Source organism: Streptomyces sp. GD-15H, from assembly GCF_045291515.1.
Taxonomy (GTDB): domain Bacteria; phylum Actinomycetota; class Actinomycetes; order Streptomycetales; family Streptomycetaceae; genus Streptomyces.
On the sequence record NZ_CP149447.1, the window covers coordinates 5,022,497 to 5,133,726 of the forward strand.

At 71.0% G+C, this 111,230-nt stretch carries 111 protein-coding genes, 2 tRNA genes and 11 pseudogenes (2 of these 124 running past the window's edge); 76 read left to right on the forward strand and 48 right to left on the reverse strand.

Annotated features, from left to right (window positions below):
• The gene (locus tag WJ438_RS23855) for an IS3 family transposase (protein WP_406727042.1) occupies positions 1-644 on the forward strand (it extends 591 nt beyond the left edge of the window). Within the gene, positions 1-644 belong to an annotated coding region that runs on past the window's edge; the region does not span the whole gene.
• 267 nt (positions 645-911) lie between these two features.
• Here the strand turns inward: WJ438_RS23855 and WJ438_RS23860 are convergent.
• Complete coding sequence (locus tag WJ438_RS23860; RefSeq protein WP_406727043.1) at positions 912-1,343, reverse strand: ATP-binding protein; 432 nt, start codon at positions 1,341-1,343, stop codon at positions 912-914.
• A 46-nt stretch (positions 1,344-1,389) separates the two neighbouring features.
• Positions 1,390-1,797, reverse strand: a complete 408-nt coding sequence (locus tag WJ438_RS23865) for an NUDIX hydrolase (RefSeq protein ID WP_406729791.1) — start codon at positions 1,795-1,797, stop codon at positions 1,390-1,392.
• Between the two features lie 107 nt (positions 1,798-1,904).
• Between WJ438_RS23865 and WJ438_RS23870 the strand changes: the two genes are divergently transcribed.
• The 12 genes and pseudogenes from WJ438_RS23870 to WJ438_RS23925 all read left to right on the forward strand — a co-directional run bounded on the left by WJ438_RS23870 (position 1,905) and on the right by WJ438_RS23925 (position 9,815).
• A complete protein-coding gene (locus WJ438_RS23870; protein WP_406727044.1) occupies positions 1,905-2,690 on the forward strand; it encodes a GntR family transcriptional regulator in 786 nt (261 codons plus the stop codon).
• Positions 2,691-2,846: 156 nt separating this feature from the next.
• Positions 2,847-3,203 (forward strand): hypothetical protein, encoded by a 357-nt coding sequence (locus WJ438_RS23875; protein ID WP_406727045.1) that lies wholly within the window; start codon positions 2,847-2,849, stop codon positions 3,201-3,203.
• On the forward strand, positions 3,203-4,579 hold the full coding sequence (locus tag WJ438_RS23880) for an FtsK/SpoIIIE domain-containing protein (RefSeq protein WP_406727046.1): 1,377 nt from the start codon (positions 3,203-3,205) through the stop codon (positions 4,577-4,579). Before WJ438_RS23875 ends, WJ438_RS23880 begins: the two co-directional genes overlap by 1 nt.
• Positions 4,580-4,667: 88 nt before the next feature.
• The gene (locus WJ438_RS23885; protein WP_406727047.1) at positions 4,668-5,321 is read left to right on the forward strand and encodes a DUF2637 domain-containing protein; all 654 of its coding nucleotides are present in this window, start codon (positions 4,668-4,670) and stop codon (positions 5,319-5,321) included.
• A gap of 16 nt (positions 5,322-5,337) precedes the next feature.
• Positions 5,338-5,520 carry a hypothetical protein gene (locus WJ438_RS23890; RefSeq protein WP_406727048.1) on the forward strand — a complete coding sequence of 61 codons (183 nt, stop codon included), beginning with the start codon at positions 5,338-5,340 and terminating at the stop codon, positions 5,518-5,520.
• A 2-nt stretch (positions 5,521-5,522) separates the two neighbouring features.
• The gene (locus WJ438_RS23895) at positions 5,523-5,714 is read left to right on the forward strand and encodes a mobile element transfer protein (protein WP_406727049.1); all 192 of its coding nucleotides are present in this window, start codon (positions 5,523-5,525) and stop codon (positions 5,712-5,714) included.
• Between the two features lie 15 nt (positions 5,715-5,729).
• Positions 5,730-5,924, forward strand: coding sequence for a hypothetical protein (locus WJ438_RS23900; protein WP_406727050.1), 195 nt, complete (start codon positions 5,730-5,732; stop codon positions 5,922-5,924).
• 25 nt (positions 5,925-5,949) lie between these two features.
• Positions 5,950-6,195 carry a SpdD protein gene (locus WJ438_RS23905; RefSeq protein WP_406727051.1) on the forward strand — a complete coding sequence of 82 codons (246 nt, stop codon included), beginning with the start codon at positions 5,950-5,952 and terminating at the stop codon, positions 6,193-6,195.
• Between the two features lie 153 nt (positions 6,196-6,348).
• A complete protein-coding gene (locus WJ438_RS23910; RefSeq protein WP_406727052.1) occupies positions 6,349-7,644 on the forward strand; it encodes a replication initiator in 1,296 nt (431 codons plus the stop codon).
• Positions 7,637-7,819 (forward strand): helix-turn-helix domain-containing protein, encoded by a 183-nt coding sequence (locus WJ438_RS23915; protein WP_406727053.1) that lies wholly within the window; start codon positions 7,637-7,639, stop codon positions 7,817-7,819. The genes WJ438_RS23910 and WJ438_RS23915 overlap by 8 nt, the downstream gene beginning before the upstream one ends.
• Positions 7,819-8,970: a tyrosine-type recombinase/integrase gene (locus WJ438_RS23920; protein WP_406727054.1), complete on the forward strand. Its 1,152-nt coding sequence runs from the start codon at positions 7,819-7,821 to the stop codon at positions 8,968-8,970. Before WJ438_RS23915 ends, WJ438_RS23920 begins: the two co-directional genes overlap by 1 nt.
• Positions 8,971-9,332: 362 nt before the next feature.
• Positions 9,333-9,815, forward strand: a pseudogene (locus WJ438_RS23925) (DUF5994 family protein).
• A gap of 45 nt (positions 9,816-9,860) precedes the next feature.
• Here the strand turns inward: WJ438_RS23925 and WJ438_RS23930 are convergent.
• The 4 genes from WJ438_RS23930 to WJ438_RS23945 form a co-directional block, all read right to left on the reverse strand.
• Positions 9,861-11,063: a PP2C family protein-serine/threonine phosphatase gene (locus WJ438_RS23930; protein ID WP_406727055.1), complete on the reverse strand. Its 1,203-nt coding sequence runs from the start codon at positions 11,061-11,063 to the stop codon at positions 9,861-9,863.
• Positions 11,064-11,198: 135 nt separating this feature from the next.
• Positions 11,199-11,711 (reverse strand): DUF5994 family protein, encoded by a 513-nt coding sequence (locus tag WJ438_RS23935; protein WP_406727056.1) that lies wholly within the window; start codon positions 11,709-11,711, stop codon positions 11,199-11,201.
• A 231-nt stretch (positions 11,712-11,942) separates the two neighbouring features.
• Positions 11,943-12,917, reverse strand: a complete 975-nt coding sequence (locus WJ438_RS23940; RefSeq protein WP_406727057.1) for an STAS domain-containing protein — start codon at positions 12,915-12,917, stop codon at positions 11,943-11,945.
• Positions 12,918-13,210: 293 nt separating this feature from the next.
• Entirely contained in the window at positions 13,211-13,978 is a 768-nt protein-coding gene (locus WJ438_RS23945; protein ID WP_406727058.1) for a hypothetical protein, read from the reverse strand.
• A 214-nt stretch (positions 13,979-14,192) separates the two neighbouring features.
• Here WJ438_RS23945 and WJ438_RS23950 point away from each other — a divergent pair, with 214 nt between their 5' ends.
• The 10 genes and pseudogenes from WJ438_RS23950 (at position 14,193) to WJ438_RS23995 (ending at position 20,401) form a co-directional block, all read left to right on the forward strand.
• Positions 14,193-14,624, forward strand: coding sequence for an Asp23/Gls24 family envelope stress response protein (locus tag WJ438_RS23950; protein ID WP_406729792.1), 432 nt, complete (start codon positions 14,193-14,195; stop codon positions 14,622-14,624).
• Positions 14,625-14,662: 38 nt separating this feature from the next.
• Entirely contained in the window at positions 14,663-14,875 is a 213-nt protein-coding gene (locus WJ438_RS23955) for a hypothetical protein (protein ID WP_202281740.1), read from the forward strand.
• An 11-nt stretch (positions 14,876-14,886) separates the two neighbouring features.
• Complete coding sequence (locus WJ438_RS23960; protein WP_406727059.1) at positions 14,887-15,333, forward strand: Asp23/Gls24 family envelope stress response protein; 447 nt, start codon at positions 14,887-14,889, stop codon at positions 15,331-15,333.
• Positions 15,330-16,018: pseudogene (locus tag WJ438_RS23965) on the forward strand (DUF6286 domain-containing protein). The gene WJ438_RS23960 and the pseudogene WJ438_RS23965 overlap by 4 nt, the downstream one beginning before the upstream one ends.
• A 10-nt stretch (positions 16,019-16,028) precedes the next feature.
• Positions 16,029-16,622 (forward strand): alkaline shock response membrane anchor protein AmaP, encoded by a 594-nt coding sequence (gene amaP, locus WJ438_RS23970; protein ID WP_406727060.1) that lies wholly within the window; start codon positions 16,029-16,031, stop codon positions 16,620-16,622.
• 429 nt (positions 16,623-17,051) lie between these two features.
• On the forward strand, positions 17,052-17,222 hold the full coding sequence (locus tag WJ438_RS23975) for a hypothetical protein (protein ID WP_406727061.1): 171 nt from the start codon (positions 17,052-17,054) through the stop codon (positions 17,220-17,222).
• 497 nt (positions 17,223-17,719) lie between these two features.
• Entirely contained in the window at positions 17,720-18,553 is an 834-nt protein-coding gene (locus WJ438_RS23980; protein WP_406727062.1) for a ribonuclease BN, read from the forward strand.
• Positions 18,554-18,967: 414 nt separating this feature from the next.
• Entirely contained in the window at positions 18,968-19,519 is a 552-nt protein-coding gene (locus WJ438_RS23985; RefSeq protein WP_406727063.1) for a DUF5994 family protein, read from the forward strand.
• Between the two features lie 308 nt (positions 19,520-19,827).
• Entirely contained in the window at positions 19,828-20,199 is a 372-nt protein-coding gene (locus WJ438_RS23990; RefSeq protein WP_406727064.1) for an STAS domain-containing protein, read from the forward strand.
• The gene (locus tag WJ438_RS23995) at positions 20,189-20,401 is read left to right on the forward strand and encodes a hypothetical protein (protein ID WP_406727065.1); all 213 of its coding nucleotides are present in this window, start codon (positions 20,189-20,191) and stop codon (positions 20,399-20,401) included. The genes WJ438_RS23990 and WJ438_RS23995 overlap by 11 nt, the downstream gene beginning before the upstream one ends.
• 196 nt (positions 20,402-20,597) lie before the next feature.
• Here the strand turns inward: WJ438_RS23995 and WJ438_RS24000 are convergent, their stop codons facing one another.
• From WJ438_RS24000 to WJ438_RS24020, 5 genes are all read right to left on the reverse strand, one after another.
• Positions 20,598-20,789 (reverse strand): hypothetical protein, encoded by a 192-nt coding sequence (locus WJ438_RS24000; protein ID WP_406727066.1) that lies wholly within the window; start codon positions 20,787-20,789, stop codon positions 20,598-20,600.
• Between the two features lie 324 nt (positions 20,790-21,113).
• The gene (locus WJ438_RS24005; RefSeq protein ID WP_406727067.1) at positions 21,114-21,386 is read right to left on the reverse strand and encodes a hypothetical protein; all 273 of its coding nucleotides are present in this window, start codon (positions 21,384-21,386) and stop codon (positions 21,114-21,116) included.
• Positions 21,387-21,468: 82 nt separating this feature from the next.
• Positions 21,469-21,729 (reverse strand): hypothetical protein, encoded by a 261-nt coding sequence (locus tag WJ438_RS24010; RefSeq protein WP_406727068.1) that lies wholly within the window; start codon positions 21,727-21,729, stop codon positions 21,469-21,471.
• 107 nt (positions 21,730-21,836) lie between these two features.
• A complete protein-coding gene (locus tag WJ438_RS24015) occupies positions 21,837-22,061 on the reverse strand; it encodes a hypothetical protein (protein ID WP_406727069.1) in 225 nt (74 codons plus the stop codon).
• Positions 22,062-22,065: 4 nt separating this feature from the next.
• A complete protein-coding gene (locus WJ438_RS24020; RefSeq protein ID WP_406727070.1) occupies positions 22,066-22,626 on the reverse strand; it encodes a DUF5994 family protein in 561 nt (186 codons plus the stop codon).
• A gap of 37 nt (positions 22,627-22,663) precedes the next feature.
• Between WJ438_RS24020 and WJ438_RS24025 the strand changes: the two genes are divergently transcribed.
• Positions 22,664-23,173: a DUF5994 family protein gene (locus WJ438_RS24025; RefSeq protein WP_406727071.1), complete on the forward strand. Its 510-nt coding sequence runs from the start codon at positions 22,664-22,666 to the stop codon at positions 23,171-23,173.
• 104 nt (positions 23,174-23,277) lie between these two features.
• Here the strand turns inward: WJ438_RS24025 and WJ438_RS24030 are convergent, their stop codons facing one another.
• The 7 genes and pseudogenes from WJ438_RS24030 to WJ438_RS24060 form a co-directional block, all read right to left on the reverse strand.
• Positions 23,278-24,321 carry a serine hydrolase domain-containing protein gene (locus tag WJ438_RS24030; protein WP_406727072.1) on the reverse strand — a complete coding sequence of 348 codons (1,044 nt, stop codon included), beginning with the start codon at positions 24,319-24,321 and terminating at the stop codon, positions 23,278-23,280.
• Positions 24,322-24,415: 94 nt separating this feature from the next.
• Positions 24,416-25,530, reverse strand: a pseudogene (locus WJ438_RS24035) (glycosyltransferase family 4 protein).
• The gene (locus WJ438_RS24040; protein WP_406727073.1) at positions 25,527-26,063 is read right to left on the reverse strand and encodes a dCTP deaminase domain-containing protein; all 537 of its coding nucleotides are present in this window, start codon (positions 26,061-26,063) and stop codon (positions 25,527-25,529) included. Before WJ438_RS24040 ends, WJ438_RS24035 begins: the two are co-directional and overlap by 4 nt.
• On the reverse strand, positions 26,060-26,599 hold the full coding sequence (gene dcd / locus WJ438_RS24045) for a dCTP deaminase (RefSeq protein ID WP_406727074.1): 540 nt from the start codon (positions 26,597-26,599) through the stop codon (positions 26,060-26,062). The genes WJ438_RS24040 and dcd overlap by 4 nt, the downstream gene beginning before the upstream one ends.
• Entirely contained in the window at positions 26,596-27,831 is a 1,236-nt protein-coding gene (locus WJ438_RS24050; protein WP_406727075.1) for a bifunctional metallophosphatase/5'-nucleotidase, read from the reverse strand. Before WJ438_RS24050 ends, dcd begins: the two co-directional genes overlap by 4 nt.
• Positions 27,828-29,108, reverse strand: a complete 1,281-nt coding sequence (locus tag WJ438_RS24055; RefSeq protein ID WP_406729793.1) for a UDP-N-acetylglucosamine 1-carboxyvinyltransferase — start codon at positions 29,106-29,108, stop codon at positions 27,828-27,830. The genes WJ438_RS24050 and WJ438_RS24055 overlap by 4 nt, the downstream gene beginning before the upstream one ends.
• 32 nt (positions 29,109-29,140) lie before the next feature.
• A complete protein-coding gene (locus WJ438_RS24060; RefSeq protein WP_406727076.1) occupies positions 29,141-29,584 on the reverse strand; it encodes an ATP-binding protein in 444 nt (147 codons plus the stop codon).
• A gap of 176 nt (positions 29,585-29,760) precedes the next feature.
• On the opposite strand from WJ438_RS24060, the gene WJ438_RS24065 reads away from it, so the two are divergent.
• Positions 29,761-31,032 (forward strand): helix-turn-helix domain-containing protein, encoded by a 1,272-nt coding sequence (locus tag WJ438_RS24065; protein WP_406727077.1) that lies wholly within the window; start codon positions 29,761-29,763, stop codon positions 31,030-31,032.
• Complete coding sequence (locus WJ438_RS24070; RefSeq protein WP_406727078.1) at positions 31,029-31,574, forward strand: flavoprotein; 546 nt, start codon at positions 31,029-31,031, stop codon at positions 31,572-31,574. Before WJ438_RS24065 ends, WJ438_RS24070 begins: the two co-directional genes overlap by 4 nt.
• Here WJ438_RS24070 and WJ438_RS24075 read toward each other — a convergent pair whose 3' ends face one another.
• The 4 genes from WJ438_RS24075 to WJ438_RS24090 form a co-directional block, all read right to left on the reverse strand.
• A complete protein-coding gene (locus WJ438_RS24075; protein WP_406727079.1) occupies positions 31,575-33,293 on the reverse strand; it encodes a relaxase/mobilization nuclease domain-containing protein in 1,719 nt (572 codons plus the stop codon).
• Positions 33,290-33,907 (reverse strand): plasmid mobilization relaxosome protein MobC, encoded by a 618-nt coding sequence (gene mobC / locus WJ438_RS24080; RefSeq protein ID WP_406727080.1) that lies wholly within the window; start codon positions 33,905-33,907, stop codon positions 33,290-33,292. Before mobC ends, WJ438_RS24075 begins: the two co-directional genes overlap by 4 nt.
• Before the next feature lie 189 nt (positions 33,908-34,096).
• Positions 34,097-35,326, reverse strand: coding sequence for a DUF3631 domain-containing protein (locus WJ438_RS24085; RefSeq protein WP_406727081.1), 1,230 nt, complete (start codon positions 35,324-35,326; stop codon positions 34,097-34,099).
• Positions 35,327-35,898: 572 nt separating this feature from the next.
• On the reverse strand, positions 35,899-36,120 hold the full coding sequence (locus WJ438_RS24090; RefSeq protein WP_406727082.1) for a helix-turn-helix transcriptional regulator: 222 nt from the start codon (positions 36,118-36,120) through the stop codon (positions 35,899-35,901).
• 1,150 nt (positions 36,121-37,270) lie between these two features.
• Between WJ438_RS24090 and WJ438_RS24095 the strand changes: the two genes are divergently transcribed.
• The gene (locus WJ438_RS24095; protein ID WP_406727083.1) at positions 37,271-37,798 is read left to right on the forward strand and encodes a tyrosine-type recombinase/integrase; all 528 of its coding nucleotides are present in this window, start codon (positions 37,271-37,273) and stop codon (positions 37,796-37,798) included.
• 91 nt (positions 37,799-37,889) lie between these two features.
• On the opposite strand, the gene WJ438_RS24100 is transcribed toward WJ438_RS24095, so the two are convergent.
• A complete protein-coding gene (locus WJ438_RS24100) occupies positions 37,890-38,237 on the reverse strand; it encodes a hypothetical protein (RefSeq protein WP_406727084.1) in 348 nt (115 codons plus the stop codon).
• A gap of 113 nt (positions 38,238-38,350) precedes the next feature.
• A tRNA-Arg gene (locus WJ438_RS24105) sits at positions 38,351-38,423 on the reverse strand.
• A 732-nt stretch (positions 38,424-39,155) separates the two neighbouring features.
• On the opposite strand from WJ438_RS24105, the gene WJ438_RS24110 reads away from it, so the two are divergent.
• Entirely contained in the window at positions 39,156-39,773 is a 618-nt protein-coding gene (locus tag WJ438_RS24110; protein ID WP_406727085.1) for a DUF402 domain-containing protein, read from the forward strand.
• Between the two features lie 26 nt (positions 39,774-39,799).
• Here the strand turns inward: WJ438_RS24110 and WJ438_RS24115 are convergent, their stop codons facing one another.
• Genes WJ438_RS24115 through WJ438_RS24135 form a run of 5 tightly spaced genes read right to left on the reverse strand, consistent with a single transcriptional unit; the run spans position 39,800 to position 45,296 of the window.
• A complete protein-coding gene (locus WJ438_RS24115) occupies positions 39,800-40,921 on the reverse strand; it encodes an iron-containing alcohol dehydrogenase (protein ID WP_406727086.1) in 1,122 nt (373 codons plus the stop codon).
• Positions 40,918-42,171 (reverse strand): phosphoglycerate kinase, encoded by a 1,254-nt coding sequence (gene pgk / locus WJ438_RS24120; RefSeq protein ID WP_406727087.1) that lies wholly within the window; start codon positions 42,169-42,171, stop codon positions 40,918-40,920. Before pgk ends, WJ438_RS24115 begins: the two co-directional genes overlap by 4 nt.
• The gene (argC, locus tag WJ438_RS24125; protein WP_406727088.1) at positions 42,161-43,258 is read right to left on the reverse strand and encodes an N-acetyl-gamma-glutamyl-phosphate reductase; all 1,098 of its coding nucleotides are present in this window, start codon (positions 43,256-43,258) and stop codon (positions 42,161-42,163) included. Before argC ends, pgk begins: the two co-directional genes overlap by 11 nt.
• Positions 43,255-44,343, reverse strand: a complete 1,089-nt coding sequence (locus WJ438_RS24130) for a zinc-binding dehydrogenase (RefSeq protein WP_406727089.1) — start codon at positions 44,341-44,343, stop codon at positions 43,255-43,257. The genes argC and WJ438_RS24130 overlap by 4 nt, the downstream gene beginning before the upstream one ends.
• A gap of 2 nt (positions 44,344-44,345) precedes the next feature.
• Complete coding sequence (locus tag WJ438_RS24135; protein WP_406727090.1) at positions 44,346-45,296, reverse strand: hydroxyacid dehydrogenase; 951 nt, start codon at positions 45,294-45,296, stop codon at positions 44,346-44,348.
• A 205-nt stretch (positions 45,297-45,501) separates the two neighbouring features.
• On the opposite strand from WJ438_RS24135, the gene WJ438_RS24140 reads away from it, so the two are divergent.
• From WJ438_RS24140 to WJ438_RS24245, 22 genes are all read left to right on the forward strand, one after another.
• A complete protein-coding gene (locus WJ438_RS24140; protein ID WP_406727091.1) occupies positions 45,502-46,362 on the forward strand; it encodes an isocitrate lyase/phosphoenolpyruvate mutase family protein in 861 nt (286 codons plus the stop codon).
• Positions 46,363-46,414: 52 nt separating this feature from the next.
• Complete coding sequence (sbnA, locus tag WJ438_RS24145) at positions 46,415-47,383, forward strand: 2,3-diaminopropionate biosynthesis protein SbnA (RefSeq protein ID WP_406727092.1); 969 nt, start codon at positions 46,415-46,417, stop codon at positions 47,381-47,383.
• The gene (sbnB, locus tag WJ438_RS24150; RefSeq protein WP_406727093.1) at positions 47,380-48,441 is read left to right on the forward strand and encodes a 2,3-diaminopropionate biosynthesis protein SbnB; all 1,062 of its coding nucleotides are present in this window, start codon (positions 47,380-47,382) and stop codon (positions 48,439-48,441) included. Before sbnA ends, sbnB begins: the two co-directional genes overlap by 4 nt.
• On the forward strand, positions 48,438-50,087 hold the full coding sequence (locus tag WJ438_RS24155; protein ID WP_406727094.1) for an amino acid adenylation domain-containing protein: 1,650 nt from the start codon (positions 48,438-48,440) through the stop codon (positions 50,085-50,087). The genes sbnB and WJ438_RS24155 overlap by 4 nt, the downstream gene beginning before the upstream one ends.
• Entirely contained in the window at positions 50,084-51,253 is a 1,170-nt protein-coding gene (locus tag WJ438_RS24160) for a nucleotidyltransferase family protein (protein WP_406727095.1), read from the forward strand. Before WJ438_RS24155 ends, WJ438_RS24160 begins: the two co-directional genes overlap by 4 nt.
• Positions 51,254-51,326: 73 nt before the next feature.
• Positions 51,327-51,587 carry a phosphopantetheine-binding protein gene (locus tag WJ438_RS24165; protein WP_406727096.1) on the forward strand — a complete coding sequence of 87 codons (261 nt, stop codon included), beginning with the start codon at positions 51,327-51,329 and terminating at the stop codon, positions 51,585-51,587.
• Complete coding sequence (locus WJ438_RS24170) at positions 51,584-52,231, forward strand: thymidylate kinase (protein WP_406727097.1); 648 nt, start codon at positions 51,584-51,586, stop codon at positions 52,229-52,231. The genes WJ438_RS24165 and WJ438_RS24170 overlap by 4 nt, the downstream gene beginning before the upstream one ends.
• On the forward strand, positions 52,228-53,157 hold the full coding sequence (locus WJ438_RS24175; protein WP_406727098.1) for a hypothetical protein: 930 nt from the start codon (positions 52,228-52,230) through the stop codon (positions 53,155-53,157). Before WJ438_RS24170 ends, WJ438_RS24175 begins: the two co-directional genes overlap by 4 nt.
• Positions 53,158-53,169: 12 nt before the next feature.
• The gene (locus tag WJ438_RS24180; RefSeq protein ID WP_406727100.1) at positions 53,170-54,297 is read left to right on the forward strand and encodes a 2-aminoethylphosphonate aminotransferase; all 1,128 of its coding nucleotides are present in this window, start codon (positions 53,170-53,172) and stop codon (positions 54,295-54,297) included.
• Between the two features lie 50 nt (positions 54,298-54,347).
• Entirely contained in the window at positions 54,348-55,088 is a 741-nt protein-coding gene (locus tag WJ438_RS24185) for an FAD/NAD(P)-binding protein (protein ID WP_406727101.1), read from the forward strand.
• Complete coding sequence (locus WJ438_RS24190) at positions 55,052-56,575, forward strand: hypothetical protein (protein ID WP_406727102.1); 1,524 nt, start codon at positions 55,052-55,054, stop codon at positions 56,573-56,575. Before WJ438_RS24185 ends, WJ438_RS24190 begins: the two co-directional genes overlap by 37 nt.
• 3 nt (positions 56,576-56,578) lie before the next feature.
• Positions 56,579-57,289, forward strand: a complete 711-nt coding sequence (locus WJ438_RS24195) for a maleylpyruvate isomerase family mycothiol-dependent enzyme (protein WP_406727103.1) — start codon at positions 56,579-56,581, stop codon at positions 57,287-57,289.
• A 65-nt stretch (positions 57,290-57,354) separates the two neighbouring features.
• Positions 57,355-57,996: a phenazine biosynthesis FMN-dependent oxidase PhzG gene (gene phzG / locus WJ438_RS24200; protein WP_406727104.1), complete on the forward strand. Its 642-nt coding sequence runs from the start codon at positions 57,355-57,357 to the stop codon at positions 57,994-57,996.
• Between the two features lie 46 nt (positions 57,997-58,042).
• The gene (locus WJ438_RS24205; RefSeq protein ID WP_406727105.1) at positions 58,043-59,392 is read left to right on the forward strand and encodes a TldD/PmbA family protein; all 1,350 of its coding nucleotides are present in this window, start codon (positions 58,043-58,045) and stop codon (positions 59,390-59,392) included.
• A complete protein-coding gene (locus WJ438_RS24210) occupies positions 59,389-60,693 on the forward strand; it encodes a metallopeptidase TldD-related protein (protein ID WP_406727106.1) in 1,305 nt (434 codons plus the stop codon). Before WJ438_RS24205 ends, WJ438_RS24210 begins: the two co-directional genes overlap by 4 nt.
• Before the next feature lie 7 nt (positions 60,694-60,700).
• Positions 60,701-61,972, forward strand: coding sequence for an MFS transporter (locus tag WJ438_RS24215; RefSeq protein WP_406727107.1), 1,272 nt, complete (start codon positions 60,701-60,703; stop codon positions 61,970-61,972).
• A gap of 35 nt (positions 61,973-62,007) precedes the next feature.
• A complete protein-coding gene (locus WJ438_RS24220; protein WP_406727108.1) occupies positions 62,008-63,288 on the forward strand; it encodes an ATP-grasp domain-containing protein in 1,281 nt (426 codons plus the stop codon).
• Between the two features lie 5 nt (positions 63,289-63,293).
• Positions 63,294-64,718 carry a hypothetical protein gene (locus WJ438_RS24225; protein ID WP_406727109.1) on the forward strand — a complete coding sequence of 475 codons (1,425 nt, stop codon included), beginning with the start codon at positions 63,294-63,296 and terminating at the stop codon, positions 64,716-64,718.
• On the forward strand, positions 64,718-65,959 hold the full coding sequence (locus tag WJ438_RS24230; protein ID WP_406727110.1) for an ATP-grasp domain-containing protein: 1,242 nt from the start codon (positions 64,718-64,720) through the stop codon (positions 65,957-65,959). The genes WJ438_RS24225 and WJ438_RS24230 overlap by 1 nt, the downstream gene beginning before the upstream one ends.
• Before the next feature lie 57 nt (positions 65,960-66,016).
• Positions 66,017-67,240 (forward strand): ATP-grasp domain-containing protein, encoded by a 1,224-nt coding sequence (locus WJ438_RS24235; protein ID WP_406727111.1) that lies wholly within the window; start codon positions 66,017-66,019, stop codon positions 67,238-67,240.
• Between the two features lie 272 nt (positions 67,241-67,512).
• The gene (locus tag WJ438_RS24240) at positions 67,513-67,671 is read left to right on the forward strand and encodes a hypothetical protein (protein WP_406727113.1); all 159 of its coding nucleotides are present in this window, start codon (positions 67,513-67,515) and stop codon (positions 67,669-67,671) included.
• A 185-nt stretch (positions 67,672-67,856) separates the two neighbouring features.
• Positions 67,857-69,071, forward strand: a complete 1,215-nt coding sequence (locus tag WJ438_RS24245) for a helix-turn-helix domain-containing protein (RefSeq protein WP_406727114.1) — start codon at positions 67,857-67,859, stop codon at positions 69,069-69,071.
• Between the two features lie 61 nt (positions 69,072-69,132).
• On the opposite strand, the gene WJ438_RS24250 is transcribed toward WJ438_RS24245, so the two are convergent.
• Positions 69,133-70,449: a M6 family metalloprotease domain-containing protein gene (locus WJ438_RS24250; protein ID WP_406727115.1), complete on the reverse strand. Its 1,317-nt coding sequence runs from the start codon at positions 70,447-70,449 to the stop codon at positions 69,133-69,135.
• A gap of 301 nt (positions 70,450-70,750) precedes the next feature.
• On the opposite strand from WJ438_RS24250, the pseudogene WJ438_RS24255 reads away from it, so the two are divergent.
• Positions 70,751-71,394: pseudogene (locus WJ438_RS24255) on the forward strand (TetR/AcrR family transcriptional regulator).
• A 99-nt stretch (positions 71,395-71,493) separates the two neighbouring features.
• Here WJ438_RS24255 and WJ438_RS24260 read toward each other — a convergent pair.
• Positions 71,494-72,038: pseudogene (locus WJ438_RS24260) on the reverse strand (MarR family winged helix-turn-helix transcriptional regulator).
• 147 nt (positions 72,039-72,185) lie between these two features.
• Between WJ438_RS24260 and WJ438_RS24265 the strand changes: the two are divergent.
• The gene (locus tag WJ438_RS24265; protein ID WP_406727116.1) at positions 72,186-72,971 is read left to right on the forward strand and encodes a dioxygenase; all 786 of its coding nucleotides are present in this window, start codon (positions 72,186-72,188) and stop codon (positions 72,969-72,971) included.
• A gap of 61 nt (positions 72,972-73,032) precedes the next feature.
• Here WJ438_RS24265 and WJ438_RS24270 read toward each other — a convergent pair.
• A pseudogene (locus WJ438_RS24270) lies at positions 73,033-73,576 on the reverse strand (N-acetyltransferase family protein); the annotation flags it as partial.
• A 204-nt stretch (positions 73,577-73,780) separates the two neighbouring features.
• On the opposite strand from WJ438_RS24270, the gene WJ438_RS24275 reads away from it, so the two are divergent.
• Both WJ438_RS24275 and WJ438_RS24280 read left to right on the forward strand, forming a co-directional pair.
• Complete coding sequence (locus WJ438_RS24275) at positions 73,781-74,779, forward strand: RNA polymerase sigma factor RpoD/SigA (protein WP_406727117.1); 999 nt, start codon at positions 73,781-73,783, stop codon at positions 74,777-74,779.
• A gap of 377 nt (positions 74,780-75,156) precedes the next feature.
• On the forward strand, positions 75,157-75,906 hold the full coding sequence (locus WJ438_RS24280; RefSeq protein WP_406727118.1) for a TetR/AcrR family transcriptional regulator: 750 nt from the start codon (positions 75,157-75,159) through the stop codon (positions 75,904-75,906).
• A gap of 133 nt (positions 75,907-76,039) precedes the next feature.
• Here WJ438_RS24280 and WJ438_RS24285 read toward each other — a convergent pair whose 3' ends face one another.
• Positions 76,040-77,008, reverse strand: coding sequence for a helix-turn-helix transcriptional regulator (locus WJ438_RS24285; protein ID WP_406727119.1), 969 nt, complete (start codon positions 77,006-77,008; stop codon positions 76,040-76,042).
• A 240-nt stretch (positions 77,009-77,248) separates the two neighbouring features.
• On the opposite strand from WJ438_RS24285, the gene WJ438_RS24290 reads away from it, so the two are divergent.
• The 4 genes from WJ438_RS24290 to WJ438_RS24305 all read left to right on the forward strand — a co-directional run bounded on the left by WJ438_RS24290 (position 77,249) and on the right by WJ438_RS24305 (position 81,819).
• Entirely contained in the window at positions 77,249-78,010 is a 762-nt protein-coding gene (locus WJ438_RS24290; protein ID WP_406727120.1) for a DeoR/GlpR family DNA-binding transcription regulator, read from the forward strand.
• On the forward strand, positions 78,003-78,953 hold the full coding sequence (locus WJ438_RS24295) for a 1-phosphofructokinase (protein WP_406727121.1): 951 nt from the start codon (positions 78,003-78,005) through the stop codon (positions 78,951-78,953). Before WJ438_RS24290 ends, WJ438_RS24295 begins: the two co-directional genes overlap by 8 nt.
• 178 nt (positions 78,954-79,131) lie before the next feature.
• On the forward strand, positions 79,132-81,294 hold the full coding sequence (locus tag WJ438_RS24300; RefSeq protein WP_406727122.1) for a fructose-specific PTS transporter subunit EIIC: 2,163 nt from the start codon (positions 79,132-79,134) through the stop codon (positions 81,292-81,294).
• 171 nt (positions 81,295-81,465) lie between these two features.
• Complete coding sequence (locus tag WJ438_RS24305; protein ID WP_406727123.1) at positions 81,466-81,819, forward strand: hypothetical protein; 354 nt, start codon at positions 81,466-81,468, stop codon at positions 81,817-81,819.
• A 31-nt stretch (positions 81,820-81,850) separates the two neighbouring features.
• Here WJ438_RS24305 and WJ438_RS24310 read toward each other — a convergent pair whose 3' ends face one another.
• Together WJ438_RS24310 and WJ438_RS24315 are read right to left on the reverse strand one after the other, a co-directional pair.
• On the reverse strand, positions 81,851-82,606 hold the full coding sequence (locus tag WJ438_RS24310) for a DUF6227 family protein (RefSeq protein ID WP_406727124.1): 756 nt from the start codon (positions 82,604-82,606) through the stop codon (positions 81,851-81,853).
• A 302-nt stretch (positions 82,607-82,908) separates the two neighbouring features.
• Positions 82,909-83,970 (reverse strand): P1 family peptidase, encoded by a 1,062-nt coding sequence (locus tag WJ438_RS24315; protein ID WP_406727125.1) that lies wholly within the window; start codon positions 83,968-83,970, stop codon positions 82,909-82,911.
• A gap of 79 nt (positions 83,971-84,049) precedes the next feature.
• Between WJ438_RS24315 and WJ438_RS24320 the strand changes: the two genes are divergently transcribed.
• Positions 84,050-84,226, forward strand: coding sequence for a hypothetical protein (locus tag WJ438_RS24320; RefSeq protein WP_406727126.1), 177 nt, complete (start codon positions 84,050-84,052; stop codon positions 84,224-84,226).
• 20 nt (positions 84,227-84,246) lie between these two features.
• On the opposite strand, the gene mscL is transcribed toward WJ438_RS24320, so the two are convergent.
• The 6 genes and pseudogenes from mscL to WJ438_RS24350 all read right to left on the reverse strand — a co-directional run bounded on the left by mscL (position 84,247) and on the right by WJ438_RS24350 (position 90,151).
• Complete coding sequence (mscL, locus tag WJ438_RS24325) at positions 84,247-84,717, reverse strand: large conductance mechanosensitive channel protein MscL (protein ID WP_406727127.1); 471 nt, start codon at positions 84,715-84,717, stop codon at positions 84,247-84,249.
• A 138-nt stretch (positions 84,718-84,855) separates the two neighbouring features.
• The gene (locus WJ438_RS24330) at positions 84,856-85,386 is read right to left on the reverse strand and encodes an RcpC/CpaB family pilus assembly protein (protein WP_406727128.1); all 531 of its coding nucleotides are present in this window, start codon (positions 85,384-85,386) and stop codon (positions 84,856-84,858) included.
• A gap of 253 nt (positions 85,387-85,639) precedes the next feature.
• Positions 85,640-86,478 (reverse strand): annotated as a pseudogene (locus tag WJ438_RS24335) (S-methyl-5'-thioadenosine phosphorylase).
• Positions 86,479-86,575: 97 nt separating this feature from the next.
• Positions 86,576-86,902 (reverse strand): FmdB family zinc ribbon protein, encoded by a 327-nt coding sequence (locus WJ438_RS24340; protein ID WP_406727129.1) that lies wholly within the window; start codon positions 86,900-86,902, stop codon positions 86,576-86,578.
• 68 nt (positions 86,903-86,970) lie between these two features.
• Positions 86,971-88,257: an MFS transporter gene (locus WJ438_RS24345; protein WP_406727130.1), complete on the reverse strand. Its 1,287-nt coding sequence runs from the start codon at positions 88,255-88,257 to the stop codon at positions 86,971-86,973.
• A 364-nt stretch (positions 88,258-88,621) separates the two neighbouring features.
• Positions 88,622-90,151 carry a potassium/proton antiporter gene (locus tag WJ438_RS24350; protein ID WP_406727131.1) on the reverse strand — a complete coding sequence of 510 codons (1,530 nt, stop codon included), beginning with the start codon at positions 90,149-90,151 and terminating at the stop codon, positions 88,622-88,624.
• A 244-nt stretch (positions 90,152-90,395) separates the two neighbouring features.
• On the opposite strand from WJ438_RS24350, the pseudogene WJ438_RS24355 reads away from it, so the two are divergent.
• Positions 90,396-92,902, forward strand: a pseudogene (locus WJ438_RS24355) (penicillin acylase family protein).
• The gene (locus WJ438_RS24360) at positions 92,899-93,243 is read left to right on the forward strand and encodes a penicillin acylase family protein (protein ID WP_406729794.1); all 345 of its coding nucleotides are present in this window, start codon (positions 92,899-92,901) and stop codon (positions 93,241-93,243) included. Before WJ438_RS24355 ends, WJ438_RS24360 begins: the two are co-directional and overlap by 4 nt.
• Positions 93,244-93,347: 104 nt before the next feature.
• On the opposite strand, the gene WJ438_RS24365 is transcribed toward WJ438_RS24360, so the two are convergent.
• Positions 93,348-93,962: a 5-formyltetrahydrofolate cyclo-ligase gene (locus WJ438_RS24365; protein WP_406727132.1), complete on the reverse strand. Its 615-nt coding sequence runs from the start codon at positions 93,960-93,962 to the stop codon at positions 93,348-93,350.
• Positions 93,963-94,054: 92 nt separating this feature from the next.
• On the opposite strand from WJ438_RS24365, the gene galU reads away from it, so the two are divergent.
• The 7 genes from galU (at position 94,055) to WJ438_RS24400 (ending at position 99,724) form a co-directional block, all read left to right on the forward strand.
• Positions 94,055-94,966, forward strand: coding sequence for a UTP--glucose-1-phosphate uridylyltransferase GalU (galU, locus tag WJ438_RS24370; RefSeq protein WP_406727133.1), 912 nt, complete (start codon positions 94,055-94,057; stop codon positions 94,964-94,966).
• A complete protein-coding gene (gene glp, locus WJ438_RS24375) occupies positions 94,963-96,285 on the forward strand; it encodes a gephyrin-like molybdotransferase Glp (protein WP_406727134.1) in 1,323 nt (440 codons plus the stop codon). Before galU ends, glp begins: the two co-directional genes overlap by 4 nt.
• Positions 96,286-96,454: 169 nt before the next feature.
• The gene (gene moaC, locus WJ438_RS24380) at positions 96,455-96,883 is read left to right on the forward strand and encodes a cyclic pyranopterin monophosphate synthase MoaC (protein WP_406727135.1); all 429 of its coding nucleotides are present in this window, start codon (positions 96,455-96,457) and stop codon (positions 96,881-96,883) included.
• Positions 96,880-97,422 (forward strand): molybdenum cofactor biosynthesis protein B, encoded by a 543-nt coding sequence (locus WJ438_RS24385; protein WP_406727136.1) that lies wholly within the window; start codon positions 96,880-96,882, stop codon positions 97,420-97,422. Before moaC ends, WJ438_RS24385 begins: the two co-directional genes overlap by 4 nt.
• A gap of 17 nt (positions 97,423-97,439) precedes the next feature.
• Positions 97,440-98,108: a GNAT family N-acetyltransferase gene (locus tag WJ438_RS24390; RefSeq protein WP_406727137.1), complete on the forward strand. Its 669-nt coding sequence runs from the start codon at positions 97,440-97,442 to the stop codon at positions 98,106-98,108.
• Positions 98,109-98,281: 173 nt separating this feature from the next.
• Complete coding sequence (gene glpR, locus WJ438_RS24395; RefSeq protein WP_406727138.1) at positions 98,282-99,568, forward strand: gephyrin-like molybdotransferase receptor GlpR; 1,287 nt, start codon at positions 98,282-98,284, stop codon at positions 99,566-99,568.
• A gap of 82 nt (positions 99,569-99,650) precedes the next feature.
• Positions 99,651-99,724: transfer RNA gene (locus WJ438_RS24400), tRNA-Ala, on the forward strand.
• A gap of 237 nt (positions 99,725-99,961) precedes the next feature.
• Here WJ438_RS24400 and WJ438_RS24405 read toward each other — a convergent pair.
• The gene (locus WJ438_RS24405) at positions 99,962-101,326 is read right to left on the reverse strand and encodes a BTAD domain-containing putative transcriptional regulator (RefSeq protein WP_406727139.1); all 1,365 of its coding nucleotides are present in this window, start codon (positions 101,324-101,326) and stop codon (positions 99,962-99,964) included.
• A gap of 149 nt (positions 101,327-101,475) precedes the next feature.
• On the opposite strand from WJ438_RS24405, the gene WJ438_RS24410 reads away from it, so the two are divergent.
• Positions 101,476-101,991 (forward strand): hypothetical protein, encoded by a 516-nt coding sequence (locus tag WJ438_RS24410; RefSeq protein WP_406727140.1) that lies wholly within the window; start codon positions 101,476-101,478, stop codon positions 101,989-101,991.
• 111 nt (positions 101,992-102,102) lie between these two features.
• Positions 102,103-102,267 (forward strand): annotated as a pseudogene (locus WJ438_RS24415) (D-2-hydroxyacid dehydrogenase family protein); the annotation flags it as partial.
• A gap of 230 nt (positions 102,268-102,497) precedes the next feature.
• Here WJ438_RS24415 and WJ438_RS24420 read toward each other — a convergent pair.
• The gene (locus tag WJ438_RS24420) at positions 102,498-102,794 is read right to left on the reverse strand and encodes a GntR family transcriptional regulator (RefSeq protein ID WP_406727141.1); all 297 of its coding nucleotides are present in this window, start codon (positions 102,792-102,794) and stop codon (positions 102,498-102,500) included.
• 173 nt (positions 102,795-102,967) lie between these two features.
• Between WJ438_RS24420 and WJ438_RS24425 the strand changes: the two genes are divergently transcribed.
• Positions 102,968-103,300 (forward strand): hypothetical protein, encoded by a 333-nt coding sequence (locus tag WJ438_RS24425; protein WP_406727142.1) that lies wholly within the window; start codon positions 102,968-102,970, stop codon positions 103,298-103,300.
• Complete coding sequence (locus tag WJ438_RS24430) at positions 103,300-103,617, forward strand: hypothetical protein (protein ID WP_406727143.1); 318 nt, start codon at positions 103,300-103,302, stop codon at positions 103,615-103,617. The genes WJ438_RS24425 and WJ438_RS24430 overlap by 1 nt, the downstream gene beginning before the upstream one ends.
• A 26-nt stretch (positions 103,618-103,643) precedes the next feature.
• Here WJ438_RS24430 and WJ438_RS24435 read toward each other — a convergent pair whose 3' ends face one another.
• Positions 103,644-104,120: a GNAT family N-acetyltransferase gene (locus tag WJ438_RS24435; RefSeq protein WP_406727144.1), complete on the reverse strand. Its 477-nt coding sequence runs from the start codon at positions 104,118-104,120 to the stop codon at positions 103,644-103,646.
• Between the two features lie 89 nt (positions 104,121-104,209).
• On the opposite strand from WJ438_RS24435, the gene WJ438_RS24440 reads away from it, so the two are divergent.
• Complete coding sequence (locus tag WJ438_RS24440) at positions 104,210-105,013, forward strand: exodeoxyribonuclease III (protein ID WP_406727145.1); 804 nt, start codon at positions 104,210-104,212, stop codon at positions 105,011-105,013.
• A gap of 429 nt (positions 105,014-105,442) precedes the next feature.
• Here the strand turns inward: WJ438_RS24440 and WJ438_RS24445 are convergent.
• Positions 105,443-105,580: pseudogene (locus WJ438_RS24445) on the reverse strand (IS5/IS1182 family transposase); the annotation flags it as partial.
• Between the two features lie 436 nt (positions 105,581-106,016).
• Positions 106,017-106,667, reverse strand: a complete 651-nt coding sequence (locus WJ438_RS24450) for a MerR family transcriptional regulator (RefSeq protein WP_406729795.1) — start codon at positions 106,665-106,667, stop codon at positions 106,017-106,019.
• 182 nt (positions 106,668-106,849) lie between these two features.
• Between WJ438_RS24450 and WJ438_RS24455 the strand changes: the two genes are divergently transcribed.
• From WJ438_RS24455 to WJ438_RS24465, 3 genes are all read left to right on the forward strand, one after another.
• Complete coding sequence (locus WJ438_RS24455; RefSeq protein ID WP_406727146.1) at positions 106,850-108,367, forward strand: flavin-containing monooxygenase; 1,518 nt, start codon at positions 106,850-106,852, stop codon at positions 108,365-108,367.
• Positions 108,364-109,248: an SDR family oxidoreductase gene (locus tag WJ438_RS24460; protein WP_406727147.1), complete on the forward strand. Its 885-nt coding sequence runs from the start codon at positions 108,364-108,366 to the stop codon at positions 109,246-109,248. The genes WJ438_RS24455 and WJ438_RS24460 overlap by 4 nt, the downstream gene beginning before the upstream one ends.
• Before the next feature lie 76 nt (positions 109,249-109,324).
• Entirely contained in the window at positions 109,325-109,507 is a 183-nt protein-coding gene (locus WJ438_RS24465; RefSeq protein WP_406727148.1) for a hypothetical protein, read from the forward strand.
• A 129-nt stretch (positions 109,508-109,636) separates the two neighbouring features.
• Here the strand turns inward: WJ438_RS24465 and WJ438_RS24470 are convergent.
• A pseudogene (locus tag WJ438_RS24470) lies at positions 109,637-111,230 on the reverse strand (S41 family peptidase) (it continues 1,811 nt past the right edge of the window).

Below are 111,230 nucleotides of genomic sequence, written 5' to 3' on the forward strand. Positions count from 1 at the left end.
GCGCTGCGGGCCTGCGCGGCGTCAGCAGGGCCAAGAGCCCGCGCACGACCCGTCCTGCACCGGAGACCGCCAGACCCGCCGACCTGGTGAAACGCCAGTTCACCGCGCAGACACCGAACCAGTTGTGGGTCGCGGACATCACCTACATCAGTACCTTCTCCGGCTGGGTGTACGCCGCGTTCGTCATCGACGTGTACTCCCGCATGGTGGTCGGCTGGCAGGTCGCCACCAGCCTCTACACCGAACTCGCCCTCGACGCACTCGACATGGCCTTGTGGCGCCGCCGGCGCGACGGCGCGGACCTGTCCGGACTGGTCCATCACTCCGACCGCGGCGTGCAATACCGCGCCATCCGCTACACCGAACGCCTGGACGAGGCTGCCGCCGTGGCCTCGGTCGGCTCACGCGGCGACTCGTACGACAACGCCCTCGCCGAGGCGTTCAACAGCCTGTTCAAGGCCGAACTGATCCGCAACAAGGGTCCCTGGAGCGGCATCAACGATGTCGAGATCGCCGTCGCCGAGTACATCGACTGGTTCAACCGGCGAAGGCTCCACGGCGAACTCGGCCACACCCCGCCCTTCGAATACGAGTCCCTCCACGCGGCAACACCCACCCCAGAACTCGCCCTGAAAACCAACTAACCCACCGTCCACCAAACCCGGGGCTTGACAGTTCGTGTTCTGTCTCGTCCGTTAACCAGTGCAGGCCGGGCTGTGCGTACGCGGCGTCGAGCTGGTCAGTGATGTGACGCGTGCGCTTGCGTAACCAGCGCAGAGCCAGGCGCGGGCTCGTGGCGTCGTGTGACCCCATGGGGATGGAACGGACCTCGTTCAAGGGGTAGGCGGCGGCCCGACACCGGTAGGGAAGCGGTCGCCTGCTTGCGTTCAGCGCTTCGGGGGGAGCGGACGTCAGCACGGGTGTCCTCCTGCTGGGCCGGCCTCGGCGAAGAGTTCCGCGGTGACCGTGCGGCCGCCGTGGCTGTCGTGGATGACGACCCGGTGAGCGATCGAGCTGACCATGCCCAGGCCCCGGCCGTGCTCGGCCTGGTCCTCCTGGTTCCCGACCTTCGGGGCCGTGCTGGTTCCTCCCTCGTCCGTGACCGACAGGGCGACCACCTGCGAGGAGACCGCGAGGGCCAGATGGAAGCTGCCGGATGCCTGGCCGCTGGCCGTGTGGAGGATCGCGTTCGCACTCAGCTCGCTGACGATCAACTCGGCGTCCTCCGCGAACGGCGAGCCACGCAGGATGTCGCGGGTCCAGCGGCGTGCTCTGCTGACCTCTTCCGGAAATCCTGGGCAAGACAGTCCCCAGACCCGGGCCCTACTCGTATACTCGTGCATACAAGTTCCTTCGCGCTGGTAGGCCGCCATGTGTAGCGGGTTCGGGCTAGACGAGTTTCACGCCGTCGTGGGCGCGGATGGCCGGCGGGGTCGCCGCGTCGAGTGCGTCCAGGACGCGGATTGAGTACGCCTCGTCGGTGAGTTCGATGACTTCTTCGCGGGTGGCCCAGCACAGTGCGCGGGTCTCGTCCCCGGTGGTGGGTGTGCCGTCGGCCGCCTGGCAGCGGAAGACGAGGGAGACGATCAGGCCCGTCATGTTCTTGTAGACGCCGGTCAGGGTTGCGGGAAGCGCGACCTTGATGCCGGTTTCCTCGAGAACTTCGCGCTGGAGGGCTTCGGGGATGGTTTCCTCGCGTTCGAGGACTCCGCCCGGGGGTTCCCAGTGGCCGTTGTCGCGGCGCTTGATCAGGAGGGCCCGGCCTTGGTCATCGACGATGACCCCGGCGACGCTCACGGAGTGCGGGCGTTCTGTGCTCACGTTCCTCGGCCCTCTCGGCTGACTAGGCTCTCCACCGTAGCAACAACACTCGCCCACTCGTCTAGATACCTAAAGGAGTACGCGTGACGTCTCTACCGAGCATTCTCGGCGGCCTCGATCCGACCAGTGATCGTGCGGTCTTCCGGCAGATCGCCGACCAGCTGCGCGAGGCCATCGACCGTGGGCGATTCAAGGAGGGCGAGAAGCTGCCCTCCGAGGCGGAACTGGTCGAGCACTACGGAGTTTCCCGGATGACGGTCCGGAACTCCTTCTCGATCCTCCAGGGCGAGGGCCTGGTGCACGCCGAGCACGGCAAGGGTGTCTTCGTCCGGCCCCGGCCTCCGGTGCGTCGCCTCGCCTCCGACCGGTTCGCCCGGCGCCACCGCGAACAGGGCAAGTCCGCGTTCATCGTGGAGGCCGACGCCGCCGGCAGTCACCCGCAGGTCGACAGCCTGGAGGTGAAGGAGGAGAAGGCCAGCCAGGACATCTCTACGCGGCTCGGTTCCGTGCGGCGCGTGCTCGCCCGGCGTCGCCGCTACCTGCTCGACGGTCGGCCGGTCGAGTTCGCCACCTCGTACCTTCCGCTCGACATCGCCCGCGGTACGCAGATCGCCGAACCCAACCCGGGCCCCGGCGGCATCTACGCCCGTCTCGAGGAACTGGGCCACCGGCTCGACCACTTCGAGGAGGAGATCCGGGCCCGGATGCCCTCGCCGTCCGAGGTGAAGACGCTGCAACTGGCCTCCGGTGTGCCGGTGATCCACCTGATCCGTACCGCCTTCGACACCGCGGGGCGGGCCGTGGAGGTCTGCGACACGGTCATGGCGGCGGACGCGTACGTCCTCTCCTACCAGCTTCCGGCGACCTGATCGGCGGTGCGCGAGGCCACTTCTTCGGACTCGTACATCTCAACAGGCATACTCGTCTAGACGAGTGGGCAAGTTGTGTGGCAAGGTGGTCCTCGTTCCCGGCGTCGTCGGGTTCGAAGGCTGCATCTTGTCTAGACGAGTAGATGGAAAGAAATCTTGCGCACCATCCGTGTGGAGACCTCGGCCGCGACGATTCTGCTGACCGAGGCGCCCGAGCCCAAGGTCCGCGACCGGCAGACGGGCGAGATCGCGAAGGACGCCGTCAGCGGTGAGGCGCTGATGACGCTCGGCGTCGTGTACATCGAGGAGGGGGAGTCGTCCCTGATCAAGGTGACCGTTCCGGAGAGCGGGGTGTCGGATGGGCTCGCCCTCGGTGCCCCGGTCTCCCTGCCGGGTCTGATCGCTCGGCCGTGGGAGAGCGTGTTCAACGGCCAGCAGCGGCACGGCATCGCCTTCCGGGCTGCCGCCGTCACTCCGGCCGCCTTCCCGGCCGCTGTGGGGGCGTCGGCCTGATGACCGACCTGGCAACGCTTCTGGAGGTGGGTGGTCCCGTCGCCGCGCTCGGCGGTGGGGCCGCCTACGCCTGGGCGCGACACCCCGGCGTCTACTGGTCCACGGTCGGCTTACCGGTGTCCACGGTCCGGCTGCTCAGCTCCTACGGCTCCGTCATGGAGGCGTGCGGGCTGACCGTGGCCCCCTCCCGGCTGCGGGTCCTGGCGGTCAAGGCCACCACCCGCCGTGAGGTTAGGCCCGTACCGCCGCGTCGGGGGATCATCCGGCCGACGACAACGGGGCTGCGGGTCCGCCTGCGGCTCGCCCCGGGACAGGAACCCGCCGACGTGGCCGCCTCCGCCGAACGGCTGCGGCACGCCTGGGGAGTCCACGCCGTCTACGTGACCACGATCAAGCCAGGCGTGGTCGACCTGCGGCTCGTCGGCTTCGACGTGCTGCGGCGGGTGCGTATGCCGCGCAAGCTCCGCTCTGGGCTTCTCCGGGTGCCGGTCGCGCTGCGCGAGGACGCCACTCCCTTCATACGCGACTACCGCACCGTGCCGCACCAACTCACCCTCGGCGCCACGCTGTCCGGCAAGTCCATGTACCTGCGTCACCTCGTCGCCGGACTCGCCCGCCAACCCGTCGCCCTCGTCGGCATCGACTGCAAGCGGGGCGTGGAACTGGCGCCCTTCGCCCCGCGCCTGTCGGCGCTCGCCACCGAACCGGAGCAGGCCGCCGAACTGCTGCCCGTGCTCATCAAGGAGATGGAGGACCGATACGACCTGATCAAGTCGCGGCAGGGCATCACGCTGAGCACGCCGGGCGAGGAGATCACCTCCGACATCTGGGGCCTGCCCGAGCACGAACGCCCGGTGCCCGTCGTGCTGTTCGTCGACGAGGTGGCCGAACTCTTCCTCGTCGCCACGAAGAAGGACGAGGAACGCCGGGACGAGATGGTCACCCAGCTCATCCGGCTCTCCCAGCTCGGCCGGGCCGCCGGCATCTACCTGGAGGTCTGCGGGCAGCGCTTCGGTGCCGAGCTGGGCAAGGGCGCGACCATGCTGCGGGCCCAGTTGACCGGCCGCGTCTGCCACCGCGTCAACGACGAAGCCTCCGCCAAGATGGCACTCGGCGACATCGCCCCCGAGGCGGTCTCCGCCGCCTGCGACATCGCCCCCGAACGGCCCGGCCTCGCCGTGGCCGGTGACACCTCCGGCGGCTGGTCCCGCATCCGCACGCCGTACCTCTCCCTCGGCGACGCCGCCAAGACCTGCCGCGAGTCGGCCCACCTGGTCCCCGACCTGCCCGCGCTCAAGCCCTTCCGACCCGACGTGCCCGTACGGCCCGTCGAGACACCGAACCCGGTCATGCGGCCCCGACCGGTGACCGACTGAGCCGCTGCCTTACTTCTCCACGGTCGGCGTGATCGCCTCACGCCATGTCCCTACCCCTCCCATGCCCGAACCCGGAAGGAGCCGCAGCATGCGCGCCCACCTGGCCCGTGTCGACGCGGTGCTCGTCCAAGCGGTCATCGCCGCCGCGCTGTCCTTCGCCCACCTGCACGACGTCGCCTTGGCGGCCGGACAGGACGGGTGGAAGGCGTGGGCCTATCCCGTCTCGGTCGACTTGCTGCTCGTCGCCGCCTGGCGCCGACTGCGGTCCGGTGACGCGAAAGCGGCCGGGTGGTGCTGGTTCGTGATCGCACTCGCCGCGTCCCTGGGCGCGAACGTCGCCACCGCCGGACTGCTCGACTTGGACGACGTGCAGGCCTGGCTCCGCATCCTCGTCGCGGGCTGGCCCGCGGTCGCCTTCCTCGGCGGAACCCTCCTCGCCCACTCGGCGCCGACGACGCGCGACAGAACCGGTGACGCCGTGGACCGAGAAGAGCCCGAAGGCATCGAGGACCAGGAGGACGCGCCCGATCCCGCACCGGAACCCCCGGCACCACCGGCAGCCGACCCGGCACCGGCTCCACCTCCGCCGGTCACTGTCCCGGCCGCCCTGGTCGAGCACGCCCGCAAAGTCGCTGCCGAGCATCACGCCCGCACCGGAACGGCCATCGACACCCCGACCCTGCGCGCCCGCCTCGGCGTCCCGCCGGCCATGGCCGACGCCATCGCCGCCCAACTCACCTGACCAACAAAGGGGGACCATGCCTCTCTGCTTCAACACGGCCGCCGACTACCTGGAAGCGGCCCGCGAGATGGCCGTAAGCGGCCGGTCGGTGCTCGCTCGACTCCTCGCCGAAGAAGCCGCCGACCGCACATCGGACCCCGGGGAAGCCGCCCGGATCCTGCGCGAGTTCCCTGGCCCCAGCGAGCGGCAGGAGGACTGACCATGCCCGCACCGAAGCGCTTCCGCTCCGTCACCCGCATCGGCCCCGTCCAGGTCGGCACGGCCTACGACGGTCGCGGCCGGGAGAAGCACACCGCCGCCTGCACGGCCCCGCGCTGCGGCTTCTCCGCCGACTACGACAGTCGCGCTGCCGCCGAGCTGGCGGCCCATACCCACCGCTGCCCCGTCCGCTGAAAGGACCCGCAAACCGTGACCGTCAGTCTGCCGCTCGTCGTCCTCCTCGGCTTCTTCGCCTGGGGAGCGGTCAAGTTCTTCGGCGTCCGCACGTGGATCGTCGTCCTGATCGCCCTCTTCGGCTTCTGGCTCTCGGACACCTTCATGGCCCCGGCCATCGAGTCCGGCACGCGCTCCGGCGTGGACATCGTCAGCGGCTCACATGACTAGACGAGTAGGTAAGGAGAGCTTCGCCGTGTTCCTGCCCAAGTACCCCGACAGCCCGACGCCCCCGTCCGCGCACACCCACACCGTGGCCGACCAGGTGCCCGCGCGTCGGCCGGCCCCTCAGATCTCCGTCAGCACCGGAGCGGTCGCGGCCGTCCTCGTCGGCGGCGTCGTGCTGACCGCGCTCCTGGCCGCCGTCGCCGTCACGGCCGTCTCCGTGGCCGTCGCCGCCGTGGTCCTGCGCTCGCTGCTGCGCGACCAGCACCGCCGCTGACCTACCGGACCCCCGGGGCGGCCTCGATACCGCCAAGCATCCGCTGCCCCGGGGGCCGTCTCCCTCCAGCCGAACTAGAAGGAGAAAGCCATCATCACCCGCGCCACTCCGCCCCCGCTCCACGAACTCGGCGAACTGGCCGCCCTCGGCACCATGCCCGCACTCCTGCGCCAGCTCTCCGGCCTCGGCGGCTGCACGCACCCGATCCGCCTCGACGGCCACCGCACCGAGTACGACCTCAACACCCGCACCGGCGAGATCGGCAACGTCCTCCACCACCTCGACTCCTCCAACCTCCCGGCCGGTCACCTCCTGGTCCGCTGCAACAACCGCCGCACGACCCGCTGCGCGGCCTGCGCCGAGGTGTACCGCCGCGACACCTTCCACCTGATCACCTCCGGACTGCGCGGCGGCAAGGGCGTCCCCGAACGCGTCGCCGCACACCCGCGCGTCTTCGCCACCTTCACCGCCCCGAGCTTCGGCCCGGTCCACAACCGCCCCACCGGCCCGGCCGGTTCGGTCCGCCGCTGCCGCTGCGGCGCGGTCCACGACCAGGACGACCCCGCCCTCGGGACCCCGCTCGACCCGGACACCTACGACTACGAAGCGGCTGTGCTGTGGAACGCGCACGTCGGTCCGCTGTGGCGGCGCTTCTCCATCTACCTGCGCCGGGAGGTCGCCAAGCGCGCCGGACTCACACAGCGAGCCTTCCGCAAGTACGCCCGAGTGTCCTTCGCCAAGGTCGCCGAGTACCAGAAGCGCGGGGCCGTCCACTTCCACGCCGTCATCCGCATCGACGGCCCCGAGGGCGGCGACACTCCGCCTCCCGCCTGGGCCACCGCCGAGCTGCTGACCGACGCCATCCGGGCCGCCGCTGCCGCCGCACGTGTGGACGGCCCGGTTATCGACGGCCGCGCTCATGCCTTTGCCTTCGGCCGTCAGCTCGACGTCCGCACCATCCGTTCGGCCGACTTCGATGGCGGCCAGGAGCTGACCGAGCGGGCCGTCGCCGCCTACATCGCCAAGTACGCCACCAAGGGCGCCGAGACCGCCACGGGAGCTCTGGACCGGCCGCTGAAGTTCCTCGCCGAACTTGCCCAGCTCGACATCAGCGACCATGCCCGCCGGCTCATCCGCACCGCCTGGACCCTCGGCGCCCGCAAGGATCTCGAACACCTCCGCCTGCGGGCCTGGGCCCACATGCTCGGCTTCCGCGGCCACTTCTCCACCAAGTCCCGCCGCTACTCCACCACCCTCGGCGCCCTCCGCGACGCCCGCGCCGACTGGCGCCGCGCACAGGCCCTGGCAGCGACCGAGACCGGCCCGGACACGACCCTCGTCCTCGCGCACTGGGTCTACGCCGGAACCGGCCTCACCGACGCCGAAGCCTGGCTCGCCGAAACCCTCGAACCCGCTCCCGGAACGGAAGGAGAGCCCACCCGTGCATGACGACGAACTGCTGACGGTGCCCGACGTGATGGCGCGGTTGAAGCTCGGCCGTTCCACGGTCTACGACCTGATCCGGTCCCGTCGCCTGCCCTCGATCACCATCGGCCGGTGCCGCCGCATCCCGGCGCGGGCCGTCCGTGAGTACATCACCATCGAACTGGAGGCGGCGGCCTGATGGCCCAGCAGCGTAAGCGGAACCCCAACGGCGCCGGCACCATCACCAAGCGCAAGGACGGCCGCTTTCAGTGCGCGGTCTACGTCCTCCAGCCGGACGGCACTCGTGCCCGCAAGTTCGCCTACGGCAAGACCTGGGCCGAGTGCGACGCCAAGCGCCGGGAACTGCTCGACAAGGTCGACCAGGGCGTGCCCGTGCCGACCCGGTCGGCCAGGCTCGCCGAGTGGCTGCCGTACTGGCTGGACAACGTCATCAAGCCTCGGCGGAAGCTCAGCACGTACGACAAGTACGAAGCGCACGTCCGGCTCTACCTGGTGCCGCTCCTCGGCGCGAAGCGGCTCGAATCGCTGGGCGTCGCCGACGTGCGCCGCTTCCTCGTCCGCCTGGAGGAGAAGACCACCGCGGCGACGGCCAAGGAGGCACACCGTGTGCTGCGGTCGGCGCTGTCCTCCGCCTGCCGCGAGGAAATGATCACGCGTAACGTCGCCAAGCTCGTCGAGCCTCCTCGCACCGACAACCGAGAGTTGAAGCCCTGGACCCTGGACGAGACGCTCGACTTCCTGGCGGCCTCGCGCAAGGACCCGCTCTATGCGGCCTTCGTGCTGGCCATCGCCATGGGCCTGCGCCGGGGAGAGATCGTCGGCCTGCGCTGGTCGGACGTCGACCTCGACGGCCGCGTGCTGTACGTCCGTCAGCAGACGCAGCGCCGCCGTGGTGTCCTGTACGACGACGACCCCAAGAGCCGTCGTCGCCGTGCCGTCCCGCTGCCCGCGCTCTGCATCGCACCCCTGCGCTGGCACCGCATGCGGCAGGCGGCGGCTCGGGCGAAAGCGGGGGAGACCTGGCAGGAGTCCGCCTACGTCTTCACCACCCGGACCGGTCGCCCGGTCGAGCCGCGGAACGTCTACCGCTCCTTCACACGCGTCGCCCAGTCCGCCGGCCTCCGCGTGATCCGCCTGCACGATGCTCGCCACGGCACCGCGACTCTCCTTACGGCGGCCGGGGTCGCGCCCCGTGTCGTGATGGAGATCCTGGGCCACTCGCAGATCAGCATCACCATGGACGTGTACACGCACGTCGTGCAGGACACCCAGCGCGAGGCCATGAGCCACATGGATCGGCTGCTGCGGAGGCGTCCCGGTCGTCAGTGACCGCCCTCGTTGATGTCAAACCTGGATGTCAAAGGCCCCGGACCAAGATCGATCCGGGGCCTTTTGCCTGGTGCCCCCGGCAGGATTCGAACCTGCGACACCCGCTTTAGGAGTTTTCCCTGGGCGGACTGCTGACCTGGGGAAACATCAGGCGTAGCACGTTTGAGCTGGGAAAACAGCCCTCTGTAGTCCTCGCGTGTTCACGGTGCTTCCCGTCCTCATGTGTGCCGAATCCGTTCTGGTTAGGGCCGACCGGGGCAGGGTGCTTCCGGAGAACACCTGTGCCCGTGGCACGAGGAGTGGCGTGGGGAGGGCGAGGCGCGTCCTGTCATCGCATCGGTTCCCGAAGACGGGTGATCCTCATGACCGGAACCGATCCACCTCCGGTTTCCCGGCATCTGCCCAGTGGCGTTCACGAGGCCGTACGGCCGGGGTGTGCGCTGCTCCGGCTGGAGAACCACGGAGTCGCGCGAAGACGTCTTCGACGGTGCCTGGTGGCCGCGGACGCGCGACATCGCTGCCGAGCTGCCCCCGTTGCTGAGGGTACTCACCGGTCATCTCGGCCCCGTCACGCGCGTCGGGCTGGACAACGCGGCCTGGCAAGGGCTCTTGACGCGGATCGTCGTCGACGACCGGTGGTCCGCATCGACTCGTTCCCGGTGGGCGATGACACCGTCCTGATCACCCGGGGCGACCAGGACCTCTTCTCGCTGCTGGTGGTGCCGCCGGACACGGCACCCGAGGCCGCCCGCGCCGCGATGGCTCAGGCCGTCCGGGCCGACAACGTCACCCAGGCGGAACAGATCCTCATCGACACAGGGAGCGTGCAGGTGCCGCCAGACTGACGAGCGAGCCGTGGCCGGCGGGCGGGCCGGACGACACCGGTGAGGTCAGCCGTGCCATTCCACCAGGAGCAGCGTCGCGTCGTCCGTCGTGTGTCCGCCCCGTGCCCTCTTGAGCGTGTGGGACAGGGAGCGCGCCACCGCCCGGATCCCGCGGCCGGTTCTCTCCAACTGGTTCACCCAGTCGATCAGATGCTCCTCCCCGAACTGATCTTCGCCCATCGCGTGTTCCTCGATCAATCCGTCGGTGAAGCAGAGCAGGCGGTCCCCCGGCACCAGCTTCATCTCGCTCATCTGCGGCTCCGGACCGCCGAAGCCGACAGGGAGGGTCGTCGGACCGGTCAGTCGGAACGCGACGCGGTGATCACGGACGAGTATTGGTGACGGGTGCCCGGCGTTGACCCACTGAAGATGCCCCGTCGTGGTGTCCAGCTGCATCATCTGCGCGGTGACGAAGTGCTCGGGGCCGAACTGGTCCGCCACGGCGCGGTCCATGAAGCCGTAGATCTCCGGCAGACCGGTGCCGGCGCGGCGGGCGTGACGGTAAGCGCCGATGGCCACGGTGGCCATGGTGGCGGCGTCCAGGCCGTGTCCCATCGCGTCGATCATGGCCACGTGGAGGACGTCTTCGTTGAGGGCGTAGTCGAAGCTGTCGCCCACCACGTCGTAGGCGGGTTCCAGGATCCCGGCCACGGCGACCCGAGGCATGATCATCGCCAGCGGTGGCAGCAGGGACCACTGGATCTCCGCGGCGACGCTCATCGGTTCACCGCGTCGGACACCGAAGAACAGGTCGGAGTAGCCGTGCTTGGTCACCAGCAGGTCGGCCACCAGGCCGGCGACCCTGTGCAGCATGCGGCGGTCGTGGTCGTCGACGCTGTCCAACGTCACCGACATGACTCCGACCTGGTCGCCGCCGTCCAACAGCGGCAGGTGGATCCGCACCCCCTCGTCCTCGGGCAGTTCGACGGGGTGAGCGTCGAGAAAGCAGCGGCCTGCCGCGGAGTTGTCGATCACCTGCGGTTCCCCGCCCGTGAGGCCCTCGCCGGGCAGGGGTACGAGCAGCAGCTGGCCGTAGTCCTGCAGCAGCACCTGCGGACGGCGACCCCCGAGCCGCTCCACCACGTCGGAGACCAAGGGCCCGATGAGGTGGGGTGGCAGTTTGCGCGCGCGATCGAGGATCTCCCCCAGCAGAGATTCCCCGAAGCTCTCGGAGCGGTCCGTGTACTGGTTGCGGCGCCCAGCCGTCATCCCCTCACCTGCCGTGATCCGTGCAGATCGGGGTGGCGGGCTGGGCCGACAAAGGGTCCGCCGGTGGCATCGCTCCGTCGACGGGGCGTCGGCGCTCGGGTCGGCCGGTCACGGAGCCCGACCGCATCGTGCCTCTCACCTGAGTCCGGGTCCTCCTTCCGACTCCCACGTGGCCTGTCCGTCGAGGCCGCTCTCGACGAGTGTCAGCAGGTGCGGAGCCGACAGCGAGTTCCCGGAGTCGGCGACAGCGATCAGCAGCCCGGCAGCCGCTCCGGCCGGTTCGTCCGGTGGGATTACCAGCAGTTTCCACCGCCCTACGGTGCCGCAGTCCACAGTAATGGCATGCGCCTCGGCGGCGAGGTCAGTCAGGGCCACCTCGATTACATGGCCGGGTGCCATCACCTTCTGCGGGGCATCGGGCCAGGCGGCGGTCCCCACGGTGACGCGGGTGACGGTGCCGACGCTCAGATCCAGTGAAGCGACCAGCGAGGGCAGCTCCAGTTCCAGTGCGTCGCAGCGCGGCCACCACGCTCCGTCCAGCGGACCGTGGCTGACGTCCGGCGCAAGGCGCAGCCGAGGCAGGGGCATCCGGTAGGTGTGTCCGTCACCTGGGGGCGTACCTTCGGCGGGCTTGGTGATGGCGTTCATCGTGTGATCCCGTCCCGGGCGGTTTTCCGGCTGCCCGTGTCCGTCACTCGCCGGGAATGGCGCCACCGTGGTCGTGCACCCGAAATCTCTCGGTATGTACCAGGCTACTCCCGGTTGCGCCGGACGGCACGGCACTGCGGTCACCGCACGGAGACATGTCCGTACGGCCGACGACGGGCGGAGTGACCGCCCCGATCTGTACGACCGCCGGTTCATCTCCCCGCTGCCGGATCACCAGCGTGCCGGGGACGGCCCTTCGACCGGCAGGATCAACACGCAGGGGGCGACAGGGCCGGGCAGCCCGACGACCTCTCCCATGTTCTGCCAGCCCCAGGACGAGAAGGCGGCCTGTCCCGCCCGGTCGGAGGGATGCAGCAGGGCGACTCCGAGGAAGGAGTGCAGGTCGGTGAGCAGACGCTGTTGCAGGCGGCGGGCGATGTCGCGGTGCTGAGCGTGCGGATGGGCCACGACCTGGGTGAGGACGGCGAACCGTGCGCGCGAGGTGAGCCGTTGGACGCTCTCCTGGAGCGTTCCGTCGAACGCCCGGCGGCCGGAGTCGTCCGGGCCCACCGGAAAGCCGAAGGTGCAACCGACCAGTATGGTTGTTTCAGCGACCAACAGTGCGAAGCCGGGGCGGTGGGCATTGACCGCCAAGCGGCGCAGGAAGTCTCCGCGGTCGTGGTACGCCTCGCCGGGGGTACCCGCGACGGACGCCGCGGCCAGGTCCGCAATGTCCTCGCGCATCCCCTCGGCCTGCCAGCGGGTCAGCCGACGAAGGCGGATCCCGTCCTGGAGGACCGGATCCGACCGGCGAGCGGGGTCTTCGAGCGCCCGCGTCGCGGTACTCATGAGATCGCCGGGCGCGGCGGGCGACACGGGACTCACGGGGGCCTCAAGGAGCAGCGAAGCGGATCCGGTGGCAGCGAGGAGCCGGGTGATCTGTACACACGGGTGGTGCAGCTGCAGGCGGGCGTGTACCCGGCCGGCGCGCCGTGACGCCGACAGGAGGACGTCCAAGCCCCTGGCGTCGCAGGAGCCGACCGTGGTCAGGTCGATGTCGATCACGGTGACGCCGTCCAGCAGACACTGCTCCAATGCGGTCCGCAGCAGGGGCGTGGTTGCCGGTCCGATGTCACCGGCGAGCGTGACGAGCGTCTGCTCCCCTCGGTTCCGCCGATGGATGTCCAGCTGCGAAAGGGCCATCATGCCTCCGCTCGGCCGGGTCCGGGGCGGGTACGCGGTGCTGCCGCAGCTGTTGAGAGCATGGGCGGTGTTGCTTCGACCGCAGCGGACATGATGCCGACCCGTCTCCGCGCCGGCCACTGGGACGGCCCTGGGGTTCGTTCCTCGCCGAGGACGACCCGGCGTGGTGGCCGGAGTGCGTGATGCCCTCGGTATCTCAACAGTACGTCGCCCGCAACCGGCGCAGACTGTGACGAGTCCCGGGAGTGAGCTTGTTCCGCTTTGACGGACACCAGCGGCCGTTGGCGCCTGGCTGGCTAGGCCGCGGTTTCTGTGATGAGCACGGCGGCGGTGACCGGGCCCGGGGCGTCCCCGGCAGCCGCGCCGGCTACGGCGGCCCGGACGGCGCGGGCGACTTCCAGTGGATGGTGTCCGGGGGCGACCGCGAGTTGGACCTCGATGTGTCGGCCGGATGGCTCGTCATGGTCCTCCACCTTGACCGGGCGGCTTCCCAGCACGGCGGTGAGGCGGGCGACGCCAGGAACACCCGTCGCGACGTCCGCGAGCTCCCCGACGGGCTTCCGCATGGATCCTGTTCCGGTCACCGGGAGCGAGCTTCGCGCGGCTGCAGTTTCCGGCGCCGGCCTCGTGGCCCTTGCCCCGGTCGGCGACTTCACGCCTGTCTCCGGGCCCTTACGGAGATCCATGACGCGCAGGTCAGCTGTCACGGTGGCCAGGCCGAGCCGTTCGGCGGCCGCGTTGAGCAGTGCGCTCCTCAACTGGTCGGCGGTGTGAGGCAGCGGCTGCCCGAGGGGTGCTGTGAAGGCGGCTTCGATCCTGAGCGGGCCAGGCGGTAGCGCGCTGGCTGGCGGGCGGACGACCGGCTCGGACACGGGCTCGAGCGGTGCCGGCCCGATGCGCAGAGACTCCAGCCAGACACCGGGAATCTCAGCGGCAGCGCGCCCGAGGGCCCGGACGGCCGCTTGCTCGGTGATCCATGTCCCGTCGCCGGGTCCGCCGAGCGGGAGCAGCCGGCCCAGGTCGAGCTGGTGCCGTACTGCCTGCGTCCATGCCTCGGTCTTCACTGGCCTCTCACCCTCCCTCTTCCATGGCCGCGGTTCTCTTCCTGCCGCACTGCGCCCGGAGTGTCCGCGAGGGCTCCGGGCAGGGACGCTCGGGCCACTCGTTGGACCACTCCGTCTCACACTCCGCGTCTCGGGCGAAACTTACTAAAATGAATATAATCTGAACAAAAGGTGACAGGTGGGCTTCTTGAGGAGAACTGCCCTGATGACCTCGATGACTGATGACACCGGCGCCAAGCGCATCGGTGCGCCCGGTTCTCGCGGCCGGACGACCATCGCCGATGTGGTGGTGGAGAAGATCGCCGGAATGGCGGCACGGGACGTGCCCGGCGTCTATGCCCTGGGCGGCGGATTCGCCCGCTCGATGGGAGCCATGCGGGAGCGGATGCCCGGTGCCGGGAGTGGCAAGTCCGTCACGCGCGGGGTCAATGTCGAGGTCGGCGAGCTGCAGGCGGCCATCGATCTGGAGATCGTCGTCGACTACGGCGTCTCGATCACGGACGTGGCCGGTGCGGTGCGGGAGAACGTGATCTCCGCAGTGGAGCGGATGGCGGGTCGGGAAGTCGTGGAAGTCAACATCGCGGTCAGCGACGTGAAGCTGCCCGACGAGGAGGACGAGGGGGAAGGGCGGCAGCGGATCCAGTAGCCGGGGCGGAGCAGCCCGCGTGAGTGAAGGAGCGCGTGATGAGCAGGGCCGTGGTGGGCTTGATGGCCGGAATGGCGCTGGGTTTCGCCGCGTATTTCGGTGATTTCTGGGCTTTCCTGCTGGTGCTGGTGCTGGGCTTCGTCGGTCTCGTGGCCGGGCGGCTCATGGAAGGTGATCTCGAACCGGGCGACTTCGTCCGCCGCCGAGACCGGCAGGAGCGGATCCGCGATGACCGGCGACGGGCTCGGTGAGACTGGCGGCAGTGACCGGAGAAGCCGATCGGCGCCAGGGCATCCCCCGCGGGGAGCGCGGTGCGATCACCGTCGCCGACCGGGTCGTTGCGACGTTAGCTTCCCAGGTGGCGCGCGAGGCGCTGAGCCGGTTCACCGAGTCGGCCGGCCACGTGCCACCCGACCGCCGGACGCCACGCGTGACCACATCCGTGCGGCGGGCACCGGAGCGGAATACCGCAGGACGAGACGCCGAGTCCGCCGCCGGACGGCAGGCGCTGCTCGGCGAGGCACGGCTGCGCATCACCGTCGAGCTCGGCTATCCGGCCGACATCGCGGCGCAGTGCGCCGCAGTCCGCCGGGAGGTTACCGAACGGCTCAGGACATGGGCCGGCATGGAGGTGTCCGACCTCGCGGTATCGGTCGAGAGGCTGCACTCGGTGCATGCCCGGCACACGGACCAGGAAAGGGTGAGATGAGCACGGACACCTGGCGGCAGCCGCCCGGCGACAGCGACCTTCCCTCCGATTCCGGACAGGCGGCTCCGTCCGCCGATGGCGCCCCGGGGGCGGGCACGGGCGCGACGGCGGCGATCGACGCATCCGACCGGTCGGCACGCCGTTTCTGGTCAGCGCGGCGGATTCCTGCGGCCTTGGTGGCCCTGCTGTCCGCCGCGGCCGTTGGACTGCTCCTGTACGACGTGGTCTCGGTGCGGGCAGGACGGTCTGCGATGCACTGGCGGCGGCGGCTCGCCGAGGAACTGGCCACACGGCCCCTGGACGACATCTGGATGATCGTCGGGGCCGCACTGGCGATGGCCCTCGGCCTGTGGCTTTTCCTGCTGGCGGTGACGCCGGGACTGCGCAGGCTGCTGCCCATGCGGCAGCCCCTCGGTCCCCCGGGGCAGGGGAGGTCCGCGCCGGGCTCGACCGCCGCGCAGCCGCCCTGGTTCTGCGCGACCGGGCCGTGCGGGTGCCCGGTGTCCGGTCGGCACGGGTCGCTGTCGGCCGCCGGAAGGTCAAAGCCCGGGCACGGGCGCATTTCCGCGATCTCGAGGAGGTCCGCGCGGACCTGGACGCCACGCTGGGGGAAGCCGTGAGGGCCCTGGGTCTCGCCCGGCAACCCAAGCTGACCGTGCACGTCCGGCGCCCGAAGAAGGGCTGAGGTGATCCCGATGCTCAAGACGGTGAACCGGGTGCTGCTGGGGCTTCTCGGCCTCGGGCTGTTCGCCCTGGGCGGCGGCGTGCTGCTGGGCGCACTGGAGCTGCAGCGCCGCTGGGGTTTCGGGATGCCGGGCTGGTGGCCCTTTCGCGGGCCGGACGATGTGGTGCTGGGCACCGAGGGACGCACCCGGTGGCGGGAGGAAGGCTGGTGGTGGCCGACCGTCATCGCGGTGCTCGCCGTGCTGCTGGCCCTGCTGCTGTGGTGGCTCCTCGCACAGCGCAGACACCGCCTGGGCCAAGTCCTCGTCGACAGCGAAGACGGCGCGGCGACCCGACTCAACGGCCGCACGCTGGAGGACGTGATCGAGGAAGAGGCGCAGGCCCTGGACGGGGTCTCGCGGGCACATGTCCGGCTGACGGGCCGACGTACTGCTCCCACCGCACGCGTGCGGCTGTTGCTGGAGCCCCACGCGGACCCAGCGCGGACTCTGGGGCGACTGAGCCGGGAAACACTCGCACGCGCGCGGGACTCGGCCGGCCTGGACCGCTTCCCGTCGAAGGTCCGACTCCGGGAAGCCCGCCACCGCGCCCAACGCGCCCTCTAGGATCCCTGGGCCGAAGCCCCATGGGGGTGCCGGCTGCGAGGCGTCCCGGATTCCTGGAACCCTAGCGTTTTGGCATGCAGAGGATCGGACGAGCCGCGCGTCGCCTGGCGCACTCGCTTCGCTGTCGGCGAGCTCGAAGACACCGGCCACGCGACAGGGCCGGTCCGGCCTACTCTGGCATGAGGGGAACCCGGCTCACATCGGAAGCCCTCATGACCGCCTCGGAGTCATCCTTCTCGTCGTCGGCATCTCCATCCTGCGGACTATCGGGATCAGCCTGGTTGTCGCCACTACTGGTAGCGGCCTGTGCGCCGGGCCGGCGCGTACCACTCCTCGGCCGACGCGACGCCGAGCACTGTCACAGCGTGTCTCGCGTACTCGAGCGGCCACGCAGATCCCGCGCGGTTCCTTTCCTGGAGGCATCCCGTCATGGTCTTCTTCCTGACCCTGCTCATCGCCGGAATCGTTCTGGTCGTCATCGGCGCGGCCGTCGATGGCATGCTCTATATGTTGTCTGCTGGCGTACTACTCCTTATCGCCGATCTGCTCTACCTGGCGGCCCGCTCCGTGTGGCGCTCCGCCCGGCATCCGGCCCGCTGAACAGCCCGGTCACGGGGCGGACCCAAGTGCCGCCGGAGCGTGCGGCACAGGGAGCGCGGGAGCCAGTCGGGAGCGGCTTTCCGAGCTTGGCTCCCCAATGGCTCCCGGCGGGACTTCCGTCGTCGGCTCTTGGGGGAGGAGTTGTCTGGCGGCACTCCGGGCTTCGCGGCCCGCCGGGGTGGCGGTCGCCGCCCGTCTGCTGCGGGCGCGGCCTGGAGGGCCGGGTTGGTTCGCCGGGGCAGAGCAGGTCGCTTCGAGCACGCCGATTTTGTGGCCCTTCGGGTCGACGACGTTACGGTTGCCCGACTCGCGGCCATCGGCTGAATGGATCATGGTTTTGACTCCTGACCGTTGATCCGAGCCGGTGCGAGCCGCCCCTGCAGGCAGTCGCAGCCTGCTGAACCTCGGTGGTCCTTTGTTCTTCCGGGCCAGGCTGGGGGGAACCTCTGTGTCGCGCCCTCGCGCGGTGACGGTATCGACCGTGGTAGTCGACAGACATGCCGATGAAGCCTTCCGGTGCCGCGGACCGTTCGTCTTGGTTCGGGCGGCTGCGCCGTGTGATCAGCCGCTCGCCAACCGGGCGTGGCTGGCGGCGGAGCAGAGATATCGAGCTGGGGTCGCGTTCGCTGGGCTTCGCGGCGCTGGGGTTGCTCACGCTGGTGCCGTTGCTGATCATTGTCGCTTCTGCCGATCCCGAGCATGGGCGAGGTTTCGCGCAGTGGCTGGGGGAAGGGCTTGGCGTGTCGACGGCCTCCAGGCGGCAGGTCGAGCAGTTGTTCACTCGGCCCGGCCAGGCCCTGCGGACCACGACCGCGTTCGGTATCGCCGCCCTTGCAGCGTTCGGCCTGAGCTTCGGGGCGGCGGTGCAGACCGGCTATGAGAGGGTCTGGGACCTGCCGCCGGCCCGCTGGTGGGCCGGATGGCGGCATGTGGTGTGGCTCGGCGTCCTCACCGGATACCTCTTCCTCTCCGCCACCACCACGCTGCGGCGCGAACCTCTGGCAGGCGGGGCCGTCGCATCGCTGAGCGCTGTCCTGTTCCTGTGGTGGTCCCAACGCCTGCTGCTCGGCGGGAGGATCCGCTGGCGTGCCCTGTTGCCCGGCGCCGTGGCCACCGTGATCGGGCTGCTCGGCCTGAGGATCTTCTCCAGGCTCGTCTTCTCGCCGTTGATCGCATCCAACGCCGTCACTTACGGCTTCGTCGGAACCGTCCTGGTCATTCAGTCCTGGTTGGTCGGTGTGGGAGTCGTCGTCTTCGGCGGTGCGCTGGTCGGCCGATTGCTGTACGAGGAACTCCCACGCATGGCACACGCACTGAAACGACGCAGGTGAGAGCGGCCCCGCCGCTGGTCGGTTCGCCTGGGCGTCGCACCGCATCAACGCGCGCGGGAGGTGCGCAAACGGATGGCGCTGGTCGTGCCTCGTTCCCCTGTTGTGCGGCAGTGGGATGTCCGCCGCTGTCTTGGGACGACGGTTCCGGGGAAGGGCGTAGGGGGCGGTTCTTCCGTCGGCCGCACGGTCCGTTCGGATTGTCCGAGGAGTACGCTGAAGGTACCGAGGGTATTTCGCACACCGGCCTCCATGCTTGTGTCGTTTTCGGCGATCGATGACACCGGGCCGGTTGTGACCGGCCGGGGGCAGGGTTCGTGTCATGACTGCGACCATTTCCCCCCGCCGACGTTCGAAGACCGGTCTTCCTCTCTGCACCTGCGTCTGTCGCTGGCTCCCGTCGGTTCCGCACCCGCTTTGCTGGACGGCGCCTGGTGGCCCCGCTCCCGTGATCTCGAGGCGGAACTCCCCTCACTGCTGGCCGTGCTCGATCCGTTGTGGGGGCGGATCACCCGGGTTACGGTGAATCCCGTCCACTGGCCGGTCGTCCCGCACAAGGTGCCCGTGGCCGGGCATGTGGTGAAGGTCGGCTGGTTCCTGGCCGAGCAGGATCCGCACGAGCTGTTGCTGCTCTCGTACCGCGTGGGCCGCTGGAACCTGCTGGTGGTTCCGCCGCAGACGACCCCTGTCTCGGCCGCGTGGCTGATGGCCGCCGCGAGCGACCCGCTGGGCATGGCGACCGCGAGCCGTTTGATGGAGGAGGCGGCGCTCCTGCGGACGGTGGCGGAGACCGACCGGGCCGTGGAAGCGGTCTGGGATTCCGAAGGTGGGCACATGGTCCGCGATCCCGCCTCGCGTCCACGGATCCCCGCAGCCACCGCCGCCGAACGGATGTTCGCCGTCGCCGGCGTCACGCCCGTCGGCCGGACGGGCGTACCGGCCGACGCTCCCGGTCCGCCGCCGAACTGATCGCGCAGCCCGGAAGGCCGGCTCCTTCCCGGACATCCACCCGCCTGGCCCGCGCACTGCGCTTCCCACGGTCGTCCCGGACCCTGGGCACCACGACTTGACTCGATGCTCGCCGGGCGCGGACCCCTCGTCCGATCCCCCGGTGCATCCCCGGACAACCGATCCGGCCACCACGTTCGTGAACTCGGGCTGCCGGACGGCCGTTCAACCCGTCACTGCGCGCACCCCGTATCGGCAGGACGCCCCCAGGGGCCGGATCCGGCCCTGCCACGTGGCGCTCTCCGACGGGTCGTCCGAACCGAGGAGCCATGGCCCTTCCCCAACTGAACGTCTACCGGCATGACCACGACACCCGTGCACTGATCACCCTCGCGGGAGAGATCGACCTGGCCACGGCCCCGCTGGTGCGGGCTGCGCTGGCCGCGTGCCTGCGCGACGGCATCCGCACCGTCGACGTCGACCTCACGGCGGTCACCTTCTGCGACGCCAGCGGACTCAACGCCTTCCTCACGGCACACCGGCTCGCCATCGCCGCCGGAACGACCCTGCAACTGCACCATCCGCCCCAGAACACGGCCCGCGTCATCGAGATCACCGGCTCCGGCTTCCTGCTCCGCCCGATCCACGCCGCTCGAGCACCGTCGTGTCGGATCCCCGTCGCCGCGGACGGTGCGCTGTGACGGCCCCGCCCCGGCGGGAACACCCGCCGCGGCGCGGGGAAGCACGCCGTTCCCGGCGAACGCGGTACGCCTTCGCCGACTGAACCGCTGGCAGGCCGAGACCCTGCGGGAGGACCTGGCCGATCTGTACGTGGAGCCCTCCCGAGCGCGGCCCGGCGAGGAGTACCGGGGCCGAGAGACGTTTCTGCGGCGGCTCACCTGAGACATCCGGCGGGCCGGATTCGCCCCGGCGATCGTCTCCCCCTACGACCGCCGGGGACAGACCACCCGCTGGAAGGGGTTCGTCGCCCATCGCACCGAGACCTGCTCATCCAACGGCGCCGACGTGATCACGGACGTGGCCACCACTCCGGCCACCACGAACGATGCCCAGGCCCTGTCCGGCATCCACACCCGGCTCAAGCGCCGCGGCCTGGACCGCCCCAAGGGACGCGGGGCCTGCGGCTGTGCCCCATCCGCGTTCTGAGGAGGACAAGGTCGGCGATGAGCACCATCACCCCGATGATCAGCAGGTAGAGCGTGTCCCTGCCGAGCGCCCCGATGACGCCGAGCACAACCGCCACGATGAGCAGCAGAAGAAACAGCACCACGTCAGCCTCCCGGCATCAGCGGTGGGCCAGTCGCTGTTCGCCGTCCACGTAGACGGCGCGCTGATCTCTCGGCCCTTCGGGTCAACGACGTCGTAGTTGCGTCACCCGCGGAAATCGGCCGAGTGGATCACACCTTCTCCCTGTGGCAGTTGCCGGTGACGCAACGGCCCCGGCGTGTACACACCGGGGCCGCCCTTCCGGGTCGTTGCACGTGAGAGTGCGCCGACCCACTCACCAGGGTATGCCCGTGACGCCATTTCGGTCATATGGGAGGACAAGGCCGCCATGTGACCGGCAGGAGCCCTGAGGGCGGCCTGTGCCGTGTCAGTCACTGTCCTTCTCCTCGGTCTCCATGAGCTGGATCCCCTTGTGCGTCAGTGTGACCATCGCGGGTGTGTTTCCTCGCGCCCAGTCGACCTGGATCAGTCCTTCGGCCGCCAAGTACGTGCAGGCGGCGGCCAGGTCCTCCTCGGGCATGGCGAGGTCCTCGCGCAGCTGCGCCCCGGTGAGGCCGAGGAGGCGATTGCCCTCGATGGCCTCGTACAGGGTCTTCATGATCGCTTCGCGGTAGTGCTGCCGCTCGTGCAGTGTCGCCATGGTCGCCTGTCTCTCGTGCCGGTACCGACGGAAACCCGTACGTCTGGGGCGGTATCCTCCTTCCCCGCTGAGGGCCACCTCCTCAGATTTCGTCCGGCTGTGTGTGATCGTCCCGGGAGGACTGACTGGTCGACAGCCAGGAGCGCACCGGCTCCGCCATGCGCGTGGTGTCCACGGTGAGGTGGAGGCGTGTTCCGCCGTCAGCGCCTGCGGGGTAGCTGCGCGCTTCGGTGGCGGCGAAACAACGGCGGAGAATCTCCGCGACATGGCGAGCCGCCTCCGGGGCCGCGGCGACGATACGAACCTCCGCGTGCCCGGCCGACGGCAGTTCCGGTGACTTCATGGTGCCCCCTTGCTCATACAGGACGACGTGTATCGGGGGGGCGACGTGTCGGTGGGTGTGCCGGCCGTCGCCCCATACCCACCCCGGCTGGAAGCAGGTCTGCGTCATCAGCGGCTCCCCTCTCGACGCTCACGGCGTGTGGCGTCGGCAGGAGGGCCCTTCGGCGCGGTCGCACGTGGGCTCCTACGGGTCCGCCGACCGATTCCCGGTAGGGCGTCGCTGTAGCGGAACGCCCCGATCCTTTCGTCATGCTGCGCGTTGAGCCGGTGGATCAGGAACGTCCCCGCGATGATCACGAAGATGATCACGGCGACGGTGACGGCTGTCTCCACGTCCTCACCTCCTCAGGGCGGAACTCAAGATCCCGATCGCGGCTCCGGCCGCCGAAGCGGCTCCGCCGTCGGTCTCCCATTCCTCTTCCCGGCTCCGAGCCTCTGTCGCGTCGTGGCTCATGGCCTCGTCGGCCATCAGACCGCCGGCGGTGCGGATACCTCCCGGAACGGTCGCTGCTGCCATCAGCCGGGCGGCGGCGGCCGGCTCCGTCTCCGGAGGGATCACCAGCAGGTCCAGGCGGCCCACCGTGTAGGAGAGGAGGATCACTTTGTTCGGGTCCTGCTCGTCGGCGAACCAGCCGACATGCACCGTGTGCCCCGTGACGGGGACCTTGTGCGGGATGACGGGCCAGTGGGCCGGGTTCACGGTGACGTGGGTGATCCGACCCCAGCACGCGTCCAGCGCGTCCGTCAGAGTGGGGATCTCCCGGAGGAGATCACGGGAGCAGGGCCACCAGGCACCGTCCAGGAGACCTGGAACCGAGCCGGTCGGGGCCAGGGACAGCCGGGCCGACGCCGAAGGCAGGCGTTCTTTGATGATCGTGGGTTCGATGGTCGCGGTCATGACGCGGACCTGTCCCCGAGCCTCCTCTTGGAGACCGGTGTCGTTGCTCGCCGGGAACGACACCGACATGGTGGCCGGTGTGCGAAGTACTCACGGTCCTTTCACTCTACGCCGCTCCGAGGCCCCGGGACGTGCGCGTGAGCAGGCGTTTCACCGAGAGGCAACGCGTCCGGAACCGCCGGCGAGCGCAGCCGGTGCGGCGGCCGCACGGGGTGAACTTCCCACACGCCTGGTCATCGACGACCAGGTCATCCATATCGACTCCTTCCCGGTCGGTGAGGGCACCGTCCTGATCACTCGGGGCGACCAGGACCACTTCTCCCTTCTCGTGGTCCCGCCGCACGCGACACCCGATGCCGCCCGTGCCGCGATGGCCGGCGCCGTCCGGGCCGACAACGTCATCCATGCCGCACAGATCCTCATCGACACCGGCACCCATCAGGCACACCCGATCCCCGCGGAGGCCCCTCGGACCGGCGAGTTACACCACTCGCTGGACACACCCCATCGCACTGCGCGTCCACTGACCTTCGTGCATTGTCGATGACCGGGTGTCCGGATACGGCCGGTTATCTCGCAGGTGGCAGACAACGCTGTGATCGACATCAGGTGCTGGGCGTCGGGACGCGGCCTGGGCCCCGCTTTGATACATCAGCTGAAGGCGAGCTCACGGAAGGCATTGCGAACCTCGGTCAATGGCTGACGATCCCTTGTGTAGTAGAGCTTGTTGGTCAGGAGTGCCGCCCACCGGCCCTGAGCGGGTGAGATCCACATACCTGTGCCGGTGAAGCCGTAGTGGACCCAGACGTCCTGCTCGGCAGTGGCGCCAGGCGCCGGGTGCCAGAACAGACCCCGGGCAGGCTGTAGTTCACCGGTCTGGAGGGCTAGGGAGCAGGTGGTCCACTCAGTGCCGAAGCCGACACCGGCCTGGAATGCGGCAGGGGCGAGCATGTAACGCAGGAAAGCGGCGAGGTCGTCGAGGACGGTGAAGACGCCGGCGATGCCGCAGACTCCGCCTAGGAGGCGTGTGGAGAAGTCGTGGGCCGTTCCCTTCAGGTGAGTATCGGTGTCCTGATCGAGTTCGGTTGGTGCGCAGCGGGCGGCGATTTCAGCGGGCAGTGGGCCGAAGCGGGTGGAGTTCATACCCAAGGGATGCCAGGTGCGGGCGCTAGCCAGCTGGTCCAATGGTTGGCCGGAGAGGTGTTCAGCGAGGTAGCCGAGGATGAGGGCAGCCCGGTCGGTGTACTCGACAGCCTCGCCGGGAGACCGGTGGAGTTGCTCGTGCAGCACGCCTCGGCGGATGTCGTCCTGGTTGGTGCCGTAGAGGTTCTTCAGCTGGGCCCGTAGGGGAAGGCCGGCTGTGTGCGTCAGCAGCTGTCGGGCGGTCACGGTGCCGAGCGGATGGCCGGTGACCTCGGGCCAGAAGCCGCCGAGCGACTGGTCGAGGTCGAGGACGCCGTCCTCCCACAGAACGCCGATGGAGGACCACACGGCGACGATTTTGGTCAGACTGGCGGCGTCGAAGACGGTGTCGGGACGCATCGGCACGTCTGGCTCGTCGGGGTCGAGGACGCCAGTGGTGCCTTGGACGCGGATGCCGGTGGCGTCGCCGACGGCCCATACGGCTCCGGGGTACACCTTGTCGCGGACGCCCTCGTCCAGCAGGGCTTCGATGCGGTCGCTGTTATACGTCATGCTCTCCCTCTTCGTCGGGGCATCCCGCCGGTCAGCGTAGTGACGTTCACGGAGTGGGCAGGGCAGCGACGTGTCGTGCCGCGTGGAAGGCAGTTCAGGTGAGTTGGCGGCCGAGGGCGTTCAGGGATTGTGCGGTTGTTGAAAGCGGATAGCGCGCCGCGTTCGCGTAGCCCGCCTGCCGCAGGGAGGACAACAGGCCAGGGGAGGTGCGCAGTCGGTCGAGGTCACGGGTCAGGGCGGTGGAGTGGGTGAAGTCGGTGGCGACGCCGGAAGCGGCGAGGGCTTCGCTGAGCCCGGGTACGGGTTGGTAAAGGACCGGCAGTCCGCAGGCTTGTGCCTCCAGGGCGACCAGACCCATGGCCTCCAGAGTGGTGGACGGCATGACCAGTACGTCGTGTTCGGCGAATGCCTTCCACAGTTGTGGGCGGCGGAGCCAGCCGAGGTAGCGGGCCCTGACGCCGACCCGTTGCAGGAGCGGGGCCATGGCGTGGAACTGGGCTCTGGGGGCGGCGACGCTCAGCTCGACGCCTGGTACCGAGGGCAGGCTCCTGATCAGGGATCCGACGCCCTTCTCGGCAGTCAGGCGTCCCGCGTACAGCAGACGTAGGTGGCTGCTGGAGGTGCGGGTGGGCCGGGTCGGCGGGGCACTGAGCAGGTGGTCGGGGATTCCCCAGGGGATGTGAGTGATCTTGCGTCGGTCGATCTGAGGGGCGAGCTTGAGCAGGTGGTCGGCCATCGCTCCTGTGGGCACGACGATCGCATCGGCCGCCCTCGCGGTCTCGCGTAGGACCTGGAGCTGGTCGCGGTGGGCTTCGGCGAAAATCAGGTCTGTGCCGTGGACCAGGGCGATGCGGGGGTGCAGGGGCAGGGCCCGGATCAGGGCGGGGGTGGCGCCGAAAGCGAGGTGCTGGAGATGCAGGACGCCGATCTGGGCTGGGTCGATCGCTGCGGCGAGAGCCCTTCGCAACACTGCGACGTAGCGGCCGAAGCTGGCCCCTCCAGGCACTTTCCGGCAACGGGCAGCAGGTCGAGTCCGGCGGGGACGCGGTGCGTGGGGTTGGACCGACCCAGCATGAACGCGCGGGCAGGGATGAGCGGGCGGTCGCCGGTGTAGAGGTCGAGGAAGAGTTCAACGCTGCCGCCGGGGCTTCCAACGGGCAGGTCCAGGAAGGTGGCGGTCAGCGGACCGCCGGCCGAGCGGGGGCTCACAGGACTCCTCCGTGGATCTCTTCGTAGAGGCGGGAGATGTCGATGCCGTCCGTTGCCGCGTACTTGGCGGGCTGCTGCTGGTAGCTGGCCGGGGCGCCGAAGGCGGTGAGGAACACGAGCTTGCCGAAGGTCATCCCCGGGTAGACGCGCACGGGCCGGGCAGCGCGGATCTCCAGGGTCCAGCGGATGGCGTGGCCCTGGTGGCCGAGCGGGGCCGAGACGTGGACCCAAATGCCGAGGGCGCCGATGGTGCGGTCGCCGTTGAGCATCTGGGCGTACGTCTCCGAGCCGGTCCTCTCCAACGTGACGCCGAGGTAGAGCATCCCGGGCTGCAACAGCAGGCCGATGGCGGGGATGGGCTGCTCGGTGAAGGCGGTGGGGGTGGCGGCGTCGAGGTCGCCGTCGCAGATGCGGATTGTGTCGCCGAGACGCCAGTCGTAGGCGTTCGGGGAGAGGCGGGCGGGATCGTACGGGTCGATGGTGATCTCACCGGTCTGAATGGCGGCGGCGATGCCGGGTCCTGTGAGGATCACGAAGCCACCGCCCGAAGTTTTGTGACGTCGCGCCAGTAGGCCGATGGCTGAGGGCCCGTGGCGGCCTGGTATTTGCCGCGGTAGAGGTCGATGGGGCCGGTGGAGACGAAGAACATGATCTGCCCGATCTTCATGCCCGCGTACACCCGCAGCGGGCGGGTCGGGGTGAGCATGAGGGTCCACTGGCCGTGGAAGCCGATGTCGCCGATGGGGGCGGTGATCTCGACGAACAGGCCGAGCCGGCCGACGGAGGAGCGGCCGAAGAGCAGCGGGACGAAGGTGTCGGAGCCGACCTCTTCAAGGGTGTGGCCGAGGTAGAGCTCGTCGGGCTGGAGGACGTGCCCGTCCGGGCCGATAGTGTTCTCGCGGGTGGGGTTGGGGCGGTGGGCGTCCAGGACCTTGCCGGTGTAGGTGATCAGGGTGGGGCCGAGCCGGACGTTGTAGCTGTTGGGGTTGACCTGGTCGGCGGCGAAGGGGGCGATGCGGAGGCGGCCGTCGTGGACAGCTGCCTCGATCTCGGGGCCGGTGAGGATCACTGCTTGTCTCCATCCGCGGTGTCGGGAGCGGTGAGGACGTGCTGGAGGGCCTGGTCCAGGCGCAGGCCGGCTTCGTAGGTGCGTTCGCCAAGGTGGTTCTCGGCGAGGTAGCCGGTGGTCAGAACGGTGGTGATGAAGTCCGGCAGAGGCTCAGGGTCAGTGACGAGGGGGCCGTCCTGGGCGGTCAAACGCGCGAGCAGACCACGGAGGTCGCGGCGATCCGGCTCCGGAACGTGGACGTGCACCAGCTGGTTGGCGAACGGTTCGATGGAGAGCAGGTCGCCCAGGGTGAGGGTGTCACCGAGTGGGACGGCGCGCAGCGCGGTCTCGTTGAGGATGACCGCGTCTGCGCCAAGTGCTGTGCGCAAGCGGGCGGTGAGGTCGAGTAGCACACCGCGCCGGTCGAGGGCCTGGCGGCGGAAGGCCGTTCGGACCTGTCCGAGAACCTCGTGCAGTTGCTCCCCGACTTCGCCGATACGTGCTGTCACGTCTGCGATTTCCGCAGGTACGGCGCCTGGCGGGTGGTCCGGAAAGTGAGTGGTGCCGACACCCCAGCCCGCGCCGACAGGCGTGGCAATCGCGTAGCCGTCCGCGAGTTCGCGGCCCTTGACGACGAGGGTGTCCCCCACGCGGAGGGGGCCGTATCGGTTGCTGTGGCAGTGCCCGGCGAAGATCACGTCGAGGAACGGGCAGGTCGCCGCCAGTTCGAGGTCCTCCTCAAACCCGGAATGGCTGAGCAGCACCCAGCCGTCCACCTCGTGGTGATGGGCGAGCATCAGCTCACGCAGGGATTGAACCGGATCGGTGACGCGGTGGCCGGCTCGCTGGGCAGCGGGGATCGAGTGGAAAGCCTGCTGCCCGATCACGGCGGTTACACCGACGCGTCGGCCACCGATTTCGGCGATGTGAAGGCGGCGGAAGAGTGCGTCGCCGGTCTCGGCGTCGACGGCGTTGGCACAGACGGTGAGCCGGTGGAGCTCGGGTTCGAAGTGGTGGGGCCAGCCGTGGTTGCCGGGGGCCAGTACGTCGTACAGCTTGAGCAGGATCTCGCGTTCGATCGCGCCGTGGGCGAGGCGGTAGTAGCCGGAGCCTTCGAAGAAGTCGCCGCAGTCCACGATGAGCGAGGTGGGGCGGAGGTCGTGGAGGTGGGTGAGGAAGGGCGCGGCGTTGTCCAGGGTGGAGTGGACGTCGGTGGTGGACACGATCTGGCGCAGGGCGCGGATGCCGGTCATGGGGTGACCTCGCAGACGTCGGCGCCCAGGGTGTGGAGCTTGCCGGGCAGGTCAGCGTGTCCGCGGCGGAGCTGGTCGAGGCCGCCGAGGGTGGTCACGCCCTGGGCGGTGAGGCCGGCGACGATGAGAGCGGATCCGGTGCGGATGTCGACGGCCTCCACACCCGTCCCGGTCAGTCGCTGGGGACCGGTCAGGCGGCACTCGGTGGGGGAGATCTCCTCGATGACCGCGCCAAGGCGGGCCAGCTGCGGCAGCAGATTGCTGTGGCGGCCGGGGTTGATGGCGTCGGCGAACAAGTGGGTGCCCGGCAGGCTGAGGGCCAGTGCCATGAGCGGTGGTTCGAAGTCGGCGTCCAGGCCGCCGGGGCTGAGCGAGGCGATGGCCCGTAGGGGGTGGCTGGCCACGGGGCTGTCCTGGGCGTTCACGGTGAGAGTGTTCGCTTCGCTGCAGACGGAGATTCCCAGTTGGCGCAGAGCTGCCACGAGGGGGCCAAGGTCGTCGGCACGCGCGCCTTCGATGCGCGTACTTCCGCCACTGACGGCGACTGCGCAGGCCAGCGTCCCTGCCTCCACCTTGTCCCCCGGCACCACCCATGCGACATCGCTCGGTGCCGAGGACGGCGGCGAGATGGTGAGCAGGCGTTCGCCGGCCCAGACCTCCCAGCCCGCCGTGTGCAGGGCCTCCAGCACATACAGCACCTCCGGCGAGAGATTGGGATCGCCCAGCCGCAGAGGCCGTCCGGTGGTGACGGCCCGGAGCATGGCGGCCACCGTCGCCCCGCGCGAGCGGAACGGCAGCATCAGGGACACGGTGTCGGTGCGGTGCGGCGTGGCCTCGACGTGGTATCCGGTGTCGTCCACGACGCTTCGGTCGCCGAATGCCTCGTACACCTTGAAGTGCAGGTCCATGCCGCGTGTGCCGATCCGGCAGCCTCCCGGCCACGGCAGCCGGGCTTTGCCGTGCCTGGCGAGCAGGGCGGGCACCAGGTAGTACGAGGCCCGGATACGGGCGGCCTGCGGCAGGTCGGGGTGCGTGTGTCGGCTCTCTGTCGGCAGGATCACCGCAGTGGCCAGCTCCCCGCCGGGCTGGGCGACGTGCCAGCCCGACTGCTGTAGCAGCGCGAGCATGATCTGGACGTCCGTGTTGGCCGGGATGTTGCTCAGCCGCACCGGACAACCGAGGGTGGCCGCGGCGGCCAGCAGCGGGAGGGCGGCGTTCTTGGAGCCGTCGACGGTCACGGTGCCGGTGAGCGGTGGACCCGGGCGTACGGCGATCACCTCGGCGGCCACGCCGGGGGCATGAGTCGTCGTCACCAGCAACTCCTCTGGGAAAGAAGGGAGAAGGCGATCTGCTGGTCCGGGCTGGTGGGCAGGTCGATCTCGGCCCAGCAGCGCTTGCCGATCGCCGTCGGTTCGACGCCGTACCGGTCTGTGAGAACGACGACGAGGAACAGACCTCGGCCGCTCTCGCTGTACGGATCCGGGAGACCTGGCTGGGGCATCTCCGGGCAGACGTCGCAGACTTCGATCCGCAATGCCTTCCCGTCGAGGCGGACGGACAGGGAGACCGGGTCGGCCTCGGAGTGCCGGACCGCATTGGTGACGAACTCGCTGATCACGAGTTCGGCGGTGTGCACCACCTCGTTGCTCAGCGCCGCGTCCCAACCCTTTATCGCGTCCACGGCCTGGTGCCGGGCGGCGGTGACCGCGGTCGGTGTGGCGGGTACGGAGAGAGCGAACCGGTGCGCTGTCACGAGCTGCCTCCTGGATCGGTGTGGCTGCTCTACGCAACCGCTCCAGAGGCAGTCGGGACTACGCCGTGTGCTGGGGCTGCATCACTTATGCAGCAGCTGCATCAGGGCCAATCGCCGCTCGGCTACGCTCGGTTGGGCAGGCAGGATCGGCGACGGCAGAAGGGGCCGTAGCACAGATGGCCGAGGTACAGAGTGAAGCGAGACGGATCGGCGAAGTGATCCGTCAGGCCCGCGTGTTACAGCGGCGCTCGCAAAAGGACGTTGCCACCGCACTGGGCTACCACCAGTCGAAGGTGAGCCGCCTGGAGAGCGGCAGAGGCACGGAGGACGTACGCGTGCTGCGCGAGATCGCGCAGGTACTGGACATTCCACCGCCACGTCTCGGCCTCGCCGCCGCCCCCGACGCCAGCCCCGCCGACCTTGGAACCGAGGACATGCACCGCCGCACCTTCCTTGCCGCGAGCGTCGCCGCGCTCGCGGCTCCACCGACGCCGGCCGCAGCGCAGCACGACCTGATCCAGGTCCTGCTGCCGGGCACGAGCCCCGCCGCCACCGGTCGAGCCCTGGGCATCGACGAGCTGCGGGAGCGGACACGGTCCGTACGCCGGATGTTCTGCACGTGCGACTACGCGGAACTGGAGCAGACCCTGCCGGACTTGATCACCGACCTGCGCCAGGCCGCCGGCGGCTCATCCGGCTCGACGGAGGCGTCCGGGTTGCTCGCGACCGCCTACCAGACGTCGGTGAGCCTGTTGCTGAAGCGAGCCGACCAGGGCAACGCCTGGCTCGCGGCCGGTCGGGCCATGGCCGAGGCGGAACGGTCCGGGGACCCTGTCGTCCTCGCCGCCAGCGTTCGCGTTCACGCCCACGTGCTCGTGCGGGAGAAGCACACCGCCCAGGCCGTGAACATGGTCCGTCACACTGCCGACCAGCTCACCGGCTCCTACGACCAGCGCTCGCCCCGGTACCTGGCGGCGGTCGGCCTGCTGTTGCTCCGCGGGGCGACTGCCGCCAGCAGGAACGGCGACCGCGACACCACCCAGGACTTCCTCACCGAGGCCCAGGAGGTGGCCCGTTACGTCGCCTTCGACCGGCCGGACGCCTGGGCGAACTTCAGCCCCACCAACGTCGCCCTGCACGAGGTCAGCGCGGCCGTCTCCTTCGGCGACGCCGGCATCGCTCTGCACACCGCACGGCCCCTCATGCGGCGGCACATTCCCGTCCCCGAGCGCCGGGCCGCCCTGTGGGTGGAGGCCGCCCGCGCCTACAGTCAGCAGGGCAGACTCGCCGACGGCTACCAGGCCCTGCGCATCGCCGAGAGCTGCGCGGCACAAGACGTCCGCCGCCCGGCCGTACGCGAACTGGTCGCCGACCTGGCAGCCCGCGACCGCCGCCGGGCACTGCCCGAGCTGCACCACTTCAGCCGCCAACTGGGAGCGCCCGCGTGAGTGACCAGCCCGACAAGCCGTTCCTCCAGATCGTGGTCTGCGCGGCCGGGGTCGCCGCCGACGTCGGCCGACTGATCACCGCAGCAGAGGAGCGGCACTGGGACGTCGGCGTCATCGCCACGCCCCAAGGACTCGGCTTCCTTGACGTAGAGGCGGTCGAGGCCCAGACCGGCCGCCCCATCCGCTCGGTCTGGCGATCACCGGGCGAACCCCGCCCGCCCCGGCTCGCGGATGCGATCGCGGTCGCCCCGGCCACCTTCAACACGGTCAACAAGTGGGCCGCCGGGATCTCCGACAACCTCGCGCTGGGCATCCTGTGCGAAGCGCCCGCCATGGGCGTCCCGGTCGCCGTGCTGCCGTACCTGAACTCCGCCCAGGCCGCCCACCCCGCGTACCGCCAGAGCCTGGACCGGCTGCGCGAGATGGGCGTCCTGATCGGCTCGTACGAGCCTCACCGGCCGAAGGCCGGCGGCGGAGCCGACCGCTACCACTGGGAGGAAGCGCTGGAGTTGCTTGCTCCCAGGCTGTCCGCACGGTCGTAATCAGCGCCGACGTGCTTGCGGCGGTGACAGGGGCGAGACGGCGGTTGTTTCGTGTGCCGGAGCGCTGGGGTGCTGTGGTGCCCCTTTGGACCGTGCTGCGCTGCGGGCCTGTGCTGCGCGGTCGCGTGCGCTGGGCGCCGGCCGTGCGTTGAAGCGCTGTATACGCCAGGCCAAGGTCCTTGTGGGGGAGCGGGCGTCATCCAGGGCACGTTGGTCAGCAGCCTGTCTGAGGAGTCGCTCTGGGTCGTGGCCGAGTGCTTCCGCTTCAACGAGCGCGGCGGTGAGGGCGTCGATAGCGGGGTCTGCGAGGACCTCCTCCGCGTGCTCGGGCACGGCCCGACGGATGTGGTGGATGTGCCGGTCCACTGTCTGTTGGGGCGGTCGGCGCTGGACGAGGGCGGCCAGGGGCGCGGCTGCGGCCTGGTCGTAGGCGGCTTGGAGGCGGAGCAGGGTCTGCTGGGCGGCGGCGACCTGCTGGTCGTGGTGGCGGAGCTGGTGCCAGCGGGCGGCGACTATGGCGACGAGGACCGCGGCGTCGAGGAACATCGCCAGAGCCGTGCCGTCCCTGGGCGCGGGCTCGCGAAGCATCGCTCGTACGGCGCTGCGCAGGGCGTGGGCGTGGTGGTGTTCGGCCTGGATGCGGGAGCGGGTGGCACGCTCGAACGCGGAGGCCGCCTCGCGGAGCTGGGCGCGGATGGCTGCGGGGGCGAGGAGGGGCAGGGCGTCGAGGGCTTCGCCGAAGGCGGCGAGGTGGGCCTGGGAGGCTCGGTCGTCGTTCCCGGTGAGGTGGTGGGGGATGCGTTCGGTGGCGGCGGTGGCCTGGTGCCAGGGGTTGGGTCTGCGCCTGCCCGGCTGGATGGTCGGCTGCGGGCCAACGGCCTCCAGGCGTGATCGAATCTTAGGGAAGGACAGGTCCGGGGCGAGCTCAGAGCCGGAGAACCAGATGGGTTCCTTGTCGGCGGTGGTGGTGTCTTCGCTGGCGACCTTGTAGCCGCGTATGTCGCCGGAAGGGAAGTACACGACTTCGACCAGCACGCCGTCGGTGTGGCTGAGCAGGCGGATGAACTCCTCGGTGCTGGTGGTGGCGGCCACGGCGGTGCGGACGATGGTGCGCAGGCGTTCGCGAGCCGGCTTGTCCTGGCCTTGGCGGCGTGCCTTTTCCTGTTCGGCGCGGGAGGTTCGCTTGGCGGCGGTGCGGTCTCCGCGGACGACTTGGAAGAGGCCGTATTCCTTCTCAATGGTGGCGAGTTCGCGGTCGGCGGTGAGGTAGTCGTTCCAGTGGCGCGCGGTGCGCAGGTCGCCGCGGACCTTGGGGGCGGCGATGTGAATGTGGTCGGGAGCGTGGCGGACGGCGACCCAACGGCAGCCGTCCGGGTCGTCCTGTGGCGCGATGCCGGTGGCGGCCACAACGCGGCGGGCTATGTCGGCCCACTCCTCGTCGCTCAGGTGGCGGTCGGTTGTGGCGGCGCGGAGGGAGCAGTGCCAGACGTGCCGCTCGGGCGCTCGGCCGAGTCGGCGAGCTTGCTTGACGCGCAGGTCGAGGTCAGCCACCAGGAGCTTCTTCGTCGCGGCGAAGTCGTCGGTGCGGCCGGGGTCGGGGGCGAAGCCGTCCCAGGAGGCAACGATGTGGGGGTCGGTGTGGTCTTTGGCCTTCGTGGTGTCGAACAGGTAGCGGATCAGGCCCGCCGTGTCCTTGCCGCTGCTGATCTTGGCGATCACCGGGCTGCCTTCTTGGTGACGGTCTGGTTCGCGGCTGCCGCGATCTCGCTGATGGCATCACGAACCGCGCCCAGGGTGCGTTCGGTCTGGGCCAGGGTGGCGGTATCCCCAGGATGTGGATGGCCGCCGGAGTTGAGCTTCCGGGCGATCTGATTGGCGTTGTTGCCGATCTTGGCGACCTGCTCACGCAGAGCGGTCAGCTCGTCGATGTAGTCGTCCAGCGGCGTGCGTTGGCCTGGCAGGGCGAGGTCGCCGTGGATGTGGGCCATGACGACGGCGCCCACGTAGTGGGCGCCGGCGATGTTGAGCGACCGGGCCCTGGCGAGGATGGCGGTCTTCTCTTCGACGCTGTAGCGCACGTCGACGCGTTCCTTGCGCTGGGTGTCTTTGCGCTTGCGGCGACGGGCGATGCGGTGCAGGGCGGCGGCTTCGGCGGCGCGCGGCAGGACGACGACCGCGGCCTCGGCGCGCTGTTCCTCCTCGGGCGCCCCCTGGCGCTCGAGAGTCTCCGCCACCCCCGGGGCGGATCTCCCGTTGGACCGACCTTTGGACGGTCCAACGGCATACCTTGCTGCCCGGTGGGTGGGACTCGTATCGGTGTGGCTGTCGGGCATGGTGGTGCCTCCGATCGCGTGCGGCAGTGGTCTGTGGTGCGTCCGTTGCATCCGTCGCGTGGCTGGTCACACCCGGTACGGACGCGGGTGCTGGTACGGAGAGGTCCGTCCCGGCGGCGACGTCCGTCCCCGCGTTGACCTGCGCGGGGACGGACGCGACGGAGCTGGACGGATGCCCGGCCGGGTGGGTCAGCGGGCGCGCGTGGGTCCGGCAGGGCCGCCCGGCGGGCCGATGGGCAGGCTTCCCGTAGGAGTCGCGTAGGCCGTGCGCCGTGGCTGGTGCCCAGGCACGGGCTCGGCGGGTTCTGGACAGTAGCGGGCCCAGGCGTCGAGGAATCTGTTCCGCGTGTAGGCCTTGGCCTGACGGCCGTTGTCGAAGCGGTGGTTGGCGGAGCTGATGCCGAAGTCCCGCAGCAGGTTGCCGAGGTGGTAGGCGTTGAGGCCGTTGGCGCCATACTCGGCCCACGGGGCCTCGGCGTCCTGGACGAGCGCGGCGAGCATGTCCTGGGTGCGCAGGACCTCTGTGTCTTCCGTGTCGAAGACGCGGCGGATGTCCCGCAGCAACCGTGTTTTGAGGGTGGTCTGCTCGTCCTGGAGGACTTCGCTGCGGGTCATGGCCAGGCAGGCTGCCCGGGCCTGGTCCGGCCAGTGACTGCCAGCCAGGTCGGCCACGGTCACCAAGGGCTCCCAGGTGTCCGCGGCCCGGTCCTCGACCGGCATCTGTGGCACCGACCTGGCTGCGGTCCCCCGCAGCGGGGTCAGCCAGGCAGCCAGTCGGTCGCGCACGGTGTTCAGTTCGGGGACTGAGTGGCGCGAGCGGAACGGGGTGATCCGCTCACCAGGCTTGCGCTTTTGCATGCGCAGCACCACGGCACGATCCATGATCGTGTCGGGCAGGTCGCCGATGCCGGCCAGGGCAGCCATGGCGAAGGTGGGGAACGAGGTCGGCTTCTGCTCCGGTCCGGAGATCCGCCAGGCGGGACGGTTGCGCTGGTGGCCGGCGTTCAGCAGGCCGCGCAGGTCCTCTTTGTCGCCAGCCTTCGGGCCGAAGATGGTGTCTGCCTCGTCCACCAGCAGCGTCGGCGGGTTCTTTCCGATGACACGGAAGACCACGGCCGGCGACGTGTTCACCGTCATCATCGGCCTGTGCACCGTCTCGTGGAGGACGTCCAGCAGACGGGACTTGCCGCACCCCTTCGTCGGTCCCACCACGGCGAGCCGTGGTGCGTGCTGGAGGACAGACTGGATGTGTGTGGCCGCCACCCACAAGGTCACCGCAGTCAGCGCTTCCTCGCTGGGCAGCACCACGTATCGGCCGATCGCCCCTCGCAGCTCGTCCAGGACCGCGGCCCCGTCTCCCGACGCACAGGGATCGGTCCCCTCTCGATTCCCGGTCCCCGAGCCGTCGACGGGGAGCACGGTCCCCGCCCGCTCGGTCCCCGATTCGGGTTCCTCGGTCCCTGGCCTGGCGGCGGTCCCCGGCGAAGGCCGGGGATCGGGGACCGTCGCCTCAGCACTGCGGAGACCGGTCCCCGCGGCGGTCCCCTGGGGACCGCCGCCACGGTCCCCGGCCCCCGGGCTGCCTACCAGCGAGTTTCCGCTGTTTGGTGCTTTCCGGTCCCCGCCGTCGGGGGACCGGGGACCGAACTCACCTCGGGGACCGTGCTCCGTTCCCGCTTCCTCGGTGCGGCGGTCCCCACGTTGATCCGCAGCAGAAGGACGGCCGGTCCCCACCTCCGGGGACGGTGTCTCCATCTGGGGTGTACGGGCCGGGGACGTTCCCTGCCCTGGGACGGCGACCGCGGGCCAGGCGATCTGGGGACCGGTGTTTGTGGTGGGGGACGTAGAGTCCTCCATAGGCATTCCTCTCCCGGTGGGGCGGGACGGGCAAGGTCCCGCCCCACCGAGTCGTCGTTCAAGGACAGGCGATTAGTCGAGGGATCTGCGGCCCTCGGCGTTGACGTGCCGAGGGCCGTTCTGTCGCCGCGCGGTCATGCCGTCAGGCCGTACGGCGACTGCCGGTCGAGCCAGGCGTCTACATCACGCCAGCGGTAGCGCAGGTGCCGGCCGACCTTCAGTGGCGCCGGGCCGGTGCCCCGGTACTTCCACTGGTACAGCGTCTTCACCGGCACCCCGAGATAGGCCGCCACATCGGCGGGAGACGCGAGCGTGCCGCGTTCACGGGCAGGGGATCGATCCAGGCGGTCGAGCAAAAAGGTCTCCTATTCGAGCAGGTTTCACAGAGCGGCTTTGGTGGAATTCGCCCAGACCTCTGACGTGGGTGTCAGGGCCCGATAACTGTAAAGGCGAATCGCCGGTTGACCAAAAAGACGTGTCGTTTTCCGATCCCTCCGAAGGTGCCGCCGCAGCGGCCCGGAGGAATCGGTAAACGTGCAGGTGGGAGGAGTTCGAGCGCTATCGTCGCTCAGCCTGGCCCGGAGGAGCGGGGAACATAGCATGGAAATCGGAGCGCGCAAAATAGCCGCCCATGGGCTGATGAGAGACGTGGATCTGCGACTTCTGTAAAGTTTAAGAACCAACTCTTGCCAAGCTGCTCAAACCAAGCTACAGCTATGCGTCATGGCTGCTGATCGCATGGAAATGGAACCGCCGGAAAACCGTCCTGTTCTCGGCGTGGAAGAAGGAGCCTGATGGCGCGAGTCTGGATAGAGGACCGCAACGGGCACGCGGCGTACGCGCAAGCCGTGGCGGCGGCCAGGAAGGCGGGCCGTACGCCGCCCGGCCGCTACCGCGTGCGCTGGTACGGCCCCGACGGCAAGCCGAAGATGAAGACCGTGGCCCGCAAGGCCGACGCCGAGGCCGAGCGGACCAGGCTGGAGTCCCGGCTCACCGACGGCTCCTATCGGGACCCGGCCGCCGGGCGCGTGAAGTTCGCCGAGGTCGCCGATTCCTGGCTGGCCGCCCAGATCCACCTCAAGCGCTCGACGCGCAATCGCTATCGGGGGGTTCTCGATGTCCATGTGATCCCGCGGTGGGGAACGACGTCCCTGGACCGCATCCACTTCGAGGACGTCGCCGAGTGGCTGGGCGACATGCTGTCCGGCGAGGTGACCGGTGGCAGGAAGCTCAGCCCTCGCTCGGTGCGGAAGGCATACGTCGTCCTCAGCCGGGTCCTCGGCTACGCGGTCCAGTCCCGTCGTCTGGCCGTCAACCCGGCTGTCGGAGTGCCCCTCCCGAAGGCAGCCCCCGCCGACCACGTCTACCTCGACGACCTACAGGTGGACGCACTCGCCGACGCGGCAGGCGCCTACTGGGTGTTCATCCTGCTGCTGGCCTACACGGGTCTGCGCTGGGGTGAAGCGTCCGCGCTGAAGGTGGGACGAGTCGACCTCGACGCCTGCCGTGCCCACATCGTTCGAGGCGTACGTCGAGGACAACGGCAAGCTCTACCTCGACACCCCCAAGAACCACGAACGCCGGTCCGTACCGATCCCGAGATTCCTGGCGGAGGAGTTGAAGCCCCACGTCGAGGGGCGGGACGAGGACGAGCTCCTGTTCACCGCCCCGCAGGGCGGGCCGCTGCGGGCCCGCAACTTCCGCCAGCGGCTCTTCGCGCCGGCGGTCGTGAAAGCCGGACTGGGGCACCTCAAGGTCACCCCGCACAAGCTGCGTCACACGGCCGCCTCGCTCGCCATCGCCAGCGGTGCGGACGTCAACGTCGTCCAGACGATGCTGGGCCACAAGTCGGCGACGCTGACCCTGGACACGTACGGGCACCTTTTCCCGGACCGTCTCGACGAGGTCTCGAAGAAGATGCACAAGCGGCGTGCCAAGCAGTTGGCCAAGGCGAAGACCAGGCTGGAGAAGGCCGAGCGGAAGGCCCGCCAGGCCGCCGAGGCGGTGGCTGCCCTGGAGGAGGACTCGGCGTGATGTGGGTTTGATCCGTGCCGAGAAACGGCAAACGGAGGGGGCCGCTGTCACTGGTATTGAACCGGTGGGGCGGCCCTCCGGTCTTTCCGGGTCAGAGGAGCCTCGGCCGTCGGCCATCCCGCCAGGCCCGGTCCATCGCGGCAGCGGTCTCGTCCTCGGCCAGCGCCTCGATGTGCTCAGGCACTGACCGCTCGTCGAGCACGAAGAGCCGGCCACCGACGAGGCGAGTGGCGGTCTTCCAGCCCAGACGCTGCCCGGCCTCCCGCGCCGCCTGCCGAACGTCCTTCAGGTCGCCCATCTCCGCGAGGTCGTCGCTGCCCAGGACCAGCTGCCCGAAATACCCCTCGTACTGCGGCTTCAGAGCGGCCCGCATCAACGACTCCAGCCGGTCGACCAACTTCTCGTACCGGCGCCGGGACAGCTCGTTCTTCGCGGGCATCTCGCACAGCTCCCCACCTCTGCCCGCAGCCACATGTGTGCCATATGTGTGCTGCGAGTACGAAGGCCCTCCCGTCCGTCGGACGGAAGGGCCTCTGACCAGGCGTTTTACTGTGCCCCCGGCAGGATTCGAACCTGCGACACCCGCTTTAGGAGAGCGGTGCTCTATCCCCTGAGCTACGAAGGCGGGGCTCTGTGGACAAACATGTCTGAAGCGAGGTCGTGTACGCGGCCAGCTCTTGACATGTTTTCGACAGTTGGTGAGCAGCCGGTGAGGGCCCGCTCGCCGCCGCCAGTGTAGCGGGTGGCGCGCTCGACGCACTGGGGATGTGGTTTGCCGGGGGATCACCCGCAGGGTGCCGGGGCGGCCGGGAGGGGGACCCGCCGTGGCCGTCAGGAGAAGATCGCGTCGAGTACCCGTGTGAGGGAGTTGTTCACCCAGGCGTGTCCGAGACGGATCAGCAGGGCTCCGCGGGCGCCGTGTGCCGGGACCCGCATGTGGGGGGCTTCGCCCGGGCCCGGGACCACCGTCCAGCGGGTTCTTGGCCGGCAGCGGCTCCTGCCGCCGCTCACGCGGCTGGTGCGGCGCCCTCGCCGCGGCCGGGATCACCCACGAGTGACCCGGCCCCACCGGCCGCAAACGAACGGCGAGGCCGGGCGCTCCCACCGCACCCTGCCGGACGAGTGGGCCCACGCCCCGCCCCTCCCGCACGGAGACCGAACGACGCGACGCGTTCCCCGGCCGACTGCACACCTGCGATCACCACCGCGATCACCACCGCGGACACGCCGCGATCACCACCGCGGACACGCCGCGATCACCACCGCGGACACACCGCGGACACGCCGTGCTGAAGGGCCGGCCACCCGCCACCCTGGTCCCCGACCGCACAGGGCGGTACAACTAGGCTGGCGCGTCATGGAGTCACGATTCCGTGTGGGTGAGGTCATCGTCCGGCGAGAGATCCTGGACGGACGCGAATGGCTGGTGTACCCGGTGCGGGTCGCCGGTGACGACGAGCGGGCGCTCGCCGTGTACCTGGCAAAGGGCACGCCGCTCACGTTCGGGCGCGGCGAGTTCCGCTGGGGGCTGCACCCCTGGATCGAGTTCGAGCACGTGTGGCAGTCCAGCGGCGTCCTGCAGCTGCAGCGGCCGGGCGACGGCTATTCCGTGTGGGGCCGATGGGAGGGCGAGGTGCTGCGGGAGTGGTACGTCAACTTCCAGGCGCCCCTCGTCCGTACGGAGCGCGGCTTCGACACGCTGGATCACGAGCTGGACCTGATCATCCCCGGCGACGGTTCCCCGTACCGGTGGAAGGACGTCGAGCACTTCGAGGAGCGGGTGCGTACGGGCGGCTTCGACGTCGAGGAGGGGGCCGCGGTACGGGCCGCGGCCGCCTCCGTCGTGGACCTCGTCGAGCGCGGCACGCCCTGGTGGGAGCAGTGGCGTGACTGGCGGGCGCCGGTCGGCTGGGACGTCCCCGCCGCCGTGGCCCTTACGGACGGCGCCGCCCTGGGTGCCGTCCGGTCCCGCTGAGCCGTTCCCGCCGCGGGGCGCGTCCGTCAGAACGACTCGGCGCAGAGGGTGAACAAGTAGTCGCCGTCGACCTGGCCCGCCGGGTCGTTGCCGAGGTTGCCCGTCACGCCCTCGACGAGCCGGTCCAGGTCGCCCTTGGCCACCCCGAAGTCGCGCAGCCGGGCCGTCAGGCCCGCCGAGGCGAGGAGCCCGCCCACCGCGTCGTGCACGGTGTCGCCGCCCAGCAGTTCGGCGACCGCGGCGAACTCGTCCGGCACCAGGGGTGCGGTGTGCCGCAGCCAGCTCGGGTACAGCACCGCCAGGCCCCGGCCGTGCGAGATGCTCACCCCGGGCAGTGAGCCCATGGCCTGCTGCAGCCGGTGCGGCAGGCAGGTGCTGACGGTGGCGACGTTCACACCTCCCAGCAGGGCCGCACGGCACAGCGCCTCGCGGGCCTCGGGGGAGTCCTCGCCGCGCAGCACGCTCGGCAGATGCGTGGCGATCAGCTCGATGGCCTGGTGCGCCCTGGACCGGCTCGTCCCGTCCGCACGGGCCGCGACGCAGCCCTCGACGGCATGCGCGAACGAGTCGAAGACGGTGTCCGCCATGACCTCGCGCGGCACCGACGCGATCAGATCGGGGTCGACGATCGCGGTGCGCGGGAAGAGGGCGTCACCGCGGATGCCGGAGCGGAAGTTCCGTACCGTGTCCGTGATGATCGCCCCCTTGGTGACCTCCGAGCCGCTGCCGGCCGTCGTGGGGATCGCCAGCAGCGGCAGCGCGGGCGCCTCCGGGCCCAGCGTCACCCCGATGAGGTCGCGGACGCCGCCGCCCGACGGCGCGGTCACGCTCACGCCCTTGGCGGCGTCCAGGGCGCTGCCGCCGCCCACCCCGACGACGAGGTCGCAGCCCTGCGAGCGGGCCGTCGCGGTCGCCTCGTCCACCTCGTCCGACCTCGGGTTGGCCGACACCCGGTCGAAGACCGTGGCGCGGACTCCGGCGGACTCCAGGGACGTCGCGACCCGGTCGAGATAGCCGTGGGCCCGCGCCGCGCTCCTGCCGGTGACCAGCAGCGCGTGTGTGCCGAGCGCCCGGGCGTGCGTCCCCGCCCGGTCCAGCTCGCCGCGGCCGAACTCCACGTGGGTGGGGACGTCGAGGTCCAGCTTCATGTGCTCACTCCATCCATGACATCGTCGTCGGCCGGGCCGTGGCCGCCGGTTCCGGCGCGGGCGTTGTCGTGCAGCGCGTCCAGCACCGCGCACGTTCCGGTGGCGAGCAGTTCGAGCGCCGACCCGCCGCCCGTCGACACCGGGCCCGCCCAGGGGAGTTCGGCCACGGTGTCGCCGCCGAGCAGCAGGGTCCGGCCGGAGGAGCGGGACAGCGCGGACAGCACGGCGTCCGAGGACCGCACCTGCCCGTCGAGGTAGCGGGACGGCGTCCCGGCCAGTACGGCGCGGTCGGCGCCGGCCAGAGACTCGGCCGCCCACGGTTCGAGGTCGAAGTCCACGACGGCGTGGTCCGCCGGCACCCCGTCGGCGACCGCGGTGGGCCGGGCCGCGCCGGTGATCCGCCCGCCGTCCGTCGGCGCCGTCCACACCGTCCGCGGCACGTGGAGCCGTGCTTTCGCGGGTGTGTCCAGCACCTTCCGGACGGCGTCCAGGCAGGCGTCGGGCCGGCTTCCCAGGTCGGACGCGCCGACCTGGTGGCCCAGGGCGCGCAGCACCGTGTTGAGCACCACGCCGCCCGGTACGACCAGGTCGTAGCTGCGCATCGCGTGGACCAGGCCCACGAGGGTCTTCTCGGGCTTGCGCCCGCCGAGCACGGCCGCGCTGGACAGCCCGTCGTTCCGCCCCGCCCAGGGCGCGAGGAACCGGACCTCCGTCACCAGGCTCTCCGCGGCGTGGCCGGGGAGCAGGCGCAGGACACCGGTGTTGGAGGCGTGGGCACGGTGGGCCTTGGAGAAGCCGCCCACGGCGACCCGGTCGCCCAGCAGTGCGAACCTGCGGGCCAGGTCGGGGTCGTTCCGCTCCTCCCCGGCGTGGTGCCGGGTGTTGCCGAAGACGGCGATCTCACCCGGCGCCAGCGCCTCGGCGGTCCGCACCGCGGCGTCCGAGGCGTTCTCGGGGACGTACCGCACCGGCCGGCCCAGCCGCCGCGTGAGATGGGCGGCGGCATGGTCCAGCGCGGTCGCGCTGTTGTCGCGGTGACTGCCCTGGTGGGACAGCACGGCCACGCGTGCGCCCGACTCGGCGAGCCGGCGCAGGTCGGCCAGTTCGCTGTCGATTCGCCCGGTGCTGGTCAGAGCCGGATCCACGTTGAACCCGGCCGAGAAGATCCAACGCTCGCCCGCGGTGATGTGCCGTGCGCCCAGCAGCGGCACCCCGTCGAGCGGGCCCCGCCGTCCGGGGTCAGAGGCCATAGCTGCGCAGCCCGGTGGTCTCGTCGTGACCGAGCATCACGTTCATGTTCTGCAGGGCCGAACCGGCCGCGCCCTTGACCAGGTTGTCGGTGACGGAGACGACCTTGGCGATGCCGCGCCGGGCGTCGTAGTCCACTCCGATGTGGCAGAAGTTGGAGCCGACCACGCCCGCCAGGCTCGGGTACCTGCGGTAGTCCTTGTCCGTGAGCCCGCCGAGCTGCGGCTCGGCGTTGATCCGGACGAAGAACTCGCCGTCCGCCCCCGCGCCGTAGCGCTCCGTGTAGCGGGCGAGGAGCAGTTCGCGGGAGACCTCCTCGCGCAGCTCCTCCCGGACGCGGACGCCGGCCTGGATGTAGATGCCGCGGGCGAAGGGGCCGTGCGCGGTGCTGAGGTCGACGGTGACCGGACCTCCGGCCGGCCTGGAGAGCCGGTCCTCCAGCTCGGGCGCGTGCCGGTGGCCCTGGAGGCTGTACGGCAGCATGGACCCGAACACCTCGGCGTGCAGGATCTCGGTGCGCGGCTTGATCCCGGCGCCCGTGGTCCCGTTGACCGCCGCGATGTGCAGCGGCGCACCGGGGGCGGCGAGACCGGCGGACAGCAGCGGCTCGAGGCCGAGCAGCGCCGTGATGACGTAGCACCCCGGATTGGCCACCAGGCGCGCCTCGGGCAGCAGGTCCCGGTGGAATTCGGTGACGCCGTACACCGCTTCCGGGAGCAGTTCGGGGGCGGTGTGCTCGGCGCCGTACGTCCTTCGGTAGGCCTCCGGGTCGGCGAACCGGAAGTCGGCGCTGAGGTCGATCACCCGGGCGCCGGCCTTGAGCAGCTCGGGCGTGCGGCGCATGGCCTCGCCGGACGGCGTGCACAGGAAGACGACGTCCAGGTCGCCGACGGCCGCGGTGATCTCGTCGACGTCGTGGAACCGCAGTCCGGAGCCGAGCAGGTTCGGGTGGACCCGCTCGAAGGACTCCTCGCCGCGGGACGTCGGCAGGATCTCGGTCACCGCCGGGTGGCCGAGCAGGAGACGGCACATCTCGCCGCCGGTGTACCCGGTTCCCCCGATGACGGCGGCCCGTATGCCTTTGCTCATTCGCTCCATCCGTTCGTGAACTTGTCCGGGTCGGTGGTCACATGCAGCATGATCTTGCCGGTGGGCACATCGGCCCGGTCCATCAGGCGCAGCGCCGACTCCGCGTCGGCGAGCGGGAAGTGGTGGGTGACCATGGACAGCACGTCGAGGTGTCCCGCCGCGAGCAGGTCGATCACCTCGGTGAAGTCACGAGGCGTGGACAGGGCCGAACCGTGCACGGTCACCTCGCGCCCGACGAGTGCGTTGAGGTCGACCGGAGGCCGGTCCTCGAAGTAGCTGACGATCACGATGTCGCCGCCGGGCCGCACCGCGCGCAGTGCCTGGTCGGTCACGCCCGGATATCCTGCGGCGATCACCACGACGTCCGCCGGGCCGCCCAGGGCCGCCAGTGCCTCGGACACCGGGTCGCCGTCGCGGGCGTCGGCGTACGCGTCGGCGCCGAGCCTCCGGGCGAGTTCGCCCTTCTCGGGGCCGACGTCCACGCAGGCCACCGCGCCGTGGCCGAGCTGCCGGGCGGCGATCAGGCAGCTGAGTCCGATCGTGCCGGAGCCGAGGACGAGGACGCGGCGGCCGGCGCCGTCGCCGACGAGCCGTACGGCGTGCAGGCCGATGGACAGCGGCTCGACGAGCGCCCCGGCCACGGGGTGCAGGTCGGAGGGGAGCCGGTGGGCCATGTTGGGCCGGAGGACGACCAGTTCGGCGAACGAACCGGCCCAGTCGAGGTGGCTGAGGTTCAGCTTCCGGGTGCACAGGTGGGGCGCGTCGCGCAGGCACTCGACGCAGGAGTCGCAATGGGAGAAGGCCGCCGAGCACACCCGGTCCCCCGGAGCGAAGCCGGTCACCTCGCTGCCGACGGCCACCACGGTCCCGGAGAACTCGTGGCCGAGGACGGCGGGGGCCGTCTTGTAGGGGTGGGTGCCGCGGTAGGCGGCGAGGTCGGATCCGCAGACGCCGGTGGCGTCGACCCTGACGAGCAGTTCGGCGGGGCCGGGTTCGGGGGCGGCGACGCCCTGGTGGGTGAGGGACCGGTGGCCGGTGAGGACGGCTGCCTTCATGGTGTCGGTGGTCTCCGTGGTCGTCTTCACGCTCAGCACACCCTGTTCGTGGCCTGGCCGCCGGCGAGGACGGCGCGCAGCTCGCGGACCAGCAGTCGACCGACCCGGTCCTGGGCGTCGGTGGTGGTCGCTCCGATGTGCGGGGTGAGCACCACGTTGTCCAGGGCGGCCAGCGCCGGCGTGCCGGCCTCCTGTCCGTGCACGTCGAGGGCGGCGCCGGTGATCGACCCGTCCTTCAGCGCCCGCAGGAGGGCGTCCTCGTTCACGACGCCGCCGCGGGAGACGTTGATCAGGTACGAGCCGGCGTGCATCAGCGCCAGCTCCTCCGCGCCGATGAGGTCTCTCGTCCGTTCGGTGAGCGGCACCGCGAGGCACACCATGTCCGCGGTGCCGAGGAGGTCGCGCAGGTCGACCCGCGCGATGCCGCGGCCGCGCAACTCCTCGTCGCGCTCGGGCGTCACCCGGTCGGCGGCGGCGAGGACGCGCATGCCGAACGCCGTGCCGAGCTGCGCGATCCGGGAGCCGATCGGGCCGAGGCCCACCACGCCGAGGACGCGGTCCTCGAGTCCCGGGCCGGCGAGCTGCGGCTTCTTCCACCGCCCGGCCCGGATCTGCCGGTCCGCGAGGGCGATGTTGCGGGTCACGGCGAGCATGAGGCCGATGGCCAGCTCGGCCACCGCGGGTGCGGAGACGCCAGGGAGGTTGAACACCTGCACCCCGGCCGCGCGGCAGGCCGCGAGGTCGATGTTGTCGGTGCCCGAGCCTGCCCGCGCCACCACCTTCAGCCGGCGCCCGGCCCGGATGACCTCGGCGCCGATCGTCACGCCGCTGCGCACGACGAGGGCATCGGCGTCGGCGGCCAGCTCGAGGAGTTCCTCATGACCCGGGTGCAGCCGCACCACGACCTCGTGGTCCTGCTCCAGGTCCGCCAGGGCACCCGGGGACACGGGATCCAGTACGACGAGGCGCGCTCGAAAGCTCATGCCAAGATCCTGCCCTCCCGTGACACGCATTGGCAAGGAATTGCCAGAACCATTGACTAGGGCGGACTGGAGCGTGCTAGCTTCTCCCCGCGAAAGCCGCCGCATTGCAGAAAAAACATGCTGGTCAAGCTGCTGACACTGTGTGTCCGGTCGAGTCAGCCGGCCGAGCCGAAACACTGGGACCGTCACCCTAGAAAGGCTCTAGATGCTCAAGCGCCGCTATCCCTCATTCCGTTCCGTACTCGCGACGCACGACGTGGTCCGGGTGGCGGGTGCCCACCACGCGCTCAGTGGTGTCCTGGCCCAGGAGGCCGGATTCCAGGCGGTGTGGTCGTCGAGTTTCGAGGTGTCCGCCTCCCGATGCCTGCCCGACGCCAGCATCCTGAGCATGACCGAGTACCTGGAGGCGGCCGCCAACATCCAGAAGGCCCTCGACATCCCCGTCGTGGCCGACTGCGACACCGGATACGGCGGCAACTACAACGTCGCCCACATGGTCCACGAGTTCGAGGGCGCCGGCATCACCGCCGTGTGCATGGAGGACAAGCTGTTCCCCAAGATGAACAGCTTCGCGAGCGGCGGCCAGACGCTGCTCGACACCGCCGCCTTCGCGAGCAAGATCCAGACCGCCAAGACCGTGCAGGCCACCGAGGACTTCTTCGTCATCGCCCGCACCGAGGCGCTCATCGCCGGCGCGGGCGTCGACGAGGCCGTCACGCGCTGCAAGGCCTACGCCGACGCCGGCGCGGACGCCGTGCTCATCCACTCCAAGGCCCGCACCAAGGACGAGGTGCTCGCCTTCCTCGACCAGTGGGACAACCGCGTCCCGGTGGTCGTCGTCCCCACCACGTACCCGGACTGGCACATCGACGACGTGCGCAGCGCCGGTGTCTCCGTGGTCATCTACGCCAACCAGGGCATGCGCGCCGCGCTGACCACCCTGCGAAACACCTACCGCGCCATCTACGAGGCGGGCGACACCACGGCGCTGGAGGCGGAGATCGCCTCGGTGCGGGACATCTTCGACCTCCAGCGGATGGCCGACTGGCAGAAGCTCGGCGCGTGAACACGGCTCGTACGGCGAGACCCGGCGGACGGGGTGGAGGCGGGCAGCAGGCATGACAGTCATCACCAGGGCCGATGAGCTCCTCGACAGCGAGGTCTACCTCGATCTCCGCCAGTTGCTGGGCCGCCCCCTGTACCTGAAGTGCGAGGGCTTCAACTTCGCAGGATCGGTGAAGGTCCGGCCCGCGGCCTGGATGGTGGACACCGCACAGCGCGAGGGGATCATCGGCACGGACTCCATCCTGATCGAGTCCTCCTCGGGCAACCTCGGCGTCGCGCTCGCCGTCATCGCCGCGGCCAAGGGACTCAAGTTCGTCTGTGTCACCGACCCCAAGTGCAACCCGTCCGCGGCCGACCTGATGAAGGCCCTCGGCGCCGAGGTCGTGGTGGTCGACGAACCGGACGCCACCGGCAGCTATCTGGCGGCCCGCAAGGCCCATGTGCGCGAGCGCTGCGCGCAGGACCCGAGGTACGTCTGGCTCAACCAGTACGAGAACCCGGGGAACTGGGTCGCGCACTACGAGAACACCGCGGCCCTGATCGCCAAGCAGTTCCCCGGACTGGACACGCTGTTCATCGGCACCGGCACCGGGGGGACCCTCATGGGGTGCGCCCGCTACTTCCGGGAGCACCGCCCGAGCGTGCGCATCGTCGCGGTCGACACCGTGGGTTCGGTGAACTTCTCGGGCGAGCCAGGACCCCGGCACATACCGGGACTCGGGGCGAGCACGCCCATGCCGCTGATCGACCCCTCCGTCGTGGACGAGGTCCTGTGGGTCGAGGAGCCGGACGCCATCCGCATGTGCCGGCGGCTCGCCGCCCGCGGCGTCCTCCTCGGCGGGTCCTCCGGGACCGTGGTGAGCGCCGCTGTCCAGTGGCTGACGCGGCACGGCTCCGCGGAACACACCGCCGTGGCCATCGCCCCCGACCTCGGTGAGCGGTACATCGACACGATCTACAACGACGCCTGGGTGGCACGCCACTACCGCCACGACGCGCAGGACCTCTTGGAGCACCAGTGAACAACCCATCGGAGACACCGGACTTCTCCGTGGTCACGGGCGCCACCGTGCACCGCGTGCTGGACGGCGCGCAGCGGGATGTCTGCGACCTCGTCGAGCGGACCTACCTCCTGCACGGCGAGGCGGGCACCGTCAACCCGCCCTCCTACTTCCTGCGGTTCCCCGACCGGCCGACCGCCCGCATCATCGCCCTGCCCGCCTCCGTCGGCGGCGGGCGACCGGTCGACGGCCTGAAGTGGATCGCCAGCTTCCCCACCAACCTGGACCGTGGCATCCCGCGTGCGTCGGCCGTGCTCATCCTCAACGACCCGGTGACCGGATACCCGTACGCGTGCCTGGAGAGCTCCATCATCAGCGCCGTACGCACCGCCGCGTCGGCCGCCGTCGCGGCCCGTGCGCTCGCCGGGGACCGGCCCGCACCGCGCCGTGTCGGCTACGTCGGAACCGGCCTGATCGCCCGCTACCTGCACGACTACCTGTCCGTGCTGGGCTGGGAGCCGGAGGAGTTCGGCGTGTACGACCTGTCCCGGGAGTACGCCGAGGGGTTCGCCGGCCACGTGCGCGCGGCCGCGGACGGCGCCGCGGTCCGCGTCCACGACACCGCCGAGGACCTGATCCGCTCGTCGGACGTCGTCGTCCTCGCCACCACGGCCGCGGCACCCCACCTCACCGACCCGTCCTGGTTCGCCCACCACCCGCTCGTGCTGCACGTCTCGCTGCGCGACCTGGGCACCGACGTCATCCTCGACAGCGTCAACGTCGTGGACGACATCGAGCACGTCCTCAAGGCCGACACCTCCGTCCACCTCGCCGAACAACACACCGGGGGGCGGGACTTCATCGACGGGACGCTGTACGACGTGCTCACGGGCAAGGTCGCCGCGCCGGCCGACCGCACCGTCGTCTTCTCCCCGTTCGGACTCGGCGTACTGGACCTGGCCGTCGGCGACTTCGTCCACAGCCGGGCCCGGGAGAGGGGCGCACTCACCGTGGTCGACGGCTTCTTCCACGACCTCGAACGCCACCGCAGCCCCGTCACCCAGGGCGGTGCGCGATGACCGCCCGCCACGACTGGGCCGAGCTGCCCCTCGTCCCCGGCGCCGTGGACCGCGCCACCTCCTTGGCCCTGACCAGCGCCAAGGAGGTGGACACCGGCACCGGTGTCCTGGAGCACGTCGCCCGGCACGCCGAGCGCGACCCGGACCGTCCCGCGGTCACCGAGGGCGGGCGGACCCTCGGCTACCGCGCCCTGCTGCTCAGAGTCGCCGCGATCCGTGCCCTTCTGCTCGACGAGGGCGTGAGGACCGGGGACACCGTCGCCTGCGCGGGCCCGCGCAGTGCCGAGACCCCCGCCGTGTTCCTGGCCCTGGAGAGCCTCGGTGCCTCCTACCTGCCGATCGACCTCGACTGGCCGCAGGAGCGGGTCCGCGACGTGCTGGAGCGCAGCCGCGCCGTCCTCCTCCTGGACTACGCGGCCCTGACGGGCACTCCGGCCGGCCCCGCCCACGCGGCGGCCCGGACCGCGCGGGTCAGGGCCGTGCCCCTGTGCGCCGACGGCGCGGCGGACGCGGAGCCGCCCCGCGACGCCTCGGACCGCTCGCGGGAAACCCGCTACACGATCTTCACCTCGGGCACCACCGGGCGGCCGAAAGGCGCCACCGTCGAGCACCAGGGCATGCTCAACCACCTGTGGGCCAAGGTCGTGGACCTCTCCCTGGACGCCGACGCCGTGGTCGCCTTCACCGCCCCCCTCGTCTTCGACATCTCCATCTGGCAGATGCTCTGCCCGCTGCTCGTCGGCGGACACGTCGTGGTCGTGGACGACACCGTCATGCGCTTCCCCCGGCGGCTCGTCAAGACCCTCGACGCCCACCAGGTCACGGTCGTCGAGCTGGTTCCCACGGTCGTCGGCTGGCTGGTCGACGAGACCGTCCGGCGCGACCCAGCGCCCCTGCGGACCCTGCGGTGGCTGCTGTCCACCGGCGAGGAACTGCATCCGGCGGTGGCCGAACGCGCGGTGGCGGCCCTGCCCCACGCCGTCCTGGTCAACGCCTACGGGCCCACCGAGTGCTCCGACGACGTCACCCACCACGTGGTGACCCGGTCGGACCTGGAGCGCACCCGGCTCCCCGTCGGCGCGCCCGTCATCAACACGACGCTCTACCTCCTGCTGGAGGACGAGGAGGGCTGGCGGGCCGCGGAACCGGGCGAGTCCGGCGAGCTGTTCGTCGGCGGGACCGGCGTGGGCCTCGGATACCTCAACGACCCCGAGACCACCGCACGCGCCTTCTTCCGCGACCCGTTCGACCCGGCCTCGGCCACCGGACGGCTGTACCGCACCGGCGACCTCGCGCGGTTCGAGGAGGGCGTCGTCCACTACCTGGGCCGCGGCGACCGCCAGGTCAAGGTGGCGGGCGTCCGTATGGAGCTCGACGAGATCGAGGCGGTGCTCAGCCGCCATCCGGCCGTCACGAAATGCGCCGTCACGGTCAGCGGCGACGGCGAACGCAGCCAGCTGGTCGCGCACTACAGCCTGCGCGAGCCCGTGGCACCCGAAGAACTGCAGAACGCGGTGCGCGCCGCGGTCCCGCCGCCCATGGTGCCGCGGCGGTGGCGGGAGTGGGACGCGCTTCCCCTCACGCCCAACGGAAAGGTCGACCACCGCTCACTGCGGGCGGCCGTCAGCGAGGAGAAGACGCGATGACCACCACACCGGAGCGGACCGCACCGCACCACACCCCCGCCACCCCCGCCCTGCCGGCCCACGCCCGGCTGCTGCTCACCCTGGCCCGGCTGCGGCTCGACGCCGACCAGGAGCGCCTGGCCCGCTCCCTCGCCGGACGGGACGACCTCGACTGGGGCGCGTTCCTCGACGCCGCCGCCCGCCACAAGCTGCTGCCCATGGTCGGCCGCCACGTGTTCGCCCATCGCCTCGACCGCGAACGCGACGGGGTCAAGGGCTTCCCGTACGGCTGGGTGTTCACCACCTCCTACCTCGGCAACCGTGACCGCAACCTCGCCCTGTACGACGAGTTCGGCCGGGTGTTCCGGGAACTCGGCGACGCCGGTGTGCGGCACGCCGTGCGCAAGGGCTTCTCGCTCGCCGAGGGCGAGTACGGCGACCCCGGACTGCGGCGGATCAACGACGTGGACCTGCTGGTCGACCGGGACGACGTGCCCCGGGCCCACGAGGTCCTCGAGCGGCTCGGCTATACGCAGGGGCGGCTCGCCGAGGACGGCGAGCGGGTCCTGCCGTTCTCCCGGAAGACCCAGGTCTTCTGGCGCGTGAACCTGAGCAACCAGCTGCCGTACCTGAAGGCCGGACACCGCCCGGACGTCCCCGAGTTCAACGTGGACCTGTGTCACGACATCTTCCAGAAGAAGTCGGGCGTCAGCGCACCCGCGGCCGAGCTGCTCGACCGCGGTGTGCCCGCGGTCCTGTGCGGCGCCCCGACCTGGATCCCCGACCCCGCCGACCGCCTCCTCGACCTCTGCTCCCACCTGCACAAGGAGGCGACCAGCCTGCGGTTCATCGAGGACAGCGTCGATCTGCAGATCAGCAAGTTCCTCGACGTGGCGCTCGTCGCCGGAAGCTACGACGAGACCGTCTGGCGCGCTTTCCTGACCCGGGTCGGGGAGTACGGGGCCGGCCCCATCGCGTACTACGCCCTGCACTTCACGGCGGAGCTGTACCCGGGTGCGGTGCCGCAGGAGGTGCTCGCCGCGCTCCGGCCGGACGACCTCGCGTACCTGGAGCAGTACGGAACCCTCGACGGCCAGACGGCCCGCTGGGCGTCGCCCTTCCTCGAACGGCTCTTCGACACCGGCCGCAAGGACGGCAGCGAGCGTTCGAACGTCCCCCATGACTGATCCGGGCGGTCTGCCGAGGGGCACCACCGTCACCTCGTCAACCCCCGCCCCCCCACCGACATCGGGAACATCCATGAACACACCTTGGGACAGCCGCTTCGAGGCGCTGGTGCTGCGGCATGTCGACCTCGGCCGGGACGGCGGACTGCGGCCGGACGACGATCTGCTGGGCCACGGTCTCGACTCCATAGCCATCGTCGAACTCGTCGTCTCCCTGGAGGAGACCTACGACATCGAGATCCCCGACGAGCGGCTCACCCAGAAGTCGTTCACGACTCCGTACACCCTGTGGTCGATCGTCTCCGGGCTGGTCGACCGGGAGGGCGTCGCGTGATCGTCTCACTCGTGGGCTCGGACGGGGCCGGCAAGTCGACCGTCTCGCGGCTGGCCACCGAGCGGCTGGCCGCGGCCGGGACGACGATCGAGCGGGTCGACCGCTGGGACATCGTCGACAACCCGGCGTACCCGGCGACCCGCTTCATGAAGCCGGACGTCCCCGACACCCGGCTCTGCGTCGCGGAGATGCCGAACCCGACCCGGTTCCTGTTCCTGATGTGGTCCATCTCCCACGCCCTGCTGGCCCGGACCCCTCCGGCGGTTCGCACCGGCTCGGTCACCCTGCTCGACGGCTACTGGATGAAGCACGCCGCCAGCGAGATCGTCTACGGCCTGGACCGCACCTGGGCGGAGGGCGTCGTCTCCGCCCTCCCCGTCTCCGACCAGGTCGTCTACCTGCGGATCGACCCGAAGCGGGCCTGGGAGCGCAAGGTCGGACGGGACGTCGTCCCCTACGAGTGCGGGATGGACCCCGCGTGCTCGCGGGAGAGCTTCCTGGCCCACCAGAACCGCATCCTCGACGTGCTCGACGACTGGGCCGCGTGCTTCGGATGGCTCACCGTCGACGCCGCGGAGCCCCTCGACGACGTGGTCGACGGGGTCGTCGCCAAGGTGTCCGGGGCGCTCGCGGAGGGGCGGTGAGCGCCCCGCCGGCGACCCCGCCCCCCGTTCGGGCGGGGGAGCCGCGCACCCTCGTGGTCAAGGTCGGCGGCAGCCTCGTCTCCGACAAGCGCACCGACGACCACCTCGACGCCGCGGCCGTGCGCGACTACGCCACGCTCGTCGCCGACCTCGTACGGACCTTCCCGGGCCGGACGGTGTTCGTGGCCGGCGGCGGGGCCCTGGGGCACGGGGCGGTCCGCGACCTCGACGCGGCGGACGACTTCGCCACCCTCGGTCTCACCCGTGCCACGTTCGCCGTCAAGTGGGCCTGGACCACGGCCTTCCGGGAATCGGGCATCCGCGCCATGCCGCTCCAGGTCGCGGCCATGTGTGCCGACCGAACCACCGGTGCCGTCGCCGACCTCACGGTGGTGCGCAGGCTGCTCGCCGAAGGCGTGCTGCCGGTGCTCTCCGGCGACTGCATCCTGACCGCCGACGGCGGCCTGCGGATCTACGGCAGCGACCACGTGCCCGGCATGCTCGTCGACCCGTCCCTGGCCCCCGTACGGATCGTCACGCTCACCGACGTCCCCGGCATCCTGACCGGGGCCGAGCGGGACGGCCCCGTCCTGCCCTGGGTCAGCCCCGACGACCCGGCGCCCGCGCACGGCCTGGTGTGGGAGACCGCATCCTGGGACACCAGCGACGCCATGCGCGGCAAGGTCGACGCCATGGTGGCGCACGCCCGGCGCGGAGCCGAGTGCGTGATCACCCGCGGCGACCGCACCGCGGCCTCGCTGCGCCACCTGCTCTCGCCGATGAGCCAGTGGCCCGCGGACGTGCCGCACACCCTGATCTCCAGGCGTCCCCCCACCCCGCACCCGGCCGGGGACGCCGGTGCGGACGATCCCGACCGCCTCCCGCCGATCCCGTCCCACCACCGCTGCACATCAGCCCGCCCCTGAGGAGATTCCGGCATGTCCGTCACCACCGCCACACCTGCCGCCGGTCGCCTGGTGCTGCTCAACCCCGGTCCGGTCAACGTCCACGAGGACGTGCGCGCCGCCATGACCACGCCCGACCAGTGCCACCGCGAGCCGGAGGCCGCCGCGCTGATGACCCGGGTGCGCGAGAAGGCCACCCGCGTCTGCGGCGGCGACGACGCCTTCACCTCGGTGCTGCTCGCCGGATCGGGAACCGCCGCGCTGGAGGCCGCGTTCTCCTCCATCGTCCCCGCGGACGGCCGCATCCTGATCCTCGACAACGGCAACTACGGCGAGCGGCTGTGGCGCATCGTCGACGTGCACGGCATCCCGCACCGCCGCATGGAGTTCGGCTGGTGCAACCCGATCGACGTGGACGCCGTCGACCGCGCCCTCGCCGAGGATCCCGGCATCACCCACGTCGGCCTCGTCCACCACGAGACCAGCACCGGCATGCTCAACCCGCTCCGGGAGATCGGCGCGGTCGTCGCCAAGCACGGCCGGCAGTTCGCCGTGGACGCCATCAGCAGCCTCGGCTCGGAGCGGCTCGATCTGGTGGCCGACCACATCGACTGGTGCGTGGGCACCGCCAACAAGTGCCTCGAAGGCCTGCCCGGCGTCAGTTTCGTCACCGCCTCGCGCCACCGGCTCGAGGAGCTGAAGGACGTGCCGGCCCGCACCTTCTATCTGGACCTGTACGGCCACTTCGTCTCCCAGGACCGCAAGAACGCCCCGCTGTTCACCCCCGCCCTCCAGGTCATGGCCGCCTTGGAGGAGGCCCTCGACCGCTCCCTCGAGGAAGGCGTCGAGGGCCGCGGCGCCCGCTACACCGCGCTCGCCGCGCAGATCCGCGACGGCATGGCCGAGCGCGGGGTCCGCTTCCTGCTGCCGGCCGAGCAGCGCGCCAACTCCGTGACGAACGTGTACGTGCCCGAGGGCATGACGTACGACGAACTGCACGACGGCCTCAAGGCCGAGGGGTACGTCGTCTACTCCACGCAGGAGCAGTTGGAGCGCGTCTTCCGGGTCGCCAACATGGGCCAGCTGACCAGCGACGACATCGCGGGCTTCTTCGCCGCCTTCGACCGTGTGGTCGCCAAGTACGCCGACCGGGTTGTGTGACCGGGCCGGAACGGCATGCTCCCACCCTTCCGACCAAGGAGATCCCCCGTATGCGCTCCAACCGACTAGCCATCGTCGGCGCGGGCCCCAGCTGCACCTATGTGCTGGACCGGCTCGCCGCGACGGCGAAGGCGGCGGAGAAGCCCCTGTCCCTCGACATCCACATCTTCGACCGTGCGGGACAGTTCGGTGCCGGTCAGGTGCACAGCCCCGACCAGCCGGCCACCAGCTTCCTCAACCGCATCGTCGGCCAGGTGGCGTTCGCCGCGGACGCGAGCGTCGTCGGCGCCGGACCGCTGCTGCCGAAGGAGGACCGGCCCACCCTGCTCGAGTGGTGCCGCGCCAAGTACGAGGAGACCGGGGACCCCGTCTTCGACCTGGCCGCCGAGGACTGGCCCAAGCGCTACGTCCACGGCCTGGCCCTCGCCGATCAGTTCCAGCGGTATACGACGATGCTGCGGGAAGTGCCCGGCGTGGAGGTCCATGTGCACCACAGGGAGGTGACCGACCTCGAGGAGCTGCCGGACGGCAGGCTGGCCGTCATCGCCGGCGACGGCGGGCGCGTCCTCGACGCCGACCACGTCCTGATGCTGACCGGTCACTCCTCCAACGACCCGGCCCGCTACCCGCGGCAGGCAGAGTGGGCCCGCTTCGCCGAGCGGCACCAGGCGGTCCTCGTCCCCTCCGCCTACCCGCTGGAGGACGCCTTCGAGCCCGGCCAGGCCGGCCCGGCAGCACCGTCGGCTGCGTCGGCATGGGACTCACCGGCATCGACGTCATCCTGCTCCTGACCGAGGGCCGGGGCGGCGTCTTCGAGGAGCAGCCCGACGGCACCCTCGCCTACCAGGCGTCCGGTCGGGAGCCCGACTCCATCGTCATGTTCAGCCGCGCCGGGCTGTTCACCTTCGCCCGCCCCTACAACGCCAAGGAAAGCAATCCCGAGGAGCTGGAGCACCGGGGCGTCTTCCTCGTCGAGGAAGCGGTGCACCGGTTGCGCCGGTCCGTCGGCAGGCCCGTCACCATCGGAGGCATCGAGCAACGGCAGCTCGACTTCCGCGACCACGTCTTCCCCGTGATCGTGCTGGAGATGGCCCACCTGTACTACACCACCCTGCTCGGCGCCGAGTTCGGCCGGCGGCTGGAGGCGGTCGCCCGGCCCGAGTACGAGACCTTCCTCGCCGACGGCGGCCGCGGCGCCCGGTCCGACGTCTCCGTCCAGCGTCTCCTCGCCCCGCTGGAGGCCCTTGTGGACGAGGCCGTGGAGACGGTCGACGGGCTCCTCGGCGGCACGCTGGACCTCGCCCGGGCCAAGGAACGCGAGTGGGACGCCGAAGCCGCGCTGCGCCGGGTCCTGGACGTGGTCTTCGGGCCCGAGCAGGCGGCCGCCCTCGCGACGCGGCTCGACGACCCCGCGGAGTTCGCCGTCGCCGTCGCCGCCGCCGAGTCCCCCTGGCGGCACCCGAAGAGCGTCGGCGCCCAGCGGTTCTCCTGGGAGCGCTCGATCCGGCCGATCGACCGCGGCTCGTTCGCCACGCCCGAGGAGTACCGGGCGGCGATGCTCGACTTCCTCGACCTCGACCACCGCTGGGCCGCGCAGGACAACCTGTCCAACCCGGCGAAGGCGGCGGCCGACGGCGTCTGGCGCGACCTGCGGGACGTCCTGGCGAAGGCGGTCGACTTCGGCGGGCTGCACGCCGCGTCCCACCGCGACTTCCTCGACGTCTTCATGCGTCACCACAACCGGCTCTGCAACGGTGCCGCGCTCGAGGTCATGGAGAAGATCCGCGCCCTGATCCGGCACGGCCTGGTCGATGTCTCGGCCGGCCCGGAGGCCGAGGTGGCGCCGGACGAGGGCAGCGGCCGCTTCGTGGTGCGCGGCGGCGTCACCGGCGCCGTCCTGCCGGTCGACATCCTGGTCGACTCGCGCGTCCACCCCTTCGACGCCGAGAACGACGTCCTGCCGCTCTACCCGAACCTGCTGCGGCGCGGACTCGTCAGCAAGTGGCGCAACCCGGGCATCGACGAGCCGGACTTCGCACCCGGTGGCCTCGACCTGACGGAGGACTTCCACCCGGTGCGCGCCGACGGCGAGGTGGACCGGCGGCTCACGATGCTCGGCCCGCCGAGCGAGGGTGTGATGTTCTTTCAACTGGGCGCCCTGCGCCCGAACCAGAACCACCACGTCATGCAGGACATCCTGCGCTGGATGCGGGAGTTCTGGGGGCAGGATGGCACCGTCGCCGGGACCGGCGACCCGCGCGTCACCACGGAGGTGTGAAGGATGACCACCGCACACGGCGTTACCGCCGCACGATCGGCGGAGATCGCGACCGCCCACGCCCGGCTGCGGGCGGACGCGGCCGCGCTGGACGACGCGGCGTGCCGCGAGTCGACCGAACTGCCCGGCTGGACCCGGGGCCATGTCCTCACCCACCTCGGCGACCTCGCCCGCGCCTTCGCCCGGCAGGCCCGCTACGCACTCGACGGCCGCACCGTCGAGGTCTACGACGGCGGCCGCCCCGGTCGTGCCGCGGCCATCGAGCAGGGCGCCGGCCTGGCCGCCGAGCTGAAGGAGGCACTGGAGGACGGGCTCACGCAGCTGGAGGAGGCGTGGGCCCGGCTGGGCGCCGACGACTGGAGCCTGCGCTGCGCCTACCGCGACTCCGATCTGCTGGCCACCCAGCTGTGCTGGTGGCGTGAGGTGCACATCCATCACGTCGACCTCGGCACCGGCTACCGGCCGGAGGAGTGGGGCGACGCCCTCGGCGAGCACCTCGTTGGCTACCTCCTGCCCCGGCTGCCGGCGGACCGCACCACGGTGCTGCTGTCCTCCGACACGGACCGCCGCTGGGAGTACGGCGCGGGCGCCCCGACCACGGTCCACGGCGGGCAGAACACCCTGGCGGCGTGGCTCACCGGGCGCTCCGCCGCCCAGCTTCCCAAGGCCTACGGGGCCACCGACTCACTGCCGGATCTGGGCCCCTGGCCCTGACCGGACCCGCCCCCCGCACCCCGCGGGGGCCGGGACCCCACGCACGATCGAAGGAGACGACAGGCATGGCAGCACGGACACAGACGCTCAGCGGTGACACCGGTCTGGTGCTGCCCGAGTTCGACACCCCGCCGCAGGACCCGCACCCGCTGATGCGTGCCTGGCTGGATTCGGCGGTGGCGCGCGAGGTCCGCGAGCCGTACGCGGCGGTGCTGGCCACCGCCGACCCGTCGGGCAGGGCGTCGAGCCGGGTGCTGCTGGTGAAGGAGATCGACGACCGGGGACTGCTCTTCACCAGCTTCCGGGGCAGCCGCAAGGGCCGGAACCTGGCCGAGACGCCCTGGGCCTCGCTCACCTTCTACTGGCGTGAGACGCTCCAACAGCTCACCGTGCAGGGCCCGGTGGAGGTCCTCACCGGTGAGGAGTCCGACGAACTGTTCGCCCGCAGGCCGTTGGCCGCGCAGGCGACCACGGCGGTCTCCCGGCAGAGCCGCCCCCTCGGGGACGAGACCGAGCTCAAGGCCCGGGCGAAGGCCCTGGTGGACGCGGGCGACCCGGTCGCGCGTCCGGACGAGTGGTCCGGTTACCGGCTCGTGCCGCAGGCCATCGAGTTCTGGTACGGCAGCCCCGACCGGCTGCACCGCCGGCTGCGCTACGACCGCGCCGCCGACACCGCCGACTGGACGCACCAGCGGCTCCAGCCATAAGGCGCCGGTCGCACCCGACCGAACAGGAACGACCTTGGAGAGACCCATGCACGCTACCGAGCCGCTCCGGGCGGTGGCCGAGGATCTGGTCGCCGGGATACGACGGCACCGACCACCGGACTGCGTCGGCACCTCGGGCGCCGTCCAGGCCTGGTACCGCACCAGCGGACGGTTCGCCGAGGGACGGGTCAGCGACATCAGCGTCCAGCGAGGTGAGGGCACGTCCGCCAGGTACGTGCTGCGCGACGGCTTCCGGCACCGCTCGGTGTCGGGGCTCGACCCGTGCGCAGCCGTTCTCGACGGGAACGGCGGCCCTGCCCGGGCGGGCGTCGGCCGAGCCGCCGGGAGCCGCCCCGGCCCGGAATGGATGGACATCCCCGCTGTCCTGTCCGCGCTGGGCGAACTGGAGCAGTCGGCCCGGGACTTCGACCCGGCCGTCTCCCAGGTCGTCATCGACTTCGACCTGAGCGAGCAGGACATGGTCCTCGCCCAGGACGACCGGATGTACGACGAGCGCCGACTGCTCAGCTACCTCACGGTCCGGGTCATCGCCCGCAGGGGCGGCCGGGTGTCCACCGGCTTCTACACCCCCGGTGTGAGCGGCACCGTGGACGGCATCGACGCCGGGGCCGCCGGCACCGAGGTGGCCCGGCGCGCGGTGACCGGCCTCGACGCCCGTCCCGCCCCGGTGGGCCACCTCCCGCTCGTGGTGGCCGGTGGACGCGGCATGGTCCTGCTGCACGAGGCCTGCTGCCACCCGCTGGAGGGCGACGAGGTGCTGCGCGGCTCCGTCTACGCCGGACGGCTCGGCGAGACCGTCGCCTCGCCGCTGGTCACCATCACGGACGACCCCACGGTCCCCGGGGCGGTCGGCTCCTACGGTCATGACGACGAGGGCTTCCCCGGAACACCGACGACCCTCATCGAGAACGGCGTCCTCAAGAACTACCTGACCGACCATGAGTCGGCGACCCGGCTCGGGCTGGCTCCCAGCGGCAACGGCCGGTGCACCACCGTGCTGCAGCCGCCGCAGCCCCGGATGACCAACACCTGCCTCGAGGCCGGCACGTCCGGCGTCGAGGACATCATCTCCGGCACCGAGTTCGGGATCTTCGCGCAACACGTCGGCGGCGGCGAAGTCATCGAGTCCACAGGCGAGTTCACCTTCCGTGTGACCAATGGCTTCCTGATCGAGAACGGCCGGATCACAGACCCCGTCGAGGAAACCACCATCACAGGAACGGGAACGCAGATGCTCAGGGACATCGACGCGATAGCCGACGACCCGGTCGTCGGGGCGGCCAGGTGCGGCAAGTTCGGCCAGTGGGTGCCGGTCGGCGTGGTCGGCCCCACCCTGCGCGTCCGTTCCCTCCTCGTCGGCGGTACCCAGCGATGAGCGAGGCGTCCGACTTCCTGAACGCACAGGCCGCACAGCGGGGCGCCGACTCCGAGGTGTGGGAGAACGCCCAGGAGACCGACGAACTGGTCTGCCGGGACGGCATGGTGGAACGCCGCACGGCCACCGCCGCCACGGCCACCGCCCTCACCGTCTGGAAGGACGGCGGCGAGGGATACGCCGTGCACATCCCCGGCGGAGCCGATGCCTCCCTCGTCGACACCGCCCTCGCGGTCGGACGCGCGCTGGGCCCCGCCGGTGCCCCGCCCGCCCGCCCCGCCACGCCGGCCGCCGGGCCGGACCCGCTCGCGGACCCGCGGCTCGACGAGACCGTGGCCCGGCGCCTCGCCAAGCTCACCGCGGGCCACGCCGACGTGAACGTCGAACTGCGGGCCAGGGCCGACCGGTCCCGGGTCCTGCTGCACCGCGCCGGCTGTGCGCCGCTGAGCCACGTGACGGGCACCTTCCAGTTGCAGGCACGCGTCACCGCCAAGGGCAGGCGCGTCGGCTTCATCGCCCACCAGATGTTCGGGCGGTCGGTGGACGCCGTACTCGAGGACGTCGAAGGCACCGAGCTGGACGAACTGACGGCCCTCGCCCGCGTGCTCGCCTCCGCGCCCGTGCCCCGGCTCAGCCACGACGACGTCCTCGTCGACGGGCGGGTCCTGGCGAAGCTGTTCATGCTCGCCGTTCCCGCCTTCCAGAGGGACTCCGTCCTGGAGGGCCGCTCGGTGCTGGCCGACCGCGTCGGTGAGCGAATAGGCACCCCGGGCCTGTCCCTCGTGGACGACCCCACGGCGGCCGACAGCCCGCTGCCCGTGCCCTGGGACGACGAAGGCACCGCATGCCGCCCCACCACGCTGATCGAGGACGGTGTGCTGCGCGGCTTCCTCAGCTCGCGCCGCACCGCCGCGGCCGCGGGAGCGGTGAGCACCGGGTCCGGCCGCCGCGGGCCCTCCGGCGAGATGCCCACCGTGCAGCCCGGCTTCCTGGCGTTGCGCCCCGCCACCCTGATGGGGGGCGCCCCGCTCGCCGGCCGTACCCTGCTGAAGGTCGTGCAGGCGAACGGCGCCCACACTTCGAACGCCATCACCGGTGACTTCTCCATCGGCGCCAACGCGGTCCTCGTCACCCCCGACGGCACTCCGCACAACGCCGGCAACATCACCGTCGCCGGCAACGTGTTCGATCTGCTCGGTCGGATCGACGGCCATGACGGGCTGCCGCGGCTCAACCGCAGCCACACCTCCTTCATCGCGACCCCCGGCGTCTGGACGTCCAGTCTCACGATCGGGCGGTAGCCGAACCATGTCACTGCTGAAGCACGCGGACTTCAGGCTCTTCTGGGCTGCCCAGACGGTCAGTACCGTCGGCGCCAACATGAGCCGGGTCGCCCTCCCGCTGCTGGCCGCGACGACACTGGCCGCGACCCCGTTCGAGATGGGCGTGCTCCAGGCGGCGCAGACGATCGCCTTCCTGCTCGTCGGCCTGCCGGCGGGCACGCTGGTCGACCGGAAGCGCCGCCGGCCCATCCTCATCACCTGCGACCTGCTGCGCGCCCTCTTCCTGGCGTGCCTGGTCGTGGGGTTCGCCCTGGAGCGGGTCGACTTCACCGGCCTCATGGCCGCGAGCCTGGCGATCGGCTTCGCCACCGCCTTCTACGAGATCGCGTACCAGTCGTACATCCCGGCCGTGGTCGGCCGGGAGCGCCTCGTCGAGGGCAACGCCCGGCTGGAGAGCACCAACGCCGCCGCCCGGCTCGCCGGACCCACGCTCGGCGGCTCCCTCGTCCAGCTGCTGGGTGCCGCGCTCGCCGTCTCCGCCCAGGTCGTGAGCCACCTGGCGTCGGCGTTCCTGCTGTCCCGGATGCGCACCGTCGAGGAGACACCAGCCCGCGGGGACCGGCGTCGGATGACCGCCGAGATCGCGAGCGGTCTGCGGTTCGTGCTCCAGCAGCCGGTGTTCCGGGCCATCACCGGCTCCGCGGCCACGTACAACTTCTTCTACGCGGTCATGATGCCGCTGGTGATGCTGCTGCTCGTCGAGGAGTTGGGGCTGTCCGGGACCACCGTCGGGGTCCTGATGGCGGTCAGCGGACTCGGCGGCATCCTCGGCGCGGCGGCGGCCGGCCGGCTCGCCGCCCGGTTCGGCCAGGTGCGCGTGATGTGGCTGGCGTATCTGCTGACCGTGCCGACCACGCTCCTCATCCCGCTGGCGCACGGCGGGTGGGGGATCACCCTGTTCGCCGTCCCCTGGTTCACCGTCAGCTTCGGCATCGTCGTCTACAACGTCGGCCAGGTCAGCATCCGGCAGGCCCTGTGCCCGCCGGACATGCTGGGGCGGATGAACGCCAGCGTGCGGTTCATCGTCTGGGGCATCCTCTCGCTCGGCTCGCTCACCGGCGGTGTCCTCGGTGAATGGATCGGACTGCGCGGCGGCCTGTTCGTCGCGGGCGCCGGTATGACCGCGGGAGTCCTGTGGCTGCTCCTGTCCCGGCTGGTCCGGATGCGCGACCTGCCCGCCGAGGAGCCGCCGACGCCGCAGGACGCGGCCGCCTCCCCCTCCGAGACCTCGAAGTGACCGCCCCCCGAAGGGCCTGATCAAGGAGCATTCCCATGTCCGATCGGCAGCCAGCCCGTTATGTGGTCTTCGTCGAGTCCCCTCTGACCGGCGCGGGCCAGGACTGTGCGCGGTTCCTGCTGGAGCAGGGCGTGACCCCCGTCGTCGTGTCCGCCAAGCCCGAGGCCATGGCGCCGTCGCTCCTCCGCGACTACGCCGAGCTGGGCGTCGCGATCCGTGCCTGCGACACCCATGACGTCGACGCCGTCGTCGCGGCCTGCCGGGAGATCGCCGCGGACGGCGAACTCGTCGGAGTCACCTCGGTGTACGAGTACTACTGCGACATGGGCGCCGAGGCGGCGGCCCGGCTGGGACTGGCCGGCCCGGACCCGGCGGCTGTGGCCGCCTGCCGTTCCAAGGCGTCCATGCGGGCCGCCATGGACGCGACGCCCGGCCTCAACCCGCCGTTCCGGGTGTGCTCCTCGGCGGACGAGGCCGTCGCGGCCGCGGCCGCGATCGGCCTGCCCGTGGTGGTCAAGCCGCTGGACCTCACCGGCAGCCTGTGGGTGCGCCGGTGTGAGACGGCCGAGGAGGTCGACGCGATCACCCGGGAGATCATGGGGATCGGCGCGTACCTCGGCCAGGAGGTGGCCCCCCGGGTGGTCGTGGAGGAGTGTGTGCTCGGCGCCGAGTACTCCGCGGAGGTCATGCACGGCAAGGTGCTCGGCCTCAGCGAGAAGATCTGCAGCGAGCCCCCGCTCTTCCTGGAGATGGGCCACATCTTCCCCGCGGCCCTCCCGGGCGACCGGGAGCGCCTGCTCGTCGAGAAGGCCGAGCAGGCCGTCAAGGCCATCGGGGTGACCTGGGGCCCCGCCCATGTCGAGCTCAAGCTGACCGCCGACGGCAAGGACGCCCGGGTGATCGAGGTCAACGGGCGGATCGCCGGCGACCGGATCCCCGAAATCGTGCGGATCGCGAGCGGCGTCGACATGTGCCGCCTTCACATGACCGCCCTGCTCGGCGGCACCCCCGACCTGAGCGCCGACTGTGACCGCACTGCCGCCGTCCACTTCCTGATGTCGGCGCCGCTCGGCCGCCTCGATGCCATCGACGGCGTCGCCGAGGCCGAGGCCTCGGAGGGCGTGCACGAGGTGCACATGCGCCCTGGGGTGCAGCCCGGCATGGTCTACCGGGCCAACGGGTCGAACCGTGACCGTGCCGCCTGGATCATCGCAGAGGGCGCCGACCGTGACGAGGCCCTCGAGCGCGCCGTGGCGGCGGGCGAGAAGCTGGTCTTCACCTGGTCTCCCGTCGACGAGTCCGAGGCCCGGGACTAGCCGTCATGCCGACCACCCCCGAGCACCGCACGGTGCTTTTCACGGCGGGCGAGGGCCGCCGGGCCCCGCTCACCTGGAGCCAGCAGTACTACCTGGCGGAGACGGACTTCGCCCGGCCCCTGGGGCGCGGGCTCGCCCTCAGGCGGCTCTACGAGCTGCGGGCCGGCGTGGGCGAGCAGGACGTGGCGGCCGCCCTGCGCGACCTGCTGCACCGCTTCGAGGGCCTGCGCAGCACCGTGGTCCGCGACGCGGCGGGTGCCGCGCAGCGCGTTCACGCGGCGGGCACCGTGCGTTTCGCCGTCCACGACGCGGACGGGGCTCGGGGAACGGCAGACACGGCGACCGCCGTCATGGACGAGCTGGCCGCGACGCCGTTCGACGTCACCGAGGAGTGGCCGGTGCGCGCGGCGCTGGTCCGCCGCGCGGGCCGGGCCCGCTTCCTGGCCCTGGTGTTCAGCCATGTCGCCGTGGACGCGTTCGCCCTGTTGCCGGTCACCGACCACCTCGTCTCCACCGTCGCCGTACGCCACCCCGAGTGGCCCGCCGCCCGGAGTCGGGAGGTGGGACGCCAGCCCCACGAGCAGGCCGCCGCCGAGGCGGGTGAGCCCGCCCGCCGCTCGGCGGACCGCACGCTCCGCCGGGCGGCCCAAATCTTCCGCACCATGCCGGAGGCCCCCGCCGCCCGGTGCGGCGGGGGCCCTCGGCATGGTGCGGAAGACCGGTTCCGGTTCCTGTCGCGGTCCTCGCCCGCGCTGGACCTCGCGGCGGGCGCCGTCTCGCTCCGTACGGGGGAGAGCGTCGCCACCGTGCTCGCCGCGGCCATGGTCGCGGTCGACGCCCACCTCGCGGACAGCCCGACGGGGTTTCTGCAGATGCTCTCCGCCAACAGGTCCCGGCCCGAGACCGTCAACGCCGTCGTGCCCTGCTCGCAGCCCGTGCCGTTGTGCGTGCCGGTGAGGGGCTCCTCCTTCCCGGAACTGGCCCGCGCCACGGCCTCGGCCGTCCTGGGCGCGCTGCGCTTCGGTTCGTATCCACCGGACCGGCTGGCCGAGGTGCACCGGGCCGTCGAGCAGGAGCGGGGCGTCCGCCTGGACATCACCCCCACGCTCAACTACCGGCCCCGGGCCGGGGCGTTGCCATGTCGCGAGGTGACGGCGGCGGAGCTCGGGCGGTCGGCGGTGGGCGCCCGCACCCGCTGGATCCCCAGCGATCTGGTGTGGCAGTCCACCCGCTATCTGAGCGCCGACGTGAGCGAGTCCGGTATCCGGCTGGTGCTTCAGGTGGACACCCGCGTGCACGCCCCCGCCTGGGCCGAGCGCTGGATGGCGGCACTGGAGCGGCTGCTGTGCGCGGCGGCCACCCGGGAGGTGGCCGCCGACGAGCTGGTGCACGTGGTGAAGCAGTCGGAGCCGACGAGTCAGGAGTCGTGATGTCACTGAGCGGTACGGAACGGACCGTGGTGCTGGTCGGCGCGGGCGGTATGGCGGAGGGCTATCTCCGTGCGGCGCAGCGCATGGGCCTCGGGGTGGGACTGGTGGAGACCGTCGAGCGGCACGCGGAACTGGCGCCCCGGTTTCCGTGCATCGTCGACTTCGAGCCGGTCGAGGGCGTCCCGGCCCGGGACGAGGCGTGGCTGCCCCCGGGGATGACGCTGGCGGGACGGCTGGCCCCGGACGCGGTGCTGGGGTTCGCCGAGCCGCACGTGCTCGCGGCGGCGATGCTCCAGCACCGGCTCGGCGTCCCGGGTCCGGGCCTCGACGCCGCCACGGTCTCCCGCAACAAGGCACTCCAGCGCGGTGAGTTCCGGCGCGCGAGCCTGCCGCAGCCCGACCACCGCCACACGGTGCGGCTGTCCGACGCGTCCGAGTGGGCGCTGGACCGGCTGCCCGTGGTGGTCAAGCCCGTGTCCCTCCAGGGCAGCGTGGGTGTCGAGCGGATCGACACCCCCGGTCAGTGGCGGGACGCGGTGCGCCGCCGCGACGACGAGGGCCCGCTGCTCGTCGAGAGTTATGTCGAGGGGCCGGAGTACAGCATCGAGGCGCTGGTCCGGGACGGGAAGGTGCTGTTCACCAACCTCACCCGCAAGGAGACCACCGGCGCCCCGTTCTTCGTCGAGCTGTTCCACGAGGCCGGCCACGGGGCGCGGCGGCCGGCGCTGCGCGAGGCGGCCGACGAACTGTGCCACGGCGTGGTGGAGACCCTGCGTGTCGTCACCGGGATCGTGCACCTGGAGTTCAGGGCCCGTGCCGACGACGACCTCGTGATCATGGAGGTCGCGGTGCGGACTCCGGGTGACCACATCCTGGAGATCGTCTCCCTGGCCCACGGCTTCGACGTGTACGGGGCCGTCCTGCGGATGGCCCTGGGCGAGGAGCCGGAACTGCCGTCGGCGGGACAGGAGCCGACCCGGTCGGCGGGCAGCCTGTTCCTCGGCGCGGACCGGACCGGAGTTCTCACGTCCCTCGACCTGACGGACTGGGCGGGCCGTTCGGGGGTGGTCCGTCACGCTGCCCGGCTGGCGCCCGGCGCGGCCGTGCGCCCCGCCGAAAATTCCGGGGACCGACTGGCGTACGCCGTGCTCGACTGCCCGGGACCGGCCGAACTGACCCTCTTGACAGAGCAGTTGCGGGCATCCGCCCGTGTGGAGATCACTGAGGACGCGCCCGCCTGAGCCGCGCCCGCGCCCAACCGCCCGACGGAACCCCAGCACGCACAGGACGAGGAACACATGTCAGCAGAGCGAGTCTTGATCATCGGCGGCCGGATCGACAATGTGCGCAAGGCCGTGGAGCAGGGGCTCGGGGTCGTGTACCTCCAGCAGCCCGGACAGTTCACCCCCGAGCACGCGTCTCTCGTCGACGCGGCCTTCCTCGTCGACTTCGCCGACTGGTCGGTGGTCGAGCCGGTCGTCACGGCCGCCCACAAGGCCTACGGCTTCAGTCGCGTGGCCACCACCGGTGAGGCGGGCGTGGAGGTCGCCGGGCGGATCAACGACCTGCTGGGCCTCGGCGGCGTCTCGTACGACGTCGCCAAACTGCTTCGCGACAAGCTGAGCATGCGCGAGCACCTCGCGCGGGTGGGGGCCACCACGGTGTCGGCGGCCGAGGTCACCGACCGGGCGGCGCTGGAGGCGTTCGGCGCAGCCCATGGCTACCCGTTCATCGTCAAGCCGGTCGACGGCATCGCGAGCCTCGGCATCCAGCTGGTGCGGGGGCCGGAGGAGGTCGCCGCCGCCTGGGAGCGCATCGTCGAACTGCGCGGCTCCGACCACCAGTTCGTCCGGTTCTTCCCGATGGACCGCTTCGTCGCCGAAAGTTACGTCCAGGGGCCCGAGTTCAGCGTCGAGGCGTTCACGTTCGAGGGCCGCCATGTGATCGTGGCCCTCACCGAGAAGCTGACGCACGGCAATTTCGTCGAGGCGGGGCATGTGATCCCGGCGCGGATCGACGCGGCCGACGAGCGCGCCATCGAGGCGGCGGTCGTGGAGTTCCTGGACGCCGTGGGCGTGGTGCACGGGCCCACCCACACCGAACTGCGCCTCTCCCCGGACGGGCCGCGGGTGATCGAGTCACACAACCGGCCGGGCGGGGACCGCATCAGGGACCTGGTGGAGGCGGCGTACGGATTCGACATGGAGGCCTACACGGTCGCCTGGCCCTGCGACGGCCTGCCGGCTCCGACCGAGCGGCCCGCGCTGCTGCGGGCGGCGGCGACCCGCTTCCTGACCGCCGAGCCGGGGGTGGTCTCGCGGACGGAGGGTGCCGAGGAGGCCCGCGCGCTCGAGGGGGTCCTGGACGTGGACCTCTCGGTCTCCGTCGGGGACGAGGTGGGGGCACTCAGGTCCAGCTGGGACCGGATCGGCCAGGTGATCGCGGTCGGTGGCGACGCGGACGCGGCCCTGGCCGTCTGCGAGGAGGCGTGCGCCAGGATGGTCGTCCTCACCGAGGGTTGACTGCGGGTGCGAGGTGCTTGACAGTGCGTGTACAGGAAATGTCTCACCGCGCACCGCCCTGCCCCTTCCCCGCGAGGCCCGGATGATGAGGTCGGCAAGGCTCGCGCGCCCATGAGGGCGCATTCTTGCCAAAGTTTGTCAATTCATTGCCGAACCTTCACCCCCTGGCCTAATGTTCGAGCTGACCGCGCGACCCGAGGTCCGGGCCGTGCCGTGAGGCCGGGTCGCAGTCGGACGCGGAATCGGGACTATGGATGTCAAGGAGCCGGATCGTGAAGATCGCAAAGCTTGTCAAGATCGCCGCCGGGGGGCTGGCCGTCCTCGCCCTGTCCGTGGGTCTTTCGCTCGAAGCCGGCGTCACGTCCGGGCACTCCGTCGAGGTGGCCGCCGACGGCCGGTCCGGCTCGGTCACGGCGATCGACTGGCCGTAGGTATCGCCTTCGGGCCGTCGCAACCCGCTTGTTCACCCGGTTGATTGCCGCCGGTAAGTCAAGAATTGCCAAGTCGTCGATGGAGTGAAGTCATAATGGGCTAGTCTTTCGAGCCTCGGACCCTGGCCGGGCCCACTCGGTCCGACCAGGGAGAGTGCATCATGGGTTCCGCGCAGAGGTGAAAGTTGCTTGAGCAGCCAGCGTTCGGTCGGCGTCTACGCCAGCTGAGGCAGCAGCGCGGAAAGTCCCAGGTCGAGTTGACGGGCCCTGGAATGTCCGCCACCTACCTGTCACGTCTGGAGTCCGGCAGCCGCCGGCCCACGGAGCGTTCGGTCGCCTACCTCGCCGAACGCCTCGGTGTTCCGGCGGAGAGCTTCGCGCAGCAGCCCGAGGACAGCCTGACCGACGCGGTGGCCTCCGTCGCCGCGCTCTCGGACCGGGAACTCGGCGCGGAGGCCGCGAGCATCCTGGTCGAGGCCCTGGCGGCCGCCGACGACGCGGACCCCCTCATGCGCTGGCATGCGCTCGCTCAACTCGCCCGGTGCCAAGAGGCACTCGGCGACTTCTCCGGTCAGCGGGAAGCTCTGGAGCGACTCAACGAGCTGAGCGACGAGCTGGACCGGCCGGCCCTCCAGGTGCGGGCGCGACTGCCCTTGGCCCGCTGCGCCCGGAACCTCGGCGACGCGAAGGCGGCACGCACCGCCGTGCGTCAGGTGCTGGCCACCAGTGAGGAGCACGGCGTACGGGTCCCGGCCTCCGATCTCGTACGCAGCAAACTCGTCCTGGCGTCCGCGGAGGCGGAGCTCGGCGACCTCGCCGAGGCCGCCCGCATCGTCGACGAGCTCCGCGATGCGCCGGAAGGCGCCGGGGGCGCCCTGTGCGCGGAGGTGCTGTGGACCGCGGCCACCGTCAGCTCCCGTCAGGGAAATCACGCCCGTGCTTTCGCCTTCCTGCTCGACGCGCTGGGTGCCCTCGACAGCCGCGACGACCTCCTCCTGTGGATCAGGCTGCGGCTGGCCGCCGCCTCGCTGTCCATGCAGTCGGTGCCGCTCCGGCTCGCCGAAGCCGAGTCCTTCCTCGACAGCGTCGAGCCGCTGGTGAAGGTCACCGGCCCGCTCCGGCACTGGCACGAACTGCTCTTCCTCAAAGCCAAGCTCGCCTACCACCAGGGCGACCTCGATCGTGCCGCGGAACTCACGGTCCAGGCCGAGGGGGGCGTCCAACTGCTCACCTACCGCGACCAGATGCGTTTCAAGGTCCTGTGCGGAGTCCTCGACCTGAAGGCCGGCGACCAGGACGCGAGCCGTCGGCTCCGGGAACTCGCCGCCGAGGTGGAGACCGTCAACATGCCGGATCTCGCAGCCGAGGTCTGGCGCACAGTGGCCGAAGGCTCGCTGTAGCCGGGTCCTCACGGGGGGCGTGCGCCCGGACTTCCCACCGCCCACCGGTGCTCGCCCGGGTTCAGGAGCGGGTGATCCGTACTCGGTACTCCGGCGCTTCCGAGCCCGAGCCGGAGTCCGAGTCCGGGGTGGTTGACTCCAGGACCGTGACGCGGATTCCCGCCTTGCGGTCGATGAAGGTCTCGCCGGGGGTGAAGGCGGCGTCGGAGAGTTCCGCGTGGACGTTGGGGCTGCGGGTGCAGCCGCCGCTTTCGCGGCGGGAGTCGTAGACCGTGATGGGGCCCATGCCGGTGTCGACGTCCGCGTCGACCTTGTAGATGAGGATGCCGGGGCGGCACACCGCCTCGTCGTTGCCGGCCCGGGTGCGGAACTCGACGGCGTAGCCGGAGCGGGTGTCCAGCGGGAGGAAGACGAGTTTCGGACCGCCCGACTCGGCCAGCGGCGTCAGGGTGTACTCACTGGTGCCCGTGTCCGCCGCACAGTGCACCTGCGGCGCGTCCAGCCAGCCCAGTTTCCACTTGTGCCAGCCGAGCAGGTCGTTGTTGGCGCCCCAGTCCTCGCTCATGATGTCCCAGTGGCCCACGGCGCCGCCGCCCTCGGCCGTGTAGAGGTCGGGCAGGCCGAAGACGTGGCCGTTCTCGTGGGGGAGGACGCGGTAACCCGTGCGGTCCAGGGAGCCGGATCCGTCGTCCTGGCGGGAGTAGACGAACGACGCGTTGGCGACGGGTACGCCGTCCGCGGTCGGGGCCTCCGCGTTGTCCGCGAAGGTCACCGACAGGACCGTGTCCAGGGCGGAGGGCCCCGCGTTCGGGGTCACCAGTATGTTCACCAGGTCGTACGCACCGAAGTCCACCTTCGGGTCCGCCTCCGCCACGAGGTCCCGGACCAGATCACGGTAGCCGGGGTCGAAGGGGGCACCGCGCTCTATGCCGTAGTCCCGAAACGACTTGGGCATCCGCAGCCAGCCGGGGATCGGCACCTCGGGGCGGTAGTCGAGGCGGCCGTACGAACTGGTCCGGAACCACTCCTGCGTCTGCGGGAAGAACTCCCTGTAGCGGGCGAGGGCATCGCCCTCGCCGGGGGCGTCCGAGAAGTCGACCATGAGGGTGAGGGCGCGGACGGTGCCGGTGGAGCGGGTGTAGCCGCCGTCCGTGGGGATGCCCTCCGACATCTGCACCTCGCGGGCGCTGCTGATCATGCACGGGCCGTGTGCGGAGGAGAGGGGCAGGGCGCTGGGGCCGGCGCCGGGGGCCGCGGTGTACGGGGAGAGGTGACCGTTGCCGGCCGAGGGGACGGCGGCGAGGATCAACGCGGTCACGGACGCCAGGGCGGCCAGCCGGCGCGGGGGTATCCGGCCGCTGGTCGGCTGCGACTGCATGCGGGGACCTCCGCTCCACGCGGCAGCCGCCGGTCTCCGGCTGCACCCTTCCGATCACCCTCCGTCGGGGGGTGTGCGGGCGCGCGCTGGAGGGTCCGATCGTGCGGTTTCCGGGCCGGTGGGGGGGTGGCGACGAACGCCCGTCAAGCGTGACGCAGGTCATCACACCGAGAGATTCCGGAGTGGTGGACAAGCGGGGACCGCTTCCCCGTTTGGACCTGTGTTCGCGCGAAGCGGGGAGTTCTTCCCCGGATCGCGAGAGTGAGCAGGACGGCGGCAGGCAGAACGACAGGAGTGCCTCGTGCAGACCGCCCCTTCCGTGTCGCGCAAGGTGTCCCGGCCCCGTGCCGACGCCCTGCGCAACCGGGAGCGGATCGTCACCGCAGCCCGGGAGGCGTGCGTCGAGTTCGGCCCCGATGTGCCGTTCGACGGCATCGCTCGCCGGGCCGGCGTGGGCAATACCACGGTGTACCGCAACTTCCCCGACCTCGACGCGCTGGTGCGCGAGGTCGTGTGCGCCGTGATGGTCCGTACGGCGGAGGCGGCCGAGCGCGCGCTCGCCGAGACCGGGGATGCCGTCGAGGCGCTGGAGCGTTTCGCGCACACCGCCGCCGATGAGCGGATCAGCGCGTGGTGCCCGATGATCGACGGCACCTTCGACCGGAACCCCCCGACCTGGGGGCCGCGCGGGTACGTGCCGAGACGCTCGTCGCACAGATCACGGACCGCGCCGAGGCGGCAGGTCGGCTCCGTGCCGACGTGGACTTCGGTGACCTGCTGGTCGGTGTCGCCCGGCTCAGCCTGCCGCCGGCCGGTACGGGGTGCGTCCACGCCGACCGGTTCGTCCACCGTCATCTCCAGCCGTTCCCGGACGGGATGCGGGCCCCCGCCCGCAGCGTCCTGCCGGGCGCGGTGGTGACCGTGGAGGACCTGGGCACGCGCTGAGCGCTCCCTGACCATGGACGCGGTCACCGAGTCACCCGTACGGAGGAGGAGGGGACGCCTCGTCCGTACGGCTCCCAAGACCCGCCCCGGCTCCCGCGCTCAGCGGAGCCAGGGCAGGTCCGCCCCCGCTTCGCTGGGCTGAAGTCCCTCGGCGACGATCTCCATGATCTCGCCGAGGGACTTCTGCTGTTCGGGGTGAGCCGGTCGAGGAGCGCCTGCCGTACGGCGTTCACGTGACCGGGTGCGTGCCGGCGCAGCACCTCGAAGCCCTCGTCCGTCAGTACGGCGAACTGGCCGCGCTTGTCGGAGGGGCAGTCCTCGCGGCGTACCCAGCCGTTCTTCTCCAGGCGGGCCACGGCGTGCGAGAGCCGGGAGCGGGTGATCTTCGCCAGCATCGCCAGCTCGGTCATCCGCAGCCGCCGCCGCGGTGCCTCGGCGAGTTTGACCAGCAGGCTGTAGTAGAGGTGCGGCATGCCCGCATCCCGCTGGAGCTGGCGGTCGAGATGGTCCTCCAGGAGGGTGCTGGCCTCGATGTACGAGCGCCAGACGCGCTGTTCCTCGTCGTTGAGCCAGCGTGGTTCGTCGGTGCGTGCCGGGCCGGGGGCCGACCCCGGGACCGATGCGGAGGTGGGTGCCGTCGTCATGTACTCCACTGTACGACCCCTCTGCTTGAAGGTTAAACAAAATTACGGTAGGGTCTGGGGCAGAGGTTGATATTTCAAGTAAAAAACGATGACAGATCGTGACAGCTGATGACGGATCTGCACCGATCACCGGAAGGAGTCGCAGCCATGACCGCCGCCACTCAGGAACGCATGCCCGCCCTGTACCTCAGCCACGGCGCCCCGCCGCTGGCCGACGACCCCGTCTGGCCCGGTCAGCTGGCCGCCTGGTCCGCCGAACTGCCCCGCCCGAAGGCGATCCTCGTCGTCTCCGCCCACTGGGAGGAGGCTCCGCTCGCCCTCGGCGCCACCGAGACGGTCCCCCTCGTCTATGACTTCTGGGGCTTCCCCGAGCACTACTACCAGGTGACCTACGGTGCCCCCGGCGCTCCCGCGCTCGCCGAATCCGTACGCAAGCTGCTGCGCGCCCCCGGCACTCCCGTGCAGGACGTTCCCGACCGGGGACTGGACCACGGCGCCTACGTCCCGCTGGTCGAGATGTTCCCCGGGGCCGACATCCCGGTGCTCCAGGTCTCCATGCCGACCCTGGACCCGGTGAAGCTCATGGACATCGGGCGGAAGCTCGCGCCGCTGCGTGACGAGGGCGTGCTGATCATCGGTTCCGGGTTCTTCACCCACAACCTGGCCGCGCTGCGGCAGGGCGGCATCCCCAGGTGGTCGACGGAGTTCGACGACTGGGGGAACCGGGCCCTGGAGGCCGGTGACGTGGACGGGCTGCTCGACTTCACCCGCAAGTCCCCGGCGGGCATGCTCGCCCACCCGCGCACCGAGCACTTCGCACCGCTCTTCGTGACCATGGGCGCCGCGGACGCCGCCGGCGACCTGGACACGCAGAAGTCGGTGATCGACGGGTTCTGGCTGGGGCTGGCGAAGCGATCGGTCCAGTTCGGCTGAGGGTTGCGTGGCGGGTGGCCGGAGCGCCTGGCGCCCGCCGCCCGGCACCGGACGGGCCCTGCAGCCCCTTCTCGTACCAGGCCACGTCCCCGTCAGCGGCCGAACTCGCGGCCCACCTCGCTACGTGCCCGTGCGCCGGAAGCCGAGGCGCTCGTGCAATCGCCTGGAGGCCTCGCCCGGCCGGGCGAGGCCCGCGTGGGCGCGGTGCAGGTCCTCGCCCGCCAGGGCCTCGAACAGGGCCGTGCGGAGCAGGGTGCCGATCCCGCGGCGGCCGGCGCCCGGGCGAGGTGGGCCGTCGTCTCCACCGACGTCGCGTAGGCGGGCTTCGCCCGGAACGGGCTGGGGGTGGCGTAGCCCGGAACCCGCCCGGGGCCCGAAGCCGTCGCCTCCGCGGAGGTGACGGCCGAGTCCGTGGCAACCATCGGACGGTACGGGCCGTCTACGGAGTGGGAGAGCAACCAGGGGCGGCGTTCCTCCTGAGTGAGGACCGCGGTGTCGAATGTGATTGCCGTCTCGCGCACGTAGTGGTCGCGCAGCTCCGTGAGCGGTGTCAGATCATCCTCGGCCCCCGGCCTGACCTGGGCATTTGCATAAGGCGACGGCATCCGTGCCCCCTGTGGCCCGACAGGGTACTGCAAGATCAGAAAATTCGGGGGAGGGTTGGGAATTCTGTCCGGATTCCAGTCGTTGTTTCCCACAGATGCCGGGCACCCGAGCAGAGTCCGATGAGACCGAGAAGCAGACCTGACCGTACGTGCCGAGTATCCGCAGGAACCACCCGCTGACCTCATCATCGTAAGGGAGCAAGCATGGCAACCCGTGCCGTCGCCCGTCGTAAGTCCGCCTCCGGCGAGACGGCCGACTCGGCAAGCAGTGTTCGCGCCCATCACGGCGAGATAGCCGACCGCGACCTGGTCGGGATGTACCTCGACGAGATCGCGCGCACGCCGCTGCTCGACGCCGCCAAGGAAGTCGAGCTGTCCCAGATCATCGAAGCGGGTGTGTTCGCGCGGCAGATCCTCGACGGCACCGAGGAGAACACGGTGGGGGCCACCACCGAGGAGCTCCAGGCGCTGTACGACGCGAGTGAGCGGGCCAAGGACGTCTTCATCCGATCCAACCTGCGTCTGGTCGTCGCGGTCGCCCGCCGCTACCCCCGCAGCGGTCTGCCGCTGCTGGACCTGATTCAGGAGGGCAACGCCGGCCTGGTGCGCGCGGTCGAGAAGTTCGACTACCGCAAGGGCTTCAAGTTCTCCACCTACGCCACCTGGTGGATCCGTCAGGCCATCACGCGGTCGATCGCCGACCAGTCCCGCACCATCCGCCTGCCCGTCCACCTGGTGGAGGAGCTGGGCCGGATCCGGCGTGTGCAGCGCGAGTTCAACCGCGAGCACGGCCGGGACCCCGAGCCCACGGAGATCGCCGCCGAGCTCGGCTCCACCCCGGAGCGTGTGACGGACGTGCTCGACTGGGCCCGCGACCCGGTCTCGCTGAACATGTCGGTGGACGACGAGGGCGAGACCCAGTTCGGTGACCTGCTGGAGGACACGTCGGCGGTGTCGCCGGAGCAGTCGGTGATGACGCTGCTGCGCAGCGAGGAACTGGACGACCTCATAGGCCGCCTCGACCAGCGCACGGCCTCCATCATCAAGATGCGGTACGGCATCGAGGACGGCCGGGAGCGCACGCTGACCGAGGTCGGCAAGCAGCACGGCCTGACCCGCGAGCGCATCCGCCAGATCGAGAAGCACGCGCTGCTGGAACTGAAGAAGCTGGCCCGCGACACCGGGTTCGACGCGGCGGCGTAATGCCGGTACGGCGCCGGAACAGGAAACCGCTGTGACGTCGCCGTGATTGCCGGGTGGTGAAAGACGGCGCAAACCTGACGCCGTGATACCGCTTCAACCCCCTGGGCCCAGGGAACAAGAAGGCAAAGCCCGGGAGTTCGGTTCTCGAGGTCTCGGCCTCCTGGACCTTCTGAGCCACGTCCCGTCGCACCACCCCCCCCCCGGCGCCGGGACTTCCCGAGCCGGGTTCGGCGCCCTCCCCCCGGGTGCCGAACCCGGCTTTCTCCCCTCCCCACGGGGACCCACCGGACGGACAGGAAAGCGGGTCACCCCGAACCTGAACCCCGGGGTGGCCCGCCAGATGGCAGATTGTGCCACATGGGCATAGCCTGCTGGGCGTGAGCAGCACCACCCCCATGCCTCCGACGCCTCCCGCGGCGTCCCCGGCGTCGCAGACCCCGCCGGCTCCGCGGGCCTCGCTGACCGAGCGGCGCAAAGCCGAGACCCGTATGGAGATCGCCCGTGCGGCCGCCGGTCTCTTCGTCCGCGAGGGCCTGCGGGCCACCCGTGCCGAGGACATCGCCCAGGCGGCGGGCATCGCCCCGCGCACCTTCTACCGGTACTTCGCCGCCAAGGAAGAGGCCATCGCCCCCCTCTACGAGGCCGGGGCCCAGCGCTGGGTGGAGGCGGTGCGGACGGCGCCGCCCGGAACATCCGTGCCGCAAGCGCTGGAGGACGCCGCGCGGCACACGCTGACGCCGGGTGTCGGGGTGTCGGCGGCCTCCTGGGCGTGGGTGCGCACCCTGATCCGACTGGCACACGCCAACCCGTCCCTGCGTCGGGTGTGGGCGGAGGTGTGCCAGACGTCGGAGCGTGCGCTGGCGGAGGCGCTGGCGTCGCGGCTGCTGGATGGCGGGTCGGGGGAGGGCGAGGTGACAGAAGGCCAACTTCCGTACGACAACGTTGCCGTGGAGACGCGACTGCGCTTCGCCGCCGCCGTCGCCAGTGCCGCCGTACGCACGGCGACGGAGGGCTGGGCGGCGGGAGACGCCCCCGCCGAGGGCCCGCGAGGGCCGGCCGAACTGGCCCTGGCCAACCTCGCGGTGCTACGAGACTTCCCCTGGGACGACCTGACGGCGCGGTCCTGACGGCTATGCCCTGACGGCGCCGGTCAGGTCTGACGGCGCCGGTCGGGCCTGACGGCGCCGGTCGGGCCTGACGGCGCCGGTCGGGCCGCGACCACCCGTGAAGTCTGCACGTCCTGCCCCCGCGGCCCTCCCTTCACCGCTCTGCCGCGGCCCTCGTCATCCGCGCCCCCAATCTCCGTACGCTCTCCACCAGTTCCGCGGGTTCCTGCACCGTGAAGTCGTAGCCGAGCATGGCCAGGCGTACCGCCATCCAGTCCTCGGGGTCGCCCACCGCCGTGCGCAGCCGGCAGCTTCGCTCGTCCAGCGGCTCGGGTGTGCCCAGCCGGCCCGGCAGCCGTGCCGCGACGTCCTCGGCCGGTGCGGCGAAGGTGACGACGAGGTCGTACGACTCCTGCGCACGGTGCATGGACTGCCGCAGGTACTCCGCCGCGCTCCCGGTCGGCAGCTCACGCGGCGTGCACCTCGCCCCGGTCGCGAAGGGCTCGCTCACCCGGTCGACGCGGAACGTGCGCCAGTCGGCGCGGTCGAGGTCGTACGCCACGAGGTACCAGCGCCGCCCGGTCGGCACCAGCCGGTACGGCTCCGTCATGCGCCGGGGCTCGGTGCCGTCGGCCGCCCGGTAGGCGAACCGCAGCCGTTCGCGCCCGGCCACCGTGGCGGCCATGACGGTCAGCGTCTCGGGTGCGATGGTCGGACCGTCCCCGCTGATCAGCGGGGTGGTGGCGGCCTGGAGCGTGGTGACCCGGTGGCGCAGCCTGCTGGGCAGCACCTGTTCCAGCTTGATCAGCGCCCGTACGGAGGCCTCCTTTACGCCTTCGAGGGCTTGCCCGGCGCCGGCACGCAGTCCGACCGCGATGGCCACCGCCTCCTCGTCGTCGAGCACCAGCGGGGGCATCGCCTTGCCCGCGACCAGCCGGTAGCCGCCGTCCGAGCCCAGCGTCGCCTGCACCGGACAGCCGATGTCGCGCAGCCGGTCGATGTCCCGGTGGATCGTGCGGCGGGACACCCCGAGACGGTCGGCGAGTTCGCCGCCGGGCCATTCGCGGGGCGTCTGGAGGAGGGAGAGGAGCTGGAGGAGCCGGGCGGGGGTGTCCGTCGTCATCGGGTCGTCTCCCTCGCGTGGGTGTACGTGTCCGCCGTCGTCATGGGTGCGAGCCTGCCGCAGAACCAGGACACGACCTGACCTGTCTCGGTGATCCACACCCGTGCCGCAATCAGAGAACGGACACAAACAGAAATCTGTTCATGCCCGCTTGGGCCCATTACTGTTTACTTTTCGGACATCTCGGCGTAGCCTTCGAAGGGAAACCACGCATTCGGGCATGGTCGGAGGTGAGTGGGCATGTACGCAGCGGAGCGTCAGCAGGAGATCCTGCGGCTCGCCCGTGAGGGCGGCCGGGTGGATGTGGTCTCGCTGGCCGAGCGTTTCCAGGTGACGGCGGAGACGATCCGCCGGGACCTGAAGTCCCTCGATCGCGCGGGCCTGGTCCGCAGGGTGCACGGTGGGGCCATCCCCGCCGGGCGCCTCGACTTCGAGCCGGACCTCGCCGAGCGTGAGACGACCGCCGCCGACGAGAAGAACCGCATCGCCAAGACCGCCCTCGCGGAACTCCCGAACGAGGGCACGGTGATCGTCGACGCCGGTTCGACGGTGGCGTTGGTCGCCGGCGCCCTGCCGATGGACCTCTCGCTCACCGTCGTCACCCACAGTCTGCCCATCGCGGCCCGCCTCGCCGACCACCCCGGCATCCAGCTGCATCTGGTCGGCGGCCGCGTGCGGCACCGTACGCGTGCCGCCGTGGACGCCTGGGCGCTGCGTGCGTACGGCGAGATCCGCGCGGACGTGCTGTTCGTCGCGGCCAACGGCTACTCCGTCGAACACGGTCTGACCACCCCCGACCTCGCCGAGGCCGCGGTGAAGCGCGCGGCGATGGCGGCCGCCCGTCGCGTGGTGCTGCTCGCCGACTCCTCCAAGCACGGCCAGGAGCACTTCGCCCGCTTCGGCGGCATGACCGACGTGGACCTGCTGATCACCGACAGCGGGCTGAGCCCCGAAGACGCCCTCGCGATCGAGCGCGGCGGCACGGAAGTAGTGCGTGCATGATCCTCACCGTCACCCCCAACCCGTCCCTGGACCGTACGTACGAGGTCCCCGCGCTGGACCGCGGCGAGGTCATCCGGGCCACCGGCGAACGCGTGGACCCGGGGGGCAAGGGAGTCAACGTCTCCCGCGCCGTCGCCGCGGCCAGCGGCGCACCGTGGCCGTGCTGCCCTTGGGCGGCGCGCCGGGCGCCCTGATCGCCGAACTGCTGGACGCGCAGGGCATCGAGGTCGCACCGGTTCCGGTGGCCGGTGCCACCCGCTCCAACATCGCGCTCGCCGAGGCGGACGGCGTCCTGACGAAGATCAACGCGCCCGGTCCGGAACTGACGGCGGACGAACAGGAGTCGCTCCTGGAGACGGTCCGCCTGCAGTCGCGGGGCGCCGACTGGATCGCTTGCTGCGGCAGCCTTCCGCGCGGCCTGGAGCCCTCCTGGTACGCCGAGCTGGTCGCGCGGACGCACGCCTCCGGAGTGCGCATCGCCCTGGACACCTCCGGGCCCGCGCTGGCCGCGGCGCTGCGCGAGCGGCCCGACGTGGTGAAACCGAACGCCGAGGAACTCGCCGAGGCCGTCGGCCGCCCCCTGGCCACCGTCGGCGACGCGGTGAAGGCGGCAGAGGAGCTGCGCGAGAGGGGCGCCCGCGCCGTGCTCGCCAGCCTGGGCGCCGACGGGCAGGTGCTCGTCGACGAGAACGGCGCCTGGTTCGGCACCGCCCGGGTGGACGTCGTCCGCAGCAACGTGGGCGCGGGTGACTCCTCGCTCGCCGGCTTCCTCATCGCCGGCGGGCACGGACCGGAGGCGCTCGCCTCGGCGCTCGCCCACGGAGCGGCGGCCGTCCAGACACCCGGCAGCGTGATGCCCACGCCGGGCGACCTGAACCCGGCCGCGGTGACGATCACGGCAACGGTGCCGGTGGACCGCGTACTGAAGGAGCCGACGTCATGAACGTCCCTGTCGCCCGCGCCGCGCGTACTGCCTGTACCGCGCACACCGCCTCTGCCGCCTCGAGCACCGGCCCTGGCGTGGTCCCCCACAGCACCACCGACCCCCACCGCATCACCGTCCCCGTTACCCCTTTCGCCCTCCCCCCGTCACGGGCGATACGCGTGCGAAGGAGCCCGCGATGAGCGAGATGATCACCGCGGACCTGGTCGACCTCGACCTGTCCGCCGACACCAAGGAAGCGGCGGCGCGAGCCCTCGCCGAGCGGATGGTGACCCTCGGCCGGGTGACCGCCCTGGAGGGTTTCCTCGCCGACGTGGCCGCCCGCGAGGCCCAGATGCCGACCGGCCTCGACGGCGGCATCGGCATCCCGCACTGCCGCAGCGAGCATGTCACCGAGCCGACGCTGGCCTTCGGGCGCAGCGCCGCCGGGATCGACTTCGGTGCCGCGGACGGGCCTGCCGACCTGATCTTCCTGATCGCCGCGCCGGCGGGTGCGGACGACGCCCATCTGACGATCCTCTCGTCGCTGGCCCGGAAGCTGATGAACGCCGAGTTCACCGACGCGCTCCGGTCGGTCGGCGACGCGGAGAGCGCGGCGGCGCTCGTCCGCGGGGACGAGCGGCCGACGGCCGACGAGCCGGGACCCGCGGCGAACGCGGCCGACAGCTCCGACAGCTCCACCGGTCCCGCGGACGCCCCGGCCTCCGCAGACTCCGTGGCGGCGCCGGTGGCGGCCTCCACCGACGCCGCCACGGGCACCACCGAAGCCACGGGCACCACCGAAGCCACGGGCACCACCGACGCGGTGGGAACGTCCGGTGAGGGCGAGGGCGCGCGTCCCTTCCGGATCGTCGCCGTCACCTCCTGCCCCACCGGTATCGCCCACACGTACATGGCGGCCGAGGCGCTGGAGAGCGCAGGCCGGGAGGCGGGCGTCGAGATCGCCGCCGAGCCCCAGGGCTCGGCGGGATTCGAGCGGCTCGACCCGGCCGTGATCGCGGCGGCGGACGGTGTGATCTTCGCCCACGACGTGCCCGTCCGGGAGAAGGAGCGCTTCGCGGGCAAGCCGACCGTCGACACCGGCGTCAAGGCGGGCATCAACCGCCCTGCCCAGCTGATCGACGAGGTCCGTGCGAAGGCCGAGCGCGGGGAGGTCACCGCGGCCGCGCCCTCCACCGGTACGCCCGTGGACCGCGCCGGTGAACCCGGCGAGGGCTACGGCACCAAGCTGCGCAAGTGGCTCATGTCCGGCGTCAGTTACATGGTCCCGTTCGTCGCGGCGGGCGGTCTCCTCATCGCCCTCGGCTTCGCGATCGGCGGCTATGAGATCAACGAGGCGCCGTCGGTGATGGAACACTTCGTGTGGACCCAGGCCGACAGCTGGGGCGCCCTGCTCTTCCAGATCGGCGGCGTCGCCTTCGGCTTCCTCGTTCCGGTCCTGGCCGGTTACATCGCCTACGGCATGGCCGACCGGCCCGGACTCGTGCCCGGCTTCGTCGGTGGTGCGATCTCCCTCACCATCAACGCCGGCTTCCTCGGCGGCCTCGCGTCCGGTCTGATCGCCGGTGCGGTCGTGCTGGCGATCCAGCGGGTGCGCATCCCGGCGGCACTGCGCGGCATCATGCCGGTGGTGGTGATCCCGCTGATCTCCTCGGCGGTGGTCGGCTTCCTGATGTTCGTGGTGATCGGAAAGCCGATCGCCGAGGCGCAGCAGGCCATGACCGACTGGCTGAACGGCCTCACCGGCACCAACGCCATCCTGCTCGGCACCCTGCTCGGCCTGATGATGTGCTTCGACCTCGGCGGCCCCGTCAACAAGGTCGCGTACACCTTCGCCACGGCCGGTATCGCGGTCGCGAGCCCCAGCGACTCCGCGATGAAGATCATGGCTGCGGTGATGGCGGCCGGTATGGTTCCGCCGCTGGCGATGGCCCTGGCCACCACGGTCCGCGGCAAGCTCTTCAACCGGACCGAACGGGAGAACGGCAAGGCCGCCTGGGTCCTGGGTGCCTCCTTCATCTCGGAGGGCGCGATCCCGTTCGCGGCGGCCGACCCGCTGCGCGTGATCCCCGCCTCGATGGTGGGCGGCGCGGTCACCGGTGCCCTGTCGATGGCCTTCGGCGCCACCCTGCGCGCACCCCACGGCGGTATCTTCGTGGTCCCGCTGATCGGCAACCCGTTCCTCTACCTGGCCGCCATCGCGGCGGGCGTCTTCGTCACGGCCGCTCTGGTGATCGTCCTGAAGGGCCTGCGCAAGTCGGCTCCGGGAGCGGACGGCGCGAGTGCGGGCAAGGGCTCGGCGGCCTCGGCGGCCGAGGCGAAGCAGCCGGTGGCCGCGTGACGCGGCAGCCGGGGACGGGCGATGGATTGCCCCTTTAGGTGAGGATAGGCGGCACCTAGGTGCATAAAGGTCGCTCCAAGTTATTCGCAGATGTTTGTGGCAGCTGCGATATAGATCACGTTTACCACGGTCCGGGACCAAAGTCCCGGACCGTGGTGTGTACTGGGACGCATGCCTGAGCACGACTCGATCTTGAGGGTGGCGGGCGCCGCCGTCCTCACCGTGGTGGCCGTGGCCTGCACTGTGGGCCTGGCCGGTGTCCTGCGGCGCGAACGCGGACGCGAGCAGGGCGAGGACATCCGCCCCCGGCAGGGACCGGGGCCAGAACTGGGGCTGCGGTCCGGGCCGGGGCCGGGGCCGGGGTACGCGGTCCCGGCGGGGCAGGCGCTCCAGGCGCTTCGCGCGATTCCGCGTCAGCGGCGGACGGGGCCGCGAGCGGAGGAGGTGCGGCTCACGCCGGCGGAGCGCGAGGCGTTCGCCGTGCTGGTGCGGCGCCTGGCCGGCGGCGCTCCGGGCGACCGCTGAACCGGGTGGGGAGGAAGGCCGGGGCCCGAGGTCAGGAAACCTGCGCCGCGCGGCGCTCCATCGCGTTCCGGGCGGCGTCCTCGGTGACGTACACCTCGCACATGTGCCGTCCGTCGGGCGTGGCCGTGTGTTCCACTTCCCAGAGGGACATCTCCACGCCGTCACGAAGCAGGAACGCGTGCTCGTACAGCGAGAAGCTCAGTCCTGAACGCCCCGGGCGCCCCGTGCGGAACGGGCGGCCGAAGGCCTGGGTGATCTGGTGGGCGAACGCCGTGGTCAGCAGCGCGGCCGTCCCGGGGCCCGGACGGTCCGTGTTCTCCGCCCGGCGCAGTAAGCGGCGCGCGTGGTCCGCCGAACCGTCGGGGACGTAGACGGGCCGGGGCGTGGGGATCCGGGACAGCTGCACCACCACCGGCAGCCCGAAGTCCGGAGTCTCCGGCGGCAGGGGCAACCGGGCGGTCGCGACACGCAGTTCCTCCTCGTCCGCGTACACCTCGTGCTCGGGCTCGCTGCCCGGGGCGGCGTTGTGGACGAGCTCCCAGAGCGTGAGCGCCGAGCCGTCGGCGAGCAGCCAGGTGTGCCGGTACGTCTCCCGGTGCAGGCCGGCGCTGTGATGCGCGGAGTGCAGCGAACTGTCGTGCGCCAGCGCGCAGTCGAGCCGTTGTACCGCATCGTCGGGCAGTTCGAAGGAGTTCAGGGCACGGCCGAGCAGTCGCGCGAGGTGCTCCTCAGGAGACTCGGGCGAGTCGGCTGGTTCGTACGCTGCCGTCTCGTACGGAACGCTCAAGGCTTCTCCCGGCGTCGCTGCATGTCACCTTGTGGGTGCATACCGTAGCCTCTCGGCCGGACCTCGTGTCCGGGAACTGAGAAAAGGTGCGGCGGGAAAACGAACGAGAGGCGTGAGAAATTCCCACTCGGCCCCGGCGGCCCCTCATATCTCCTGCTCAGTCGCCACCCCCGGGAAGAGTCGCCGGGCCGTCGGCCGTTCGACCCGGACTCCGCTCAGCGGTCACCGCTCTCCGCCCACCGGTCGGCGCCGGTTTTCCCGCCGACTCCCCACGCTCCTGCCCGCCAGGCTTCCCCGCACTCCTACCCGTCCGCCTCGCCGCCCGACGCGTTGTCCGCCTCGCCGTACAACTCCCGGTACGACGGCCAGACTCCGCCCGGCCCGTCCACCGACGCGGCCGCGCGCACGGCCCGTACGATCGCGCGCGTCACCAAGTCGGCGCCGGCCGCGAGGATCTCGTTCAGGGCGAGGGGGTTCGCGGCGTCGAGCGGGTGGGTGCCCGTGGCGAGGGCGAACACGGTGTCCCCGTCGTTGAGCAGATGCACCGGCCGCACCGCCCGCGCGATGCCGTCGTGCGTAGTACCGGCCAGCTTCTGCGCCTGGGCCTTGGACAGGTCCGCGTCGGTGGCGACCACCGCGAGTGTGGTGTTGAGCGGCGGCGGGCCGTTCCGCTCCGCGATGTCGGCGAGCCGCCGGAGCGCCGCCTCGTGCACCTCCGCGGCCGGATGGCGGACCCGGCCACCCTGGAACAACTCCCCGTACAGCACCCCTGTTTCCGGATCCATCGCCGAACCGGCCGCGTTGGCCACCACCAGCGCGGCCACCGTGATCCCCGAGTCCAGCACCCTGCTCGCGGTGCCGATCCCGCCCTTCACCGCTCCGACCACGGCCCCCGTGCCGGCGCCCACGCATCCCTCCGGCACCCGCGCTCCCGGTGCGGTCGCCGCTGCCGCCTCGACCGCGGCACGCCCGGTGGCCGCGTCCGGACGGGCCCGGAAGTCGCCGCCCCGGCCCAGGTCGAAGACGCAGGCGGCCGGCACCACCGGCACCACGTGCGCGGGGTCCGGTCCGACGCGGACCCCGCGGCCCCGTTCCTCCAGCCAGGCCATCACCCCGGAGGCCGCGTCGAGTCCGTAGGCACTGCCGCCGGTCAGGACGACCGCCTCGACCTTCTGCACGAGGTTGCGGGGATCGAGCGCGTCGGTCTCCTTCGTGCCGGGGCCACCGCCGCGTACGTCCACGGCGGCCACGGCCCCGCCCTCGGGCGCGAGCACGACCGTGGTGCCGGTGAGCAGGCCGTCGCCGGTGCGGGTCGCGTGTCCCACGCGTACGCCGGCCACGTCTGTGAGCGCGTCAACTGTCATGGCGCCAGTCTCGTGCAGGGCCCTCCTCCCGCGCGGTCACCGACGGAGGAGGGCATCGGCGAGGTCGTACTCTGGGGGTATGAGCACCGTCCCCGAACCCCGGCCGCGCGAGCCGAAACCCGCGCTGGTCTTCGACGATCCGCTGGACCAGCAGTCCTCGGACGACACGGACCGCGGGTGGGGCGACCGCCCGTCCGGCGACAGCGCGTCGGACCTGAAGCGCTTCCTCGACGAGAAGCCGCCCCACCACATCTGACCCGGGCGTGACCGTGCCGGCTATCGCCCGCCGTTGCCCGGGCCGCGCTGTGCGACCAGCTCGTCGCGGATCTCCTTGAGCACCTCCAGCTCGGAGAGCTCGACGACCTCCCGCATGCCTTCCTTCGCCTTCCTGCGGGCCTCGACCCGAGCCAGGTACCGAGCCATCGGCAGCACCATCAGGAAGTAGACGACAGCGGCTGTGATCACGAACTGGAGTGTCGCGCCGAGCACCGAACCCCACAGGATCCTGACGCCCGTCGCGGCGTCTCCGGTGCCCGTGCAGGGGCCCTTCAGGCACGAGCTGTAGCTGTCCAGGTTCTGGGTGCCGAAGGCGCCGACCAGCGGATTGATCACACCCTTCACCACCGCGTTGACGATGTTGGTGAAGGCCGCGCCGATGACCACGGCCACTGCCAGATCGATGACGTTCCCGCGCATCAGAAAGGCCTTGAAGCCCTGCCAGACGCTGGTTCCGTCCTTCTCGCTCACCTAGGAGCTTCCTCTCGTACGCGTGACGCCGGCAATCAAACGCTCCGCAACCTACGACAGGGCACCGCCGATCTGTTCAGTCGGGTCCCTTGAACGAGGCACTTGGCACGGAGAGGGTGGGAATGGCCGAAGAATCCCTCACCACAGCGTCACCGCCAGTCGTGCCGTGGCGCTCGCGCCCGCGAGTTCAGCAGCGGTGGCGCGCGGAACCGACAGCACCACCAGGGCCCCGCCCGTGCCCGTGGCCTCCAGCGGCTTCGGCACCTCCGTGACCCGCGCCCCACGCGCGACCACGCGGGCCTCACCGCCCACCTCGCCACCGGTCCCCCGCTCCTCGGCGGCGATGACGTCGACCCGGTCGCCCGGCCGCAGCAGCCGTACCGTCGCGGCGTCGGCGATCCGCACCGGCGCCGTGACCCGCGCTCCCGCACGCCGAGTCCGTACGACACGGTCTCCCGCGGACCCGCCCGTCGACGCGGCCGACGCCGCGCGCGTGCGCGAAGCGCCGTCGGGATGGCCGCGGGACCGGTCCGTCTCCCGTGGGCCCGCCGCCACCAGCGCCACCGCCGTGACGGCGAGGCCGACCGCCGCGGCCCGCCTCCGGTGCCGGACGAGCCGAGCGGACCGCAGCAGACCGCCACGCACCCGCACCGGTGCGAAGTGCGGCACCTCGCACCGGGGCGGGACACCGGCACCGGGCGGGTGCGGAACAACGGCGGAGAGGGCGGGGGAGTGGCGAGAGGGCCCACGGGAGGGCTCGCGGAAGGACTCACGGAGAGGGGACGGAGGGAACGACACGGGACCACCACCTGCGGTGAGGGATCGGCTTGCGCACCCCACGATGGGGCTTCCCGCCGTTCTCCGCCGGACCCTGTGGACACCCCACGCCTTGTGGAAAGCTCCCTCACCCGAACGTGCGGCCCTACGGCAGCGCGAACCCCGGATCCATCCCCCCAGTGCCGAGCCGCACAGGCAGTCCCGCTCCTCCGTGGCGGGCAGCGCCGCCACCGCGTCGAAGAGCACGTTCCGCAGGCGGTCCACGTTCGCCGCGAACACCCGCAGCACCTCGTCGTGCGAGACGCCCTCACCGGCCCCGGCGCCGGCGTCGAGGTCGGTGACCAGGGTCAGGGACGTGTAGCAGAGCTCCAGCTCACGGGCGAGCACCGCCTCGGGGTGGCCGGTCATGCCCACCACCGACCAGCCCTGCGCCTGGTGCCACAACGATTCGGCGCGGGTGGAGAAGCGCGGCCCCTCGACCACGACCAGCGTGCCGCCGTCCACCGGCTCCCAGTCCCGCCCGCGCGCCGACTTCAGGGCGGCCGCCCGGCCGACGGGGCAGTAGGGGTCGGCCAGCGACACGTGCACGACGTTCGGCACCGTGCCGTCGGGCAGCGGCAGCCCGTCGAAGTACGTACCGACCCGGGACTTCGTACGGTCCACGAGCTGGTCCGGGACCAACAGCGTCCCCGGCCCGTACTCGGGTCGCAGCCCGCCCACCGCACACGGCCCGAGGACCTGGCGCGCGCCGACCGACCTGAGTGCCCACAGGTTGGCCCGGTAGTTGATCCGGTGCGGCGGCAGATGGTGGCCGCGCCCGTGCCGGGGGAGGAAGGCGACCCGCCAGGCCAGCTCGCCGAGGAAGAGGGAGTCGCTGGGCGCCCCGTACGGGGTGTCCACCCGGACCTCGGTCACCTCGTCGAGGAAGGAGTAGAAGCCGGAGCCGCCGATCACGCCGATCTCGGCGTTCGCCTTGTGCGCCATGTTCGCCATGCTCCGCACCCTAACCGCCCCGGAAACCGTCCTGAAAACGCCGAGGACCCCGTCGTCGGACGACGACGGGGTCCGCGGGAACTCGGCCTTACGCGGCGGTGGTGCTGGTGGAGCTGCCGGACTTGGACGACGAACCCGAACCCGAGCCCGAGCCCGAGGACGACGAGTCCGAGGACGAGGACGAGCTCGTCGAGGAGTCGGACGACTTCGACGCCGCCGGGGAACCGCTCGACGAGGAGCCGCGGCTGTCGTTGCGGTAGAAGCCGGAGCCCTTGAAGACAATGCCGACCGCCGAGAACACCTTCTTCAGGCGACCCTGGCAGTTCGGGCACTCGGTAAGAGCGTCGTCGGTGAACTTCTGCACCGCCTCGAGGCCCTCGCCGCACTCGGTGCACTGGTACTGGTAGGTGGGCACTGTCTTCCTCCTGGCACTCTCACTCGATGAGTGCTAAACGACGGTTCATAGTGCCGTATTCCCCGCGCTCAGTCCACTGTGACGGGCTCGCGGTGACCCACGCCACGTGCGACGGTGCGTCCGCGCGGGGCCGGCACCAGCCGCGACCGCAGGGCCAGCAGGGTCACCAGGGCGAGCACCGTGCCGCCCATCGGCACCAGGAAACCGGCGCCGTCCCACAGGCGGTCCTCGAACTGGCCGGAGACCGTGACCGCGGCCGCCTGGCCGAGCGCCACCGCGCCGGTCAGCCAGGTGAAGGCCTCGGTGCGGGCCCCCGCCGGGACCAGGTCGTCGACCAGTGTGTAGCCGGTGATCAGGGCGGGCGCGATGCACATGCCGACCAGGAGCCCGAGCCCCGCGAGGAGCAGCGACGACTGGGCGGCCCACAGGGCGGACGCGGTCACCGCGAGCGCCGCGTACCCGATGACGAGGCGCCGCTGCGGGGCGACCTTCCAGGCGAGGGCGCCGCAGGCGATGCCGGAGAGCATGTTGCCCGCGGCGAAGACGCCGTACAGGACGCCGTTCAGGCCGGGTTCGCCGATCGACTGGGTGTACGCGGCCAGCGACACCTGCATGCCGCCGAAGACGGACCCGATGCCCAGGAAGGTGACGACCAGGACGCGTACCCCGGGGACGCGCAGGGCGGAAACGTGCTTCACGCGCGCGTGCCCGCCGGTGGCGACCTCGGGCTGCGTGCCCTTCTGCGCGGCGAACAGCAGACCGCCGCCCAGGGTCAGCGCGGCCTCGGTCACCAGACCCGCGGCCGGGTCCACGGCCGTGCACAGGGCGGTGGCCAGCAGCGGTCCGACGACGAAGGTCAGCTCGTCGGTGACGGACTCGAAGGCCGCCGCGGTGGTCATCAGCCGGGAGTCCTTGAGCTTCACACCCCAGCGGGCGCGCACCATGGGCCCGATCTGGGGCACCGAGGCGCCGGTGGGCAAGGCCACGGCGAACAGCGCCCACAGCGGGGCGTCGGTCAGCGCCAGCGCGGTCAGGACCAGCACGGACAGGGCGTGCAGCAGGACGCCGGGGACAAGTACGGCGCGCTGCCCGTAGCGGTCGGCGAGCCGGCCGCTGAAGGGCGCGAACAGGGCCATGGCCACGCCGGTGACCGCCGCGACGGCGCCGGCCGCGCCGTACGAACCGGTGGTGTGCTGCACCAGCAGCACGAGGGAGAGGGTGAGCATCGCGAACGGCTGGCGTGCCGCGAAACCGGGGAGCAGGAACGTCCAGGCGCCGCGGGTGCGCAGCAGTCGGCCGTATCCCGGGCGGGAGGTGGCCGCAGAGTCCTTCGACGTGGTGACCGTGGATGCCACGGCCCGTGCCTTTCTGCCGCCTGGTGGCGCGCGGCCCTTGACGGTCGGGTTTCGGGCGCGCCGAGAGCTGTCCTCTTGCGCTGACTGCGGTAGATGCCGGTGCCACAGCTCAGGGCGTACCGGCCGCCATACGGTCGCGCCAGCTCTGCGTCAGGCAGAGTTGGTTCGATCTGAGTGCTCCTTGCATGTTACAGGCATCGCCTTGACGCGGGCAGATATCCACAGGTGGCAAGGGCTTGTGTGCCTGTGAAACCGAGCACTGCGGGACCGTGACCCTGTGAATGACCGGGACCCGGCCCGGCGAGGGGAGCGGTGTCAGCGCATCCGGCGGAGGGCGTCGGCAGCGCCCCCGGCGGGGGATGCGTCAGTGCTCCGGCTCCCCGCCGTCCGTCCCCAGCCAGCCGGCCAGTTTGCCGCCCTGGCCCACCGCGCGCAGGCGGCGTTCGGTGGCGTCCCGGACCGGGTCGGTGGCGACGACGAGGAGTTCGTCCCCGTGCCGCAGCACCGTCGTCGGCAGGGGGACGAACGAGGTGCCTTCGCGGACGACGAGTGTGACGGCCGCCCCTTTCGGCAGCCGGAGTTCGCCGACCTCCACGCCGTGCATCTTCGATTCCTCCGGGATGCCGACCGACAGCAGATGCCCGCGCAGCCGCTCCAGGGGCGCCGACTCGATGCCCAGGTCGGCGGCCTCCGCGCCCGTGTCGAGGCGCAGCTTGCGGGCCAGCCACGGCAGCGTCGGCCCCTGGACGAGGGTGTAGACGACGACCAGGACGAAGACGATGTTGAAGAGCTTCCGGCTGCCCTCGACGCCCTCCACCATCGGAATCGTCGCCAGGATGACGGGCACGGCGCCGCGCAGTCCCGCCCACGACATCAGCGTCTGCTCCTGCCAGGGCACCCGGAACGGCAGCAGGCACAGCACGACGCTCAGCGGGCGGGCCACCACGGTCAGCGCCAGCCCGATGACCAGCGCGGGCACGATGTCGTCGCCCAGCTCGTGCGGGGAGACCAGCAGACCGAGCAGGACGAACATGCCGATCTGGGCGATCCAGCCGAGCCCCTCCGCGAATCCCCGGGTGGCGGGCCAGTGCGGCAGCTTGGCGTTGCCCAGCACCATCGAGGCGAGGTAGACGGCGAGGAAGCCGCTGCCGTGGGCCATGGCGCCCGCCGCGTAGGCGGTGACGGCGATGGCCATGACGGCGATCGGGTAGAGGCCGGAGGCGGGCAGTGCCACATGTCTGAGCCCCCAGGCGCCCAGCCAGCCCACCGCGAGTCCGATGACCGCGCCGATGGCCAGCTCCAGGGTGATCGTGCCGAGCAGGGCGTACCAGTGCTCGATCGGGTCGGCCGTGGAGAAGGCGAGCACCAGGATGACCACCGGGGCGTCGTTGAAGCCGGACTCGGCCTCCAGGGTGCCCGTCACGCGCGTGGGGAGCGGGATGCGCCGCAGTACGGAGAAGACGGCCGCCGCGTCGGTCGAGGACACCACCGCACCGACGATGAGCGCCTGCCGCCACTCCAGCCCGATCAGGAAGTGCGCAGCCGTCGCGGTGACCCCGACGCTCACCGCGACGCCGACGGTCGCGAGTGCGGCGGAGGCGGGCAGGACGGGTCTGATCTCCGTCCACTTGGTGCCCAGACCGCCCTCGGCGAGGATCACGACCAGGGCCGCGTACCCGATGACCTGCGTCAGCCCGGCGTTGTCGAACTGGATGCCGCCGATGCCGTCCTGGCCCATGGCGACGCCGATGCCGAGATAGACGAGCAGGCTGGGGAGCCCGCTGCGCGAGGAGATCCGGACCGCTGCGACGGCGACGAGCAGGACCAGTGAGCAGACGAGCAGCAGCTGGTTGAGGTGGTGGACTGTCAGCAGCCGTCCCCTTCCCTGGCTCACGCGCCGTGCGCCCGACCTCACCTGCGGGGCGCGGGGAGCCGACGCGTCCGCGGCAAACCGCTTCGTTACCTTACCTAACTCTTGACGTTTTCTTGACGCGCTTCCCTGGCATCATCGAACGTCCGTCCGGGCTGGTTCGCGACTCCGCGTCAAGCGGCGCGGGGCCCTGCGCCTATCGTTGCTCCAGCGCTCAGTTAAAAGCACAGCCCGCCCTGCCGCTCGTGTAAGGACAGCAAGGACAGCGATGCCCACCGACACCACCGCCTCCACGGGTCAGCAACCCGGCAAGTCCGGCAGGAAAAGGGGGCGCAAAGCCCGTCTGCTCGTGTTCGTCCTGGTGTTGTCCCTGATCGGCGGTGTCGCCTACGGGGCGTACTGGTCGATCGGCACCGTGCGAGCCTCCTTCCCGCAGACCAAGGGCTCGATCACGCTCGAGGGCCTGTCGGGCCCCGTCGACGTCAAACGCGACGGTCACGGCATCCCGCAGATCTACGCCTCCTCCGACGAGGACCTGTTCATGGCGCAGGGCTACGTCCAGGCGCAGGACCGGTTCTACGAGATGGACGTGCGCCGGCACATGACCTCCGGGCGTCTGTCGGAGATGTTCGGCGAGAGCCAGGTCGAGAGCGACGAGTTCCTGCGCACCCTGGGCTGGGACCGGGTCGCGAAGCAGGAGTACGAGAAGAAGCTCTCCCCGCCACGAAGAAGTACCTCGACGCCTACGCCAAGGGGGTCAACGCCTACCTGGAGGGCAAGGAGGGCGCGGACATCTCCCTGGAGTACGCGGCGCTGGGCTTCACCAACGGCTACACGCCCGGGGCGTGGACCCCGGTGGACTCCGTGGCCTGGCTGAAGGCGATGGCCTGGGACCTGCGCGGCAACATGCAGGACGAGATCGACCGCGCCCTGATGACCAGCCGCCTCGGCCCCGAGCAGATCGCCGACCTGTACCCGGCGTATCCGTACGGCCGGAACAAGCCGGTGGTCCAGGAGGGCCAGTACAACGAGCTGACCGGGACCTACGAGTCGGGCGGCGGCGAGAGCGGCACGGGCACGGGCGACGGGGCCGGGACCGGAACCGGCGACGGCACCGCCCCGGGCACGGGCGTCGGCACGGGCACCGGCGGCGTGGAGGGCGCGTCCGGGGCTGCCGGAACCGCGGACGGCGCGTCCGGGACCGTCAGCACCGCGGACGGCCTGGAGGGTCAGCTGGCGGGCCTCCAGGAGGTCCTGCAGAACCTGCCCACGGCCGTCGGCGTCAACGGCGACGGCATCGGCTCCAACTCCTGGGTGGTCTCCGGGGAGCACACCATCACCGGTGAGCCGCTGCTGGCCAACGACCCGCACCTGTCGGCCTCGCTGCCGTCCGTCTGGTACCAGATGGGCCTGCACTGCCGCAGCGTCTCCGACAAGTGCCAGTACGACGTCACCGGCTACACCTTCGCGGGTCTGCCCGGCGTGATAATCGGCCACAACGCGGACATCGCCTGGGGCCTGACCAACTCCGGGGTCGACGTCACCGACCTCTACCTGGAGAAGATCACCGGAGAGGGCTACCAGTACGGCGGCAAGGTGGTGCCGTTCACGTCCCGCGAGGAGACCATCAAGGTCGCCGGCGGCGCCTCACGGAAGATCGTCGTCCGGGAGACCGGCAACGGCCCGCTGCTCTCCGACCGATCCGCCGACCTGGTGCGGACCGGCAAGAAGGCCACCGTCGAGTCCGCCGCACCCGACCGGGGCGACGGCTACGGCGTCTCCCTGCGCTGGACCGCGCTGGACGCCGGACGCACCATGGACTCCGTCTTCGCGCTGAACCGAGCGAAGGACTGGGACGACTTCCGCGAGGCGGCCACCCTCTTCGAGGTGCCCTCGCAGAACCTCGTCTACGCGGACACCGAGGGCCACATCGGCTACACGCTGCCCGGCAGGATCCCCGCCCGCGCGAAGGGCCACGACGGTTCCGTCCCGGCACCCGGCTGGAACCCCAAGTACGAGTGGACCGGCTGGATCGAGCAGGACGAACTGCCCTACGAGTTCAACCCCGACCGCGGCTACATCGTCACCGCCAACCAGGCCGTCGCCGATCCCGACACGTACCCGTACACCCTGACCACCGACTGGGGCTATGGCGCCCGCAGCCAGCGGATCACCGAGCTGATCAAGTCGAAGATCAAGGACGGCGGCAAGATCTCCACCGACGACATGCGGCAGATGCAGCTCGACAACAGCAGCGGCATCGCCAAGCTGCTCGTGCGCGAACTGCTCAAGATCGACGTCGGGGACCCGGACGTGCGCGAGGCGCAGAAGCTGCTGGAGAGCTGGGACTACACCCAGGACGCCGACTCCGCGGCGGCCGCCTACTTCAACTCCGTCTGGCGCAACATCCTCAAACTCGCCTTCGGTCACAAGCTGCCCAAGGAGCTGCGGGTCAAGGGCCAGTGCCTGTGGGTCGACCCGGTCGACCCGGTCGGGCCCGCCGAGGAGCGCGTCAAGGTCCGCGAGTGCGGCATGCGCGAGGCCGACCAGGCCCAGCCCGACGGCGGCGACCGCTGGTTCGAGGTGGTCCGCACGCTGATGGAGAAGGAGAACAGCGACTGGTGGACGACTCCGAAGGCGGGCACCCGCCCCGCCGCGGAGAACCGTGACGAGCTGTTCAAGCGCGCCATGATCGACGCGCGCTGGGAGCTCACCGCCAAGCTCGGCAAGGACATCGACACCTGGAGCTGGGCCGGCTGCACCGCCTGTTCCTGAAGAACCAGACCCTGGGCACCTCCGGCCCCGACTTCCTGCAGTACGTCCTCAACCGCGGCCCCTGGAAGCTCGGCGGCGGCGAGGCCACGGTCAACGCGACCGGCTGGAACGCCGCGGGCGGCTACGGGGTGGTGTGGGTGCCGTCGATGCGGATGGTGGTCAACCTCGGCGACCTCGACAAGTCGCGGTGGATCAACCTCACCGGAGCCTCCGGTCACGCCTACAGCTCCCACTACGTCGACCAGACGGACAAGTGGGCCGAGGGCGAACTGCTCGAGTGGGCGTACTCGGACAAGGCGGTCGAGGCCAGTACCGGCGACACACTGCTGCTCAAGCCCTGAGGGCCCGGTCCCGACGCATGAGGCAGGCGAAAGCGGCCGCCACGCACGCGTGGCGGCCGCTTTCGTCCTGCCGGGGCCGCGGGCCACCGGAACGGTGTCGTCGCTCAGCCGAACCGCCGTACCCCCGACGGGCTCACCACCGCGTGCACCGGCCGGTCGTGGGGCTCCTCGGGGACCCGCTCGACCACCTCGGTGTCGTACAGCAGCACCACCAGGGCCGGGTGCGTGCCCGCGCGCTCCAGCCGGGCCAGCACCCGGTCGTACGAGCCTCCGCCGCGCCCCAGCCGCATTCCGCGGGCGTCCACGGCCAGGCCCGGCAGCAGCACGGCGTCCGCTCCGGTCACGGCGTCCGGCCCGAGGCGCTCCCCGGCCGGTTCGAGCAGGGCCATCCGCCCGCCGTGCCGCACGCGCGTGAGCGAGCCCTCGCCGGTGTACGCGCCCCAGTCCAGATCGTTGTCGGGGAGCAGGGCAGGCAGCAGCACGCGTACGCCCCGCGCGCGCAGCGCGTCGAGCAGCACGAGCGTGCCGGGTTCGCTTCCCACGGAGACGTACGCCGCCACGGTGCGCGCGTGCGCCAGCTCGGGCAGCCCGAGCGCGCGGTCGGCCAGCGCGGTCGCGGACTCCCGCACGTCATCCGCTGTCAACCTGTTCCTCGCCAGAAGGATTTCCCGTCGCAATGCCCGCTTGTCAGGATCGTTCGCGCGGTCGTTGTGTCTCAACTCTGTCCCTGCATCGTCATATTATGCTCATATGGGCATCAACGGTCCGGAGTAGCGGATTCCGTGCAAAGGCACCGGATATGGTTACGGACATGATTCAGTCGCACCCTCGGATCAGCAAGGCTGTCATTCCCGCAGCAGGCCTCGGCACCCGGTTCCTGCCGGCCACCAAGGCCACTCCCAAGGAGATGCTGCCGGTCGTCGACAAGCCGGCGATCCAGTACGTGGTCGAAGAGGCCGCAGCCGCCGGTCTCGACGACGTCCTGATGGTGACGGGCCGCAACAAGCGCCCCCTGGAGGATCATTTCGACCGCAATTACGAACTGGAGTCCGCCCTCAACCGGAAGGGTGACGCCGCGCGCCTCGCCAAGGTCCAGGAATCCAGCGACCTCGCGACCATGCACTACGTCCGCCAGGGCGACCCCAAGGGCCTCGGCCACGCCGTCCTGTGCGCCGCCCCGCACGTCGGCGCCGAAGCCTTCGCCGTCCTTCTCGGCGACGACCTGATCGACCCGCGCGACTGCCTGCTCCAGCGCATGATCGAGGTCCAGGAGGAGCAAGGCGGCAGCGTGATCGCGCTCATGGAGGTCGCCCCGGAGCAGATCAACCTCTACGGCTCCGCCGCCGTCGAGGCCACCGCCGATTCCGACGTGGTCCGGGTCAGCGGCCTGGTGGAGAAGCCCGAACCGGCCGACGCGCCCTCCAACTACGCCATCATCGGCCGCTACGTCCTCGACCCGGCCGTCTTCGACGTACTGCGCAAGACCGAGCCGGGCCGCGGCGGCGAGATCCAGCTCACCGACGCCCTCCAGCAGTTGGCCGCGGACGAAGGGATCGGCGGCCCGGTGCACGGCGTGGTCTTCAAGGGCCGCCGCTATGACACCGGCGACCGAGGCGACTACCTGCGTGCCATTGTCCGACTCGCGTGCGAACGTGAAGACCTGGGCCCGGACTTCCGGGCATGGCTCCGCCGTTACGTCACCGAGGAGATGCAGGAACGTTGAGCACCGCCGCGCCCCGCACCGCAGGTCCGGACCACCTCTGGTCGGTGGACGAGCACCTGGACGACATCCTCACCACCGTCCGCCCCCTGGAACCCATCGAGCTGCACCTCCTCGACGCCCAGGGCTGCGTCCTGGTCGAGGACGTCACGGTGCAGGTGTCGCTGCCGCCGTTCGACAACAGCTCCATGGACGGGTACGCGGTACGGGTCGCGGATGTCGCGGGCGCGAGCGAGCGGTACCCGGCCGCCCTCGAGGTCGTGGGCGACGTCGCGGCCGGCCAGTCCGACCTGCTCAGGGTCGGGCCCGGCCAGGCGGTACGCATCATGACCGGCGCCCCGCTCCCGCCCGGCACCGAGACCGTCGTCCCCGTCGAGTGGACCGACGGCGGGCTCGGCGAGGGCCCGGTCACCGGGATGCGGGCCCGCAGCCTGGCCCCCGAGGGCGCCACCGGGCAGGTACTCGTGTACCGCCCGGCCCAGGCACGCGCGCATGTGCGCGCCAAGGGCAGCGACGTACGGGCCGGTGACCGCGCCCTGGAGGCCGGGACCGTCCTCGGCCCGCCGCAGATCTCCCTGCTGGCCGCGATCGGCCGCGGCACGGTACGCGTGCGCCCGCGCCCGCGCGTGGTGGTGATGTCCACCGGCAGCGAACTCGTCCAGCCCGACGAGGAACTGAACGCCGGTCAGATCTACGACTCCAACAGCTTCTCCCTCACCGCCTGCGCGCGGGACGCCGGTGCCATCGCCTACCGCGTGGGCGCCGTCGCGGACGACGCCGACACCCTCCGCGACACCATCGAGGACCAGTTGGTGCGCGCCGACCTGATGGTCACCACCGGCGGGGTGAGCGTCGGGGCGTACGACGTCGTCAGGGAGGCGCTGTCGTCCGTCGGCGACGAGGACGAGCCGGGCAGCGGCATCGACTTCCGCAAGCTCGCCATGCAGCCCGGCAAGCCCCAGGGCTTCGGCTCCATCGGCCCCGACCACACCCCCCTGCTGGCCCTCCCCGGCAACCCGGTCTCCTCGTACGTCTCCTTCGAGCTGTTCGTGCGCCCCGCCATCCGCACCCTGATGGGCCTCACGGACGTCCACCGGCCGAGAACCCGCGCGACCCTGACCGCGGGCGGGACGCTGACCTCGCCGAAGGGCCGGCGCCAGTTCCTGCGCGGCCGGTATGCCGACGGCGAGGTGACCCCGGTCGGCGGCGCCGGTTCCCACCTGGTGGCCGCCCTCGCACAGGCGAACGCGCTGATCGTCGTCCCCGAGGACGTCGGGTCCGTGGCGCCCGGCACCGAGGTCGAGGTGGTCCTGCTCGGCTGAGCCGCACCGGTTGGCGGTACCGTGTCGCGCACAGCAGACCCGTGCGCCGCACCGCGGCGGGCCCGGACCGGGAGCGTCACACGATCATGACCGTGCCTTCCCGGGGGAGACCCCCGGACCCTCCACGCAGGACCACCTGACCCACATCGACGAGGCGGGCGCCGCCCGTATGGTCGACGTGTCCGGCAAGGACGTCACCGCGCGCACCGCCCGCGCCACCGGCCGCGTCCTCGTCTCGCCCCGTGTGATCGAACTGCTGCGCGGTGAGGGCGTCCCCAAGGGGGACGCCCTGGCCACCGCGCGGATCGCGGGCATCATGGGTGCCAAGCGCACCCCCGACCTGATCCCCCTGTGTCACCCCTTGGCGGTGTCCGGTGTGAAACTGGACCTGTCGGTCGTGGACGACGCAGTGGAGATCACGGCCACCGTGAAGACGACGGACCGCACGGGCGTGGAGATGGAGGCGCTCACCGCGGTCTCGGTCGCCGCGCTCACCGTGATCGACATGGTCAAGGCGGTCGACAAGAAGGCGGTCATCACGGACGTGCGGGTGGAGGAGAAGACGGGCGGCAAGTCGGGCGACTGGAGCAGGGCATGACACTCGACGCATCCGACGGCGGCGCACTGCTCGCGCAGTACAGCGCCCTGGTGGTCACCGTCTCCAACAGGGCTGCCGCCGGCGTCTACCAGGACACGGGCGGCCCCCTGATCGCCGAGGGCCTGCGGCGGTTCGGCTTCGCCGTCGACGGCCCGCAGGTGGTCCCGGACGGTGACCCGGTGGAGGCCGCGCTGCGCGCGGGCGCCGAGGCCGGGTACGACGTCATCGTGACCACCGGCGGCACCGGCGTCTCGCCCACCGACCGCACCCCCGAGGCGACCCGCGCGGTGATCGGCCACGAGGTGCCCGGCATCGCGGAGGCCATCCGGGCGTACGGCCGGGACAAGGTGCCGACGGCGGCCCTCTCCCGGGGCCTCGCGGGCGTCGCGGGCCGGACGCTGATCGTCAACCTTCCCGGGTCCAGCGGCGGAGTGAAGGACGGTCTGGCCGTCCTGGAACCGCTGTTGAAGCACGCGGTCGACCAACTGCGCGGCGGTGACCACTCCAGTTCCGGTACCAGTGGCGGGGGTGCGAGCTGAACGGTTCCTCCTGGCCCGTGGAGCTGGTGGCCGGCGACGTCGTCCTCCGGCCGATAAAGCTGCGCGACCAGCGGGCCTGGCGCGAGGTCAACCGGCGCAACCGGGACTGGCTGCGCCCCTGGGAGGCGACGATCCCGCCGCCCACCCCTTCCGGTCCGATCGTGCACCGGCCGACCTACCGTCAGATGGTCCGCCACCTCAGGGCAGAGGCCCACGCGGGGCGGATGCTGCCGTTCGTCATCGAGTACCAGGGGCGCCTGGTCGGCCAGTTGACGGTCGCGGGGATCACCTGGGGCTCGATGTGCTCGGGGCACGTCGGCTACTGGGTCGACGAGGCGGTGGCCGGTCGCGGGGTGGTGCCGACGGCCGTGGCGATGGCCGTGGACCACTGTTTCCGCACCGTCGGACTGCACCGCGTCGAGGTGTGCATTCGGCCCGAGAACGGGCCCAGCCGCCGGGTCGTGGAGAAACTCGGATTCCGCGAGGAGGGGCTGCGCCCGCGGTATCTGCACATCGACGGAGCCTGGCGCGACCATCTCGTCTTCGCGCTCACGGCGGAAGAACTGCCCGAGGATTTGCTCAGGCGCTGGCAACGGGCACGCTCCCAGGAAGAGCGGCCCGCCGGAGACGAGCGGGCCGGGGACGAGCGGCGTCATCCCGGAATTCCGCACCGCCCGACTAATTGAATAAACGTTCGAATTTGATCGCGTGATGACCGTCTGAAGAGGGGGAAATTCCCAGCTTGAGTGGTCTGTTGATCGCATCGTTCGCAAAAAAAGCTCGAAATATCAGCCAGATCGTGCGACACACCGGCTCAATTGGCGGATGGCCTCACCTAAACCCCTCTACCGTGTGAGGCGTGAGCAGCAGCGGCCTCATCTACGCAGTCATTGTCGGGGCCTGGGCCGCCTACTTGGTGCCGATGTGGCTCCGTAGGCAGGACGAGTTGAACGAAGCCCGTCCGACGGAACGCTTCAGCACCGCCATCCGATTGTTGTCCGGACGGGCGGGAATGGAGCGCCGGTACGCCAAGGACCTGCGGGCGCGCTCCGCCGACGAGGGGGAGCAGAGCGTCCACGACCCGGACGCGGTCACCGATTCGGTGGACGTCCGGGCCTTCGCCGTGTCCCAGACCCGTCCGCAGCAGGTGCAGGCGCCCGTACGGACGTCCCCCGCGCAGCGGCCGGAACGGGCGGTACCCGAACCGGCCCCCGACGATTCAACCGGACGCCCCCCGCGCGAGCGCGTTCCGTCCGCCCGGCGCGAAGCGCCCCCTCGAAGGGCACAGCCGGCGATGCCGGCCCAGCAGGCCCCGTCGTCGCAGTCCGCCCCGCAGTCCCTGTCGGCGCAGGCCGCCGCGGCGCGTGCCCGGCGCTCGAAGGTGCTCGCCCGCCGTCGGCGCACCACCACGATGCTCTTCCTCGCCTTCACGTTCGGCGCGATCGTCGCCGCGGTCGGCGGGCTCACCTTCCTGTGGGCGCCCGGAGTGCCCGCGGTGCTGCTGAGCGTCTACATCGCCTACCTGCGCTCCCAGGAGCGCCGCCGCTTCGCGTACCAGATGGACCGCCGTCAGGCCGAGGCCGCCGCACAGCGGCTGCGGGAACGTCAGCCGCGCCGCCGCCCGTCCGTCGACGACGTGGACCCCGACGAACCGGAGGGACACGAGCCGGGCGCCGACCCCGACCTCGGGCCGGGCCCGGAGACCGACCCCGGCCTCTTGGCGCTCGCCGCCGACCGGCGCGCGCTCGTCGAGCAGACCGACCACGCCGAGTGGGTCGACCAGCAGCGGGAGCGACGGCGGCGGCCCGGCCAGGGCGGCGACAGCTGGGACCCGGTCCCGGTGCCGCTGCCCACGTACGTGACCGCCCCGGTCGCCCCGCGCGCCACCAACGACGTGGACCTCGGCGCCGCGGACACCTGGAGCTCGGCGCGTTCGAGCGCCGTGACCCCGGGCCCGGAGAAGACCGAGGCCGCCGACGACGCGGACCCGGAAGGGGACCGGGCCGGTACGGAGGAGCAGGCCGACGCCGACGGGCGCAATGACGCCCTCCGCGCGGCCTCTGCCCGCCGCTCCCGCGAGCGCGGCCGCACCCCGCTGTTCGACCAGTACGAGGACGGCGACCGCCTCCGGGCCGCCAACGAATGATCTCCGAAACCGCAGGTGACCGCCCACCGGCAACGGATTTCCGAGCACACCGATCGGGGTGCTAAGGTTTCTCTCGTTGCAAGGGCCTGTGGCGCAGTCTGGTAGCGCACCTCGTTCGCATCGAGGGGGTCTGGGGTTCAAATCCCCACAGGTCCACCGCAGCGACTGTTCTTGAGTCAGCTCAGGAAGAGTTCACGAGATCCCGTCCGATCTGATTGATCGGACGGGATCTCGGCGTTTCCGGGATCTGTTCGACGCGGCGTCCGAACCGAGGCCGGTGCCGGAGGAGGTTGTTCGGCAGCCGGCGGCCTGAGGTTCCGGCCGGTACGGCGGTGTGGTGCGGCAATCACAGCGACCGCGAGCAGCCCTTGGGAGCCAAGTCGGTGGGGCGCATCAAGCAGGATCAACGGTCACGCACCGGTTACCCGCCGGCTTCCTGCTGCCGCAGGTCGCCAGGCTGCACCACCTGCGTCGCCCGCGCTGGTCGAGGAAGAGCCAGCCGCAGTCCTCGCTGGGGCAGGTGCGGATCGTGAAACGTCGCGGGTCCGCGAGCAGTTCCGAGGCGCTGCGGGCGGCCGCACAGACAGGCAACCGCAAACCGGCGGCGCGGGACGGAAGCCAGCGCCCCAGGCCGTCCTCACCGCGGGTGAACACCGAGACCTTGGCGGCGTCCTCCACGACACCGGCCACCGCCTTGAAGGCCCGAGCGTCGTGGGGATCGGTCAGGCAGGCGTACAGGTTTCCACGGAATTCCCGGGCCTCGTCCAGGGCGGCGGCGGCCTTCTCGGGGTACTGCCGCGCCTGTTCGAGCAGCCAGGTGACGAGTCGGTCTTCCGCCAGGTCCATATGTCCGGCCCACACGGCGAGCGTGGCGTAGCTGCGCAGCCACTCCGAGCCCGGCAGATGAGCGCCGCCCCAGCCCGCGTAAGTGTTGCAGAATTCCAGTGCCGGATGTCCGCTGGTGTTCCACGGCAGCCATTCCTCGCCGACCCGCACCGCATAGATGGGCGCGGGTGGCCGGTCCAGCCGGGGGTCGCCCTGCAGGATGCGGTCGTGCAGGGTCCGTAACCCGGCGCCCGGCTCAATGCCGAAGTCGGTCACCAGCACTTGGCGCGTACTGCGGTACAGCTGGAGGGCATCGGCCTGGCGGCCGCTCCGGTACAGCGCGGTCATCTGGCCGGTGACCAGTCGTTCCCGCTCCGGATGTTCCTGGGCCGACACCATCAGATCCGCCGCGACCCGCTCATGCCGTCCCATGGCGAGCTGGGACTCGGCCCACTGCTCCAGGGCGGACAGGCGCAGCTCCCCGATGTGGGCGCCGAGCCGGTCACGAAGCCGGTCGTCGGCCACATCGGCGAGCAGCGGGCCCCTCCACAGCCCGAGGGCCTGGTCGTAGAGGCGCACCCGCTCCGCAGGATCGCCCGTGGCTGCCGCCTGCCGGACAAGGAGGATGAACTCCTGCGCGTCGATCACATGCCGACCGGGCTCGACGGCATAGCCGTCGTGCGTGGTGCCGATGTGCAGTCCGTACGGCCTGAGGCCGGCGCGCAGTCTGCCGACGTAGGTGTGGACGGTGCTGCGGGCCGAGGCCGGCGCATCGCCGTCCCACAACAGGTCGATGAGGCGTGTGGTCGTCACGGTACGGCCCGCGTGCAGCAGCAGGATCGACAGCAGGCACCGCTCCTGGCGGCGGCTGCCCACCAGCACCCGCTGTCCCTCGTGACGGGCCTGGAACGGACCGAGCAGCTGGAACTCCATGATTCGGGGCAGCCTAGCCGGAAGCGGAAGCGCTTCCCACCCGTGGGGGACGCGGGAAAAGCGGTGAGGATTTGGTCAGCGGCAGGGACGAGGCTGGTGTCGGGATCATCTGAACGCCCCTCGCGGACCAGCCTCACCAAGGAGAAGCCATGCGCCGAACCGTCGTTGCCCTGTTCGCCCTTGCCGCCGTGCTCCCGGGCGCGGTGCCTGCCGCCGCCGCGCCCGCCGGCACCGGCAAGGGCTGGGAACCGGCGCCCTCCGCGCCGTGGGACGTCGCCGCAGGCGTCCGGTGCGACTTCCCCGTCCACGGCGAGCCCGTCGTCGATGAAGTGGTGCAGCGCGTGCTGGACACCCATCCCGACGGCTCCGCGAAGCGGGTCGCGTACAAGGGTGACCTGGTCGTGCGGGTCACCCACACCGGGACCGGTGCCTTCCACGACGCGGACGCGAGCGGCACAGCCGTCGTCGACTACCGCACCGACGGCTCCCAGCACTGGTCCGTGCTCGGCCCGGTGCTGGTCGGCGTCGGCGAGAACAGCGGCAACCTGCCGCGCGGCCTGTACCTCGTCGACGGGGTGTACACCATGGACATCAGCTCCACCGGATACAAGACCGTGAACATGGCGTACGGGACGCAGGACGACCTCTGCGCGCGCATCGACTGACCGCCTGGCAGCCCTGTCCGACCACGCGGCCGTGTGCCGGGGGCGGTTGAAGCGGTTTTCACCAGCTCAGGGTGGTCAGGGGAGGCGGCATCCCGTTTTCGCCGACCGCTGGTCGAGCCCCTGCCCGCCGACCACCCCATGCGCACCGCGCCCCGGCCCCTGGCCATCCCTCACCTCGGCCATGTCTCGCAGAGCTACTACCGCACCTCTTACGGCCAGGCCGTCGAGGACATCGAGGCGTTCCTGGCGGGCGGGCCCGTACGACGCCTCGGCTGAGCCATGCGGTCGTAAGTCCGTGAGCACTCCAGCCATCACTGTCCATGTTCCGCTCGTTTGAGCGCGAAAGGGACACTTGCTCGCCGACTGCTCACAGTTTTCAGCAAGGCATCCACTCCCGGCCTCTCGGTTTCGGGTTCGCGGTCGCCGCCTGCACGGCCGGCGTCGTCGCACGGTGCCCGGCAACGAATTACTACGGAGTCGGTCGAGCGGGGGTGGGGGCGGAGCCGTCAGTCGGTGGCCCCGGGCTCGGTTACTGGTGAACTGTTGGGGGAGGGGTCGGGGCGTACGAAGGTTCCCTTGATGGGGACAGTGATGACCAGACCTTGATCGCGGAGGTCGCGGACGGCACGGCGAATCGTGTTGACGGCTACGCCGTACTGCTCTGCGAGGTCCCGTTCGGCAGGGAGGCGCGCACCCGCGAGGAGTCGTCCCGTCCGGATTTGATCGGCGATGTGGTGGGCGACCTGCAGATACACGTAGACGTGGCTTGCCGGGTCGGGTCTCCAGTCACGCTCATCAGGCATGCATGAACGCTAAAGCGCCGAGTATCGACCCACCACGTGTGGGTGCAACCGCATGCTTCCTATTGCTACCTAACGCATCCTGATGCAAAGTAGGTTCTGCAGAACGAACGGAAGACCCCGGCGAGGTGGCTAGACCTCCCGGGGCACGGCCAACGCTTGCAAGGAGCGTCGACATGCATGACCTTATCCGCCGGGCTGCCCATTGGTTGGGCCTTCTCTTCGGGCCTGGCACCGGAACCCATCGCGCGGGGGACCGGCGCCCCGTCGGCTCCGAGTACGTCACTCCCCGTACCGCCGACTCCGGCTGCCTTCCTCTTCACCGTTCCCCGTACTGCCGTCATCTCCCTCTCGACGGCGCCGCCTCCCGCCTCGTCCGGCCCTACCTCACCGCCCACGAGCAGGAACAGGCACGTCGGCGCCACCGTCGCCGGGTCCTCGTACTCGCCGCCGGGTTCGGTGCCGACCTCGACCAGCACGCCAGCGGCGCCCGGAAGGTGGCCGCGTGATGAACTCGCTCACCGTGCTCCGACTGCTGCCCTGGCTGTCGCCGGAAGGCAAGCCCTGCTTCCTCGTCCCCGGCGAGGAGGGCGGGGTCGTCTCCCGGTTCGCCGACGCGACGGAGGCCCGGCAACTCGCGGACGGGCTGGATGTTCTCCGCGCCGCCCGCCGGGTGTTGGACGATCCCCTGACCCCGAACGTCGAGGTCCGCTACGCCGCGCTCCGGCTGACCGAATGCCTCGCCGACACGCTGCGCGTCGCGGAGTCCCGCGGCCGACGTCTGCCCTCGCCGGGAAGTCCGGAAGGCGGAGGAGTGGACGAGTAGTCAGTGACCGGCGGCGCCGAGTGGTGCTACAGCGGCTTCGCGAAGCAGCGGCTGCTCTCGTAAGAGCGGTAGTAGCCGAACTTCTCGCAGGGCTCGTAGCCGCTGGAGGTGTAGAGGGCGATGGCCTCCGGCTGCTGCGTGCCCGTTTCCAGGACCATGCGGAGGCGGCCGGCCGCGCGGGCGTCGTCCTCCAGGGCGGCCAGCATGCGGCGGGCCAGGCCCCGGCCGCGCATTCCCTCGGTCACGTACATCCGCTTCAGCTCGGCGTCCCCGTCGCGGTTGCCCTCGCCGTTGGCGTTCTGGACGCGCCAGCCGCCGGAGGCGACCGGGGTGTCGTTCTCGTCGTAGACGAGCAGGTAGATGCCGTGCGGCGGCCTGAAGTGCGCGGGGTTCATGGGGGTGGCGTCGCCGCCGTCGCCGTAGCGGACGTGGTACTCGGCCTGGACCTCGTCGTTCAGCTTGACGGCGTCGGGGTGGTCGTAGGAGACGCGTCGGATATTCATGCGCAGTAAGGTATATCAATCCGATTGGGGTGGGATCCGTTTTTCGGGCCAGGAACGGGCCCCGTCCAGTGTGCCGGTATCGTGCCCGGATGTTCACTGTGACCTCCGTCAACGTCAACGGACTGCGCGCCGCCGCGAAGAAGGGCTTCGTGGAGTGGTTGGAGCGGACCTCCGCCGATGTGGTGTGCCTGCAGGAGGTGCGCGCGGAGCCGCAGCAGCTGCCCGAGCACGTCCGGGAGCCCGAGGGGTGGCATGTGGTGCATGCGCCTGCTGCGGCGAAGGGGCGCGCGGGGGTCTCCCTGTATACGCGGCGTGAGCCCGATCGCGTCCAGGTCGGTTTCGGGTCGGCCGAGTTCGACGGCGGTGGGCGGTACGTGGAGGTGGATCTGCCCGGGGTCACCGTCGCCTCGCTCTATCTGCCCTCCGGCGAGGTCGGTACCGAGCGGCAGGACGAGAAGATCCGCTTCATGGGGGAGTTCCTCGCCTATATGAAGGGCCTGCGGGAGCGGGCCGCCGCCGACGGCCGGGAGGTCGTCGTGTGCGGGGACTGGAACATCGCGCACCAGCAGGCCGACCTGAAGAACTGGCGAGGCAACACCAAGAACTCCGGGTTCCTGCCGGAGGAGCGGGAGTGGCTGGGGCGGGTCCTCGACCCGGCCGACGGTGGTTACGTCGACGTCGTACGGGCGCTGCATCCTGATGTCGACGGGCCGTACACGTGGTGGTCGTACCGGGGGCGGGCTTTCGACAATGACGCAGGTTGGAGGATCGACCTGGCTATGGCCACTCCTGGGCTTGCAGAGCGAGCGGTCAAGGCTTTCGTGGAACGTGCGGCGAGTCATACGGAGCGGTGGTCGGACCACGCTCCCGTTTCTGTGGTGTTTGCCGGGTGACAGGACCGTGCGTGGCACCCGGGGCGGTCGTATCCCGCACGGCCCCGACGGTGGCTTCAGCCCCTTGCTCTTCATCGGGCGGCATGCCGGCACTGAAGGTCAACCGTGAGGTGTCTGGTCCGGCCGGCCTGGCCGGGCCGCCTCCGCACCTTCCCTTGGCCACGGTGACATGAACGCCGTCTTCAAGGAGCATCTCGCGAGGGACGAGGGTGTTCAGCCCCTTCGCCTTGCGAGAGCAGTCCGTCGTGTACGCCTCGAGTCAGTCGGAGCGCATGCCCGCGGCTGCAGGGCACGTCATGGATTGGGCGCGGGCACGGCAGACATAGTTGCCGTATGCGCAGCCCCGGCGTGCGGCGAAATACATGCGCCCGCCGCAGCCTGCACAGTGCACAACGCCAGTAAGCGCTCGCGCAGACAGGCGCGCGGCCATGGTCGGTGGGCGGATCGGTTGTCCCAGCGGTGGGTGCTCCAGGCGCGGCGGATGAGGCTGCGGACGGTGATGACGGTGTCGGCGAGGTCGAAGGAGGCGTCGATGACGGTGATGCAGCGCTCGGAGCAGCGCGCGAGCTCTGAGCAGCGCGGTCTCACGGTTTCGTGGATGACTGCCGGTGGACCGAGTGTGAGGCAGGTCCTGAAGGGCTTGGAATTCCCCCTCGGTGGGCAGGGGCGGACCGAGCAACCCAGGCGCACCGTCCGCGTCGCGGACGGTTTGCCCGTGAGGGACGTGATGGCCCATCAGGGACGGACTGCGCAGCAGCACGTTGCCGTTCCGGCGAAGTGGAGACGCTCGTGATCTGGCTGAGTCGCAGGGCACCAAGAGCCCTTGCCTGTCCGTTGATGGGCATCGAAAGCGAGGATCGCAGAGTCGGTTGAGGGCCACGCTCGGACACGTCGACACCCCTATGCGGTGTCGGCCGTACCCCGGGGCCGGTGGCTCAGCCGCCGGGGCCTTTTGACTCCACTTTCGGAGCGCGAACTTCCTTTCGCTCGGTGTGGTAAAAAGTCATTCGATGGAGTGAGTGCCGCCTGAGGGGCACGACTGTTTGTGCAGGCGGCGGTCCATCGCCAGGGAGAGTTCGGCGTCGACCACGCCGCGGGCCAGGGGACGCAGGCGGTGCACGGCCTCCTCGGGGGCGTGGCGGAGGATCAGCTCGGCGAAGAGGTCGGCCACGGCCTCGGTGTGGGTGCGGACCTCCCGGCCCGTGCGCAGCACCTCCGCGAGCGGGATGCCCTCGCGGACCAGGGCGGACGAGACGTCCAGCAGGCGGCGGCTGATGTGGACGATCTCCTCGCCGTCGGTGCCGAGGTAGCCGAGGTCCATCGCGGCGGCCAGGTTCTCCGGGGTGACCTCGCCCGCGAAACGGTCGGCGAGCTCCTCGGGGGTGAGACGGACCGGGGTCTCCTCGGTGGGGGCGTCCATGCCGAGGAGTTCGCCGACGTCGCGGCCGTGGTCGAAGGCCTCGGCGAGTTCCGCTATGCCGTTCAGGGTGTGGCCGCGCTCCAGGAGTGCCGTGATCGTCCGTAGCCGGGCCAGGTGCTGGTCGTCGTACCAGGCGATGCGGCCCTCGCGGCGGGGCGGCGGGATCAGCTTGCGTTCGCGGTAGAACCGCAGCGTGCGCACGGTGATGCCGGCCAGCCGGGCCAGCTCCTCCATGCGGTACTCGCGCCGCTCACCGGGTTCTGCGTTCTCCTCTGCCACGTCAGCAGCCTAGGGCGTACCGGCGGTAACTTTCCTTGCGCGCACCCTACCCATCAGTACGGCACTGCTCTACGCTCCATTGCGCCAGTGGTCACTGGCAAGGTTCTCGGTGGCGCGTGAGGGCGGGAGGCTTCGGGATGGCCGAGCACGAGCATGTACGGGTCGCGGTGGTGGGGTCCGGGTTCGGCGGGCTGGGGGCCGCTGTGCGGCTGCGGCGCGAGGGGGTCACCGACTTCGTCGTCCTGGAGCGGGCCGGTACCGTCGGCGGCACCTGGCGCGACAACAGCTACCCCGGGTGCGCGTGCGACGTGCCGTCGCACCTCTACTCGTTCTCCTTCGCGCCCCATCCCGACTGGCCGCGCTCCTTCTCGGGGCAGGAGCACATCCGTGCCTACCTGGAGCACGTCACCGACACCTTCGGCCTGCGTCCGCACCTCCGCTTCGACTCGGAGGTGAAGCGGATGGCGTGGAACACGGAGCGGCTGTGGTGGGAGATCGAGACCAGCAGCGGCAGCCTCACCGCCGATGTCGTGGTGTCCGCCACCGGGCCGCTGTCCGACCCCAAGGTCCCCGACATCCCCGGGCTCGACACCTTCCCCGGCAGGGTGTTCCACTCCGCCCGCTGGGACCACGACTACGACCTGCGCGGCAAGCGGGTCGCCATGGTCGGCACGGGGGCCTCCGCCATCCAGATCGTGCCGTCCATCCAGCCGCTCGTCTCCCGGCTCACTCTCTTCCAGCGCACCCCGCCCTGGGTCCTGCCCCGCGTCGACCGGGCCATCAGCGGCGCCGAACGGGCCCTGCACCGGGCGCTGCCCTTCACCGCCCAGTTGCGCCGCGGACTGCTGTGGGGGGTCAGGGAGTTGCAGGTGCAGGCGTTCACCAAGTATCCCAACGAGCTCGGTCTCGTCGAGCAGTTGGCCAAGCGCAACATGGTCCGCGCCATCGAGGACCCGGCCCTGCGCGCCAAGCTGATCCCCGACTACCGCATCGGATGCAAGCGGATCCTGCTGTCCAGTACGTACTATCCGGCGATCGCGCGGCCCAACGTCGATGTCGTCGCCAGTGGGTTGAGCGAGGTCCGCGGTTCGACCGTCGTCGCCGCCGACGGGACCGAGGCCGAGGTCGACGCGATCGTGTTCGGCACCGGGTTCCACGTGACCGACATGCCCATCGCCGAGCGGGTCGTCGGCGCGGAGGGCAAGACCCTCGCCGAGACGTGGACGGGCGGGATGGAGGCCCTGCGCGGTGCCTCGGCCGCCGGGTTCCCCAACTGGATGACGCTCATCGGGCCGAACACCGGCCTCGGGAACTCGTCGATGATCCTCATGATCGAGTCCCAGCTGAACTACCTCGCCGACTACCTGCGCCAACTCGACGTCCTCGGAGGCCGGGTCGCCCTCGACGCCCGCCGGAGCGCCGTCCGCGTCTGGAACCACCGGGTGCAGGAACGGATGAAGCGCACGGTGTGGAACACCGGTGGCTGCACCAGCTGGTATCTGGACGCCGACGGCCGCAACACCACCGTCTGGCCGGGCACGACCAGCGAGTTCCGGCGCGCGACGCGGCGCGTGGACCTGTCCGAGTACGCCGTCCTGCGCGCACCCGCGAAGAAGACAGCCGCGCCCCACGAGAACGCCGAGGTGGCCGCATGAGCAGGGGAAGTCTCGAAGGGCAGGTCGCCGTCGTCACCGGAGCGGCCCGCGGGGTGGGGGAGTTGCTCGCCCGCAAGCTCTCCGCGCGCGGGGCGAAGGTGGCACTGGTCGGGCTGGAGCCGGACGTGCTCAAGCAGGTCTCGGCGCGGCTGCACGGCGAGAGCGGCCACTGGCACGCCGACGTCACCGACCACGGGGCGATGGTCCGGGTCGCGGGGGAGGTCGAGGAGCGGTTCGGGAAGGTCGACATCGTGGTCGCCAACGCCGGTGTGGCGGCCGGTGGTCCGTTCGCCGACTCCGACCCGGAGGCCTGGCGGCGGGTCATCGAGGTCAACCTGATCGGATCGGCGGTCACCGCCCGCGCGTTCCTGCCGCTGCTGACCGAGAGCCGCGGCTACCTGCTCCAGATCGCCTCGCTCGCCGCGATCACCCCGGCGCCGATGATGACCGCGTACTGCGCGTCCAAGTCCGGTGTGGAGGCGTACGCGCACTCTCTGCGGGCCGAGGTCGGACACCGGGGAGTGCGGGTCGGCGTCGGCTATCTCTCCTGGACCGACACGGACATGGTGCGCGGGACCGACCAGGACGAGGTGATGCGGGAACTCAGGCAGCGGCTGCCGTGGCCGACGAACAAGACGTATCCGCTGGGCCCCGCGGTGGACCGGATCGTGGCCGGGATCGAGCGACGCTCGAGCCATGTGTACGGGCAGTGGTGGCTGCGGGGGATGCAGGGCGTGCGCGGGTACCTGCCCGGTGTGATCGGGACCGTCGGGCAGCGGGAGATGCGGCGGTTCGCGGATCGCCTCACCGGCATGCGCACGGGCCTGGTCGGGGCCGGCGGGAACGCCGATGAACAACACCGTACTACGGTGCGTGACTGATCGACGTGCGGAGGGTCACCGCCCGTGTGAATCTGAGGGGGCAAGATCCCCCACACCCCAACGGGAGTGAACCCACATGGGCATGAAGGATCAGTTTCAGGACAAGTCCGAGCAGATGCAGCAGCAGGCCAAGCAGAAGGCCGGCCAGGCCAAGGAGCAGCTCCAGAATCGCGGTCGCCGTCGCGAAGAGGACCCGGACAACCCGCAGCGCGGACGGCAGGAGTCCGAGGAGCGCTTCGACGAGGACTACGACGCCTGACGTCGTGTGCTGAAGACCACTGCTCGGCACGGCCGTTGAGCGCCGTGTGCTGAAGCGGGAAGGGGCGCCTCCACGGGGGCGCCCCCTCTCACGTCTCCACCCTCCCACGCCCCCACGCTTCCGGGTCCTTCACGTCCTGCCCTTCCTCGGTGGCAGCTTCGGGCGGGAGCGGTCGGGGACGTCGCTGTAGCCCGGGGGAGTGGCCGGGGGCTCCGTCTCCAGGAGTTCCAGGGCCAGTCGGACCGCGTCCTCGAGCACCGTGTACCGGCCCTCCGCCCAGTCCAGCGGTGTGCGCAGCGCCTCGAGGTCGGGGGTGACGCCTCTGTTCTCCACCGACCAGCCGTATGCGTCGAACCAGGCCGCGTTCATCGGCACCGTGATCACCGTGCCGTCCCCCAGCCGGTGCCGGCCGGTCATGCCGACCACCCCGCCCCAGGTGCGCTGCCCGACCACCGGCCCCAGCTTCAGCAGCTTGAACGCGGCCGTGATCATGTCACCGTCGGAGCTCGTCGCCTCGTCCGCGAGGGCGACCACCGGCCCGCGCGGGGCGTTGGCCGCGTACGACACCGGCTGGGCGCCGCGGGTGAGGTCCCAGCCCAGGATGGTGCGGGTCAGCGTCTCGACGACGAGTTCGCTGATGTGGCCGCCCGCGTTGCCGCGCACGTCGACGATCAGCGCCGGGCGGGACACCTCCATGCGCAGGTCGCGGTTGAACTGGGCCCAGCCCGAGCCGCCCATGTCGGGGATGTGCAGATAGCCGCACCGGCCGCCGCTCAACCTCCTTACCACGTCCCGGCGTTTGGCCACCCAGTCCTGGTAGCGCAGCGGGCGTTCGTCGATCAGCGGGACGACGGCGACCCGGCGGGGCGGGCCCGTGCCCTCGGCCGGGGCGAACGTCAGCTCCACCGTTGTACCGCCCGCCCCCGCGAGCAGCGGGTAGGGCCCGGCGACCGGGTCCACCGGGCGGCCGTCGACATGCGTGAGGACCGCGCCCTCACGGATGCCGGTGCCGGCCAGCGGCGAACGCGCACGGGAGTCGGAGGAATCACCGGGCAGAATCCGCCGGATCGTCCAACCTCCCTCCCGGGGCACGAGGTTGGCGCCGAGCAAGCCCTGGCGGCGCTGGTAGTGCGGGGGGCCCTCGTTGCGGCGGGCGGCGGTGACGTAGGCGTGGGAGGTGCCGAGTTCGCCGAGCAGTTCGCGCAACAGGTCCGCGAACTCGTCGGGGGAGGTGACCCGTTCGACCAGCGGGCGGTACTGGTCGAGCGCCGCGTCCCAGTCGATGCCGCACATGCCGGGCTCCCAGAAGTAGGCCCGGATCAGCCGCCCGGCCTCCTCGTACGACTGCCGCCACTCGGCCGCCGGGTCGGCCTCGTGCAGGATGCGGCGGACGTCGATCCAGACGGTGGAGTCGCTGTCGCCCGGCTCGGTCGCGGGCACCGCGCGCGGCTCGCCCTCGTCGGCCACGACCAGCCGCGTCCCGTCGCCGCTGACCGCGAAGAAGTCCAGATGTTCCACGAGTTCGGACTTCTTCGCCTTGCTGATGTGGAAGTGCTCCAGGGTCGGCCGGCCGCTGGTGTCGTCCGGGTTCGCGAACGTCTCGCCGAGCGCGCCCGAGATCGGCCAGCGCAGCCAGACCAGTCCGCCGCCCGCGACCGGGTGCAGCGCCGAGTACTTGGAGGCGGCGACCGGGAAGGGGGTGACCCTGTTCTCCAGGCCCTCG

What these genes read in the sequence shown, in the direction of transcription:
- WJ438_RS23860 (WP_406727043.1), bottom strand. Translation starts at nt 1,343, where the DNA reads ATGCACGAGTATACGAGTAGGGCCCGGGTCTGGGGACTGTCTTGCCCA.
- WJ438_RS23880 (WP_406727046.1), top strand. Translation starts at nt 3,203, where the DNA reads ATGACCGACCTGGCAACGCTTCTGGAGGTGGGTGGTCCCGTCGCCGCG.
- WJ438_RS23885 (WP_406727047.1), top strand. Translation starts at nt 4,668, where the DNA reads ATGCGCGCCCACCTGGCCCGTGTCGACGCGGTGCTCGTCCAAGCGGTC.
- WJ438_RS23890 (WP_406727048.1), top strand. Translation starts at nt 5,338, where the DNA reads ATGCCTCTCTGCTTCAACACGGCCGCCGACTACCTGGAAGCGGCCCGC.
- WJ438_RS23895 (WP_406727049.1), top strand. Translation starts at nt 5,523, where the DNA reads ATGCCCGCACCGAAGCGCTTCCGCTCCGTCACCCGCATCGGCCCCGTC.
- WJ438_RS23910 (WP_406727052.1), top strand. Translation starts at nt 6,349, where the DNA reads ATGCCCGCACTCCTGCGCCAGCTCTCCGGCCTCGGCGGCTGCACGCAC.
- WJ438_RS23920 (WP_406727054.1), top strand. Translation starts at nt 7,819, where the DNA reads ATGGCCCAGCAGCGTAAGCGGAACCCCAACGGCGCCGGCACCATCACC.
- WJ438_RS23930 (WP_406727055.1), bottom strand. Translation starts at nt 11,063, where the DNA reads ATGACGGCTGGGCGCCGCAACCAGTACACGGACCGCTCCGAGAGCTTC.
- WJ438_RS23935 (WP_406727056.1), bottom strand. Translation starts at nt 11,711, where the DNA reads ATGAACGCCATCACCAAGCCCGCCGAAGGTACGCCCCCAGGTGACGGA.
- WJ438_RS23940 (WP_406727057.1), bottom strand. Translation starts at nt 12,917, where the DNA reads ATGATGGCCCTTTCGCAGCTGGACATCCATCGGCGGAACCGAGGGGAG.
- WJ438_RS23950 (WP_406729792.1), top strand. Translation starts at nt 14,193, where the DNA reads ATGACTGATGACACCGGCGCCAAGCGCATCGGTGCGCCCGGTTCTCGC.
- WJ438_RS23955 (WP_202281740.1), top strand. Translation starts at nt 14,663, where the DNA reads ATGAGCAGGGCCGTGGTGGGCTTGATGGCCGGAATGGCGCTGGGTTTC.
- amaP (WP_406727060.1), top strand. Translation starts at nt 16,029, where the DNA reads ATGCTCAAGACGGTGAACCGGGTGCTGCTGGGGCTTCTCGGCCTCGGG.
- WJ438_RS23975 (WP_406727061.1), top strand. Translation starts at nt 17,052, where the DNA reads ATGGTCTTCTTCCTGACCCTGCTCATCGCCGGAATCGTTCTGGTCGTC.
- WJ438_RS23980 (WP_406727062.1), top strand. Translation starts at nt 17,720, where the DNA reads ATGCCGATGAAGCCTTCCGGTGCCGCGGACCGTTCGTCTTGGTTCGGG.
- WJ438_RS23990 (WP_406727064.1), top strand. Translation starts at nt 19,828, where the DNA reads ATGGCCCTTCCCCAACTGAACGTCTACCGGCATGACCACGACACCCGT.
- WJ438_RS24005 (WP_406727067.1), bottom strand. Translation starts at nt 21,386, where the DNA reads ATGGCGACACTGCACGAGCGGCAGCACTACCGCGAAGCGATCATGAAG.
- WJ438_RS24010 (WP_406727068.1), bottom strand. Translation starts at nt 21,729, where the DNA reads ATGAAGTCACCGGAACTGCCGTCGGCCGGGCACGCGGAGGTTCGTATC.
- WJ438_RS24020 (WP_406727070.1), bottom strand. Translation starts at nt 22,626, where the DNA reads ATGACCGCGACCATCGAACCCACGATCATCAAAGAACGCCTGCCTTCG.
- WJ438_RS24030 (WP_406727072.1), bottom strand. Translation starts at nt 24,321, where the DNA reads ATGACGTATAACAGCGACCGCATCGAAGCCCTGCTGGACGAGGGCGTC.
- WJ438_RS24050 (WP_406727075.1), bottom strand. Translation starts at nt 27,831, where the DNA reads ATGACCGGCATCCGCGCCCTGCGCCAGATCGTGTCCACCACCGACGTC.
- WJ438_RS24065 (WP_406727077.1), top strand. Translation starts at nt 29,761, where the DNA reads ATGGCCGAGGTACAGAGTGAAGCGAGACGGATCGGCGAAGTGATCCGT.
- mobC (WP_406727080.1), bottom strand. Translation starts at nt 33,907, where the DNA reads ATGCCCGACAGCCACACCGATACGAGTCCCACCCACCGGGCAGCAAGG.
- WJ438_RS24100 (WP_406727084.1), bottom strand. Translation starts at nt 38,237, where the DNA reads ATGCCCGCGAAGAACGAGCTGTCCCGGCGCCGGTACGAGAAGTTGGTC.
- WJ438_RS24110 (WP_406727085.1), top strand. Translation starts at nt 39,156, where the DNA reads ATGGAGTCACGATTCCGTGTGGGTGAGGTCATCGTCCGGCGAGAGATC.
- WJ438_RS24115 (WP_406727086.1), bottom strand. Translation starts at nt 40,921, where the DNA reads ATGAAGCTGGACCTCGACGTCCCCACCCACGTGGAGTTCGGCCGCGGC.
- pgk (WP_406727087.1), bottom strand. Translation starts at nt 42,171, where the DNA reads ATGGCCTCTGACCCCGGACGGCGGGGCCCGCTCGACGGGGTGCCGCTG.
- argC (WP_406727088.1), bottom strand. Translation starts at nt 43,258, where the DNA reads ATGAGCAAAGGCATACGGGCCGCCGTCATCGGGGGAACCGGGTACACC.
- WJ438_RS24135 (WP_406727090.1), bottom strand. Translation starts at nt 45,296, where the DNA reads ATGAGCTTTCGAGCGCGCCTCGTCGTACTGGATCCCGTGTCCCCGGGT.
- WJ438_RS24140 (WP_406727091.1), top strand. Translation starts at nt 45,502, where the DNA reads ATGCTCAAGCGCCGCTATCCCTCATTCCGTTCCGTACTCGCGACGCAC.
- sbnA (WP_406727092.1), top strand. Translation starts at nt 46,415, where the DNA reads ATGACAGTCATCACCAGGGCCGATGAGCTCCTCGACAGCGAGGTCTAC.
- WJ438_RS24155 (WP_406727094.1), top strand. Translation starts at nt 48,438, where the DNA reads ATGACCGCCCGCCACGACTGGGCCGAGCTGCCCCTCGTCCCCGGCGCC.
- WJ438_RS24160 (WP_406727095.1), top strand. Translation starts at nt 50,084, where the DNA reads ATGACCACCACACCGGAGCGGACCGCACCGCACCACACCCCCGCCACC.
- WJ438_RS24165 (WP_406727096.1), top strand. Translation starts at nt 51,327, where the DNA reads ATGAACACACCTTGGGACAGCCGCTTCGAGGCGCTGGTGCTGCGGCAT.
- WJ438_RS24180 (WP_406727100.1), top strand. Translation starts at nt 53,170, where the DNA reads ATGTCCGTCACCACCGCCACACCTGCCGCCGGTCGCCTGGTGCTGCTC.
- WJ438_RS24185 (WP_406727101.1), top strand. Translation starts at nt 54,348, where the DNA reads ATGCGCTCCAACCGACTAGCCATCGTCGGCGCGGGCCCCAGCTGCACC.
- WJ438_RS24190 (WP_406727102.1), top strand. Translation starts at nt 55,052, where the DNA reads ATGGGACTCACCGGCATCGACGTCATCCTGCTCCTGACCGAGGGCCGG.
- WJ438_RS24195 (WP_406727103.1), top strand. Translation starts at nt 56,579, where the DNA reads ATGACCACCGCACACGGCGTTACCGCCGCACGATCGGCGGAGATCGCG.
- phzG (WP_406727104.1), top strand. Translation starts at nt 57,355, where the DNA reads ATGGCAGCACGGACACAGACGCTCAGCGGTGACACCGGTCTGGTGCTG.
- WJ438_RS24205 (WP_406727105.1), top strand. Translation starts at nt 58,043, where the DNA reads ATGCACGCTACCGAGCCGCTCCGGGCGGTGGCCGAGGATCTGGTCGCC.
- WJ438_RS24210 (WP_406727106.1), top strand. Translation starts at nt 59,389, where the DNA reads ATGAGCGAGGCGTCCGACTTCCTGAACGCACAGGCCGCACAGCGGGGC.
- WJ438_RS24215 (WP_406727107.1), top strand. Translation starts at nt 60,701, where the DNA reads ATGTCACTGCTGAAGCACGCGGACTTCAGGCTCTTCTGGGCTGCCCAG.
- WJ438_RS24220 (WP_406727108.1), top strand. Translation starts at nt 62,008, where the DNA reads ATGTCCGATCGGCAGCCAGCCCGTTATGTGGTCTTCGTCGAGTCCCCT.
- WJ438_RS24225 (WP_406727109.1), top strand. Translation starts at nt 63,294, where the DNA reads ATGCCGACCACCCCCGAGCACCGCACGGTGCTTTTCACGGCGGGCGAG.
- WJ438_RS24230 (WP_406727110.1), top strand. Translation starts at nt 64,718, where the DNA reads ATGTCACTGAGCGGTACGGAACGGACCGTGGTGCTGGTCGGCGCGGGC.
- WJ438_RS24235 (WP_406727111.1), top strand. Translation starts at nt 66,017, where the DNA reads ATGTCAGCAGAGCGAGTCTTGATCATCGGCGGCCGGATCGACAATGTG.
- WJ438_RS24250 (WP_406727115.1), bottom strand. Translation starts at nt 70,449, where the DNA reads ATGCAGTCGCAGCCGACCAGCGGCCGGATACCCCCGCGCCGGCTGGCC.
- WJ438_RS24265 (WP_406727116.1), top strand. Translation starts at nt 72,186, where the DNA reads ATGACCGCCGCCACTCAGGAACGCATGCCCGCCCTGTACCTCAGCCAC.
- WJ438_RS24275 (WP_406727117.1), top strand. Translation starts at nt 73,781, where the DNA reads ATGGCAACCCGTGCCGTCGCCCGTCGTAAGTCCGCCTCCGGCGAGACG.
- WJ438_RS24285 (WP_406727119.1), bottom strand. Translation starts at nt 77,008, where the DNA reads ATGACGACGGACACCCCCGCCCGGCTCCTCCAGCTCCTCTCCCTCCTC.
- WJ438_RS24290 (WP_406727120.1), top strand. Translation starts at nt 77,249, where the DNA reads ATGTACGCAGCGGAGCGTCAGCAGGAGATCCTGCGGCTCGCCCGTGAG.
- WJ438_RS24300 (WP_406727122.1), top strand. Translation starts at nt 79,132, where the DNA reads ATGAGCGAGATGATCACCGCGGACCTGGTCGACCTCGACCTGTCCGCC.
- WJ438_RS24305 (WP_406727123.1), top strand. Translation starts at nt 81,466, where the DNA reads ATGCCTGAGCACGACTCGATCTTGAGGGTGGCGGGCGCCGCCGTCCTC.
- WJ438_RS24315 (WP_406727125.1), bottom strand. Translation starts at nt 83,970, where the DNA reads ATGACAGTTGACGCGCTCACAGACGTGGCCGGCGTACGCGTGGGACAC.
- WJ438_RS24320 (WP_406727126.1), top strand. Translation starts at nt 84,050, where the DNA reads ATGAGCACCGTCCCCGAACCCCGGCCGCGCGAGCCGAAACCCGCGCTG.
- galU (WP_406727133.1), top strand. Translation starts at nt 94,055, where the DNA reads ATGATTCAGTCGCACCCTCGGATCAGCAAGGCTGTCATTCCCGCAGCA.
- moaC (WP_406727135.1), top strand. Translation starts at nt 96,455, where the DNA reads ATGGTCGACGTGTCCGGCAAGGACGTCACCGCGCGCACCGCCCGCGCC.
- WJ438_RS24385 (WP_406727136.1), top strand. Translation starts at nt 96,880, where the DNA reads ATGACACTCGACGCATCCGACGGCGGCGCACTGCTCGCGCAGTACAGC.
- WJ438_RS24405 (WP_406727139.1), bottom strand. Translation starts at nt 101,326, where the DNA reads ATGGAGTTCCAGCTGCTCGGTCCGTTCCAGGCCCGTCACGAGGGACAG.
- WJ438_RS24410 (WP_406727140.1), top strand. Translation starts at nt 101,476, where the DNA reads ATGCGCCGAACCGTCGTTGCCCTGTTCGCCCTTGCCGCCGTGCTCCCG.
- WJ438_RS24420 (WP_406727141.1), bottom strand. Translation starts at nt 102,794, where the DNA reads ATGCCTGATGAGCGTGACTGGAGACCCGACCCGGCAAGCCACGTCTAC.
- WJ438_RS24425 (WP_406727142.1), top strand. Translation starts at nt 102,968, where the DNA reads ATGCATGACCTTATCCGCCGGGCTGCCCATTGGTTGGGCCTTCTCTTC.
- WJ438_RS24430 (WP_406727143.1), top strand. Translation starts at nt 103,300, where the DNA reads ATGAACTCGCTCACCGTGCTCCGACTGCTGCCCTGGCTGTCGCCGGAA.
- WJ438_RS24435 (WP_406727144.1), bottom strand. Translation starts at nt 104,120, where the DNA reads ATGAATATCCGACGCGTCTCCTACGACCACCCCGACGCCGTCAAGCTG.
- WJ438_RS24440 (WP_406727145.1), top strand. Translation starts at nt 104,210, where the DNA reads ATGTTCACTGTGACCTCCGTCAACGTCAACGGACTGCGCGCCGCCGCG.
- WJ438_RS24450 (WP_406729795.1), bottom strand. Translation starts at nt 106,667, where the DNA reads ATGGAGGAGCTGGCCCGGCTGGCCGGCATCACCGTGCGCACGCTGCGG.
- WJ438_RS24455 (WP_406727146.1), top strand. Translation starts at nt 106,850, where the DNA reads ATGGCCGAGCACGAGCATGTACGGGTCGCGGTGGTGGGGTCCGGGTTC.
- WJ438_RS24460 (WP_406727147.1), top strand. Translation starts at nt 108,364, where the DNA reads ATGAGCAGGGGAAGTCTCGAAGGGCAGGTCGCCGTCGTCACCGGAGCG.
- WJ438_RS24465 (WP_406727148.1), top strand. Translation starts at nt 109,325, where the DNA reads ATGGGCATGAAGGATCAGTTTCAGGACAAGTCCGAGCAGATGCAGCAG.